The sequence below is a fragment of the Limimaricola cinnabarinus genome (assembly GCF_002723615.1).
GTDB classification, from domain to species: domain Bacteria; phylum Pseudomonadota; class Alphaproteobacteria; order Rhodobacterales; family Rhodobacteraceae; genus Limimaricola; species Limimaricola cinnabarinus_B.
In genome coordinates this window covers 1-109,960 of record NZ_KZ304957.1, presented here as the reverse complement: position 1 = coordinate 109,960, position 109,960 = coordinate 1, and the positions used below count along the sequence as shown (strand labels likewise).

Annotated in this window: 110 protein-coding genes (1 of these 110 cut by a window edge); 54 read left to right on the top strand and 56 right to left on the bottom strand. The window is 70.1% G+C overall.

The window, feature by feature from the left end; translation table 11 throughout:
- The 3 genes from CJ301_RS09310 to CJ301_RS09300 all read right to left on the bottom strand — a co-directional run.
- Positions 1-51, bottom strand: the 5' portion of a protein-coding gene (locus CJ301_RS09310) for an electron transfer flavoprotein subunit beta/FixA family protein (protein ID WP_099276622.1). Its footprint begins 708 nt before the window's first position; only the first 51 of its 759 coding nucleotides appear in the window; its start codon is at positions 49-51; its stop codon lies off the left edge, out of view.
- A gap of 134 nt (positions 52-185) precedes the next feature.
- On the bottom strand, positions 186-1,163 hold the full coding sequence (locus CJ301_RS09305) for an NAD(P)H-quinone oxidoreductase (protein WP_099276620.1): 978 nt from the start codon (positions 1,161-1,163) through the stop codon (positions 186-188).
- Positions 1,160-1,885, bottom strand: coding sequence for a COQ9 family protein (locus CJ301_RS09300; RefSeq protein WP_099276618.1), 726 nt, complete (start codon positions 1,883-1,885; stop codon positions 1,160-1,162). The genes CJ301_RS09305 and CJ301_RS09300 overlap by 4 nt, the downstream gene beginning before the upstream one ends.
- A 104-nt stretch (positions 1,886-1,989) precedes the next feature.
- On the opposite strand from CJ301_RS09300, the gene rpsU reads away from it, so the two are divergent.
- The 3 genes from rpsU to CJ301_RS09285 all read left to right on the top strand — a co-directional run bounded on the left by rpsU (position 1,990) and on the right by CJ301_RS09285 (position 3,248).
- Entirely contained in the window at positions 1,990-2,196 is a 207-nt protein-coding gene (rpsU, locus tag CJ301_RS09295; protein WP_007255353.1) for a 30S ribosomal protein S21, read from the top strand.
- Positions 2,197-2,316: 120 nt separating this feature from the next.
- Positions 2,317-2,631 carry a hypothetical protein gene (locus CJ301_RS09290; protein ID WP_099276616.1) on the top strand — a complete coding sequence of 105 codons (315 nt, stop codon included), beginning with the start codon at positions 2,317-2,319 and terminating at the stop codon, positions 2,629-2,631.
- Positions 2,632-2,717: 86 nt separating this feature from the next.
- The gene (locus CJ301_RS09285; protein ID WP_099276614.1) at positions 2,718-3,248 is read left to right on the top strand and encodes a peroxiredoxin-like family protein; all 531 of its coding nucleotides are present in this window, start codon (positions 2,718-2,720) and stop codon (positions 3,246-3,248) included.
- Between the two features lie 60 nt (positions 3,249-3,308).
- Here the strand turns inward: CJ301_RS09285 and CJ301_RS09280 are convergent, their stop codons facing one another.
- Entirely contained in the window at positions 3,309-3,770 is a 462-nt protein-coding gene (locus CJ301_RS09280; RefSeq protein WP_099276612.1) for an Lrp/AsnC family transcriptional regulator, read from the bottom strand.
- 126 nt (positions 3,771-3,896) lie between these two features.
- On the opposite strand from CJ301_RS09280, the gene ald reads away from it, so the two are divergent.
- Positions 3,897-5,015: an alanine dehydrogenase gene (gene ald / locus CJ301_RS09275; RefSeq protein ID WP_099276610.1), complete on the top strand. Its 1,119-nt coding sequence runs from the start codon at positions 3,897-3,899 to the stop codon at positions 5,013-5,015.
- 77 nt (positions 5,016-5,092) lie between these two features.
- Complete coding sequence (locus tag CJ301_RS09270; RefSeq protein ID WP_099276608.1) at positions 5,093-5,545, top strand: DUF2383 domain-containing protein; 453 nt, start codon at positions 5,093-5,095, stop codon at positions 5,543-5,545.
- Between the two features lie 54 nt (positions 5,546-5,599).
- Here the strand turns inward: CJ301_RS09270 and CJ301_RS09265 are convergent, their stop codons facing one another.
- The 10 genes from CJ301_RS09265 to pyk form a co-directional block, all read right to left on the bottom strand.
- The gene (locus CJ301_RS09265; RefSeq protein ID WP_099276606.1) at positions 5,600-6,133 is read right to left on the bottom strand and encodes an FMN-dependent NADH-azoreductase; all 534 of its coding nucleotides are present in this window, start codon (positions 6,131-6,133) and stop codon (positions 5,600-5,602) included.
- 92 nt (positions 6,134-6,225) lie between these two features.
- A complete protein-coding gene (gene mscL / locus CJ301_RS09260) occupies positions 6,226-6,675 on the bottom strand; it encodes a large conductance mechanosensitive channel protein MscL (RefSeq protein ID WP_099276604.1) in 450 nt (149 codons plus the stop codon).
- A 208-nt stretch (positions 6,676-6,883) separates the two neighbouring features.
- The gene (locus CJ301_RS09255; RefSeq protein WP_162620481.1) at positions 6,884-7,384 is read right to left on the bottom strand and encodes a GNAT family N-acetyltransferase; all 501 of its coding nucleotides are present in this window, start codon (positions 7,382-7,384) and stop codon (positions 6,884-6,886) included.
- A 14-nt stretch (positions 7,385-7,398) separates the two neighbouring features.
- On the bottom strand, positions 7,399-9,129 hold the full coding sequence (locus tag CJ301_RS09250; RefSeq protein ID WP_162620480.1) for a hypothetical protein: 1,731 nt from the start codon (positions 9,127-9,129) through the stop codon (positions 7,399-7,401).
- A 143-nt stretch (positions 9,130-9,272) separates the two neighbouring features.
- Positions 9,273-11,666 carry a phenylalanine--tRNA ligase subunit beta gene (gene pheT, locus CJ301_RS09245; RefSeq protein WP_099276598.1) on the bottom strand — a complete coding sequence of 798 codons (2,394 nt, stop codon included), beginning with the start codon at positions 11,664-11,666 and terminating at the stop codon, positions 9,273-9,275.
- Positions 11,663-12,499: a toll/interleukin-1 receptor domain-containing protein gene (locus CJ301_RS09240; protein WP_099276596.1), complete on the bottom strand. Its 837-nt coding sequence runs from the start codon at positions 12,497-12,499 to the stop codon at positions 11,663-11,665. Before CJ301_RS09240 ends, pheT begins: the two co-directional genes overlap by 4 nt.
- A gap of 4 nt (positions 12,500-12,503) precedes the next feature.
- Positions 12,504-13,562 (bottom strand): phenylalanine--tRNA ligase subunit alpha, encoded by a 1,059-nt coding sequence (pheS, locus tag CJ301_RS09235; protein ID WP_099276594.1) that lies wholly within the window; start codon positions 13,560-13,562, stop codon positions 12,504-12,506.
- 109 nt (positions 13,563-13,671) lie between these two features.
- A complete protein-coding gene (rplT, locus tag CJ301_RS09230; RefSeq protein ID WP_099276592.1) occupies positions 13,672-14,034 on the bottom strand; it encodes a 50S ribosomal protein L20 in 363 nt (120 codons plus the stop codon).
- 12 nt (positions 14,035-14,046) lie between these two features.
- The gene (rpmI, locus tag CJ301_RS09225; protein ID WP_090114650.1) at positions 14,047-14,247 is read right to left on the bottom strand and encodes a 50S ribosomal protein L35; all 201 of its coding nucleotides are present in this window, start codon (positions 14,245-14,247) and stop codon (positions 14,047-14,049) included.
- A gap of 131 nt (positions 14,248-14,378) precedes the next feature.
- Entirely contained in the window at positions 14,379-15,824 is a 1,446-nt protein-coding gene (gene pyk, locus CJ301_RS09220) for a pyruvate kinase (protein ID WP_099276589.1), read from the bottom strand.
- Positions 15,825-15,989: 165 nt separating this feature from the next.
- On the opposite strand from pyk, the gene CJ301_RS09215 reads away from it, so the two are divergent.
- Together CJ301_RS09215 and CJ301_RS09210 are read left to right on the top strand one after the other, a co-directional pair.
- Positions 15,990-16,733, top strand: coding sequence for an N-formylglutamate amidohydrolase (locus CJ301_RS09215; protein WP_099276588.1), 744 nt, complete (start codon positions 15,990-15,992; stop codon positions 16,731-16,733).
- Positions 16,734-16,743: 10 nt separating this feature from the next.
- Positions 16,744-17,073 carry a DUF1244 domain-containing protein gene (locus tag CJ301_RS09210; RefSeq protein ID WP_099276586.1) on the top strand — a complete coding sequence of 110 codons (330 nt, stop codon included), beginning with the start codon at positions 16,744-16,746 and terminating at the stop codon, positions 17,071-17,073.
- A gap of 2 nt (positions 17,074-17,075) precedes the next feature.
- Here the strand turns inward: CJ301_RS09210 and CJ301_RS09205 are convergent, their stop codons facing one another.
- The 5 genes from CJ301_RS09205 to CJ301_RS09185 all read right to left on the bottom strand — a co-directional run bounded on the left by CJ301_RS09205 (position 17,076) and on the right by CJ301_RS09185 (position 22,071).
- Entirely contained in the window at positions 17,076-17,390 is a 315-nt protein-coding gene (locus CJ301_RS09205; RefSeq protein ID WP_099276584.1) for a DnaJ family domain-containing protein, read from the bottom strand.
- A 14-nt stretch (positions 17,391-17,404) separates the two neighbouring features.
- The gene (locus CJ301_RS09200; RefSeq protein WP_099276582.1) at positions 17,405-18,265 is read right to left on the bottom strand and encodes a D-amino-acid transaminase; all 861 of its coding nucleotides are present in this window, start codon (positions 18,263-18,265) and stop codon (positions 17,405-17,407) included.
- 62 nt (positions 18,266-18,327) lie between these two features.
- The gene (dgcA, locus tag CJ301_RS09195) at positions 18,328-19,290 is read right to left on the bottom strand and encodes an N-acetyl-D-Glu racemase DgcA (RefSeq protein ID WP_099276718.1); all 963 of its coding nucleotides are present in this window, start codon (positions 19,288-19,290) and stop codon (positions 18,328-18,330) included.
- Positions 19,287-20,327, bottom strand: coding sequence for an MBL fold metallo-hydrolase (locus CJ301_RS09190; RefSeq protein ID WP_099276720.1), 1,041 nt, complete (start codon positions 20,325-20,327; stop codon positions 19,287-19,289). The genes dgcA and CJ301_RS09190 overlap by 4 nt, the downstream gene beginning before the upstream one ends.
- A 46-nt stretch (positions 20,328-20,373) precedes the next feature.
- Complete coding sequence (locus CJ301_RS09185) at positions 20,374-22,071, bottom strand: acyl-CoA dehydrogenase (RefSeq protein WP_099276580.1); 1,698 nt, start codon at positions 22,069-22,071, stop codon at positions 20,374-20,376.
- Between the two features lie 99 nt (positions 22,072-22,170).
- Here CJ301_RS09185 and CJ301_RS09180 point away from each other — a divergent pair, with 99 nt between their 5' ends.
- Both CJ301_RS09180 and CJ301_RS09175 read left to right on the top strand, forming a co-directional pair.
- A complete protein-coding gene (locus CJ301_RS09180; RefSeq protein ID WP_099276578.1) occupies positions 22,171-23,118 on the top strand; it encodes an L-threonylcarbamoyladenylate synthase in 948 nt (315 codons plus the stop codon).
- Between the two features lie 46 nt (positions 23,119-23,164).
- Positions 23,165-23,524 (top strand): YigZ family protein, encoded by a 360-nt coding sequence (locus CJ301_RS09175; protein ID WP_099276576.1) that lies wholly within the window; start codon positions 23,165-23,167, stop codon positions 23,522-23,524.
- 9 nt (positions 23,525-23,533) lie between these two features.
- Here the strand turns inward: CJ301_RS09175 and CJ301_RS09170 are convergent, their stop codons facing one another.
- A complete protein-coding gene (locus tag CJ301_RS09170) occupies positions 23,534-24,307 on the bottom strand; it encodes a potassium channel family protein (RefSeq protein WP_173812341.1) in 774 nt (257 codons plus the stop codon).
- A gap of 152 nt (positions 24,308-24,459) precedes the next feature.
- Here CJ301_RS09170 and CJ301_RS09165 point away from each other — a divergent pair, with 152 nt between their 5' ends.
- From CJ301_RS09165 to CJ301_RS09150, 4 genes are all read left to right on the top strand, one after another.
- Entirely contained in the window at positions 24,460-25,416 is a 957-nt protein-coding gene (locus tag CJ301_RS09165; protein WP_099276574.1) for an aspartate carbamoyltransferase catalytic subunit, read from the top strand.
- Complete coding sequence (gene pyrC, locus CJ301_RS09160; protein WP_099276572.1) at positions 25,413-26,687, top strand: dihydroorotase; 1,275 nt, start codon at positions 25,413-25,415, stop codon at positions 26,685-26,687. The genes CJ301_RS09165 and pyrC overlap by 4 nt, the downstream gene beginning before the upstream one ends.
- Positions 26,687-27,292 carry a glycerol-3-phosphate 1-O-acyltransferase PlsY gene (gene plsY / locus CJ301_RS09155; RefSeq protein ID WP_099276570.1) on the top strand — a complete coding sequence of 202 codons (606 nt, stop codon included), beginning with the start codon at positions 26,687-26,689 and terminating at the stop codon, positions 27,290-27,292. Before pyrC ends, plsY begins: the two co-directional genes overlap by 1 nt.
- Before the next feature lie 102 nt (positions 27,293-27,394).
- Positions 27,395-27,706, top strand: a complete 312-nt coding sequence (locus tag CJ301_RS09150) for a TM2 domain-containing protein (RefSeq protein ID WP_099276568.1) — start codon at positions 27,395-27,397, stop codon at positions 27,704-27,706.
- A gap of 20 nt (positions 27,707-27,726) precedes the next feature.
- On the opposite strand, the gene CJ301_RS09145 is transcribed toward CJ301_RS09150, so the two are convergent.
- From CJ301_RS09145 to CJ301_RS09135, 3 genes are all read right to left on the bottom strand, one after another.
- Entirely contained in the window at positions 27,727-29,097 is a 1,371-nt protein-coding gene (locus tag CJ301_RS09145) for a glutamate--cysteine ligase (RefSeq protein ID WP_099276566.1), read from the bottom strand.
- A 114-nt stretch (positions 29,098-29,211) separates the two neighbouring features.
- A complete protein-coding gene (locus CJ301_RS09140; protein ID WP_099276564.1) occupies positions 29,212-29,727 on the bottom strand; it encodes a hypothetical protein in 516 nt (171 codons plus the stop codon).
- Positions 29,728-29,757: 30 nt separating this feature from the next.
- Positions 29,758-30,477, bottom strand: a complete 720-nt coding sequence (locus CJ301_RS09135; protein ID WP_099276714.1) for a 16S rRNA (uracil(1498)-N(3))-methyltransferase — start codon at positions 30,475-30,477, stop codon at positions 29,758-29,760.
- Between the two features lie 12 nt (positions 30,478-30,489).
- Here CJ301_RS09135 and ubiA point away from each other — a divergent pair, with 12 nt between their 5' ends.
- The 6 genes from ubiA to moaB all read left to right on the top strand — a co-directional run bounded on the left by ubiA (position 30,490) and on the right by moaB (position 35,901).
- Positions 30,490-31,458 carry a 4-hydroxybenzoate octaprenyltransferase gene (gene ubiA / locus CJ301_RS09130; RefSeq protein ID WP_099276562.1) on the top strand — a complete coding sequence of 323 codons (969 nt, stop codon included), beginning with the start codon at positions 30,490-30,492 and terminating at the stop codon, positions 31,456-31,458.
- A gap of 60 nt (positions 31,459-31,518) precedes the next feature.
- A complete protein-coding gene (locus CJ301_RS09125) occupies positions 31,519-33,495 on the top strand; it encodes an OmpA family protein (RefSeq protein WP_099276561.1) in 1,977 nt (658 codons plus the stop codon).
- A 10-nt stretch (positions 33,496-33,505) separates the two neighbouring features.
- Positions 33,506-33,832, top strand: coding sequence for a hypothetical protein (locus CJ301_RS09120; protein WP_099276559.1), 327 nt, complete (start codon positions 33,506-33,508; stop codon positions 33,830-33,832).
- A gap of 132 nt (positions 33,833-33,964) precedes the next feature.
- The gene (locus CJ301_RS09115) at positions 33,965-34,756 is read left to right on the top strand and encodes a uracil-DNA glycosylase (RefSeq protein ID WP_099276557.1); all 792 of its coding nucleotides are present in this window, start codon (positions 33,965-33,967) and stop codon (positions 34,754-34,756) included.
- A complete protein-coding gene (locus tag CJ301_RS09110; protein ID WP_099276555.1) occupies positions 34,753-35,370 on the top strand; it encodes a LysE family translocator in 618 nt (205 codons plus the stop codon). The genes CJ301_RS09115 and CJ301_RS09110 overlap by 4 nt, the downstream gene beginning before the upstream one ends.
- 3 nt (positions 35,371-35,373) lie before the next feature.
- Positions 35,374-35,901 (top strand): molybdenum cofactor biosynthesis protein B, encoded by a 528-nt coding sequence (gene moaB / locus CJ301_RS09105; RefSeq protein ID WP_099276553.1) that lies wholly within the window; start codon positions 35,374-35,376, stop codon positions 35,899-35,901.
- On the opposite strand, the gene CJ301_RS09100 is transcribed toward moaB, so the two are convergent.
- Positions 35,902-36,708: a protein-disulfide reductase DsbD domain-containing protein gene (locus tag CJ301_RS09100; protein WP_099276551.1), complete on the bottom strand. Its 807-nt coding sequence runs from the start codon at positions 36,706-36,708 to the stop codon at positions 35,902-35,904.
- Between the two features lie 105 nt (positions 36,709-36,813).
- On the opposite strand from CJ301_RS09100, the gene CJ301_RS09095 reads away from it, so the two are divergent.
- The gene (locus tag CJ301_RS09095; RefSeq protein WP_173812340.1) at positions 36,814-37,383 is read left to right on the top strand and encodes a YqgE/AlgH family protein; all 570 of its coding nucleotides are present in this window, start codon (positions 36,814-36,816) and stop codon (positions 37,381-37,383) included.
- A gap of 19 nt (positions 37,384-37,402) precedes the next feature.
- Here the strand turns inward: CJ301_RS09095 and CJ301_RS09090 are convergent, their stop codons facing one another.
- Entirely contained in the window at positions 37,403-37,960 is a 558-nt protein-coding gene (locus tag CJ301_RS09090; protein ID WP_099276549.1) for a TlpA family protein disulfide reductase, read from the bottom strand.
- Between the two features lie 24 nt (positions 37,961-37,984).
- Here CJ301_RS09090 and argH point away from each other — a divergent pair, with 24 nt between their 5' ends.
- From argH to CJ301_RS09070, 5 genes are all read left to right on the top strand, one after another.
- Entirely contained in the window at positions 37,985-39,373 is a 1,389-nt protein-coding gene (argH, locus tag CJ301_RS09085; protein ID WP_099276547.1) for an argininosuccinate lyase, read from the top strand.
- Positions 39,370-39,498 carry a hypothetical protein gene (locus tag CJ301_RS19240; protein ID WP_301553813.1) on the top strand — a complete coding sequence of 43 codons (129 nt, stop codon included), beginning with the start codon at positions 39,370-39,372 and terminating at the stop codon, positions 39,496-39,498. The genes argH and CJ301_RS19240 overlap by 4 nt, the downstream gene beginning before the upstream one ends.
- Positions 39,495-39,800 carry a DUF2834 domain-containing protein gene (locus CJ301_RS09080; protein ID WP_099276545.1) on the top strand — a complete coding sequence of 102 codons (306 nt, stop codon included), beginning with the start codon at positions 39,495-39,497 and terminating at the stop codon, positions 39,798-39,800. Before CJ301_RS19240 ends, CJ301_RS09080 begins: the two co-directional genes overlap by 4 nt.
- Before the next feature lie 78 nt (positions 39,801-39,878).
- Complete coding sequence (lysA, locus tag CJ301_RS09075; RefSeq protein WP_099276543.1) at positions 39,879-41,144, top strand: diaminopimelate decarboxylase; 1,266 nt, start codon at positions 39,879-39,881, stop codon at positions 41,142-41,144.
- A 58-nt stretch (positions 41,145-41,202) separates the two neighbouring features.
- Complete coding sequence (locus CJ301_RS09070) at positions 41,203-43,746, top strand: TIGR02302 family protein (protein WP_301553815.1); 2,544 nt, start codon at positions 41,203-41,205, stop codon at positions 43,744-43,746.
- A gap of 13 nt (positions 43,747-43,759) precedes the next feature.
- Here CJ301_RS09070 and CJ301_RS09065 read toward each other — a convergent pair whose 3' ends face one another.
- Entirely contained in the window at positions 43,760-45,568 is a 1,809-nt protein-coding gene (locus CJ301_RS09065; protein WP_099276539.1) for a zinc-ribbon domain-containing protein, read from the bottom strand.
- Between the two features lie 163 nt (positions 45,569-45,731).
- Between CJ301_RS09065 and CJ301_RS09060 the strand changes: the two genes are divergently transcribed.
- Genes CJ301_RS09060 through CJ301_RS09045 form a run of 4 tightly spaced genes read left to right on the top strand, consistent with a single transcriptional unit; the run spans position 45,732 to position 48,665 of the window.
- Positions 45,732-46,406 (top strand): cell division ATP-binding protein FtsE, encoded by a 675-nt coding sequence (locus tag CJ301_RS09060; RefSeq protein ID WP_099276537.1) that lies wholly within the window; start codon positions 45,732-45,734, stop codon positions 46,404-46,406.
- Positions 46,403-47,311: a cell division protein FtsX gene (locus CJ301_RS09055; protein ID WP_099276535.1), complete on the top strand. Its 909-nt coding sequence runs from the start codon at positions 46,403-46,405 to the stop codon at positions 47,309-47,311. The genes CJ301_RS09060 and CJ301_RS09055 overlap by 4 nt, the downstream gene beginning before the upstream one ends.
- On the top strand, positions 47,308-48,063 hold the full coding sequence (locus CJ301_RS09050) for a lysophospholipid acyltransferase family protein (protein ID WP_099276533.1): 756 nt from the start codon (positions 47,308-47,310) through the stop codon (positions 48,061-48,063). Before CJ301_RS09055 ends, CJ301_RS09050 begins: the two co-directional genes overlap by 4 nt.
- On the top strand, positions 48,060-48,665 hold the full coding sequence (locus CJ301_RS09045) for a pyridoxamine 5'-phosphate oxidase family protein (protein WP_099276531.1): 606 nt from the start codon (positions 48,060-48,062) through the stop codon (positions 48,663-48,665). Before CJ301_RS09050 ends, CJ301_RS09045 begins: the two co-directional genes overlap by 4 nt.
- Before the next feature lie 63 nt (positions 48,666-48,728).
- Here CJ301_RS09045 and CJ301_RS09040 read toward each other — a convergent pair whose 3' ends face one another.
- Positions 48,729-49,691 (bottom strand): acetyl-CoA carboxylase carboxyltransferase subunit alpha, encoded by a 963-nt coding sequence (locus CJ301_RS09040; protein ID WP_099276529.1) that lies wholly within the window; start codon positions 49,689-49,691, stop codon positions 48,729-48,731.
- A 138-nt stretch (positions 49,692-49,829) separates the two neighbouring features.
- Here CJ301_RS09040 and CJ301_RS09035 point away from each other — a divergent pair, with 138 nt between their 5' ends.
- The 5 genes from CJ301_RS09035 to CJ301_RS09015 all read left to right on the top strand — a co-directional run bounded on the left by CJ301_RS09035 (position 49,830) and on the right by CJ301_RS09015 (position 52,394).
- Positions 49,830-50,354 carry a hypothetical protein gene (locus CJ301_RS09035; protein ID WP_099276527.1) on the top strand — a complete coding sequence of 175 codons (525 nt, stop codon included), beginning with the start codon at positions 49,830-49,832 and terminating at the stop codon, positions 50,352-50,354.
- Between the two features lie 66 nt (positions 50,355-50,420).
- Entirely contained in the window at positions 50,421-50,570 is a 150-nt protein-coding gene (locus CJ301_RS09030; RefSeq protein WP_099276525.1) for an aa3-type cytochrome c oxidase subunit IV, read from the top strand.
- 3 nt (positions 50,571-50,573) lie between these two features.
- The gene (locus CJ301_RS09025) at positions 50,574-51,188 is read left to right on the top strand and encodes a hypothetical protein (RefSeq protein ID WP_099276523.1); all 615 of its coding nucleotides are present in this window, start codon (positions 50,574-50,576) and stop codon (positions 51,186-51,188) included.
- 25 nt (positions 51,189-51,213) lie between these two features.
- A complete protein-coding gene (gene mobA / locus CJ301_RS09020) occupies positions 51,214-51,816 on the top strand; it encodes a molybdenum cofactor guanylyltransferase MobA (RefSeq protein WP_099276521.1) in 603 nt (200 codons plus the stop codon).
- On the top strand, positions 51,813-52,394 hold the full coding sequence (locus CJ301_RS09015) for a GNAT family N-acetyltransferase (RefSeq protein WP_099276519.1): 582 nt from the start codon (positions 51,813-51,815) through the stop codon (positions 52,392-52,394). The genes mobA and CJ301_RS09015 overlap by 4 nt, the downstream gene beginning before the upstream one ends.
- A 3-nt stretch (positions 52,395-52,397) precedes the next feature.
- Here the strand turns inward: CJ301_RS09015 and CJ301_RS09010 are convergent, their stop codons facing one another.
- Together CJ301_RS09010 and greA are read right to left on the bottom strand one after the other, a co-directional pair.
- Positions 52,398-53,342, bottom strand: a complete 945-nt coding sequence (locus CJ301_RS09010) for a hypothetical protein (protein ID WP_099276517.1) — start codon at positions 53,340-53,342, stop codon at positions 52,398-52,400.
- Between the two features lie 28 nt (positions 53,343-53,370).
- Positions 53,371-53,841, bottom strand: coding sequence for a transcription elongation factor GreA (gene greA / locus CJ301_RS09005; protein ID WP_099276515.1), 471 nt, complete (start codon positions 53,839-53,841; stop codon positions 53,371-53,373).
- A 210-nt stretch (positions 53,842-54,051) separates the two neighbouring features.
- Between greA and CJ301_RS09000 the strand changes: the two genes are divergently transcribed.
- The 3 genes from CJ301_RS09000 (at position 54,052) to CJ301_RS08990 (ending at position 58,393) form a co-directional block, all read left to right on the top strand.
- The gene (locus CJ301_RS09000; protein ID WP_099276513.1) at positions 54,052-55,722 is read left to right on the top strand and encodes an electron transfer flavoprotein-ubiquinone oxidoreductase; all 1,671 of its coding nucleotides are present in this window, start codon (positions 54,052-54,054) and stop codon (positions 55,720-55,722) included.
- A gap of 176 nt (positions 55,723-55,898) precedes the next feature.
- Positions 55,899-57,530 carry a tetratricopeptide repeat protein gene (locus CJ301_RS08995; protein WP_254050113.1) on the top strand — a complete coding sequence of 544 codons (1,632 nt, stop codon included), beginning with the start codon at positions 55,899-55,901 and terminating at the stop codon, positions 57,528-57,530.
- 2 nt (positions 57,531-57,532) lie between these two features.
- Positions 57,533-58,393 (top strand): 4-(cytidine 5'-diphospho)-2-C-methyl-D-erythritol kinase, encoded by an 861-nt coding sequence (locus tag CJ301_RS08990; RefSeq protein WP_099276511.1) that lies wholly within the window; start codon positions 57,533-57,535, stop codon positions 58,391-58,393.
- Here CJ301_RS08990 and CJ301_RS08985 read toward each other — a convergent pair.
- A complete protein-coding gene (locus tag CJ301_RS08985; protein WP_099276509.1) occupies positions 58,386-59,384 on the bottom strand; it encodes a polyprenyl synthetase family protein in 999 nt (332 codons plus the stop codon). The genes CJ301_RS08990 and CJ301_RS08985 overlap by 8 nt on opposite strands.
- A gap of 49 nt (positions 59,385-59,433) precedes the next feature.
- Between CJ301_RS08985 and CJ301_RS08980 the strand changes: the two genes are divergently transcribed.
- The 3 genes from CJ301_RS08980 to CJ301_RS08970 all read left to right on the top strand — a co-directional run bounded on the left by CJ301_RS08980 (position 59,434) and on the right by CJ301_RS08970 (position 60,686).
- Entirely contained in the window at positions 59,434-59,649 is a 216-nt protein-coding gene (locus CJ301_RS08980) for a putative signal transducing protein (protein WP_099276708.1), read from the top strand.
- Complete coding sequence (locus CJ301_RS08975; protein WP_099276507.1) at positions 59,627-60,391, top strand: tRNA1(Val) (adenine(37)-N6)-methyltransferase; 765 nt, start codon at positions 59,627-59,629, stop codon at positions 60,389-60,391. Before CJ301_RS08980 ends, CJ301_RS08975 begins: the two co-directional genes overlap by 23 nt.
- A gap of 127 nt (positions 60,392-60,518) precedes the next feature.
- Positions 60,519-60,686, top strand: coding sequence for a YdcH family protein (locus CJ301_RS08970; RefSeq protein WP_099276505.1), 168 nt, complete (start codon positions 60,519-60,521; stop codon positions 60,684-60,686).
- A 155-nt stretch (positions 60,687-60,841) separates the two neighbouring features.
- Here CJ301_RS08970 and phbB read toward each other — a convergent pair whose 3' ends face one another.
- The 15 genes from phbB to CJ301_RS08895 all read right to left on the bottom strand — a co-directional run bounded on the left by phbB (position 60,842) and on the right by CJ301_RS08895 (position 73,524).
- On the bottom strand, positions 60,842-61,567 hold the full coding sequence (gene phbB, locus CJ301_RS08965) for an acetoacetyl-CoA reductase (protein WP_099276503.1): 726 nt from the start codon (positions 61,565-61,567) through the stop codon (positions 60,842-60,844).
- Between the two features lie 58 nt (positions 61,568-61,625).
- Positions 61,626-62,456, bottom strand: coding sequence for a patatin-like phospholipase family protein (locus CJ301_RS08960; protein ID WP_099276501.1), 831 nt, complete (start codon positions 62,454-62,456; stop codon positions 61,626-61,628).
- A 1-nt stretch (position 62,457) separates the two neighbouring features.
- Positions 62,458-63,633 (bottom strand): acetyl-CoA C-acetyltransferase, encoded by a 1,176-nt coding sequence (locus CJ301_RS08955; RefSeq protein ID WP_099276499.1) that lies wholly within the window; start codon positions 63,631-63,633, stop codon positions 62,458-62,460.
- A gap of 73 nt (positions 63,634-63,706) precedes the next feature.
- Positions 63,707-64,513, bottom strand: a complete 807-nt coding sequence (locus CJ301_RS08950; RefSeq protein ID WP_099276497.1) for an EAL domain-containing protein — start codon at positions 64,511-64,513, stop codon at positions 63,707-63,709.
- Between the two features lie 66 nt (positions 64,514-64,579).
- Positions 64,580-65,020 carry a molybdenum cofactor biosynthesis protein MoaE gene (locus CJ301_RS08945; protein ID WP_099276495.1) on the bottom strand — a complete coding sequence of 147 codons (441 nt, stop codon included), beginning with the start codon at positions 65,018-65,020 and terminating at the stop codon, positions 64,580-64,582.
- Between the two features lie 13 nt (positions 65,021-65,033).
- Positions 65,034-65,282 carry a molybdopterin converting factor subunit 1 gene (moaD, locus tag CJ301_RS08940; RefSeq protein WP_099276493.1) on the bottom strand — a complete coding sequence of 83 codons (249 nt, stop codon included), beginning with the start codon at positions 65,280-65,282 and terminating at the stop codon, positions 65,034-65,036.
- Positions 65,279-65,890 (bottom strand): CDP-diacylglycerol--glycerol-3-phosphate 3-phosphatidyltransferase, encoded by a 612-nt coding sequence (gene pgsA / locus CJ301_RS08935; RefSeq protein WP_099276491.1) that lies wholly within the window; start codon positions 65,888-65,890, stop codon positions 65,279-65,281. The genes moaD and pgsA overlap by 4 nt, the downstream gene beginning before the upstream one ends.
- A 174-nt stretch (positions 65,891-66,064) precedes the next feature.
- Entirely contained in the window at positions 66,065-67,939 is a 1,875-nt protein-coding gene (gene uvrC, locus CJ301_RS08930) for an excinuclease ABC subunit UvrC (RefSeq protein WP_099276706.1), read from the bottom strand.
- A 289-nt stretch (positions 67,940-68,228) separates the two neighbouring features.
- Positions 68,229-69,011, bottom strand: a complete 783-nt coding sequence (locus CJ301_RS08925; RefSeq protein WP_099276489.1) for an SDR family oxidoreductase — start codon at positions 69,009-69,011, stop codon at positions 68,229-68,231.
- Positions 69,008-69,949 carry a calcium/sodium antiporter gene (locus CJ301_RS08920; RefSeq protein WP_099276487.1) on the bottom strand — a complete coding sequence of 314 codons (942 nt, stop codon included), beginning with the start codon at positions 69,947-69,949 and terminating at the stop codon, positions 69,008-69,010. Before CJ301_RS08920 ends, CJ301_RS08925 begins: the two co-directional genes overlap by 4 nt.
- A complete protein-coding gene (locus CJ301_RS08915; RefSeq protein WP_099276485.1) occupies positions 69,949-70,128 on the bottom strand; it encodes a hypothetical protein in 180 nt (59 codons plus the stop codon). The genes CJ301_RS08920 and CJ301_RS08915 overlap by 1 nt, the downstream gene beginning before the upstream one ends.
- Positions 70,128-70,922: a S49 family peptidase gene (locus tag CJ301_RS08910; RefSeq protein ID WP_099276483.1), complete on the bottom strand. Its 795-nt coding sequence runs from the start codon at positions 70,920-70,922 to the stop codon at positions 70,128-70,130. Before CJ301_RS08910 ends, CJ301_RS08915 begins: the two co-directional genes overlap by 1 nt.
- A 37-nt stretch (positions 70,923-70,959) precedes the next feature.
- Positions 70,960-71,721 carry an ABC transporter permease gene (locus CJ301_RS08905; RefSeq protein WP_099276481.1) on the bottom strand — a complete coding sequence of 254 codons (762 nt, stop codon included), beginning with the start codon at positions 71,719-71,721 and terminating at the stop codon, positions 70,960-70,962.
- Positions 71,718-72,647 (bottom strand): ABC transporter ATP-binding protein, encoded by a 930-nt coding sequence (locus CJ301_RS08900; protein WP_099276479.1) that lies wholly within the window; start codon positions 72,645-72,647, stop codon positions 71,718-71,720. The genes CJ301_RS08905 and CJ301_RS08900 overlap by 4 nt, the downstream gene beginning before the upstream one ends.
- A 124-nt stretch (positions 72,648-72,771) precedes the next feature.
- Positions 72,772-73,524 carry a WecB/TagA/CpsF family glycosyltransferase gene (locus CJ301_RS08895; protein WP_099276477.1) on the bottom strand — a complete coding sequence of 251 codons (753 nt, stop codon included), beginning with the start codon at positions 73,522-73,524 and terminating at the stop codon, positions 72,772-72,774.
- Between the two features lie 168 nt (positions 73,525-73,692).
- Between CJ301_RS08895 and CJ301_RS08890 the strand changes: the two genes are divergently transcribed.
- The 5 genes from CJ301_RS08890 (at position 73,693) to CJ301_RS08870 (ending at position 78,983) form a co-directional block, all read left to right on the top strand.
- Positions 73,693-74,805, top strand: coding sequence for a Gfo/Idh/MocA family protein (locus CJ301_RS08890; protein WP_099276475.1), 1,113 nt, complete (start codon positions 73,693-73,695; stop codon positions 74,803-74,805).
- Entirely contained in the window at positions 74,793-75,731 is a 939-nt protein-coding gene (locus CJ301_RS08885; protein WP_099276473.1) for an NAD-dependent epimerase/dehydratase family protein, read from the top strand. The genes CJ301_RS08890 and CJ301_RS08885 overlap by 13 nt, the downstream gene beginning before the upstream one ends.
- Positions 75,728-76,978, top strand: coding sequence for a glycosyltransferase family 4 protein (locus tag CJ301_RS08880; protein WP_099276471.1), 1,251 nt, complete (start codon positions 75,728-75,730; stop codon positions 76,976-76,978). Before CJ301_RS08885 ends, CJ301_RS08880 begins: the two co-directional genes overlap by 4 nt.
- A complete protein-coding gene (locus tag CJ301_RS08875) occupies positions 76,975-77,949 on the top strand; it encodes a glycosyltransferase (protein ID WP_099276469.1) in 975 nt (324 codons plus the stop codon). Before CJ301_RS08880 ends, CJ301_RS08875 begins: the two co-directional genes overlap by 4 nt.
- Positions 77,950-78,053: 104 nt before the next feature.
- Entirely contained in the window at positions 78,054-78,983 is a 930-nt protein-coding gene (locus tag CJ301_RS08870) for a CpsD/CapB family tyrosine-protein kinase (RefSeq protein WP_099276467.1), read from the top strand.
- Here the strand turns inward: CJ301_RS08870 and CJ301_RS08865 are convergent.
- The 10 genes from CJ301_RS08865 to CJ301_RS08820 form a co-directional block, all read right to left on the bottom strand.
- The gene (locus CJ301_RS08865) at positions 78,980-80,236 is read right to left on the bottom strand and encodes a Wzz/FepE/Etk N-terminal domain-containing protein (protein ID WP_099276465.1); all 1,257 of its coding nucleotides are present in this window, start codon (positions 80,234-80,236) and stop codon (positions 78,980-78,982) included. The two genes, CJ301_RS08870 and CJ301_RS08865, sit on opposite strands and share 4 nt — an antisense overlap.
- A 66-nt stretch (positions 80,237-80,302) precedes the next feature.
- Entirely contained in the window at positions 80,303-81,073 is a 771-nt protein-coding gene (locus CJ301_RS08860) for a 4'-phosphopantetheinyl transferase family protein (protein ID WP_099276463.1), read from the bottom strand.
- The gene (locus tag CJ301_RS08855; protein ID WP_099276461.1) at positions 81,066-85,676 is read right to left on the bottom strand and encodes a MupA/Atu3671 family FMN-dependent luciferase-like monooxygenase; all 4,611 of its coding nucleotides are present in this window, start codon (positions 85,674-85,676) and stop codon (positions 81,066-81,068) included. The genes CJ301_RS08860 and CJ301_RS08855 overlap by 8 nt, the downstream gene beginning before the upstream one ends.
- The gene (locus CJ301_RS08850; protein ID WP_099276704.1) at positions 85,673-86,668 is read right to left on the bottom strand and encodes a glycosyltransferase; all 996 of its coding nucleotides are present in this window, start codon (positions 86,666-86,668) and stop codon (positions 85,673-85,675) included. Before CJ301_RS08850 ends, CJ301_RS08855 begins: the two co-directional genes overlap by 4 nt.
- Positions 86,655-92,972 carry a type I polyketide synthase gene (locus tag CJ301_RS08845; RefSeq protein WP_254050112.1) on the bottom strand — a complete coding sequence of 2,106 codons (6,318 nt, stop codon included), beginning with the start codon at positions 92,970-92,972 and terminating at the stop codon, positions 86,655-86,657. Before CJ301_RS08845 ends, CJ301_RS08850 begins: the two co-directional genes overlap by 14 nt.
- A gap of 90 nt (positions 92,973-93,062) precedes the next feature.
- Entirely contained in the window at positions 93,063-94,445 is a 1,383-nt protein-coding gene (locus CJ301_RS08840; RefSeq protein WP_254050111.1) for an oligosaccharide flippase family protein, read from the bottom strand.
- Complete coding sequence (locus CJ301_RS08835) at positions 94,442-95,281, bottom strand: glycosyltransferase family 2 protein (RefSeq protein WP_099276457.1); 840 nt, start codon at positions 95,279-95,281, stop codon at positions 94,442-94,444. The genes CJ301_RS08840 and CJ301_RS08835 overlap by 4 nt, the downstream gene beginning before the upstream one ends.
- Positions 95,278-97,254 carry a calcium-binding protein gene (locus CJ301_RS08830; RefSeq protein WP_099276455.1) on the bottom strand — a complete coding sequence of 659 codons (1,977 nt, stop codon included), beginning with the start codon at positions 97,252-97,254 and terminating at the stop codon, positions 95,278-95,280. Before CJ301_RS08830 ends, CJ301_RS08835 begins: the two co-directional genes overlap by 4 nt.
- On the bottom strand, positions 97,251-98,639 hold the full coding sequence (locus CJ301_RS08825; RefSeq protein ID WP_099276453.1) for a hypothetical protein: 1,389 nt from the start codon (positions 98,637-98,639) through the stop codon (positions 97,251-97,253). The genes CJ301_RS08830 and CJ301_RS08825 overlap by 4 nt, the downstream gene beginning before the upstream one ends.
- Before the next feature lie 138 nt (positions 98,640-98,777).
- Positions 98,778-99,521, bottom strand: a complete 744-nt coding sequence (locus tag CJ301_RS08820) for a sugar transferase (RefSeq protein ID WP_099276451.1) — start codon at positions 99,519-99,521, stop codon at positions 98,778-98,780.
- Positions 99,522-100,307: 786 nt separating this feature from the next.
- Here CJ301_RS08820 and CJ301_RS08815 point away from each other — a divergent pair.
- The 6 genes from CJ301_RS08815 (at position 100,308) to CJ301_RS08790 (ending at position 105,910) form a co-directional block, all read left to right on the top strand.
- Positions 100,308-101,042 carry a gluconate 2-dehydrogenase subunit 3 family protein gene (locus tag CJ301_RS08815; protein WP_099276449.1) on the top strand — a complete coding sequence of 245 codons (735 nt, stop codon included), beginning with the start codon at positions 100,308-100,310 and terminating at the stop codon, positions 101,040-101,042.
- 52 nt (positions 101,043-101,094) lie between these two features.
- Positions 101,095-102,855, top strand: a complete 1,761-nt coding sequence (locus tag CJ301_RS08810; RefSeq protein ID WP_099276447.1) for a GMC family oxidoreductase — start codon at positions 101,095-101,097, stop codon at positions 102,853-102,855.
- Positions 102,856-102,899: 44 nt separating this feature from the next.
- Entirely contained in the window at positions 102,900-104,087 is a 1,188-nt protein-coding gene (locus CJ301_RS08805; RefSeq protein WP_162620479.1) for a c-type cytochrome, read from the top strand.
- Positions 104,088-104,098: 11 nt separating this feature from the next.
- Complete coding sequence (locus CJ301_RS08800; RefSeq protein WP_162620478.1) at positions 104,099-104,476, top strand: hypothetical protein; 378 nt, start codon at positions 104,099-104,101, stop codon at positions 104,474-104,476.
- A gap of 214 nt (positions 104,477-104,690) precedes the next feature.
- Complete coding sequence (locus CJ301_RS08795) at positions 104,691-105,404, top strand: cytochrome c oxidase assembly protein (RefSeq protein ID WP_254050110.1); 714 nt, start codon at positions 104,691-104,693, stop codon at positions 105,402-105,404.
- On the top strand, positions 105,401-105,910 hold the full coding sequence (locus CJ301_RS08790; RefSeq protein WP_282026783.1) for a CopD family protein: 510 nt from the start codon (positions 105,401-105,403) through the stop codon (positions 105,908-105,910). The genes CJ301_RS08795 and CJ301_RS08790 overlap by 4 nt, the downstream gene beginning before the upstream one ends.
- Here CJ301_RS08790 and CJ301_RS08785 read toward each other — a convergent pair.
- Positions 105,880-106,395 (bottom strand): DUF2231 domain-containing protein, encoded by a 516-nt coding sequence (locus tag CJ301_RS08785; protein WP_099276700.1) that lies wholly within the window; start codon positions 106,393-106,395, stop codon positions 105,880-105,882. The two genes, CJ301_RS08790 and CJ301_RS08785, sit on opposite strands and share 31 nt — an antisense overlap.
- On the opposite strand from CJ301_RS08785, the gene CJ301_RS08780 reads away from it, so the two are divergent.
- The 3 genes from CJ301_RS08780 to CJ301_RS08770 are packed head-to-tail and all read left to right on the top strand — an operon-like array spanning position 106,336 to position 109,837.
- A complete protein-coding gene (locus CJ301_RS08780; RefSeq protein WP_099276439.1) occupies positions 106,336-107,070 on the top strand; it encodes a cytochrome c oxidase subunit II in 735 nt (244 codons plus the stop codon). The genes CJ301_RS08785 and CJ301_RS08780 overlap by 60 nt on opposite strands.
- On the top strand, positions 107,067-109,523 hold the full coding sequence (ctaD, locus tag CJ301_RS08775; protein ID WP_099276437.1) for a cytochrome c oxidase subunit I: 2,457 nt from the start codon (positions 107,067-107,069) through the stop codon (positions 109,521-109,523). Before CJ301_RS08780 ends, ctaD begins: the two co-directional genes overlap by 4 nt.
- The gene (locus CJ301_RS08770; RefSeq protein WP_099276435.1) at positions 109,520-109,837 is read left to right on the top strand and encodes a hypothetical protein; all 318 of its coding nucleotides are present in this window, start codon (positions 109,520-109,522) and stop codon (positions 109,835-109,837) included. Before ctaD ends, CJ301_RS08770 begins: the two co-directional genes overlap by 4 nt.
- The last annotated feature ends 123 nt before the right edge of the window (positions 109,838-109,960 follow it).

The window sequence follows — 109,960 nt, the reverse complement described above, 5'->3', positions numbered from 1 at the left end:
GACCTTCACGTTGTAGTCGATCACCCGCTTCACGGGGACGAGAATTTTCATGATCAGCCTTTCCTTACGGATCCTTGCCCGATTGGTAGCGCGCGGTTTTCGGCGGCAACAAGGCGAAACCGACCCTTCGGCGCCGGGCGACGTCGCGTTACGCGCGCGTCAACCCGCCACCCGGGGCGCGGGTCTCAGCCGACCTGCAGGACGATCTTGCCGATATGCTCGGAGCTTTCCATGCGCGCATGCGCCGCCGCCGCCTCGGCCAGCGGATAGCTGCTGTCCATCACCGGGCCGATCCGGCCCGCATCGAGCAGCGGCCAGACCTGCGTGCGCAGCTCGGCGGCGATGGCGGACTTGGCGGCGATGGATTGCGGGCGCAGGGTCGAGCCGGTGAGCGTCAGCCGCCGCATCATCAGCGGCGCGAGGTTCAGCTCGACCTTCGGCCCTTGCAGGAAGGCGATCTGCACCAGCCGCCCGTCATCGGCCAGCGCCTTGAGATTGCGGGCGATATAATCGCCGCCCACCATGTCGAGGATCAGGTCGGCCCCGCCCTCCTCGCGCAGCACTTCGACGAAATCCGTCTCGCGGTAATTGATCGCGCGTTCGGCCCCGAGGCGCTCGCAGGCGGCGCATTTCTCGGCCGATCCGGCGGTGGCGAAGACCCGCGCGCCGAAATGCCGGACAAGCTGGATCGCCGTGGTGCCGATGCCCGAGGAGCCGCCATGCACCAGGAACCGCTCGCCGTCCTTCAGCCCGCCGCGCATGAAGACGTTGGACCAGACGGTGAAGAAGGTCTCGGGCAGGCAGGCGGCCTCTTTCAGCCCCATGCCTTCGGGCACGGGCAGGCAATGCGCCGCCGGTGTGGCCACGGCCTCGGCATAGCCGCCGCCCGGCACCAGCGCGCAGACCGCGTCGCCCATGGCCCATCCGGTGACCCCCGGCCCGATCGCCGCGACATGGCCCGACACCTCCAGCCCCGGCAGGTCCGAGGCATCGGGCGGTGGCGCGTAGGCGCCCGCGCGCTGCAGCGCGTCGGGGCGGTTCACGCCCGCAAAGGCGACGTCGATGACGATTTCGCCCTCTTTGGGTTCGGGGCGCGGGCGCTGCGTCTCGCGCAGCATGTCCGGCCCGCCGGGGCGGGCGATCTCGATGGCGCGCATCATCATCGGCGGGGGCTCCAATGTCCGGGCAGATCCATGGGGGGCTTGCGGTTCGGGGCATGCACGCCCGAGAACAGGAACGACAGCGCCCCCGTCACCGGCTTCAGCAGCACCGACTTGTTGGCGCTGGCCTTGGCCCTTTCGATGCGCATCACGTCGTCGATGCGCCGGTCGATGAAGGACCATGTCGCCTGATGATCGAGGCTGTCATCGCCGAGCCAGTAGAGCACCACCGAGGCCCAGACGCCCGAGAGCGTCGCACGCTTGGTGTACCAGTTCACGTCGTCGGAGGCGTCGCCCAGCGCGGTCCAGACCGAATCGGCGGTGCGCCACAGCAGGCGCGAGCCCTCGGCGGCGTGATGCGGCAGGGCGAAAAGCGTCGTCGCGCGGCGCAGCGCCTCCTTGTCGCGCACCGCCTCGATCCGCGCGCGCAGCGCGAAGGCGACCCGGTCGCGGTAGCGCATCTCGCCCAGCTCGGCGGCGCGCACGGCCTCGACCATGGCGCGGTCGCCCGCGTCGTGCAGCGCCACCGCGAGGTCGATCGCGCCGCGCGGGCAGAGCGCATGCGCCTGCGCCAGCGTCATGCCCTGCTCCTGAACTGCGGCGCGAAAGGCCGTCTCGGACCAGCCGTCGAAGGCGACATGCGGCAGGATCGCGTCGAGCAGCGCCGCGATCTGCGGATCTGGTGGCGGGGCGCCCTCGGGCGCGCCGGTGGTGGAATGGGTCATTGGCGTCTCCCTTCGCCTCCAGCCTAGACAAGTGGCCGGGGCTTTGCTATACGGCCGCTTCCTGCAATCTTGAAACTCCAGCTTAGAAAGGTGGTGAAAACCACATGCAGGTCAGCGTTCGCGACAACAACGTCGATCAGGCCCTCCGGGCTCTGAAGAAGAAGTTGCAGCGCGAGGGTGTGTTCCGCGAGATGAAGCTCAAGCAGCATTTCGAGAAGCCCTCCGAGAAGAAAGCGCGCGAGAAGGCCGAGGCCATCCGGCGTCAGCGCAAACTCGCCCGCAAGAAGGCCCAGCGCGAAGGTCTCCTCTGAGATCACGCGCGAGCTTTCGAACGACGAAACCCCCGAGGCGACGGCTCCGGGGGTTTTTTCGTGCCCGCGCCATGGCGTTTCCTTGCTAGACTGTTCCCCGTGCAGTTTTGGGAGGCGCCGATGAAACCCGTCATCCTTCTGGTCGGCCGTCTGCCCGGCGTGGACGAGACCGTGGCGCGCGAGCTTCAGGACCTGCCGGTCGAATGGCTCGGCGCGCATGACCGCGCGGAGGTGGAACGCCAGCTCGACACCGAGCCCGCCATCGCCTGCGTGGTCATGGGCGCGGGGCTCGACGACCGGGTCCGGGGCGAGCTGATCGGCGTGATCGCCTCGAAGCGCCCCGACATCACCATCCATCTCAAGGACCGCGCCTCCGGCCCCGGCGGCATGGCGAGCTTCGTGCGCCGGGTGGTGACCGCCGAAGTGCTGCGCTGACATCGACATCCCTTCTTCGTGATCGGGACGACCCGGATGGCGGCTGCCGCGTTGTGCCGCCGGAAACGGACCCACGAGGAGGCATCATGCCCGGCAAACCGACCCCCGACGCGACCCTTCCCGAGATCACCCTGCCCCGCCTGGGCGGCGGCGAGATCACCCTCGGCACACCGATGGAGGGGCGCGACTGGCAGATGGTCGTCGTCTATCGCGGCAAGCATTGCCCGATCTGCCACAAATATGTCGAAGGGCTCGAAGGGCTGCTCTCCCAGTACCACGAGGCCGGGATCGACGTCGTGCTCGTCTCGGGCGACCCCGAGGAGAAGGCCCGCGCCTTTGCCGAGGAGACCGGCACCAGCGCGCCCGTGGCCTATGGGCTGAGCGTGCCGCAGATGCTCGAGCTGGGTCTTTACGTCTCCGAGCCGCGCTCGGCGCAGGAGACCGACCGCCCCTTTGCCGAACCGGCCGTCTTCGTGATCAATGATCGCGGCACGGTGCATATCGCCGACATCTCCAACGCCCCCTTCGCGCGCCCCGATCTCGAAGGGCTGCTGAACGGGCTGAAATTCATCCGCGAGAACGAATACCCGATCCGCGGCACCAGGATGGCCGCCTGATCCGAGATCCGATGCTGCTGCACCGGCGAGCGCCGCCCTCCCCCGCGGGAGGGCGGCGTTTCATATGGGAAGCGCCGTGGTGCGCCGCACCGTGCGCAAGGCAAAGCTCGATTGCATCGTCTGAACGCCGGGAAGACGCGCGAGATGGCGGCGGTGGATCTGCGCGAAATCCTCGCTGTCGCGCGCCACCACCTTGAGCAGGTAATCCGCCGTGCCCGCCATGAGGTGACACTCCAGCACGTCCGGTATCCGCGCCACCGCCGTCTCGAAGGCTTCGAGCAGCTCGTCCGCCTGACCCGACAGCGTGATCTCCACGAAGACCGTGACGGGGCGGCCCAGCTTGCGCGGATCAAGGAGCGCGACATAGCCCCGGATCAGCCCCGCCGCCTCCAGCGCCCGGACCCGGCGGTGGCAGGCCGAGGGGGAAAGGTTCACCTTCTCGGAAAGCTGCGCGTTCGACAGCCGCCCGTCGGCTTGCAGGGCGGCAAGGATGGCCCGGTCGATGCGGTCGATCTCGTTCATGCAAGATCATTCGAAGAAACCGGACTTTCATGCAAGGGTCTTCTGCTGCCTGCCCGAAATGTGCCATGATCTCGTCAGCAATTGCGCCAGCCGAGGCGCAGCATGGAGGCAACAAGGAGGATACATATGCATATCGGTTGCCCCACTGAGATCAAGCCGCAGGAATTTCGCGTCGGCCTCACCCCCGATGCCGCGCGCGAGGCGGTGGCTCATGGCCACGAGGTCACCATGCAGGCGGGCGCCGGCATGGGCGCGGGCTTCACGGATGAGGATTACCGCGCGGTGGGCGCGCGGATCGCGGACACGGCGGAGGAAATCTTTGCCGGCGCCGATATGATCGTGAAGGTCAAGGAGCCGCAGGCGGTCGAGCGCAGGATGCTGCGCGAGGGGCAGATCCTCTTTACCTATCTCCACCTCGCCCCCGACCCCGAGCAGACCGAGGACTTGGTGAATTCGGGCGCGACCTGCATCGCCTACGAGACCGTGACCGACCGCGCCGGTGGCCTGCCGCTTCTGGCGCCGATGTCCGAGGTCGCGGGCCGCCTTGCGCCGCAGATGGGGGCCTGGACCCTGCAGAAGGCCAATGGCGGGCGCGGCGTGCTGATGGGCGGCGTGCCGGGCGTGACCCCGGCCGATGTCGTCGTCATCGGCGGCGGCGTGGTCGGCACCCATGCCGCGAAGATCGCCGCCGGGATGGGCGCGCGCGTCACCGTGCTCGACAAGTCGCTGCCGCGGATGCGCTATCTCGACGACGTGTTCGGCGGCAGCTTCCGTACGCTCTATGCCTCCGCCGGCGCCACCGCCGACGCGGTCGCGCAGGCCGACATGGTGATCGGCGCGGTGCTGGTGCCCGGTGCCGCAGCACCCAAGCTCGTCACCCGCGAGCAGCTCTCCACCATGAAGCCCGGCGCGGCGATCGTCGATGTCGCCATCGACCAGGGCGGCTGCTTCGAGACCTCGAAGGCCACGACGCATCAGGACCCGATCTACGAGGTCGACGGCATCATGCATTACTGCGTCGCCAACATGCCCGGCGCGGTGGCCCGCACCTCGACGCTGGCCCTGGGCAACGCCACCATGCCCTTCGTGCTGGCGATCGCGAACAAGGGCTGGAAGCAGGCCTGCCTCGACGACGCGCATCTGGCCGAGGGGCTCAACGTGCATCGGGGCCTGATCACCAACCTCGCCGTGGGCGAGGGGCTGGGCCGCGAGGCGATCTCGGCGCAGGAAGCGCTTGCCCGCTGATAGGCGAGGCCGCGCCGGAACGCTCCGGCGCGGCAATCGTTTGCCCTCCGCAACCCCCAGATGCGGAGGACGATATCATGGTCACTACCATCGGCACGTCGAGCGACATGGCCAAGCTGGTCGAGAATTTCATCCTTCTCGAACACGATGCCATCGCCGCCTACGAGACCACCATCGAGAAGCTCGAAAACCCGGCCCACAAGGCGAAGATCGAGGAGTTTCGGCAAGATCACCTGCGGCACCTGTCCGAGCTGACGGCGCTGGCGGGCCGGGTCGGCGCCAATGTCCCCGGCGAGGGCGACATGAAGGAGCTGCTGACCACCGGTAAGATCAAGCTCGCCGACATGGTCGGCGGCGACGGCGCGATCCTCAAGGCGATGGCCACCAACGAGGTCGACACCATCACCGCTTATGAGCACGCGGTCGACAACGCCGCCGTGCCCGCCGCCGACAAGGACCTGTTCCAGCGCGGGCTTGCCGATGAACGCAAGCACAAGGACTGGATGGATCAGGCCGCCAAGGCCGCCTGATACGGAAAACGGCCGGTGCATCGCACCGGCCGTTCGCCTTTCAGACCCGCAGGATCAGGCCGCGACCTTCTCCACGAGGCCCGGCACCTTGGCGCGGGCCGCGGCGATCGCCTCGGCGCGCGTCTCGGGCGAGAGCGCCAGCCCCTCGACGCGCAGCACCGTCACGTCGGTGATGCCGATGAAGCCCAGCATGTGCCGCAGATAGGGCTCCACGAAGTCGGTGGTCCCGTCATGCACCCCGCCCGAGGCATAGACCACGATGGCGCGGCGGCCACCGGCGAGGCCCTCGGGGCCCTCCGCCGTATAGCGGAACGTCCTGCCCGCCACCGCGACGCTGTCGATCCAGGCCTTGAGCTGGTGCGGGATCGCGAAGTTGTACATCGGCGCGCCGATCACCAGCGTGTCGGCCGACATCAGCTGCTCGACCGGATCGCCGTCGAAGGCGGCCTCGGTCGCGGGATCGGCGAGATCGCGGCGCAGCACGGTCTCGCCGCCCTTCGCCGTCAGCTCGGCGACGACGGTCGCCGTCAGATCGCGCGAAACCGAGTTCTCGCCGAGAATGGAGCTGTCGATATGCAGGATGGTCATCTGGAAAGGTCCTTGTGTCATGCTGCGCCCCATCTAGGGGCGCACATGAGAGGCATGAACTCCGTATTTGCGCACAGAATCTGCGTGGCGGCTCAGACCCCGCGCGATTTCAGCAGATCGCGGATGTCGCTCAGAAGCTCCTCCTGCGTCGGTCCCTTGGGGGCTGCGGGGGGGGCTGCGGGCACCGGCTCGCCCTCATCGACGGCCGCGTCCTTGATCCGGTTCACCGCCTTGACCAGCAGGAACACCACCCAGGCGATGACGAGGAAGTTGATCACCGCCGTCAGGAAGGCGCCATAGGCGAAGATCGCCGCCCCGCTTTCGCGCGCCGCCTCCAGCGAGCTGCCGGGGGGCACGTCGCCCGAGAGCACGATGAACATCGAGGTGAAGTCGATGCCGCCGAGGATCAGCCCGATCACCGGGTTGATGAGGTCGTGCACGAGGCTCTGGACGATGGCGGTGAAGGCGGCGCCGATGATGATGCCGACCGCGAGGTCCATCACGTTGCCCTTGGCAATGAAGGTGCGGAATTCGTTGATCATCGGGGTCTCCTGGCTGGGTTCGGCCCGAACCTAGCGTGCGGCGCGCGCAAGGCGCAGCCTTTGGCGCGCAAAGACGGACCAGCGCGACCCATGGGCCACGAAAAAAGGGGCGGACCATCGGCCCCAGCCCTTTGCAGTAAATGGTGCAGCCGCCGAAACCTCGGCGGCTGCGTCGCTATCAAGGCGTCATTGGTTGCGGTTTTTGATCTCAGAGAGGCTTCATGAGGCGATGCAGCACATGGTCGAGGCCATGCGTGTTGTCTTCCTTGGTGATCCCTGTGGCAGAGAACCCTTCACGCTCCCAAAACGCCCGACCACGGGGGTTCGCCTCCAAGACGCCCACATACAACTTCTTAGCCCTGTCTGAGCGCGCGAGTTCTTCAATGCGAGATAAGAACGCAGCTCCGCGCCCGGCACCTTGGGCCCATGGCCCGATGATCATCAAGCCAAGATAGGCATCGCTGTCCGTGGGAAAGCCGTAATGGAGCTCGGCCAGACCGGAAAGCCGGCTGCCTACGAACAGTCCCAAGAACCGGGAGCGATCGACTTCGCACCCCGGCGCGCCAGCGGTGAAGAACTCCTCTGCCTTTTTGTAGGGGTCCGGATGGCTCCCTTCTGCCAGGACCCAATAGTCGGGTGCCTCAGTATAGAAGGCCGCCACCCGATCCAGATGGGCAGCGATATTCAGGGCCGTGAAGCGATCTGCCAAGCCTTGGTCCTCTATTAGGCGAAGAACTCATTCACTCGCATCTTGCCGCGAGCAAGGCCGAGTTTCATCGCGGGGGTTTCCTTCGTCTTCGAAGGTCCCATCCAGTTATGGACGAAACGGTAGATCTCGATGACCTTCGTCATGGTCTCAGGGTTGTAGAGGTAGTGGCGATCCCATGCACGCCCGTTTCCGCTCGGGGTATGAGCTGGGCGAGCTGCGAACCGAATGTTCGATCGGACCTTGTGAAAGTAAGCATCTACGCTGCGGAGAGTGGCGAGGCGCATCAGGCGCGCACGCCGGTCGGCCGCCATGCTGGGCCGGTCCGTGAGAAGCCGAACACGTCTGCTCGGTTCGCTCTTCGTGTGGAATGGCCACTCGAACGGAGCACCGAGTGGCATCCCTCGCATCATCGCTTCGATCACCGCGTCCGTTTGGTCGAGCCGATCTTGGTAGTCGAGGGCCGCCCAGGCAGACTGCGATATGCCAGTCGCCAGTTCGAGAGCAACTTTGCCTTCGCTCACCAGCATGTTGCGTTGATCGTTGGACTTATGCTTGTCAAACTGCACCACAACCACATCGGCAGTGCCATCCTTCACCCACGGGGCAAATGCTGAGATAAATGCGAGGGCGAGCCCGGAATCCGCATCCAAGACAAATACGAACCTTTCTCCGCCCTTGCCCAGCAAACGGCGCAGCAGGAAAGCATGGGCGAGTTGCATGATATCCTGACGCATAAGGGCCCCGCTGTGCGGAAGTTGGAGGTCCAAGTCGATGTCAGGCGCCTCCAAGGGATGGACAGCTACATTCTGGGTAATCTTATCGAGGTAAGCCTTGAACTCGGTCTCTGACCACACTCGCGCTTGGCTGCGAAATGCGCGCGGCCGGGCGAAGTCCCCAGATGTCGTCATCCGCGCTTCGATATCGGGCAGATGAACAGCTGGATCGAGCGCCAAGTGCGCAGCAACGATATAGCCCGTGTTAGCATGAGCTGTGCAGAGGTGCTGCACGGCGATCTGAGCACGGGTCTTCTTATTCGGCCAGTTTAGATGAAGCGTCTGCGAGTCGGTCGCGAAGCGGCGACCTACGCTGCTCCAATTGACCCCTTCGAACATCCCCTCGCGCCGGGCGGTGATATCCACGACGCGGTCATAGATGAAGTCGATCTTACGATAGACATCGCGAGGGCAGAGCCCTGTAAAGTCGGCAATCTTGGAGATCGGAAGCCCGTTGGTGATCATCCATAGCACATCGCGATTCGCTGTGCTGCGGTGTTGGCGCCGGATGCGGGACCCTACGGAAAACGAAGTTAGACACGCTTTGCACTTCCATCGCTGCGCGCCCTTCGCAGTGCGTCCAGACTTGCGGTAAAAAGTTGGATGCTCTGACTGCGCTTGGCCATGATGGCCGCACATCCTATTCGGACACGAATCTTGCGGGAGCGCCGCACGGAAGCGATTTCGTAGCCGACGGTATTCTTCGACGATTGCACTGTTGTTCTTAATGATCGACGACTGCCCACATGCCCCGCACTTGAAGGTCTTCTCATCGCCAGAACCGATTACCCGACCACGAGGCTGGTTGGATTTGACTCCTGCTGAGGATTTCCCTCTCTTATCATAAGGATCAGGTGCTTCTGCGAAGAGATCACATTGAGGGTTTCGGCAGAAGTTGATGTCGATCCCATAGCTCGGGAACGGCAACCTGCGCCGGAGGACCGGCGAAGAAATCTTCGTGAGCGCGTTCATGTAGCTTCCCTCGATCACCACCACATTTCGTGGCTATCGAGGGAAAGGTTGGCCAAAATCTGGCCAACCTAAGTTTTCGTGCACCATTTACTGCAAAGGGCTGGCCATCGGCCCGCCCCCTTCGAGGTCCCTGATCCGCCCGATCAGCCGCGCAGCTCGCCGCCCGTGGCCTTGGCCACCTTCTCGACAATCTTCGCGCCCACGGCCTCGATCTCCTTTTCGGTAAGCGTCTTGTCGGTGGGCTGCAGCCGCACCGTGATCGCCACCGATTTGCGCCCCTCGCCCAGGGAGCCGCCCTGGAACTGGTCGAAGACGCGCACGTCGGAGATCAGCGCCTTGTCGGCGCCCTGCGCCGCGTTCACCAGCGTCAGCGCCTCGATCTGCGCATCCACCACGAAGGCGAAGTCGCGCTCGACGGGCTGCAGCGACGGCGGCGTGAAGGCCGGGCGCGCGGCGCCGGTCTGGCGCGGCAGCGGCACCTCCTCGGGCCAGAGCACGAAGGCGACCGCCGGGCCCTTCACGTCGAGCGCGGCGAGCACCTTGGGGTGCAGCTCACCAAAGACGCCGAGCACCTTCTTGGGCCCGAGGCAGATCCGCCCGTGGCGGCCCGGATGCCACCAGCCCTCGCCCCCACGCAGGATCTGCACCTTGGCGGGCGCGCCCATGGAGGCGAGAACCGCCTCGGCATCGGCCTTGACGTCGAAGAGATCGACGGGGCGCGAGGCGCCATGCACATCCTTGGGCCCGGTCTTGCCGGTCAGCAGCCCCGCCACGTAAAGCCGCTGCTCGCCCGGCTCACCGCCGAAGAACACGTGCCCCGCCTCGAACAGCGCGAGGTCCCCCTGCCCGCGCGCCTGGTTGCGCGCGGCGGCGCGCAACAGCCCCGGCAGCAGGTCGGGACGCATATGGCTCATCTCGGAGGAGATCGGGTTTTCGAGCCGCGTCGCATCCGAGCCGCCGCCGAACAGCGATGCCGCCTCGGCGTCGATGAAGCTGTAGGTGACGCATTCGTCATAGCCGAGCGCGGCGGTCGTCCGCCGCGCCTTGGAGAGCCGCGCCTGCATCGGCGTCAGCACCGGCTTGGCCACGCCTTCGGGGCGCGGCAACGGCACGCCCTTGAGCTTCGACAGCGAGGCCACGCGCGCGACCTCCTCGACAAGATCCGCCTCGCCCTGGATGTCCGAGCGCCAGGCGGGGACATGCGCCATTTCGCCATCGAGCCGGAAGCCCAGCCGGTCGAGCGTCTGGCGCTGCGCCTTGACGGGGATCTCCATGCCGACGATCCGCGTCACCGCCTTGGGATCGAAGCGATAGGCGCGGCTGGTGTCGGGGGTCGCGCCCGCGATCGCCATCTTCGACGCCTCGCCGCCCGCGTGATCGACGATCATCCGCACCGCGATCTGCAGGCCGGTGGTGACGAAATCGGTGTCGATGCCGCGCTCGAAGCGCTGGCGCGCATCCGAATGAATCCTGAGCGCGCGTCCCGTCAGAGCGATCTGCACCGGGTTCCACAGCGCGCTCTCGACGAAGACATTGGTGGTCTCCTCGGTCACGCCGGTATCCGCGCCGCCCATGATCCCGGCGAGGCTTTCGACGCCGTTGTCGTCGGAGATGACGATCATGCCGGGTTCGAGCGTGTAGCTCTTTTCGTCCAGCGCGGCGAACTGCTCGCCGCCCTTGGCGCGATGCACCCGCAGGTTCCCCGCCACCTTGTCGGCGTCGAAGACGTGCAGGGGGCGGTTCAGGTCGTAGGTGATGTAGTTGGTCACATCGACGAGGAAGCTGATCGGCCTCAGGCCGATGGCGCGCAGCCGGTCCTGCAGCCAGTCCGGCGAGGGGCCGTTCTTCACGCCGCGGATGAGGCGGCCCGCGAAGATCGGGCAGCCGTCGCGCGTGTCGGGTGCGATCTCGACGCCGATGGGGCTGTCATAGCCGCCCTGCACCGCGTTGACTTCGAGCGGCTTCAGCGTGCCGATGCCGCGCGCCGAGAGGTCGCGCGCAATGCCGCGAATGCCGAGCGCGTCGCCCCGATTGGGCGTGATCGCGATCTCGATCACCGGATCGACCTTGGCGGGATCGTTCTCGGCCAGCCAGTCGGCAAAGCTCTGCCCGACCTCGCCCGAGGGCAGCTCGATGATGCCCTCATGCGCGTCGCCAAGCCCCAGCTCGCGCTCGGAGCACATCATGCCGTGGCTCTCGACGCCGCGGATCTTGCCGACGCCGATGGTGAAGTCGGGGCCGGGGACATAGGTGCCGGGGCGCGCGACGACGACGGTGATGCCTTGGCGCGCATTGGGCGCGCCGCAGATGATCTGGTCCTCGCCGCCGGGCAGGTCGACGCGGCAGATCTGCAGCTTGTCGGCGTCAGGGTGCTTTTCGGCGGCGACGACCTTGCCCAGAACGAAGTTCTTGAGAGCGGCGGCGGGGTTCTCGATGCCTTCGACCTCGAGCCCGAGATCGGTCAGCGCCTCGGCGATCTCGTCCACCGTGGCCGTGGTGTCGAGATGGTCCTTGAGCCAGGAGAGGGTGAATTTCATTTATCCGCCTCATTAAGTGCTTTTTCTATTTTCGGCTCCTTCTCTACGAACCCAACGTTCGATACTCGGCAACCTATGAGTGACAGATGACTAGCGCCAACAACCCCAACAATAAAATCGTTCCGGGGCGCCAGGAACATCGCCTGCACATTGCCGCCGGGAACATCGAATTGGTTCTTAGTGGCACTTATAATCGGAGCCCATAAAATCGCAGGACCCTCAATCCAGCAATTTTCAAATGAACAGCCATCCAAAGACGATAGATTGCTGATGGCCAACAAACTTGGGATACTCACCCTTACGCCAGAGAACAGTCTCTGACCTAAAACATTCTTGTAGTCCAACTCAGGAAGATTATCCCAATCTTTGATTTCGCTATCTAAACTTCCTGAGAAATCTTTGGAAACTTGCGCGACCTCCCCGACAACCCTAGACCAAAACTCCTCCTTTTCAGTATCGCCGAGGCTAGACAACGGAGCTTTGGGATCGTTGAAAGCTTGAAAGTTTGCAATCTCAGGAGAATTCTCAATATAGCAGTGAGATAAAAAGATTGATATAATCTTCTTCTCTTTTCTTCGCCGCCCTTCAAATAGACTCGGAAGCTCTTGTTCTTGAATGAAGTCGGATGCCAGAAAATCCGCACTAACAAGTAGAATAGCAACCGAGGCCTGATCAATGGCAACGCGAATCTCTTCGCGCCACGCCTGATCCGTTTTTATATCAAGATCAGAGAATACACTTAAGTCATTCGATTTAACTAGTGGCCTGAGATGCACAAGAAGGCGATCTAGAGCTCTCCTGTCGGCATGTGCATAGCTAATAAATACAGACATTCCCTTACCCTCTCAACGTCGGCACATCCAGCGCCGCGAAGCCGTAATGCTTCAGCCAGCGCAGGTCGCTCTCGAAAAAAGCGCGCAGGTCGGGGATGCCGTATTTCAGCATCGCCAGACGGTCGATGCCGAGGCCGAAGGCGAAGCCCTGGTACTTCTCGGGGTCGATCCCGGCGTTCTTCAGAACCTTGGGGTGCACCATGCCCGAGCCCAGCACTTCGAGCCAGTCGTCGCCCTCGCCCACCTTCACGGTGCCGTTTTCCCACGAACACTGGATATCGACCTCGGCCGAAGGCTCCGTGAACGGGAAATGCGAGGCGCGGAAGCGAGTCTTCACGGGCTTGCCGAAGAAGGCCGAGAGGAACTCCTCCAGCACCCATTTGAGGTTCGCCATGGTGATGTCGGTGCCGATGGCGAGGCCCTCGACCTGATGGAACATCGGGGTGTGGGTCTGGTCGTAATCGGCGCGGTAGACGCGGCCCGGGCAGATGATGCGGATGGGCGCGCCATTCTGCTCCATCGAGCGGATCTGCACCGGCGAGGTGTGGGTGCGCAGCACGTGGGGCGGGCGGTCGTCGCCCTTGGCGCGATGGGTGTAGAAGGTGTCCATCTCGGCGCGGGCCGGGTGGTGGCCGGGGATGTTGAGCGCGTCGAAATTGTACCAGTCGCTCTCGATCTGCGGGCCTTCGGCGACCGAAAAGCCCATGTCGGCGAAGATCGCGGTGACCTCCTCGGTGACCTGGCTGATCGGGTGGATCGTGCCGGTGCGCGCGGGGCGGGTGGGCAGCGTCACGTCGAGCCATTCGGTCTTGAGCCGCGCCTCCAGCGCCGCGTCGGCGAGCGAGGCCTTGCGCGCGGCGAGCGCGTCGGCGATCTCGGATTTCAAAGCGTTGAGCTTCGGCCCCTTTTCCTGACGCTCCTCGGGCGTCATGCCGCCCAGCGTCTTCATCAGGCCCGAGATCTCGCCCTTCTTGCCCAGCGCGCGCACGCGCAGATCCTCGATGCCCGCCTCGTCGCCGGCCTCGGCGATCAGCCCCAGATACCTGTCTCGAAGATCGTCCATGTCGTCACCCTTTTCTGCCGGTCCGGACTAGCAGCCCGGTCCCGAAACGCAAGAAGCCGCGCGGCCCGTCGGGGGGCGGCGCGGCTTCCGTTCAGTCTGTCGCTTGGCCTCAGGCCAGAGCGGCGCGCGCCTTGTCGACGACGGCGCCGAAGGCCTCGGGCTCGTGCACCGCGAGATCGGCGAGAACCTTGCGGTCCACCTCGATGCCGGCGAGCGCCAGGCCGTTGATGAAGCGCGAATAGGTCATCTGCTCGTCATGCGCGCGGACGCCGGCGTTGATCCGCTGGATCCACAGGGCGCGGAAGTTGCGCTTGCGGTTCTTGCGGTCGCGGGTCGCGTACTGGTTGGCCTTGTCGACGGCCTGCTTGGCGACCTTGAAGGTCGTCGAGCGGCGATCGTAATAGCCTTTCGCCTGGTCGAGGATCTTCTTGTGACGACGATGGGTAACGGTACCACCTTTGGTGCGGCTCATGTCCTGACCTCCTTAGCGCGCGTAGGGCATCATCGGCTTGATGATCTGCTCATCAGCCTTGGCGAGGACCGTGGTGCCGCGGGCGTCACGGATGAACTTGTTGGTGCGCTTGATCATGCCGTGGCGCTTGCCCGCCTGGCCGGCCTTGATCCGGCCCGAGGCCGTCACCTTGAACCGCTTCTTGCAGCTCGATTTCGTCTTCATCTTCGGCATTTCCATCTCCCTTCCGGAACGGTGGTGGGACCGCGTGCCTCGGCATGCCAAGGAGGCCGGACGCGCGGGGTGAGCGCGCCGTATAGGCGGCGCGCGGGGTCAAGGCAAGGGGGCTCGACGCCCCCCTGCCCTCATTCGGGATCGGCGTTGAAGATCAGCCGCTCGTCGCAGGGCGCGACGCGCAGGATGTTGGTGCTGCCCGGCGTGTTGAAGGGCACGCCCGCGGTGACCACGATCAGGTCGTCGGCGGTGGCGAGCCCCTGCGCGCGGGCGCAGTTCGCCGCGGCGACCACGGCCATCTTGAAGCGGTCCACCTCGCCGGTGACGACGCAGTTGGTGCCCCAGGTCAGGCAGAGCCTGCGCGCGGTGTCGCGGATCGAGGTCAGCGCCAGGATCGGCACGCGCGGCCGCTCGCGCGCCACCAGCGAGGCGGTGGTGCCCGATTGCGAGAAGCAGCAGATCGCCTTGACGTTGGTCGTCTCGGCGATCTCGCGCGCCGCGGCGACGATGCCGTCGGCGACCGAGTTGTGCGCCACCTTGCGCGAGCTTTCGATGATGTCGCGATAGGTGCTGTCGGTCTCGACCTCGTGGGCGACGTTGTCCATCGTGGCCACGGCCTGGATCGGGTACTGCCCGGCCGCCGATTCGGCCGAGAGCATGATCGCGTCGGCGCCCTCATAGATCGCGGTGGCGACATCCGAGACCTCGGCGCGGGTCGGCATCGGGCTCTCGATCATCGATTCGAGCATCTGGGTGGCGACGATCACCGGCTTGGCCGCGGCGCGGCAGCGGCGCACGAGACGCTTCTGGATCGGCGGCACGTTCTGCACCGGCAGCTCGACGCCCAGATCGCCGCGCGCGACCATGATGCCGTCGGAGACGCTGAGGATCTCGTCGAAGGCCTTCACGGCGGCGGGCTTCTCGATCTTGGACAGGATCGCGGCGCGGCCCTGGCACAGCTCGCGCGCCTCCTCGACATCGGCTGCGCGCTGCACGAAGCTCAGCGCCAGCCAGTCGACGCCCAGATCGCAGACGAATTCGAGATCCTTGCGGTCCTTTTCCGACAGCGCCGCCAGCGGCAGCACCACATCGGGGACATTGACCCCCTTGCGGTTGGAGATGGTGCCGCCGACGATCACTTCGCAATCGGCGTAATCGGCGCCGCAATCCCTGACCTTGAGCCGGATCTTGCCGTCATTGACCAGAAGCGAGGCGCCGGGCTCCAGCGCGTCGAAGATCTCCTTGTGCGGCAGGCGCACGCGGGTCGCGTCGCCCTCGGCCTCGTCGAGATCGAGCCGGAAGGCCGCGCCCTCGACCAGCTCCTCCTCGCCATTGGCGAAGGTGCCGACGCGCAGCTTCGGCCCCTGCAGGTCGGCGAGGATGCCGATCGGCGTGTCGAGATCCTGCTCGACCTGCCGGATGATGGCGTGGCGGGCGCGGATCTCGTCATGCGCCCCGTGGCTCATGTTGAGGCGGAACACGTCCGCGCCGGTCTCGACCAGGGCGCGGATCACCTCGTAGGTGCTCGACGCCGGCCCCAGCGTGGCCACGATTTTCACATTGCGATGCCGCTTCATCGTTGGGATCCTCTCGACTGTCCTCAGGGACGCGATAAGTTCGGGCGGGCAGACGGCTCCGTTACCGCTACCAGCGCCATTCGAGCGCCCTTATTGCCGAAAACGGGCTATGTCACAACTGCCCTCGAGACAAGGGACGCACCATTGGGGAGAACAGCAGACCACATGACCTCGGAAGCCTACCGCATCATCGGCGAAGAGCGCCGCTCCCGCTGGCTCGTCACCTGCGACCATGCGAGCAACCATGTGCCGGACTGGGTCTCGGGCGGCGATCTGGGCCTGCCCGCCTCGGACATGGCGCGCCACATCGCCTGGGACGTGGGCGCCGCCGCCCTGACCGAGGCGCTGGCCGAGCGGCTCGACGCCCCGGCGATCCTTTCGAAATTCTCGCGCCTCGTGATCGACCCCAACCGCGGCGAGGACGACCCCACGCTGCTGATGAAGCTCTATGACGGCTCGATCATTCCCGGCAACCGCCATGCCGGCCCGCATGAGACCGAAGAGCGGCTGGAGCGGCTGCACCGGCCCTATCACGCGGCCCTGGCCGAGCTGGCGGCCCGGCGCGACGACACGGTGATCGTGGCGATCCACAGCTATGTCTCGCAGCTTCGCGGCCGCCGCCCCCGGCCCTGGCACGCGGCGATCCTGCACAGCCATCTCGATTCGCGGCTCGCGCAGCCGCTGATCGCCCGGCTGCGCGAGGAGGACGGGCTCGTGGTCGGCGACAACGAGCCCTATTCGGGCCATCTGCCCGGCGATTCCATCGACCGGCACGCGCTGCGCCATGGCCGTCCGAACGTGCTGATCGAGGTGCGCAACGACCTGATCGAGGAGGTGGACGGCCAGATCGCATGGGCCGACCGCTTGGCACCGGCGCTGCGCGACATACTTGCCGAGACGGGACTGTAAGGAGACGATCATGAGCAAGCTCGACGAGATCGACGAGACGACCCGCACCGAGATCGAGGCGGCGGCGTTCCGCAGGCTGCGCAAGCACCTGATGGAGGAGCGCCCGGACGTGCAGAACATCGAGCTGATGAACCTCGCCGGGTTTTGCCGCAACTGCCTTGCGCGCTGGGTGCAGGAGGCGGCGGCCGAGAAGGGGCACGAGATGTCGAAGGACGAGGCGCGCGAGGCCTATTACGGCATGCCCTACGACCAGTGGCGCGAAAAGCACCAGCGCGAGGCAAGCGAGGAGGCCCGCGCCGCCTTCGACGCGGCGCAAAAGCACGAGGCGAGCGAGGGCTGATCTCAGCCGTAGCGGCGCACCGCCTCCATCTCGATGGAAAGCCGCATTTCGAGCTCGGCGAGGACGCGCATCTCTTCGCGCCGCGCCTCCTCGCCGGTCAGCGCTGCCAACCGCGCCTTCGACTTTGCGATCTCCGCCTTCAGCGTGACCGCCTGCGGCTTGGCGCCCGATTCGCGCATCAACCGGTCGAGCACGGCGTCGCCCGGCGCGTGCAGATCCGCGATCGGCTTGCCCGCGCCGGGCAGGTCGTCGAAGGCGCCGTCCTTCTCCGCCTTGGCGATGACGCGGCTGATATGGTCGATGAGCGGGTGATCCATGACGGGCTCCGGTGTCAGATCGCCGCCTTGCGGCTTTCCTCGATATAGATCTCGCGCAGGCGGTTTGCCACCGGGCCGGGCGCGCCCTGCCCGACCTGTGCGCCGTCGATCTCCACCACCGGCATCACGAAGGTCGAGGCCGAGGTGATGAAGGCCTCGTCGGCCTGCTGCGCCTCCTCGATGGTGAAGGCGCGCTCCTCGACCTGCATCTGCGCCTCGCGCGCAAAGCGCAGCACCGCGGCGCGGGTGATGCCATGCAGGATCTCGTGGCTGAGCTGGCGGGTGATGATGGTGTTGCCCTTGACGATATAGGCGTTGTTCGAGGTGCCCTCGGTCACCGCGCCCTCCTCGACCATCCAGGCGTCGTCGGCGCCCGCCGCGCGGGCCATCATCTTGCCCATCGACGGATACAGGAGCTGCACCGTCTTGATGTCGCGGCGGCCCCAGCGAATGTCGGGGATCGAGATCACCTTGATGCCCTCCTTGGCCGCCGGGCTGTCGGCAAGGCCGGGCTTCGACTGGGTGAAGAGCACCACGGTCGGCGCGGTTTCTTCGGGCGGAAAGACGAAGTCGCGGTCGTTCGGCGCGCCGCGGGTGATCTGGAGATAGATCATGCCCTCGTCGATATCGTTGCGCGCGACCAGCTCGCGGTGGATCTCCAAGAGCGCCTCGTCCTCCATCGGCTTGCGGATCTCAAGCTCGGAGAGCGAACGCGCAAGCCGCTTCGCATGGCCCTCGAAATCGATCAGCTTGCCGCCGAGCACGGAAGTCACCTCGTAGACCCCGTCGGCCATCAGGAAGCCGCGATCGAAGATCGAGACCTTGGCCTCGTGCTCGGGCAGGTACTCCCCGTTGACATAGACGGTGCGGGTCATGGCGCTCTCCTGTTGGCTGTCGTGCCCCTTCTGCCGCAGGGTGAGGCGCGATGCCAGAGGGATCAGCCCCAGAGCGCGGGATCGGCCGGGTGCAGCCCGGCGGCGTCGTGCCGCATCGGCGGATCGCGATCCTCGGCCAGCAGCAAGGGCCCGTCGAGATCGACGATCCGCGCCCCCTGCGCCACCAGATGCGCGGGCGCCATGGCGAGCGATGAGCCGACCATGCAGCCGACCATGATGTCGTAGCCCGCGGCACGGGCCGCGTCGCGCAAGGCCAGCGCCTCGGTCAGGCCGCCGGTCTTGTCGAGCTTGATGTTGGCCATGTCGTATTTCCCCGCCATGCCCGCCAGCGAGGCGCGGTCGTGGCAGCTTTCGTCGGCGCAGACCGGCACGGGGCGCTCGAGGCCCAGCAGAGCCTCGTCCTCCCCCGCCGGCAGCGGCTGCTCGACCAGCGCCACGCCGAGGCGCAAAAGATGCGGCGCGAGATCGGCATAGACCTCCGCGCTCCAGCCTTCATTGGCATCGACGATGATCGTGGACTCCGGCGCGCCGCGGCGCACCGCCTCGAGCCGGGCCATGTCATCGGGCGTGCCGAGCTTGATCTTGAGGATCGGGCGATGCGCCTCCTCGCGCGCCCGCGCCTCCATCGCTTCGGGCGCCTCAAGAGACAGCGTGTAGGCGGTGACGAGCGGCTTGGGCGCCTCTAGCCCGGCCAGCTTCCAGACCGGCACCCCCGCCGCCTTGGCCTCCAGATCCCAAAGCGCGCAATCCACCGCGTTGCGCGCGGCTCCCGGCGGCAGCGCCGCCTGCAGATCATGGCGCGTGATGCCCTCGGGCAGGCCCTCGATCTGTGCGCGCACGCTGGCGAGGCTTTCGCCATAGCGCGCATATGGCACACATTCGCCCCGGGCTTCGTGGCCCTCACGGCAAATCCGCACGCTCAACACCTGCGCCGCCGCGCGCGAGCCGCGGCTGATGGTGAAGGCGCGGGCGAGCGGGAAGCTCTCCTCATGGATCTCGATCATGCGGCCCTCCAACGCCATGCCCCGTCATCGCCCATCTCGCGCACGGCCCGTCCCTGCGCCACCAGCGCGTTGAGATGGCCCAGCGCCTCGGCCAAGGCCAGCCCGTAGCTGTCGCGCGTCACCGAGCGGCGAAACAGCGGCGCAAAGCAGTCGCCGCCGGTGCGCGGCACGGCGAGATGTCTCTCCAGCCGGTCGAGCGCGTCGCGGTGGCCCTGCGCCATCTGCTCGAGCCGCGCGGGCAGGCCGCGATAGGGCTTCTTGTGGCCGGGCAGGACGAGCTGATCGGGCCGGGCGAAGGCAGTGAGCTTTTCGCAGGATGTGATCCAGTCGGTGACGGGGTCGTTTTCGGGCTCGGTCGGCTGCACGCCCAGATTGGGGCTGATGCCGGGCAGCAGCTGGTCGCCGCCGATCACCAGATCGCCGCCTTCCTCCCAGAAAGTCGCGTGCTCGGCCGCGTGCCCCTCGCCCATGCGGATGCTCCAGTCGCGCCCGCCCATGCGGATGCGGTCGCCTTCGCGGATGCGGGTATAGGAGAGCGGCAGCGGCGCGACCCAATCGACGAAGTTGAAGGGCCGCTCGGTGCGGCGCTGCGCCAGAAGCTCGGCATCCATGCCCGCGCGCCTGTAGAACGCCACCACCTCGCGCGGCGGCAGGCTCTGTTCCTCGGCCCGCAGCATCCGCGACATCAGATAGCCGGTGCGCGGCATCACGAGCTCGGCCCCCGCCCGTTCGCACAGCCAGCCCGCGAGGCCGACATGGTCGGGATGGTGATGGGTGACGACGACCCGGCGCAGCGGCCGCCCGCCCAGCGGCCCGGTGAGCAGGCTCTCCCAGACGGCGCGGATGCGCGTGGTGTCGAGCCCGGTGTCGATCACCGTCCAGCCATCGCCGTCGTCGAGCGCATAGGCGTTGACGTGGTTGAGCGCCCAGGGCAGCGGCAGCTGCATCCACAGCACCCCGGGTGCTGTCTCGATGGCCGTGCCCGGTGCGGGCGGTTCGGGAAAGGGCTGATCGGGGGCGCGCGTGTTTGCTGTCATGGCCCATGTGATGGCGCAGCCGCGGCCCCGCGTCCAGCGGCATGCGTCAGGGGGCGAGATCGCCCGCATCGAGCGCCATCACCGGCTCCGCCCCGGCCCGGAGTGCGGCGATATGCGCCGCCTGCTCGGGCAGCATGCGCTGGATGTAGAAGGCCGCGAGCCGCCGCCGCTTGCCATCGCCCGCCTGCGCCGCGCGCAGGTGGTAATGCGCGCCCAAGAGCCGCGCGAAGGCCCGCAGATAGGGCATGGCGCCAGAAAACCGCTCGGCCATCGGCTGCGCCACCAGCCATTCGGTCGCCTCGCGCATGGTCTCGGCCGCCTGCCAGACCGGCTCGGCCAGATCGGGGATCTCGGCCCGCGCCGCCTCGGCCACCGTCTCGATCTCGTCGATCAGCGCCTGCGCCGCCTCGCCGCCATCCATCATCTTGCGGCCCACCAGATCCATCGCCTGGATGCCGTTGGTGCCCTCGTAGATCGCGGTGATCCGCGCGTCGCGCAGGAACTGCGCGGCGCCGGTCTCCTCGATGAAGCCCATGCCGCCATGCACCTGGATGCCCAGATCGGCGGTGTTGATCCCGGTCTCGGTGCCGAAGGTCTTGGCGATCGGGGTGAGCAGCGCCGCGCGCGCCCGCGCGGCCGCGTCGCCCTCGCGCCCGAGATCGATCGCCTTGGCGCAGGCCAGCGTGATCGCGCGGGCGGCGAAGGTCTCGGCCCGCATACGGGCCAGCATGGCGCGCACATCCGCGTGTTCGACGATGGTGCCGGTGCCGCCGGCGCGGCCCTGTTTGCGCTCCTGCGCATAGGCCAGCGCGGCCTGCGTCGCGGCCTCGGCCACGCCCACGGCCTGTGAGCCCACGCCGAGCCGGGCGGTGTTCATCATGGTGAACATCGCCGCCATCCCGCCATGCGACTCGCCCACGAGCCAGCCCTTCGCGCCGTCATATTCCATCACCGCGGTGGGCGAGCCGTGGATGCCCATCTTGTGCTCGAGGCTGACCACGCGCAGCGCGTTGGCCTCACCGGGGCGGCCTTCGGCGTCGGGGATGTATTTGGGCACGAGGAACAGCGAGATCCCCTTGGTGCCCGGCACGGCGTCGGGCAGCCGCGCCAGCACCATGTGCACGACGTTGTCGGAAAAATCATTGTCGGCCCAAGTGATGTAGATCTTCTGCCCGGTGATCCGGTAGGTCCCCTCGCCGTCCGGCTCGGCCTTGGTCCTGAGCGCGCCGACATCCGAGCCTGCCTGCGGCTCGGTCAGGTTCATCGTGCCGCACCATTCGCCCGAGATCAGCTTGGGAAGATAGAGCGCCTGAAGCTCGGCATCCGCATGCGCCTCCAGCGCCTCGATCTCGGCCTGCGTCATCAGCGGGTTGAGCTGCAGCGCGAGGCAGGCGCCGCCCATCATCTCGTTGACGCAGGTGACGAGCGCCATGGGCAGCCCCATGCCGCCATGCGCCTCGCCCGCCGCCATGCCGACCCAGCCGCCCTCGGCGATGGCGCGGTAGCCCTCGGCATAGCCCGGCGAGGTGCGCACCACGCCGTTTTCGAGCCGGGCGGGATGCAGGTCGCCCGCGCGGTTGAGCGGGGCGAGGATCTCGTCGCACATCCGCCCCGCCTCGGTCAGGATCGCGTCGGTGACATCGGGCGTCATCTCGGCATGGCGCGCGGTCGCCGTCACCTCGGAAAATCCGATCACCTTTTCCAGCAGGAAGCGGAAATCCTCGACCGGGGCGTGAAAGGGCATTGCGGGTCTCCTCCATCGCGTGGCATGCCGGGAACCGGTCGCCATCGCTGCAGCAGCCTGATACGTCGCCCCCCGACCCCGCAACCCGGACGCCACGTCATGACCCGACACCTCGACCCAGACGAGACCGGCCTCAAGCGCGCCGCCGAAATGCTGCGCCGGGGCGGGCTCGTGTCGTTTCCGACCGAGACGGTCTACGGCCTCGGCGCCGATGCCTCCGACGACGAGGCCGTGGCGCGGATATACGAGGCCAAGGGGCGGCCCAGCTTCAACCCGCTGATCGTGCATCTGCCCGATGCCGAGGCGGTCGAGGCGCTTTGCGTGATGGACGACACCGCGCGCCGCCTCGCCGCGGCCTTCTGGCCCGGCGCGCTGACGCTGGTGCTGCCGATCCGGCCCTATGCGGGGATCTCGAAGCTGGTGACGGCGGGGCTCGACACGCTGGCCGTGCGGGTGCCCGATCATCCGCTGGCGCAGGCGCTGTTGCGCGAGACGGCGCGCCCCGTGGCCGCGCCATCGGCCAACCCCTCTGGCCGGGTGAGCCCGACCACGGCGAACCACGTGCTCGCCGGTCTGGCGGGCCGGATCGAGGCGGTGCTCGATGGCGGGCCCTGCGGCGTCGGGCTGGAATCGACGATCCTCGACTGCACCGGCGTGACCCCGGCGCTTCTGCGCGCGGGCGGTCTTCCGGCGGAGGCGATCGAGGCCTGCCTCGGCGTGCCGCTCGCCCCGCCCCCCGTCACCCCCGCCACCGCGCCCAGCGCGCCGGGGCAGCTGTCGTCGCATTACGCGCCCAAGGGGACGGTGCGGCTCGACGCCACCGAGACCGAGCCGGGCGAGACCTATCTCGGCTTCGGGCCGCTGGGGGCGGAGATGAACCTGTCGCGCTCGGGCGATCTGGTGGAGGCGGCGGCCAATCTCTTCGACTGCCTGCACCGGCTCGACGCGTTGGGCGCCGAGCGGATCGCGGTGGCGCCGATCCCCGATCACGGTCTGGGCCGGGCGATCAACGACCGGCTGCGCCGCGCGGCGGCCCCGCGCCGCTGAGCCGCCGCGCTTGCATCCATGGGCGGCGGCGGTCTAGGCCGACCCCATGCATGTGTTCGAGAACATCATCAGCGACCGCGGCTCGAAATACGCGGTCTCGGGCGGGCCCTGCCGCTCGGAGGCCGAGGCCCGGGCCTTTCTCAAGGAGCTGCAACGTCGCAAGAAATTCGCCAAGGCCACGCATAACAGCTGGGGCCTGCTGACCGCCCAAGCGCCGCTCAAGGGCGATGACGGCGAAAGCGGCGCGGGCATGGTGATCCTGCGCATGCTGGAGCGCGAGGCGCTGCACGACCACATCATCGTGGTGACCCGCTGGTATGGCGGCAAGCATCTGGGCGGGGACCGCTTCCGCCATGTGCAGGAGGCGGTGCGGATCTATCTCGCGCAAGCCGGACCCACCGGCTAGGGCCTCGCCCTAAAGCTCGCCCTCGGTCTCGATATGGATGTTGGTGCCGCAATGCTTGCAATGCACCGCATCCGCGTCATGCAGTGTCAGCCCGCAGGTCTGGCAGGGCTCGCGCACCTTGAGCGGGCGGAACAGCACCTGCGCCAGCCGCAAGAACAGCGTGACGCCGCAGATCATGATGGCGATCGAGATCATCCGCCCGCCGGTGCCCTGCAGGGTGATGTCGCCGAAGCCCGTCGTCGTCAGCGCCGTCACGGTGAAGTAGAGCGCGTCGGCGTAGTTGTCGATATCGGCGCTGCTGCGGTGCTGGGTGGCGAAGACGACGCCCGACATGATGAAGATGAACACGCCCAGATTGGTCGCCGCGACCAGCGCCTGCTCGCTTTCGCGAAAGAAGCGGAAATCCTGCCGCAGCCGGGCGCGCATCTGGTACATGTGCAAGAGCCGCAGCATCCGCACCACCCGCAGGAAGGCGAAGCCCTCGCCCGCCAGCGGCGCGAAGAAGGAGATCGCGCTGACCAGATCGGCCAGCGTCGTGGGATAGACCATAAAGCGCCACGGGCGCGGCGCGAGCCAGACCCGGGCCGCCAGATCGGCGATGATCACCACCCCGAAGGCGATGTCGACCACCTGCACCCAGGGGCCATAGGCGGTGAAGGAGGTGACGACGACGAAGAGGATCGCCACCAGATCGAAGCCCAGAAGCCAGTAGCGAAAGCGGTGCGCGCGCGGGGTTTCGCCCTCGTAGAGCTCTCGCAAGGTCTTCTTGTGGCGGCCCGGCATTCATCCTCCCTCGCGCGGCGGCGTTGCGCGCGGCGCTCATCTTGCACGCGCCCGCCGCGCTGTCGATCCGAAGACCGCGCCTGCCCCGCCCCGCTTTACGCCGCGCCCGCCCCGGTCCTATAAGGCCCGCGCAGCATCCCGGAGCCTTGCCCATGACCTTCCGCGCCCGCCACCTGCTTGGGATCGAGCCCCTGCACCCCACGGAGATCACCGAGCTTCTCGACACCGCCGACCGCTATGCCGAACTCAACCGGCAGGGCCGCGCCCCGCGCGACGTGCTCGCCGGGCTGACCCAGATCAACATGTTCTTCGAGAACTCGACCCGCACGCAGGCCAGCTTCGAGATCGCGGGCAAGCGGCTCGGGGCCGACGTGATGAACATGGCGATGCAGGCCTCCTCGGTGAAGAAGGGCGAGACGCTGATCGACACGGCGCTGACGCTCAACGCCATGCGCCCCGACCTGCTGGTGGTGCGCCACCCCAATTCCGGCGCGGTCGACCTGCTGGCGCAGAAGGTCAACTGCGCGGTGCTCAACGCGGGCGACGGGCGGCACGAGCACCCGACGCAGGCGCTCTTGGACGGTCTGACCATCCGCCGCGCCAAGGGGCGGCTGCACCGCCTTTCCATCGCGATCTGCGGCGACATCGCCCATAGCCGGGTGGCGCGCTCCAACATCATGCTGCTGGGCAAGATGGAGAACCGCATCCGCCTGATCGCGCCGCCGACGCTGATGCCTTCGGGCGTGGCCGAGTTCGGGGTCGAGCTGTTCGACGACATGGAAGAGGGGCTGCGCGATGTCGACGTGGTGATGATGCTGCGCCTTCAGAAGGAGCGCATGGATGGCGGCTTCATCCCGTCGGAGCGCGAGTATTTCCACCGCTACGGGCTCGACGCCGCGAAGCTGTCACACGCCAGGCCGGCCGCCATCGTGATGCATCCGGGGCCGATGAATCGCGGCGTCGAGATCGACGGCACCATCGCCGACGACATCAATCGAAGCGTGATCCAGGAGCAAGTCGAGATGGGCGTCGCGGTGCGCATGGCGGCGATGGATCTTCTGGCGCGCAACGCGCGCATGGGCCGAGACGAGACCGGAGTGATGGCATGAGCACCCTTTTCACCAATGCCCGGCTGATCGACCCCGAGCGCGGCGAGACGCACGGCGCGCTGCTGGTCGAGGATGGCCGCATCGCCGGCGTGATCGAAACCGGCGACCTGCCGCAGGCGGCCGAGGTGATCGACTGCCGTGGCCATTGCCTCGCGCCGGGCATCGTCGATCTCGGGGTCAAGGTCTCCGAACCGGGCGAGCGGCACAAGGAGAGCTTCGCCTCGGCGGGCCGGGCGGCGGCGGCGGGCGGGGTCACCACCATCGTCACCCGCCCCGACACCAGCCCGGCGATCGACACGCCCGAGACGCTCGAATTCGTGGTGCGCCGCGCGCGCGAGGACAGCCCGGTGCGGGTGCTGCCGATGGCGGCGCTGACCAAGGGCCGCGACGGGCGCGAGATGACCGAGATCGGCTTCCTGAGGGATGCGGGCGCGGTCGCCTTCACCGATTGCGACCGGGTCGTCACCGACACCAAGGTCTTCTCCCGCGCGCTGGCCTATGCCCGTTCGCTCGATGCGCTGGTCATGGCGCATGTGCAGGAGCCGGGGCTCTCAAGCGGCGCGGTCGTCACCTCGGGCAAGTTCGCCTCGCTGCGCGGGCTGCCCGGCGTCTCGCCCATGGCCGAGCGCATGGCGCTCGACCGCGACATCGCGCTCATCGAGATGACCGGCGCGCGCTACCACGCCGACCAGATCACCACCGCCCGCGCCCTTCCGGCGCTGGAGCGGGCCAAGCGCAACGGGCTCGACATCACGGCGGGCGTCTCGGTGCATCACCTGACGCTGAACGAACTCGACGTCGCCGATTACCGCAGCTTCTTCAAGCTGAAGCCCCCCCTGCGCGCCGAGGAGGACCGGCAGGCGGTGGGCGAGGCGCTGGCCTCGGGGCTGATCGACATCCTCTGCTCCATGCACACCCCGCAGGACGAGGAGAGCAAGCGCCTGCCCTTCGAGGAGGCGGCCTCGGGGGCGGTGGGTCTCGAGACCTTGCTGCCCGCCTCGATGCGGCTGGTGCATGGCGGGGTGATCGACCTGCCCGGCCTGTTCCGGGCGCTGTCGCTCAACCCGTCGAAGCGGCTGGGGCTGGAGACGGGGCGGCTCGCCAAGGGCGCGCCCGCCGATCTGGTGTGGTTCGACCCCGACGCCCCCTTCGTGCTCGATCGCGCCACACTCCGCTCGAAATCGCGCAACACCCCCTTTGACGGGGCGCGGCTGGAGGGCAAGGTCCTCGGGACCTGGGTTGCAGGTCGAAGCGTGACGGAGAGCCGCTGATGCCATTGATGGAAAGCCCGACCACCCTTCTGATCCTCTGGGCGGTGATCGGCTACCTTCTGGGCTCCATCCCCTTCGGCATCCTGATCACCAAGGCCATGGGGCTGGGCGACGTGCGCGCCATCGGCTCGGGCAATATCGGCGCGACCAACGTGCTGCGCACCGGCTCGAAACCGGCGGCCATCGCGACGCTGCTTCTCGATGCGGGCAAGGCGATCGCCGCGGTGATCCTCGCGCGGATCTTTGCCGCCGAGGACGCGGCACAGATCGCGGGGGCCGCGGCCTTCGCGGGCCATTGCTACCCGGTCTGGCTGAGGTTTCGCGGCGGCAAGGGGGTGGCCACCAATCTCGGCCTGCTGATCGCGCTGAGCTGGCCCGTGGGGCTCGCCGCCTGCGCCACGTGGCTCGCCGCGGCCTTCGCCTTTCGCTACTCCTCGCTCGCGGCATTGCTCGCCGCCGGTCTCGCGCCGCTGTGGTCGCTTCTCCTGGGCGACGGGCGGATCGTGATCCTGAGCCTGGTGCTGGCGCTCATCCTCTATGCCCGCCACGCCGCCAACATCCTGCGGCTGCGCGCCGGGACGGAGCCGAAGATCGGCGCGAAATAGGCCCCAGACCCCCGGCCCATTGCATTACCCTGAAGGAGGGGGGATGCTACATCATGTCGCGCCTTTCGGGGCGGGCCGAGCGGTATTTCAGGTTGAGCGACGATGTCCGATTTTTCACGGGATGACAGCGAAGGCGCGGCACCGCAGGGGCACAAGACGCTCTCCACGGCCATGCTGCTGGCGGTGTTTCTCGGCCCCTTCGGGGCGCATCGCTTCTACATGGGCCGACGCGGCAGCGCGACGATGATGCTGATGCTGGCGGTCACGCTGGTCGGGCTGCTGGTGACGGCGCTGTGGCTGCTGATCGACCTGCCGCGGCTTCCGGCGATGGTCCGGCGGCACAACGCCGCGCTTGCGCGGCGCCAGTCGCTGGAGCGGCGCAGCAAGGCGCATGGCTTTCCCGCGCTGAGCTGACCCCCGCAAGGGGCCGCCGCTCAGTAGGAATGCGCGGCGTAGATCCGGCCCAGATCGCCGCCCCACTCGCCCTTATGGGCCGAAAGCAGCTCGTCGGCGGGGGTGCGCCCGCTCTCGACGCTTTCCTTCAGCGCGTTGAGGAAATGCGTCTCGTCGGGCACCAGCCCGCCCGCACCGGGCCGCGCGCGCGCCTTCAGACCGGCCTCGGCGATCCCGACCGCCTGCCGCGCCAGCTCGTGCATGGAGATGTCGCCCACCCGCGCCTGCAGCCCGTCCTCGGCGGCGGCGACGCGCAAGGCCTCGCGCGTCTCGGCGTCCCAGCCCTTGACCATGTCCCATGCCGCGTCGAGCGCGCCCTGGTCATAGGTCAGCCCGACCCAGAAGGCGGGCAGCGCGCAAAGCCTGCGCCACGGGCCGCCATCGGCGCCGCGCATCTCGATGAACTTCTTGACCCGCGCCTCGGGAAACACCGTGGTCAGGTGATCGGCCCAGTCCGACAGGGTCGGCTTCTCGCCCGGCAGCGCCGGCAGCTCGCCCTTGAGGAAATCGCGGAAGGACTGGCCCAGCGCGTCGATGTACTTGCCGTCGCGGTAGACGAAATACATCGGCACATCGAGCACCCACTCGACATAGCGCTCGAAGCCCATCCCCTCCTCGAAGGCGAAGGGCAGCATGCCGGTGCGCGAATCGTCGAGGCCGCGCCAGATCCGGCTGCGCCACGATTTCAGGCCGGTCGGCTTGCCGTCGAAAAAGGGCGAATTGGCAAAGAGCGCGGTGGCCACGGGCTGCAGCGCCAGCGCGACGCGCAGCTTCTTGACCATGTCGGCCTCGGAGGAGAAGTCGAGATTCACCTGCACCGTGCAGGTGCGGTACATCATCTGCTTTCCATGCGTGCCGACCCGGTCCATGTAGTCGGTCATCAGCCGGTAGCGCCCCTTGGGCATCATCGGCATCTGCTTTTCCGACCATTCCGGCGCGGCGCCGAGCCCGATGAAGCCGACGCCGATCTCGTCGGCGACCTGCTTCACCTCGGCCAGGTGCTGGTTCACTTCGTCGCAGGTCTGGTGGATCGTCTCCAGAGGCGCGCCCGACAGCTCGAACTGCCCGCCCGGCTCCAGCGAGATGTTCGCGCCCTCGCGCTCCAGCCCGATCAGCTTGCCCTGCTCCTCGACCGGGCTCCAGCCGAAGCGGTCGCGCAGCCCTTCGAGCATGGCGCGGATCGAGCGCGGCCCCTCATAAGGCAGCGGCTTGTGGCTGTCGCGGCAATAGCCGAACTTCTCATGCTCGGTGCCGATGCGCCAATCGGCCTCGGGCTTGCAGCCCTTCGCGAGATATTCGGCCAGCTGGGAATGATGCTCGATCGGTCCGCCGCCGGATTGAGGAATGGACATGGGCGTGGCTCCTATCGTGCAAGGCGGGGTTACAGGTGTCGCGCATGGGGGCATAAGTCAATGGAGGCCTCGCGCGGTTGTGCGCAGAGCCTCTGCGCGAATGCAGGGGGCGGTCTAGACGAGGCTGAGCCGCGCAGGCCGGCTCCAGACGGTGACGACATCCCCCGCCCCGCTGTTCAGAAGCTCGATCATCCGGCCCCGCCTGAGCCCCGGCAGCGCCGCGAAGGCATCGAACAGCGCCTCCGCCCCTTCGGCGGTCACCGGGATCGCCAGCACCTCGTCGCCGGTCTCCAGAAGCCAATGCGCGGGCCGGGCGCGCCGGTCGAGCCGGAGCCTGCGCACCGCGTCGAGATCGACCGTGCCGCCGGTCAGCGGCCCCATATAGGCCACGCGCCCCTCGTCGATCTTGAGGATGCCCGGCCCCTGCCCCTCCTGCCGGAAGCGCCAGCGCTGCACGCCGCCCGCCACCAGCGCCGCACCCAGCGCGACGAGCCCCCAGCCCAGCCATTGCAGGATGCCGAAGGCGGAAAGCCCCCACCACAGCCCGAGCGCGGCCACGCCGATCCCGGCGATCACCTCGCGCCCGCGCCACAGCGCCGCGCGCGCCTCCGGGCGCAGCAGCTCAGCCATGGGCGGCCGCCCCGCGCCCTGCCGCACCGCTCATCGCCAATCCCCCAGCGTGACCTGCCACAGCGTCAGCGCCGCGACCGCCGCCGTGTCGGCGCGCAGGATGCGCGGGCCGAGGCTGACGGGATGCGCCTGCTCCAGCCCGCGCAGCCGCATGCGCTCCTTTTCCGAAAACCCGCCCTCCGGCCCGATCAGCACCGCCCATGGCCCCGGCGCCTCGGGCAGCCGGCCGCTTTCGCCCACCAGCGTCTCGTCGCAGAACATCAGCCGGCGCTCTTCGGGCCAGCCCTCCAGGAGCTTGGCCAGCTTCACCGGCTCGGCCACTTCAGGCACATAAGTGCCGCCGCATTGCTCGGCCGCCTCGACGGCATGGGCCTGCAACCGGTCCACCCGCACCCGCTCGGAATTGGTGAACTCGGTCAGCACGGGCACGATCCGCGCCGCGCCCATCTCGGCGGCCTTCTCGACGATGAAGTCGGTGCGCGCCTTCTTGATCGGCGCAAAGCACAACCACAGGTCGGGCGGCGGCTGCAAGGGCCGCGTCCTCGCGCCGATCTCCAGCGTGCCGCCGCGCTTGTTGGCCTGCGCCACGGTCGCGTCGAACTCGCCCGATTGCCCGTCGAAGACGGAGATGACGCTGCCCGCGGGCAGCCGCATCACGCCCGAAAGGTAATGCGCCTGCGCCGCCTCGAGCGGAACGGTTTGCCCTTCGGCCAGGGGGTGATCTACAAACAGCCGGACTTTTGATGCCATGGGGCGGACCATATGAAAGCGACGGATCGGATGCCAGAGGCCGAAAACGGAACCGTCGCCGACGCGGTGGCGAACAACTGGGTGGACCGGCTCGCGCCGCGGCCCACGCGCCCCTACCTGCGGCTGAGCCGGGCCGACCGGCCGATCGGCACATGGCTTTTGCTGCTGCCCTGCTGGTGGGGGCTGCTGCTGGCCGCGCTCGCGACCGGGCGCTTTGGCTGGGAGGGCGCATGGATCGCGCTAGGCTGTGCGCTTGGCGCCTTTCTCATGCGCGGCGCGGGCTGCACATGGAACGACGTGACCGACCGCCACATCGACGGCTCCGTCGCGCGGACCCGCTCGCGGCCCATCCCCTCGGGGCAGGTGCGGGTGGTGCAGGCGCTCATATGGATGGCGACGCAATCGCTGATCTCTCTCCTCATCCTGCTCACCTTCGACTGGGCGGCGATCTGGCTCGGCGTGCTGTCGCTGCTGCCCGTGGCGATCTACCCCTTCGCCAAGCGCTTCACATGGTGGCCGCAGGTCTTTCTCGGCCTCGCCTTCAACTGGGGCGCGCTCCTGGCCTGGGCGGCGCTGGCGGGGTCGCTGTCATGGGCGCCGGTGGTGCTCTATTTCGCGGGCATCGCATGGACGCTGTTCTACGACACGATCTATGCCCATCAGGACGCCGAAGACGACGCGCTGATCGGGGTGAAATCCACCGCCCGCCTGTTCGGCGACCGCTCCAAAGCCTGGCTGCGCGGCTTTCTCGTGGCGACCGTGCTGCTGATGGGGCTCGCGGTCGTGCTGGCCACGCGCGAGCGCTCGGTATTGTCGCTGGTGGTGGCGCTGGGCGGGCCCTGGGCAATGGGCTGGCACATGGCCTGGCAGCTGTCGCGCTTCGATGCTTCGGACAATGCGGGGCTGCTGAAACTGTTTCGCTCCAACCGCGACGCGGGGCTGCTGCCCGTGCTGTTTTCCGCCGTCGCTCTGGCCTTGTGATTGATCTGCCCGCGGCCGCGCCCTAGAAGGCGCGGGTCGCAACACGTCCCCGGAGCCCGGATGCGCCTGCCGCCCCTCGCCGCCACCGTCACCGCCTTCGTCCTTGCCGGCGGGGTCTCTGCCATCGCCGGGCGCACCGCCGTCGCGGTGGTCGAGGAGGTCTCGGTCGAACAGGTGAGCGCAGCGCTCGCGCGGCAGGGCCATGACTGGGCGCGGGTGCAGGCCGACGGGCTGCAGGTGATCCTCGAAGGCGCGGCCCCCACCGAGGCGATGCGGTTTCGCGCCATCTCGGCGGCGGGTGGCATGGTCGATGCCAGCCGGGTGATCGACAACATGCATGTGGTCGAGGCCGAAACCCCGCCGCCGCCCGATTTCGCGATCGAGATCCTGCGCAATGACAGCGGCGTGTCGCTGATCGGGCTGATCCCGGCGGCGACCGACCGCGCCGCGCTGATCGAGATGATGGAAGACGCGGCGGACGGGCTGCCGGTTTCGGACCTGCTCGACGTCTCCGACCACCCCGTGCCCGACGCCTGGCCCGCCGCCCTGCGCTATGCGGGGCGCGCGCTGCGCACGCTGCCCCATTCCAAGCTTTCGGTGCGGCCCGGCCGGGTTCGGATCGAGGCGATCTCCGACAGCCCCGAAGCGCAGCGCAGGCTCGAATCGGAGCTCGCCCGGCTCAAGCCCGACACGGTGCGCCTCGCGCTCAGGATCAGCGCGCCGCGCCCGGTCATCACCCCCTTCACCGCGCGCTTCGTGATCGACGAGAACAGCGCCCGCTTCGACGCCTGCTCGGCCGATACCGAAACCGCGCTGCGCCGCATCACCGAAGCCGCGGCCGAGGCCGGCGCGGAGGGCGAGATCGACTGCACCCTGGGCCTCGGCGTGCCCTCCGGCCAATGGGGCGAAGCGGTCTCGCGCGGCATCGCGGCGCTGGCCGAGCTTGGCGCGGGCTCCATCACCTTCTCGGATGCGGATGTCTCGCTCGTCGCGGCGCAGGGCACCGATGCGGGGGCCTTCGACCGGGTGGCGGGACGGCTGGAAAACGACCTGCCCGATTTCTTCGCGCTCGAAGCGGTGCTGCCGGAGGCGCCCGAGGCCCGCCCCGAGGGCGCGCCCGAATTCACCGCCACGCTCTCGCAGGAGGACGGCCTGCGGCTTTCGGGCCGCCTGCCCGACCAGCTTGCCAACACCACGGTCGGAAACTTTGCCCGCGCCCGCTTCGGCGGCGAGGGGCTCGACATGGCGACGCGGGTGACCGGCGGCCTGCCGGGCGACTGGTCGATGCGGGTGCTGACCGGGCTCGAGGCGCTGTCGCTCCTCTCCGAAGGGCGGCTCAGCGTCGGGGCCGACCGCGTCGCGCTCAGCGGCCTGACCGGTCGCAAGACCGCCGAGGCCGACATCGCCCGGCTCATGGCCGACAAGCTCGGCCAGGGCGCGAGCTTCGACATCGACGTGAGCTACCGCGAGGAACTCGACCCGATCGCCGGTCTGCCCTCGCCCGAGGAATGCCTGCGTCAGATCGCCTTCGTCACCGCCGACACCAAGATCACCTTCGACGCGGGCTCGGCCTCGATCACCGCCGAGGCGCGCCCCGTGGTCGACGACATCGCCGAGATCGTCCGCCGCTGTCCCGAGCTGGAGATCGAGGTGGCGGGCTATACCGACAGCCAGGGCCGCGACGAGATGAACCTCGAACTGAGCCAGGAGCGCGCCGACGCGGTGGTCGAGGCGCTGCGCCGCGCCCGCGTGCCGGTCGCGGGCTTCACCCCCGTGGGCTATGGCGAGGCCGATCCCATCGCCGACAACGACACCAGCGCGGGCCGCGAGGCCAACCGCCGGATCGAATTCCGCCTCTCGGGCGCGCAGGCCGCCGAGAGCGAGGCGGGCGAGGACGAGGCGGGCGAGGACGAGACGGCAGAAGAGGACGCCGAGCGCGTCGAGGCCGAAACGCTGGACATCGATGCGCCGCAGGCCATGGACAGGCCCGCGACCGGACCGAGGGCCCGCCCCTCCGACGACGACGACGACGAATAAGGACAGGGACGTGAACAGAACCGAGTTCATCATCGCCACGGCGGTCATTCTCTTCGCCGCCTTCGCGCTCGGCTGGTTCGCCAGCTGGCTGGTGAACCGCTTCACCCGCGTGACCCGCGCCGATATCGGCGAGCTCGACCGCATGGCCCAAGCGCTGCACGAGGCCGAGGAAACCCGCGACCAGGCGATCTCCTATGTCGAGGAGCGCGAGGCCGAGCTGACCGGCCAGCTGCGCCAATCCGAGGCCGAGCTGCGCGCCGCCATGGAAGCGCTGCGCGAGGCGCGCCACGAGACCGAGGACCTGCGCGGCTGGATCGAGCGGCACAACCTCGGCTGAGCTCTGGGGCGAAGGGGATGCGGCGCGCCTTGGGCCGGCCGGTCGCCATGCGTATTTGAAGAAAGATGAACCATAGGGGCGCGCGCCATTCGCCCCTGCCATCCCGCCGCGATCCGGCATAGCTTGTGGCTCATGGAATCGGCACTGGACTACTGGAGCGCGCGGGCGCTGCTCGACTGGCAGATCGAGATGGGGGCGGACGAGGCGATGCTCGACGCCCCGCTCGACCGCTATACCCTCACCGATGCCCGCCCCGCCCCGAAACCCGCCGAAACGGCAAGCTCGGGCCCGCCGGCCCTGCCGCGCGTCGAAGAGCCCGACCCGGTGGCGCTCGCCCGCGCCGCGGCGGAGGCCGCGCCCGATCTCGCCGCGCTGTCCGAGGCGATGGAGCGCTTCGATCATTGCGATCTGCGGCGCGGCGCGCGCAGCTTCGTCTTTGCGGGCGGGCGGCAGGGCGCGCGCGTCATGCTGCTGCTCGATCCGCCGCGCCGCGAGGAGGACCGCGCGGGCGCGCCCCTCGCCGGGACCGCCGCGCTGCTCCTGGAGCGGATGCTCGCCGCGATCGGGCTGTCGGCCGAGGCGCCCGACACCGAGCGCGCCGTCTACATGGCGCCGGTGCTGCCATGGCGCAGCCCCGGCGACCGCGCCCCCGACCCCAAGGATCTCGCCATGATGCGACCCTTTCTCGACCGGCATGTCGAGCTGGCCGACCCCGAGATCCTCGTGGTGATGGGCTCCGTCGCCTGCGCCGCGCTGATGAAGGGCGGCGGGCTGCACCGCCTGCGCGGCCGCTGGGGCGAGGTTCTGGGCCGCCCGGCCCTGCCGATCTTCTCGCCCGCCCATCTCATGGCCAACCCCGCCGCCAAGCGCGAGGCCTGGGCCGATCTTCTGACGCTGAAGGCGCGGCTGGAGACGGGCGGATGATCGACCCGCTCGTGCTTCTCGCCTTCGCGCCCGCCGCCCTCGCGCTCAACCTCACGCCCGGCGCGGACATGATGTTCTGCCTCGGCCAGGGCCTGCGCGGCGGGGCGCGCGCCGCGCTCGCCGCCGATGCGGGCATCGCTCTGGCGATCATGGGGCATGTGACGCTGGCCGGGCTCGGCCTCGGCGCCGCCGTCGCGGCCCTGCCCTGGCTCTTCGATGCGATTCGCTGGATCGGCGTGGCCTATCTGCTGTGGCTCGCCATCGCCGCGCTGCGCGGCGGGGCGGCGGGAGGCGAAATCCCCGCGGTGCGCCCTGCCCGTGCCTTTCGGCAGGGCCTCGTGGTCAATCTCACCAATCCAAAGGTGATCCTCTTCGTGCTGGCCTTCCTGCCGCAATTCACCGACCCCGCCCGCCCCGTGCTGCCGCAATTCCTCGCCCTCGGCGCGGTGCTCTCGTTGGGCGGGCTCGTGGTCAATGGCGCGGTCGGGGTCTTCGCAGGGGGCGTCGGACGCCGCCTTGCCGGATCGGCCGCCTTCAACCGCTGGCTGGGCCGCCTCTCGGCCACGATCTTCGCGGGCCTCGCCCTGCGCCTCGCCTTTCTGCAGGAAACCTGACCCATGGACCGAGACTTCATTCCCGTGCGCATTGCCGTGCTCACCGTGAGCGACACGCGCGACGCCGCCGATGACCGCTCGGGCGACACGCTGGTTGGAAGGCTGGAGGCGGCGGGCCATGTGCTCGCCGCGCGCGACATCCTGCGCGACGACCGCGCCGCCATCGCCGAAAAGCTGCGCGCATGGTGCGCCGACCCGCAGATCGACGTGGTGATCTCCACGGGCGGCACCGGGCTCACCGGGCGCGACGTGACCGTCGAGGCGCATCGCGACGTCTACGAAAAGGAGATCGACGCCTTCGGCACGGTCTTCACCATCGTCTCGATGAACAAGATCGGCACCTCCGCCGTGCAAAGCCGCGCCACCGGCGGCGTGGCGCAGGGCACCTATCTCTTCGCCCTGCCGGGAAGCCCCGGCGCCTGCCGCGACGCCTGGGACGAGATATTGGAGCGTCAGCTCGATTACCGCCACAGGCCCTGCAACTTCGTGGAGATCCTGCCGCGGCTCGACGAGCATCTGCGGCGCAAGTGATCAGGCGGGCGCGCAGCCCGCGAACTCGACCGCCTTGCCCCCGCCGATCATGGTCAGCACCAGGCCCGAGCGATCGAGCGCGACCGGGCCCCCGGCCACATGCGAGATGCGGGTGCTGGCGACGAGCGCGCCGCCCTCGCGGCGGGTCTCGACCGGGCTGGTCCAGAGCGACGGATCGCCGGTCTCGACCACCACCGCCCGCGCGCCCGCCATGGCGGGCAGGGTCGCGGTGAGCGTCAGCCCCTCGGCCTCGGGCCTGATCGCGCAGCGCGCGGGGCCGAGCCCCGCCTCATCGGGGCTCTTGGCGCGGTCGGCCAGCGCCAGCGCCAGCGACGGGTCGCGCCGCGGCCCCTGCGGCAGGTCGGCGTCGAAATCGAGCATCACCGGCACGCAGACATCGTCGCAGACGCCGATTTCGAGCTGGCCGGAGATCCGCACCGCCTCTCCGGCGCGGCGCGGCGCGATCTCGACCGGCAGCACCACCTGCTCGGAATAGCCATAGGTCTCGAACCCGCCCAACTCGAAGATCTCGGGCACCGGCCAGTGCAGCCTCGCGCCCGCGACATTGGTCGAGCCCGACCAGTTCACCGCTGGCGGAATCCCCGCCTCTCCGGGCGCGCGCCAATAGGTCTTCCACCCCGGCGCGAGGCTGATCCGGAACCCCGCCATCTGCGTGCCGTCCTCGGCGCGCCAGCCCGGCAGCATGTCGAGCCGGACGATATCGTCGACCGGCCCGGAAATGGCCGCGGCCGGCGCGGCGAGAGCGAATGAAAGGGCGATCGGGGCGAGGCGCGAAAAACGGGTCATGGCGGCAGTGATGCCCCCCGCGCGAAGCGATGGAAAGTCACGAGCCCGCGAGAGCCGGCCAAGCGCCCCCTTGATCGTGTGGCCCGCGCATCACATTCTGAAGACATGGAAAGCCTGAACCCCGACCTGAGCGGCAAGCTCCTCATCGCCATGCCCGGCATGGCCGATCCGCGCTTCGATCACGCGGTGATCTTCGTCTGCGCCCATTCCGACGAGGGCGCGATGGGGCTCATCGTCAACAAGCCCGCCACCGAGGTGCGGTTTTCCGACCTGCTGGAGCAGCTCGAAATCACCGCCGACCCCGGCATCCGCGACATCCGCGTGCATGTCGGCGGCCCGGTCGAGGAAAGCCGCGGCTTCGTGCTGCACACCACCGATTACGCCTCCGACCAGGGCACGCTGCAGGTCGACGAGACCACGGCGATGACCGCGACGCTCGACGTGCTCGAGGAGATCGCGCATGGGCGCGGGCCGAAATCCTCGCTGCTGGCGCTGGGCTATGCGGGCTGGGGGCCCGGCCAGCTCGAAAGCGAGCTGGCGCAGAATGGCTGGCTGATCGGCGAGGCGCAGCACGCGGTCGTCTTCGGCCGCGCTAACGAGCACAAATGGTCGGCCGCGCTCAAGGCGGTCGGCATCGACCCTCTGAGCCTCTCGCCGACCTCCGGCACCGCCTGAGCCGCGCCCGCCCGAAGGCTCAGCCCTCATGCTCCTGGGCAATGAGCGCCTCGACGATGGCGCGCGCGCTGTCCGAGGACCAGTCCGCCTCGCCCTGCAGCCGCCCGATCTCCCGGCCCTGCGCATCGAGGATCAGCGTCACCGGCAGGCCCAGCACGCCCATGTCGCGCGCCAGCGCCTGTCGCGCATCCTTGTGACGCGGCAGGGTCTCGGCGCCGATCTCGGCCAGAAAGCGCTCCATGCCCGCCGGATCGTTGCGGCCCGTGGCGATGGTGACGACCTCGAAATCCTCGCCGCCATACTCGTCCTGCAGCGCGGCGAGCTGCGGCATCTCCTCGCGGCAGGGCGCGCACCACGTTGCCCAGAAGTTCACCAGAACCGGCTTGCCCTCATACGCCGCGAGCGTGATCTCGCCGCCCTCTTCGCTCTCGAAGGGCACGTCCGATCCGCGCTGCGGCTCGGCATGGATGGCAAGCTTGCGCATGTCGCCCTCGCGCAGCGCCTCCAGATCGGCGGGGGCGGCGTTTGCAAGGCCGGTTGCCGCCATGTAAAGACCGATGAGAACGACGCTGCGCATGTGATTTCCTTCAAGGACCAAAAGATGACCGAGAGCTCCAACGCGATGTGGGGCGGCCGTTTCGCCGCCGGGCCGGATGCGATCATGGAGGCGATCAACGCCTCGATCGGCTACGACCGGCGCCTCGCGCCACAGGACATCGAAGGCTCCCGCGCCCATGCCGCGATGCTCGCGGCCCAAGGCATCATCGAGGCTAAAGATGCGGAAGAGATCAGGAAAGGCCTTCTCACGGTCTTGTCAGAGATCGAGGAGGGCCGCTTCGAATTCTCCACCGCGCTCGAAGACATCCACATGAACGTGGAGGCGCGGCTGAAGCAGCTGATCGGCGAGCCCGCGGGGCGTCTGCATACGGGGCGCTCGCGCAACGATCAGGTCGCGACCGACCTGCGGCTCTGGGTGCGCGACCAGTGCGACGCCGCCGATGACGCCCTGAAGGCGCTGATCGAGGCGCTCTTGGGTCAGGCCGAGGCCGGGGCCGACTGGGTCATGCCGGGCTTCACCCATCTGCAGACCGCGCAGCCGGTGACATGGGGCCATCACATGATGGCCTATGTCGAGATGTTCGCCCGCGACCGCGCGCGCTTTGCCAATGCCCGCAAGCTGATGAACGAAAGCCCCCTCGGCGCCGCAGCACTCGCCGGCACCTCCTTTCCGATCGACCGCGAGGCGACGGCGCAGGCGCTCGGCTTCGACCGGCCCATGGCCAACAGCCTCGACGCCGTGTCGGACCGCGATTTCGCGCTCGAATTCCTGTCCTCGGCCACGATCTGCGCGATGCACCTGTCGCGGCTCTCCGAGGAGCTGGTGATCTGGTCCTCGGCGCAGTTCCGCTTCGTCGCCATGTCGGACCGCTGGTCGACCGGCTCCTCGATCATGCCGCAAAAGCGCAACCCCGACGCCGCCGAGCTGATCCGCGCCAAGATCGGCCGCATCCTCGGGGCCAACGTCGCGCTGCTCACCGTGATGAAGGGCCTGCCGCTCGCCTATGGCAAGGACATGCAGGAGGACAAGGAGCAGGTCTTCGACGCCGCCGACAACCTTATGCTGAGCTTGGCCGCGATGACCGGCATGGTGGCCGACATGACCGCCCAGCCCGACAATCTGCGCGCCGCCGCCGCCTCGGGCTTTTCCACCGCGACCGATCTCGCCGACTGGCTGGTGCGCGCGCTCGGCCTGCCCTTCCGCGAGGCGCATCACGTCACAGGGTCTCTGGTGGCGCGGGCCGAGGAAAAGGGCTGCGACCTGCCCGACCTCACGCTCGACGACATGAAGGCGGTGCATGAGGACATCACCGAGGAGGTGTTCGGCGTGCTGACGGTCGAGAACTCGGTCGCCTCGCGCAGCGCCTATGGCGGCACCGCCCCCGACAATGTGCGCGCGCAGATCGCCCGCTGGCGGGATGCGCTGAAGTGAGGTTCGCGCTTCTGGCATTGGCGCTTCTGGCGGGCTGCGGCGCGGGCGGCGCGCCGCAGGCCCCCGGCGCGGTGCTGGACTATGGCGAGACCGAGACGGATCGCCGGCTCGGGGCCGCGCCGTGAGGTGGGTCTGGCTGGCGCTCGCCATCTGGGGCGCGCTGCACCCGATGCGCTGGTTCATCGTCTGGTTCGCACAGAACGGCTATTCCTGGTCGGGCCTCTTCGCGGCCTGGCGCGCCAACCCGGCCACCACCGGGCTGATGTGGGACGCGACCATCGCCGCCGTGGCGCTAACGTTGTGGATTCTCTCGGAGGTGCGCGTGCGCCGCAACTGGGAGGCGCTGGCCGCGATTCCGGCGACATTCCTTATCGGCGTCGGCTGCGGCCTGCCGCTCTACCTCTTTCTGCGCACCCGCCCGCTCTGAGCCCCGGCCGCGGCGGGGCTTGGGATCGCGGCGCGATCTGCTAAGACGCGACCGACCCATGCCAGCGGAGCCCAGACCTTGGACCATTTCCTCTATCGCAACGGCCAGCTGATGGCCGAGGACGTCGCCCTCTCCGAGATCGTGGCCGAGGTCGGCACGCCGGTCTATGTCTACTCCGCCGCGACCCTGCTGCGGCATCTCAAGCTGTTCGAGGAGGCGCTCGACGGGTTGCCGCATCTCGTCTGCTTCGCGGTGAAATCCCTCGGCAACGTCGCGGTGCTCAAGCTTCTGGGCGAGGCCGGGGCGGGCATGGATATCGTCTCTGGTGGCGAATACGCCCGCGCCCGCGCCGCGGGCGTGCCGGGCGAGCGTATCGTCTTTTCCGGCGTCGGCAAGACGCGGCAGGAAATGCGCATGGCGCTCGAAGGCGGCATCCGCCAGTTCAACGTCGAGAGCGAGCGCGAGCTTCTGGCGCTGTCGGACGTGGCGAGCGCGATGGGCGCGACCGCGCCGATCACCATCCGGGTGAACCCCGATGTCGACGCCAAGACCCATGCCAAGATCGCCACCGGCAAGTCCGAGAACAAGTTCGGCATCCCGATCGCACGCGCCCGCGAGGTCTATGCCATGGCGGCCCGGCTGCCCGGCATCGAGGTGATCGGCATCGACGTGCATATCGGCAGCCAGCTGACCGAGCTTGCCCCCTTCGAGGCGGCCTTCACCAAGGTGGCCGAGTTGACCGAAATCTTGCGCGCCGAGGGCCACGACATCCGCCGACTCGATCTCGGCGGCGGGCTTGGCATTCCCTATGAGCGGATCAACGAGGCCCCGCCCCTGCCCTTCGATTACGGCGCGCTGATCCGGCGCACGGTCGGCCATCTGGGCTGCGAGATCGAGATCGAGCCGGGGCGGCTGGTGGCGGGCAATGCCGGGCTGCTGATCAGCCGGGTGATCTATGCCAAATCCGGCGAGGGCCGGGATTTCCTCATTCTCGACGCCGCGATGAACGATCTCGTGCGCCCCTCGATGTATGACGCGCATCACGACATCGTCCCCGTGGTCGAGCCCGAGGCCGGGGCCGAGACCAAGCCGTGGGACATCGTCGGCCCGGTCTGCGAGACCGGCGATACCTTCGCCCGCGCGCGCGACCTGCCGCCGGTGTCCGAGGGCGACCTCGTCGCCTTCCGCGCGGCCGGGGCCTACGGCGCGGTGATGGCGAGCGAATACAACGCCCGCCCGCTGATCCCCGAAGTTCTCGTCAGGGGCGATCAATTCGCGGTTATCCGCCGCAGGCCGAGCTATGAGGAGATGATCGCGCGCGATAGCATCCCCGAATGGCTATGATGGAGAGAGCCGCCACCTGTCCCGGAGCACCCGCGCCCTGACCGAGCCCCGCGATCCCCTGTCGCATCTGAGACGCCCCGCCGCGCTGACCCGCGCCGGGATGGTGGCCGAACGGCTGCTGCGCGCCTTCTGGCCGCTCTGGACGGTGCTGGCGCTGGCGCTGGCGCCGCTGATCGCGGGCTGGCAGGACCGGCTGCCGGTCGAAGCCTTCTGGGGCTGGGCGGTGCTGGCGATCCTGGGCGCGCTGGCCGGGCTCGGCTGGGGGCTGTGGCGGTTTCGCTGGCCCTCGCGCGCCGAAGCGCTCGACCGGCTCGACCGCAGCCTGCCGGGACGCCCCGTCTCGGCGCTCAGCGATGCGCAGGCGACGGGGCGCGGCGATGCGGGCTCCGAGGCGCTCTGGGCCGCGCATCTGGAGCGGATGCGCGCGCGCAGCGAAAACGCGCCCCCCGCCCGCCCGAACCTGCGCCTTGCCGCACGCGACCCGTTCGGCCTGCGCTACATCGCGCTGCTGTTTCTGGTCACGGCGCTTCTCTTCGGATCGGTCTGGCGGCTGGGCAGCGTCACCGCGCTCGCGCCCGATGGCGGCGGCGCTTTGGCGCAGGGGCCGGTCTGGGAGGGCTGGGTTGAGCCGCCCGCCCATACCGACCGGCCCGTGCTCTACCTGCCCGACCAGCCGCCCGGCCCCCTCGCGGTGCCCGAGGGCAGCACCATCACCGTGCGGCTCTATGGCAAGGTCGGCGCGCTGACCCTGTCGGAAACGGTCTCGGGGCGCACCGGCGAGCTGCCCGCCGCCTCCGAGCCGCGCCAGAGCTTCACCGTCAACCATGACGGGCAGATCGCCATCGACGGGCCGGGCGGCGCGGCCTGGCAGGTCGAGGCGATCCCGGATGCACCGCCCGAGGTCTCGGTGGCCGGGCCCTTGGAGACCGTCGGGCTGGGCCAGGCCGCCCTGCCCTTTCGCGCCGGCGACGATCACGGCGTGGTCTCGGGCACCGCCTCGATCGCGCTCGACGCGGAGGCGGTCGAGCGGCGCCATGGTCTCTCCACCGCCCCCGATCCGCGCGAACCGCTCACGGTCGACCTGCCGGTGCCCTTCACCGGCGACCGGCGCGAGATCGAGGAGGTGCTGTCGGGCGATTTCTCGCAGCACCCCTTCGCCAACATGCCGGTGCGGATCACGCTGGAGGTGACCGATGCCGCCGGGCAGAGCGGCGCGTCGCAGCCCTATCCGACGGTGCTGCCGGGCCGGCGCTTCTTTCAGCCGGTGGCCCGCGCCGTGGCCGAGCAGCGGCGCGATCTTCTGTGGTCGCGCGACAATGCGGGCCGGGTGGTCGACCTGCTGCGCGCCGTGTCGCACCGGCCCGAGGCGGTGTTTCCCGACCGGGCGACCTATCTGCGGCTGCGCGTGGCGCTGCGCCGCCTCGACCGGCTGCACCGCGCGCCCGGCGGGCTCGCGCCCGAGGCGCAGGAGGAGATCGCGCAGGCGCTGTGGGAGCTGGCGGTGCAGCTCGAAGACGGCACGCTCGCCGATGCGCGCGAGCGGCTGCGCCGCGCGCAGGAGCGGCTGGCGCAGGCGATGCGCGACGGGGCGAGCGCGGACGAGATCGCCGAGCTGATGGACGAGCTGCGCGCCGCGACCGACGATTACCTGTCGATGCTGGCGCAGGACGCGCAGCCCGCCGAGGACGGGCTCGATGAGCCCCAGACCGGGCAGAACGACAGCATGCAGGTCACGCAGGACGAGCTGCAGGCGCTGATGGACCGGATCCAGGAGCTGATGGAAGAAGGCCGGATGGCCGAGGCGGCCGAGCTGATGGAGCAGCTCAACCGGATGATGGAGAACCTGCAGGTGGCGCAGGGCGAAGGCGGCGCGGGGCCGGGCACGCCGGGCCAGCGCTCGATGCAGGAGCTGCAGGACACGCTGCGCGACCAGCAGGAGCTGTCCGACGAGGCGTTCCGCGATCTGCAGGACCGCTTCAACGGCCGCGACCCCGGGCAGAACCGGGGCCAGGGCCAGCCGGGGCAGGGACAAGCCGGACAAGGACAGCCGGGGCAACCGGGAAGCCAGGACGAGCCGGGCGGCGGGGCGCGGGACGGGCAAGACGGCGCGGGCAGCCTCGCGGACCGGCAACAGGCGCTGCGCGACGAGCTGGCCCGCCAGCGCGGCGCCCTGCCCCGGCTCGACGGCGAAGCGGCCGAGCGCGCGGGCGAGGCGCTCGACCGGGCCGGCCGCGCGATGGACGAGGCCGAGGAGGCGCTGCGCCGCGACGATCTCGCCGGGGCGATCGACCGGCAGGCCGAGGCGACCGAGGCGCTGCGTGGTGCCGCGCGCGAGCTGGGCCAGGCGCTGGCCCGGAACGAAGGGAACGAGGCGCAAGGCACGCGCGAGGGCGCACAGCCCGGCGCGGGCGGCGGGCGCGATCCGCTGGGGCGCGACAGCGCCGAACAGGGCGGGCCGGGCAGCGAAGGCGAGATGATCGACGGCACCGACCCGACAAGGCGCGCCGAGGAACTCCTGGGCGAGATCCGCCGCCGCGCCGCCGAGCGCGAGCGCCCGCAGGCCGAGCGCGACTACCTCGAACGCCTGCTCGACCTGTTCTGACCGCGCAGTCCGGTCAGCCCAGCGCCGCGAGCAGCCCGCGCAGCCAGGCGTCGAGCCCGGCGCGCAGCGTGTCGACCCAGCCGGCAAAGGCATCGAGCGGGCCGGCCAGCGGCGGCAGCGCCGCGCCGATCCCCCCGGCATTGGCATAGATCAGCACCAGCGCCGCCGCGATCAGCAGCGCCGTGCCGAAGCCGAGCCGAAAGCCGCGGCCGCGGCGCATGTCGCCGGGCTCGGCCACGCGATGCGCCGGGCCGCGCATCGCGGTGCTGCGCAGGCTGGAATTGATCTCCTCGATATCGGGCAGCAGGTCGCGCCGCGTCACCGCGCCGGTCGAGGCCGCGGCCACGCTCGCGCGCTGCCGCGCGGCCTCGTGCAAGGCCGTTTCATCCGCCGCGGCGGGGGCCTCACGCGTGGCCGCGCGGTCGGGAATCTCGTGCATGGCTGCGCGATCAGGCGTCTCGCGCGCGACCTCGCGATCGCGCGCGCTCTCATCGCCCGCCTCGATCATCTCATCGGTCGCGTCGGTCCCGTCAGTCTGGGCGACATCCGAATCGCGAATGTCCTCCGCTTCGGCCCATTCGCTCCGCGCCGCCCACTCATCGGGCGCGACCCCGGCATCCCGTTCCTCCCGCGGCATCGGCTCGAAGGGCGCAGCCTCCTCGGGCGGTCGGGGCGGCTCATCCGGCTCTTCGGCCGAAAGGCTGGCCATCAGCGCCGGATCGTCGAGATCGTCGTCGATCCTGTCGTCATGGGGCGCGGCCTCGCCCGATGGCGCGAAGGCCTCGGGCTGCGACGCAGAAGGCGTATCCTCTTGCGGCACCCCGCCCTCGGCGGGCGCGTCCTCGAGGTCGGCAAGGCCACCGGGGGCCGGCGCGGCTGCCCCTTGCAAGGCTTCGAGATCGGCCTGCCGCGCGGGCGCATCCGGGTCGGCCTCCGCCTCGAGCCTTTCGCCGCGCAGCAGGCGCTCGAAATCCGAATCCGCCTCGTCCTCCTCCTCTTCCCAAAGGTCGCGGCTGTCGATGCGCGGCGCATCGGGGCCGGTGCGCGGACGGTCGGGCGTGACCGCCTCGAAATCGATCTCCGCCTCGTCCTCGTCGGTCTCTTCGAAAGGATCGAACCGCGCCGGAGCGGGCGCTGCCGCCTCACCATCCCCGATCGGCATGGACCGGCTGTCCAGATCGGAGGATGCCGGAGCGCTCCCCTGCCCGAACGCCGCGAGATCGGCCTCCTGCCGGGGCGGGGCCGAAGCAGGCTGTTCAGCCGGCTGCATGGCCTCGGGCCGGTCATGATCCTTCGGATCATCGGCCGCGGCGGCAGGCTGATCCGCCACCCCCGTCTCTTCGCCATCGGCGAAGCTGGAGTCTTCCGCCCCATCAGGCACGGCATCCGGCGCGTCATCGAAGGCGGGCGCAGCTTCGGCTTCAGCTTCAGCTTCGGCTTCGGCTTCGGCTTCGGCTTCGGCTTCGGCTTCGGCTTCGGCTTCGAACTCCGCCTCCGGTGCCGCGTCAAGCGCGCGGTCCAGCTCGGGCTCGGACTCGGGCATGGGCTCGGAAGCGGTCTCCGCGGCTGGCGGCGCGGCGGCGCGGCGGCGGGCGGCGGCCTCGCGCTCGGCCTCGGCGCGCAGGATCTCCGCGATCTCGGGCGTGATCGTGCTGCGCGGCGCGGGCGCGGCGGGCGCATCCGTCCCGGCCTCCGCCTCGGGCACCGGCGTGGCAAGCCACGTCACCCCGCAATTCGAGCATTGCACGTCGCGCCCCTCGGGCGGAACGGCATCGCGCGTCACCTCGTACTGGGCACCGCAATTCGGGCAGGTCAATCGCATCCGTTTCTTCCCTTCGCGCCCGGCGGCCACTGCGCGATCAACCTAGCGGCCCCATTGCCCCGCGCCAAGAACGCGCGCATCCGCGCCGCGCGGCCTGATGCAGCGCTGCAATTGCAACCCCGGCCCGGCTCGGGCAGAAGGGAGACGCAACAGGGGGCAGCAGGTGATCGAACTTCGGGACGTGGCCTATAGTTATGGCGGCGGAGAATTGTTCTCCGGCCTGTCGCTGTCGCTCGCGCCGGGGTCGTTCCACTTCCTCACCGGCCCCTCGGGGGCGGGCAAGACGACGCTGCTGAAGCTGTGCTACGGCGATCTCGTGCCGACCTCGGGCGCCGTGGCGCTCTGGGGCGAGGACACCACCGGCATGGCGCGCGACGGGCTCGCGCTCAACCGCCGCCGCATCGGCGTGGTGCATCAGGACTGCCAGTTTCTCGATCATCTGCCGCTGACCGACAACGTGGCGCTGCCACTCACCGTCGCCGGGCGGCACCAGGAGGCCGAGGCCTACCTGCCCGATCTGCTGGCCTGGGTCGGCCTCACCCGCCACGCAAAGCGCCGCCCGCCCGAGCTGTCGGGCGGCGAGCGGCAGCGCGCGGCGCTGGCCCGCGCGGTCATCATGTCGCCCGAGGTGATCATCGCCGACGAGCCCACCGGCAATGTCGACTGGGACATGTCGCAGCGCCTGCTGGCGCTGCTGGTGGAGCTCAACCGCATGGGCAAGGCGGTGCTGATCGCCACCCATGACATGAACCTGATCCGCAGCGCCAAGGCGCAGGTCGCGGTGCGCACGCTCAGGCTCAAGGACCGACAGCTCATCGCCGCGGGGGCCGAGCTGTGAAGCGCGCGGCTTGGCAGGCGCTGTCCTTTCTCGCCGGTGACGTGCAGGCCGACCGCACCGTGCCGCCCACCGGCTTCACCGCGCGGCTGACGCTGTTCACCGCCGCCGCCATGGCGCTGCTGACGGTCTTCGCGCTGGCGCTGTCGCTGGCCACCGGCCGGCTGGCCGCGCGCTGGGGCGAGGAGCTGGCGCAGACCTCGACGCTCAGGATCTCGGCCCCCGCCGAACAGCTGGCGGCCCAGACCGCCGCCGCGCTCGACGTGCTGCGCACCACGCCGGGCATCGCCCGGGCGCGCGCCCTGACCGAAGAAGAGGAACAGGCCTTGCTGACCCCGTGGTTCGGACCGGATCTGCCGCTCGACGCGCTGCCGATCCCGCAGCTGATCGAGATCGAGGAAGAGGGCGACGGCTATGACGCCACGGGCCTGCGCGCCCGGCTTCAGGCCGAGGTGCCCGGCGCGGTGCTCGACGATCACACCCGCTGGCGCGAGCCGCTCGTCGCCGCTGCCGGGCGGCTGCGCGCGCTGGGCGCGCTGGCGATCCTGCTGATCGGCGCCTCGACGGCGGCGATGATCACGCTGGCCGCGCAATCGGCGCTCTCGGCCAATGCACAGGTGATCCGGGTGCTGCGGCTGGTCGGCGCGCGCGACGCCTACATCACCCGCGCCTTCGTGCGCCGCTTCACGCTGCGCGCGCTCACCGGTGCGGCGGCGGGGACGCTCGCGGGCGGGGTGCTTCTGGCGCTGCTGCCCGGCGCGGCGCGGGGCACCGACAGCTTCCTGACCGGCATCGGCCTTGCCGGGGCGGACTGGCTGTGGCTGCTGCCGATCCCGCCGCTCGCCGCCGCCGTGGCCTTTGCCGCCACGCGCATGGCGGCGCGGCGGATGCTGGAGCGACAGTCATGAGCGGGCTGGCTTACGGCTGGCGCTGGCTGCGCAGCCTGCTGTTCAGCGGCGTGATCTACGCCGCGATGCTGCCGATCGGGCTCGCCTATACGCCTTGGGCGATCATGAGCCGCGACGGCGCCGTCGCCGCCGCCCATACATGGTGCCGCTTCGTGCGCTGGCTGGCGCGGGTGCTTCTGGGGCTCAGGACCGAAGTGCGCGGCACGCCGCCCGAGGGCGAGGTGATGGTCGCCGCCAAGCATCAGAGCTTTCTCGACATCATCATGATCTACGGCTCCGTGCCGCGCGGCCGCTTCATCATGAAGAAGGAGCTGGTCTATGCGCCGGTGCTGGGCCAGATCGCGCTGCGCATGGGCTGCGTGCCGGTCGATCGCGGCAAGCGCGGCGCGGCCATCAAGAAGATGATGGTCGAGGTGCGCGCGGGCCGCGACGATCCCGGCCAGCTCATCATCTACCCGCAGGGCACGCGGCTCGCGCCGGGCGTCCATGCGCCCTACAAGACCGGCACCGCCGCCATCTACCGCGAGCTGAACCAGCCCTGCGTGCCCGTGGCCTGCAATGTCGGGCTGTTCTGGCCCCGCCGCGGCGTGCTGCGCCGCCCCGGCACCGCCGTGGTCGAATTCCTCCCACCGATCCCGCCAGGCCTGCCCGCACCCGAGTTCATGGCCCGGCTCGAAGCCGAGATCGAGCCGCGCTCCAACGCGCTGATGGCCGAGGCCGGCTTCCCCCTCGCCGTGGAGGAAACAGCGTGAGGACCGTGGACAGCATCGAGGCGCTCGAAGCGCTTTATGAGCGCAAGCCCTCGGGCGCCGCGCTCGACAAGGTCACCGACCGGCTGACCCCCGCCCAGGCGGCCTGGATCGAAGCCTCGCGCTTTTGCGTGCTCAGCACGGTCGGCCCCGAGGGCACCGATGCCAGCCCGCGCGGCGATGACGGCCCGGTGGTGCGGATCATGGATGAGCGCACCCTGCTCCTGCCCGACTGGCGCGGCAACAACCGCATGGATTCGCTGCGCAACATCGTGCGCGACGGGCGGGTGAGCCTGATGTTCCTCGTGATCGGCGCCACCATCGTCATGCGCGTCAATGGCCGCGCCGTGCTGAGCGACGATCCCGATCTGACCGCGCGCTTCGCCCATGAGGACATGCATCCGCGCGCGGTGATCGTGGTGTCGGTGAGCGAGGCCTATCCGCAATGCGCCCGCGCGGTGATGCGTGCCGGGCTCTGGAGCCGCGGCGACGACAGCGCGGGCCTGCCCGGCATCGGCGAGATGCTGGCCGAGGCCAGGGAAGGCTTCGACGGCGCGGCTTATGATGCGCAGTGGCCGGAGCGGGCGAAGACCACGATGTGGTAGCGCCCGGCCCCGGCCGTGGAATTTGCGTATTTGAAGAAAGATGAACCGAAGGGGGCGCGCCGATCAGGCGGCCAGCCCCTTCGAGCCGAGGTCGAGATATTTGCGGCGGCGGTCGGCGCGGACCGCCTGGCCGTCCATGCCGCCAAGCTCGTCGAGCATCTTGCCGATCTCGCGGCCCACCGCGTCGATCGCGGCGCCCGCGTCGCGATGCGCGCCGCCCAGCGGCTCGGCGACGATCCGGTCGCAGACGCCAAGCTCTTTCAGCTCCTGCGCGGTCAGGCGCAGCGCCTCGGCGGCCTCGCGCATCTTTTCGGCATCCTTCCACAGGATCGAGGCGCAGCCCTCGGGCGAGATCACCGAGTAGATCGAATGCTCCAGCATCGCCACGCGGTTCGCGGTGGCAAAGGCCACCGCCCCGCCCGAGCCGCCCTCGCCGATGATGACGGAGACCAGCGGCACCTCGATCTGCAGGCATTTCTCGGTCGAGCGCGCGATCGCCTCGGACTGGCCGCGCTCCTCCGCGCCCTTGCCCGGATAGGCGCCGGGCGTGTCGACGAGGGTGACGACCGGCAGCTTGAAGCGATGGGCGATATCCATCAGCCGGATCGCCTTGCGGTAGCCCTCGGGGCGCGCCATGCCGAAATTGCGCTCGATCCGGGACTTGGTGTCGTGGCCCTTCTCATGGCCGATCACCACCACCGGGCGGCCGTCGAGCCGCGCCAGACCGCCCATCACCGCGTGATCATCGGCGAAGTTGCGATCGCCGGCGAGCGGCGTGTATTCGGTGAAGAGCCGCTCGATGTAATCCTTGCAATGCGGCCGCTCGGGATGGCGCGCGACCTGGCATTTGCGCCAGGGCGTCAGGCTGCCATAGAGCTGCGTCAGCATGTCGTGGCTCTTGCGGTCGAGCGCCGCGGCCTCCTTCTCGACATCCATTTCCGGGCTGCGCCTGGCCAGCGCGCGCAGCTCCTCGGCCTGGCCTTCGATCTCGGCGAGCGGCTTCTCGAATTCGAGGTAGATGGTCATGCGAAGGCCCCTGCATTTGCGCGTGCCCCCGGTATATGACGCGTCGCGCGGGCCGGTGCAACTCGGGGCGCGCGCGCCTGCTTGACGCGCGCCCCGCCCGCGCCACCCTGAAGCCCCGGATACGAGGGAGGGACCGCCATGGCCGACGACATCATCGCCACCGCCGCCGAGGCGCTGGAGGCCGAGGCCCTGCCGCGGCTGCGCGAGGTGCATGCGGACGAGGCGGGGGACGCGGCCCCGCAGGCGCTGCCGCCCGCGCTGCGCAAGCCCGCAGGGGCCAAGAGCCCGGCGCGCTGGGCCTATGAGCGGCTGATCCACTACGTCAAGCGGTTCGAGGACGGGCTGGAGCCGGGCGAGGAGGTCGCCATGGCGATGACGGGGGGACCTTCGGGCGTGCTGCGCATCAAGGGCATGGGCTATTTCGATCCCGATATCGTGACCTTCTATGGCACGGACCCCGCGGGCGCCAAGACGCAGCTGATCCAGCACGTCACCCAGCTTTCGGTGATCCTGCGCGCCCTGCCCCGCCCGCGCCCCGAGGCCCCGGCCCGGCGGATCGGCTTCCGGCTGGCGCGCGAGCTGGAGGAGGAGGAGGAGGCCGAAAGCGAGCCGCAGGAGGACACGGCGCCACACGGACCCGATGCCGCGCCCGAGACATCGTGACAAGCGCGGGGATTCGGGCTAACTCCCGGCGCGATACGCCAGATGCCCAGATGCGAGGAGCCCCCGATGGCCGACGATCAGCAGCACCACCATGTTCCCGGGACCATGGACATCACCGACCAGGAACGCACCTATGCGGGCTTCATCAAGCTGACGACCCGCACCGTCATCGCGATCATCGTCGCGCTGATCCTGCTCGCGCTCGTCAACGCCTGAGCCATGCAGCGGCGCGCGTTTCTCATCGCCGCGCCGCTGGCGCTGGCCGGATGCGGCACCGGCGGCGAGGCGGTCTGGGCCGCCGACGCGGCGGTCGATGCCGCGCGCTACGTCCATGACGGGCCGCCCGCGCTGACGCTCTACACGGTCAACAATCTCGGCACCGGCAACGGCGCGCATAGCGCGCTGCTGATCAATGCGAGCCAGAGGGTGCTGTTCGACCCGGCGGGCAGCTTCGGCCACCCTTCGATCCCCGAGCGCAACGACGTGCTGTTCGGCATGACGCCGCAGGTGGTGAAGAGCTACGTCTCCTACCACTCGCGCGCCTCCTACGTGACCGTGGAGCAAAGGCTCGAAGTGCCGGCCCCCACCGCCGAGGCGGCGCTGAAGCTGGCGCTTTCGGCCGGGCCGGTGCGGCAGGCCTTCTGCACGCGCGCGATCTCGCAGCTGCTGGGCCAGCTGCCCGGCTTCGAAGGGCTCGGCACGACATGGTTTCCCGACAAGCTGATGGCCCGCTTCGGCGCGCTGCCCGGCGTGGTGACCACCGAGCACAACGAGAACGACAGCGACAGCCTGCGCGACGCGCGGCGCGCCGTGGCGCGGCAGCTGGACAGCTGACGCCTCCGCACGGAAAGCCCCGCCGATGAGCGCGCCCTTCGAAGCCCCGCCCGGCATGATCCTCGCAGGGGGGCTGTCGCGCCGGATGGGCGGCGGCGACAAGGGGCTGCGCGATCTTTCGGGCCGCCCGCTCCTTGCGCATGTGATCGCGCGGATGGCGCCGCAGCTGCCCGCCCTCGCGCTCAACGCCAATGGCGATCCGGCCCGCTTCGCCCCCCTCGGCCTTAAGGTGGTGCCCGACCCGCTGCCGGGCCATCCCGGCCCGCTGGCGGGCGTGCTGGCGGCGATGGGCTGGGCGCAGGCGCGCGGCGCGCCATGGGTCGTCACCGTGCCGGGCGACACGCCCTGGCTGCCGGGCGACCTGGTGCCGCGGCTGATTCTCGCCAGCGAAGATAGCGACGGCATCGCGCTGGCCGAATGCGGCGGGCGGCTGCACCCGGTCTGCGGGCTATGGCCGGTGCGGCTGCGCGCCACGCTGGAGCGGGACATCGCCGCCGGGGCGCGGCGGATTGGCGATTGGGCGCAGCGCCACGGCGCGGCGCGCGCGGCGTTTGCCGAAGGAACCCCGGACCCCTTCGCCAATCTCAACACGCCCGAGGATTTCGCGCGCGCCGAGGCGCGGCGGTGAGGATCGGACAGGGCTTCGAAGAGCACGAGCGGGCGCGCATCGCGGCGCTCTACTGGGAGGCTTTCGGCGCCAAGCTGGGGCGGGTGCTCGGCCCCCGGCCCCGGGCGCTGCGCTTCATCGACCACGCGCTCGACCCGGCCCATGCGCTCTGCGCGCGCGCGCCGGGTGGCGAACTGCTCGGCGTGGCCGGGTTCAAGACCGCGCGCGGTGCGCTGGTGCTGGGCGGCCCCAGGGCCCTGCGCGCGGCCTATGGCCCGGTCGGGGCGGTCTGGCGGGCGGGCCTGCTGAACCTGCTCGAAAGCGACGTGGACAATGCACGCTTTCTCGTCGATGGGATCTTCGTGGCGCCCGAGACGCGCGGGCGCGGCGTGGGCTCGCGGCTCATCGAGGCGCTGGCGCAGGAGGCGCGCGCGCGCGGCCATGACGAGATCAGGCTCGAGGTGGTGGACGAGAACATCCGCGCCCGCGCGCTCTACGAGCGGCGCGGCTTCGTCGCCGCCGCGCGGCGCCCCGCGGGGCCGCTGCGGCTCGTCTTCGGGTTTCGCGCCACCACGACGATGATCCGCCGCCTCGGCTGAGCCTCAGGAGAAGTTGCCCGCCGCCGCGCCGAGCAGCCGGAAGGCGCGCCCGGTCCGGGTTTCGGCCAGAAGCGCGATCTCATCGTCCTCCGCGCCGTCGCAGTAATCGTCGAGCATCCGGTCGAACAGCCGCAGGAAATGCTGCGCCGTGTCGCGAAAGATCGTGTCCTCGCCCATCCGCGCGGTCGCGATCCCGGCCATGCCTTGGGCGTCGAGCCCCTCCGCCAGCGGCGCGAGCGGCGCGCCGCGCGCGCCTTGGGCCAGCGCGCGCCAGGCCTCGGCGGGCGCGGGCGGCGGCGCGAGGTCGTCCATGTAGATGCCGTCCTGGCTCAGCAGCGTCAGCACGTCCTGGCTGGCCTGGATGAGCTGGCGCGCGCGGGTGTCGCGCAAGGCGGCGCGCAAGGCGGCAAACCCTTCGAGATCCTGGTCGCTGTCGGGAAAGTTCAGCGCCCGCGCCAGCTCGGCCCGGCCCAGCGTCGGGGCGGGTTCGGGCGCAGGGGCCGGTGTTTCGGGTTCGGCCTCGGGGGCGGGCTCGGGGCGCATCACGCCGAATCCCGCCAGCGCCGTCTCGGTCTGGCGCGCCGCGCGCTCGATCCCGGCAAGCCGCCGGTCGAGCTCGGCCGGCAGCCCGCCGCCGCGCGCCTGCGTGCGCAGGCTGCGCTGCAGGGTCTGGATCTCGGCCCGCAGGCGGTGCGATTCCTCGCGCGCGCTGCGCGAGGCATGGCTCGCGAAAAGCCCGATCCACAAGAGCGCCACCGGCACCACCACGACCAGCACCGGCCCGACCAGCGTCGCCCCGCCCAGCGCCATGGCCAGCCCGGCGCCCAGCGCCCAGAGCAGGCTCGCCCCGGCGGCGATGCGCTCGGCGCGGCCCATCCGCTCCCATGGCAGGGCATGGGCGGAGGACGGTGCCTCGGTGGGCTGCGGGAGTTCGGGATCGTCGCTCATACCGCCCTTCCGGGCCGCTCGCGCGGCCTCACGAATAGCTGACGCTCAGGATCTCGTAGGACTTCTCGCCGCCCGGCGTGCGCACCTCGACGCTGTCGCCCTCATCCTTGCCGATCAGGGCGCGCGCCAGCGGCGACTTGATGTTGAGACGGCCCTGCTCGATATCGGCCTCGTATTCGCCGACGATCTGGTAGGTCTTCTCTTCGTCGGTGTCCTCGTCGACGAGCTTGACGGTCGCGCCGAACTTGATCGAGCCCGACATCTTCGAGGTGTCGATCACGTCGGCCAGGCCGATCACCCCTTCGAGCTCCTTGATCCGGCCCTCGATGAAGCTCTGCTTTTCCTTGGCCGAATGATACTCGGCGTTCTCGGAAAGGTCGCCATGCGCGCGCGCCTCCGAGATCGCCGCGATGATCTCCGGGCGCTCGACCGTCTTCAGGTGCTTCAGCTCCGCGTCGATCTTGGCAAAACCGGCGCGCGTCAGCGGGATCTTTTCCATTTTCTACAGCCTTTCCCCCATGCGGGGCCGTGCAACACCGGACGTTCTAACCCCGCCGGGCGGGACGAAGTCAAGCCCGTCTCCGGGGCTGGTTTCGGGCCCGTCTCCGGGGACGGCTTCGGGCCCGCATGGCGCGGGGTCGCAATTGTGCGTGTCGGGCGCATGCGATAGGCCTTTGCGCGGAGCAGGAGAGCCAACAGGGACACCGCCATGACCGAAGCCACCAGCCAGACCGAGACCCGCCCCGAGCGCGAGGCGATGGAATACGACGTGGTGATCGTCGGCGCGGGGCCCGCGGGCCTCTCGGCGGCGATCCGCCTCAAGCAGCTCGACCCCGAAACCTCCGTCGTGGTGCTGGAAAAGGGCTCCGAGGTCGGCGCGCATATCCTGTCGGGCGCGGTGCTCGACCCTTGCGGCCTCGACCGGCTTCTGCCCGACTGGCGCGAGATGGGCGCGCCGATCACCGTGCCGGTCAAGGAAGACCGCTTCCTGATGCTGGGCGAAGGCGGCTCGGTGCGCATCCCCAACATCGCGATGCCGCCGCTGATGAACAACCACGGCAACTACATCGTCTCGATGGGCAATGTCTGCCGCTGGATGGCCGAGCAGGCCGAGGCGCTCGGCGTCGAGATCTTTCCCGGCATGGCCTGCTCGGAGATCGTCTGGGGCGAGGATGGCCGCGTCGCGGGCGTGGTCGCGGGCGAATTCGGCAAGAACCCGGACGGCACGCCGGGGCCGGGCTACGAGCCGGGCATGGAGCTTTTGGGCAAATACGTCTTCCTGGGCGAAGGCGTGCGCGGCTCGCTCTCCAAGCAGGCGATCGAGCGCTTCGATCTGGCCCAGGGCCGCGAGCCGCAGAAATACGGGCTCGGCATGAAGGAGATCTGGGAGATCGACCCCGCCAAGCACCATGAGGGCCGGGTCGAGCACACCATGGGCTGGCCGCTGGAGAAGAACGCCGGCGGCGGCTCGTTCATCTACCATCTCGACAACAACCAGGTCTATGTCGGCTTCGTGGTGCATCTGGGCTACAAGAACCCCTATCTGCGCCCCTATCAGGAGTTCCAGCGCTTCAAGCACCACCCGGTGGTGGCCGAGCTTCTGAAGGGCGGCAAGCGCGTGGCCTACGGCGCCCGCGCGATCACCGAGGGCGGCTGGCAGTCGCTCCCGAAAACCGCCTTCCCGGGCGGCGCGCTCCTGGGCTGCGCCGCGGGCATGGTCAACGTGCCGCGCATCAAGGGCAATCACAACGCCATGCTCTCGGGCATCCACGCCGCCGAGGCCGCGCATGAGGCGATCAGGGCGGGCCGCTCGGGCGACGTGCTCGAAGGCTACGACGCGGCGGTGCGCGAGGGCGCGATCGGCAAGGACCTCAAGCGGGTGCGCAACGTCAAGCCGCTCTGGTCGCGCTGGGGGCTCACCGCCTCCATGGTGCTGGGCGGCTTCGACATGTGGACCAACACGCTGGGCTTCTCGCTGATGGGCACGATGGGCCATGGCAAGTCCGACGCCGAGGCGACCGAGCCCGCCAAGGATCACAAGGAGATCGTCTATCCCAAGCCCGACGGCGTGCTGAGCTTCGACCGGCTGACCAATGTCAGCTTCTCGGGCACCAACCACGAGGAAAGCCAGCCCTGCCATCTGAAGCTCAAGGATCCGAGCGTCCCGATCCAGAAGAACCTGCCGGTCTATGCCGAGCCGGCGCAGCGCTACTGCCCGGCCGGGGTCTACGAGGTGGTCGAGAAGGAGGACGGGCCGGAATTCGTGATCAATTTCCAGAACTGCGTCCACTGCAAGACCTGCGACATCAAGGACCCCAGCCAGAACATCGTCTGGACGGTGCCGCAGGGCGGCGACGGGCCGAACTACCCGAACATGTGATCGCGGATATCCGCCGGTCGGCGGGAACCCGCATTGCGCGGCCCCGCCGGCCTCTCTAGCCTGCCCGACAACACCAAGACCGGAACGGCAGGAGCAGAATGATGGTGACCCGAAGCCTGCGGGCCTTGGCCGTGACGGCCGGGATCCTGTCAGCCCCTTTCGCCCCTGCCCCGGCGATGGCCCAGAGCGCCCGCACCGATGCGGGCCCCTATCTTGCCGCCCGCGCCGCCGCCGCGGCGCAGGATTACGAGGCCGCCGCAGACTGGTTCGAGACCGCGCTCGGCGCCGATCCGCGCAACCCCGCCCTGCTCGAAGGGGCGATCGGCGGGCTTCTGGCCTCGGGCGAGGCGGAGGCGGCGATGCCCCTGGCCGAGCGGCTGCGCGAGACCGGCGCGCCCAGCCCCGTCGCCAACATGCTGCTGCAGATCGACGCGGCGAAGCGCGGCGACTGGGACGAGATCTTCGATCTTCTGGAGGCCGGTCACGGCGTCGGCCCGCTGGCCGACGGGCTGACCCGCGCCTGGGCCCGGCTCGGGCAGGGCCGCATGGACCAGGCGCTCTCGGCCTTCGACGAGGTGATCGAAACCCCCGGCCTGAGCGGCTTCGGCCTCTATCACAAGGCGCTGGCGCTGGCGGTGGCGGGCGATCTCTCGGCCGCCGAGGCGATCCTCGCCGCCGCGCCGGAGAACGGGCTGCCGCTGAGCCGGCAGGTCGTCACCGCCCATGCCCGCATTCTGGGGCGTCTCGACCGGCACGAGGAGGCGCTGGCGCTGCTCGACCGGGTCGGGCGCGGCGACGCGATCCTCGGGGCGCTGCGCACGCGCCTCGCGCAGGATCCCGACGCCACCCTCGATGACGTCACCACCGCCGTCGAGGGCCTCTCCGATCTCTATGTCAGCGTCGCGGGCGCGCTGGGCAACGAGACGCCGGGGGCCTTCGCGCTGCTTTACGCCCGCGCGGCGCTGGCGCTCGATCCCGACCGGGTCGAGGCGCTGCTGGTCACCGCGCAGCTGCTGGAGCGGGCCGGCCGGATGGATCTGGCGCAGCAGGCCTATGCCGAGGTGCCCGAGGACCATCCCGCCCATGTCACCGCCGAGCTTGGCCGCGCCGCGGCGCTGCGCCGGGCGGGCGAGCCCAGCCGCGCGCTCGAGGTGCTCGAACAGCTGTCGCGCGCGGCGCCGGAGCTGGCCGAGGTGCAGGTGGCGATCGGCGATCTGCAGCGCGTCCGCGGCGATGTCGCCGCCGCCGAGGCCGCCTACAGCGCCGCTCTGGACCTGGCGGGCGAGGATGCCGCCTGGTGGCTCTACTACATGCGCGGCATCGCCCGGCACGAGCAGGACGACTGGCCCGGCGCGGAGGCCGATTTCCGCGCCGCGCTCGAGATCGACCCCGACCGCGCCGAGGTGCTCAATTTCCTCGGCTATTCGCTGGTCGAGCGTGGCGAATCGCTCGACGAGGCGCTCGACATGATCGAACGCGCGGTGCGCAGCCAGCCCGACAACGGCGCGATCGTCGACAGCCTCGGCTGGGCGCAGTTCAAGCTCGGCCGCTACGAGGAGGCGGTGGGCCATCTCGAACGCGCCGCCGAGCTGGAGCCGGTGGACCCGGTCGTCAACGATCATCTGGGCGATGGCTACTGGGCGGTGGGCCGCCAGACCGAGGCGCGGTTTCAATGGCAGCGCGCGCTGTCCTTCGAGCCCGCGCCCGAGGAGGCCAGCCGCATCCGGGCCAAGCTCGAAAAGGGGCTCGATGCGGTGATCGCCGCCGAGGGCGGCGTGCCGCTCCGGCAGGTCGCGGGGGGGCAATGACCATGGCGCTCGACAAGGGGCTGGCACCGGCCAAGATCAATCTCGCCCTGCATGTCACCGGGCTGCGCGCCGGGGGCTATCACCTGCTCGACAGCCTCGTCGCCTTTGCCGGGGTGGGCGATCAGCTGACCGCCCTGCCCGCGACCGACCTGACACTCGAGGTGATGGGGCCCTTTTCCAAGGGCGTGCCGGTCGACGAGAGCAACTCCATCCTGCGCGCCGCGCGGGTGCTGCAGGCCACGCGCGGCGTGGCGCAGGGCGCGCGGATCAAGCTGACCAAGACGCTGCCCCATGCCGCGGGCATCGGCAGCGGCTCGTCGGATGCCGCGGCGGCGCTGCGGCTTCTGAGCCAGGTCTGGGGGGTCGAGAATTTCGCGCCCGACGATCCGATCGTGCTCGAACTCGGGGCCGACGTGCCGGTCTGCCTCCATGCCCCGGCCCCGGCACGGATGCGCGGCATCGGCGAAAGCCTGACCCCGTTGCCCGCCCTGCCCGGCTGCGGGCTGGTGCTCGTCAATCCCGGCGTCGAGGTGCCGACGGGACAGGTCTTCGACAAGCTCGCGCAGTCGGACAACGCCCCCATGGCGGAGATGCCCGCGCGGCTCGATTACGAGGGCTTCGTCGAATGGCTGGCCGCGCAGCGCAACGATCTGCAGGCCCCGGCCGAGGCGCTGGCGCCCGAGATCGCCCGCGCGCTCAAGCGGCTCCGCGCCATGCCCGGTGTCGATCTCGCGGTGATGTCGGGCTCGGGCGCGACCTGCGTCGGCCTCACCCGCGACATGGGCCGCGCGCGGCAGGTCGCCCGCGCGATCCAGCTGTCGGAAATGGGCTGGTGGGTGGCGCCGGCGCCGCTGCTCAGCTGATCCGCTCGACCACGTAGCTCGCCAGATCCTCGAGCATCTCGCTCAAGGGGTGGTCCGGCAGCGCGCGCAGGCTGAGGCGCGCGCGCTCGGCCCAGTCGAGCGCGGTCTGGCGCGTGCTTTCCAGCGCGCCGTGCCGCGCGAGGATCGCCTGCGCGCGGTCGAGATCGCCCGCCTCGACCCGGCCCTTGCCGATGGTGCGGCTCCAGAAGGCGCGCTCCTCCTCGTCGGCCTGCGCCAGCGCCCGGATCACCGGCAGCGTCAGCTTGCCCTCGCGCAGATCGTCGCCGAGCGCCTTGCCGATCGCCGCCGTGCCGCCATAATCGAGCAGGTCGTCGACGATCTGGAAGGCGATGCCGAGCGCGTCGCCGTAAGCGCGCAGCGCCGCGACATGCGGCTCGGGCGCGGCGGCGATGATGCCGCCCACCTCGGTCGCGGCCGAGAACAGCGCCGCCGTCTTGCCGCGCACCACCCGCAGATAGGTCTCTTCGGTGGTCTCCAGATTGCGCGCCGCGGTGAGCTGCAGCACCTCGCCCTCGGCGATGGTGGCCGAGGCGTTCGACAGGATGCCCAGCACCCGCAGCGAGCCGGTCTCGACCATCACCTGGAACGAGCGGGCGAAGAGATAATCGCCTACCAGCACCGAGGAGGTGTTGTCCCACAGCAGGTTCGCCGTGGGCCGGCCGCGCCGCTGCTTGCTGTCGTCGACCACGTCGTCATGCAGGAGCGTCGCGGTGTGGATGAACTCCACCGTCGCGGCGAGGTGGATGTGATAGGGGCCGTCATAGCCGCACAGCCGCGCCGCGGCGAGCGTCAGCATCGGCCGCAGCCGCTTGCCCCCCGCCTCGACCAGATGCGCGGTCACCTCGGGAATGCGTGGCGCATGCTCGGAGGCCATGCGCTCTCGGATCATCGCGTTGACGGCCTGCATGTCCTCCGAGAGGGCATGGGCGAGGCGGTCATGCGGCTTTGCTGTCGGCGTGGCGAGGTCCATGGCGGCGGTCTTCTCGACAAGGGCGCCGAAACGCCCTAGCTGGTTGCGGATGAAAGAGCTTTTGCGCAGCAACGACCCGACGGTCATCGCTTTTGCCACCGCCCTATTGAACGGCGAGGGTATAGACTGCTTCGAGTGGGACGTAAACACGAGCATCCTCGAAGGCAGCATCGGCATATTGCCGCGGCGCCTGATGGTGCGCAGTGCCGACCATGCCGCCGCCGAACGGGCGATGCGCGACAATGACGTCGACCTGGGCCGATGAGGCGCTGACCCGCGACGCCTTTCTCGGCGGGCGGGTGACGCTGTTGCAGCCGCGGCGCGGCTACCGGGCGGGGACCGACCCGGTGCTGCTTGCCGCCGCCGTCGAGGCCGAGCCGGGCCAGAGCGTGCTGGAGCTGGGCTGCGGCGCGGGCGCGGCGCTGATGTGCCTGGCCGCGCGGGTGCCTGATCTGGCGCTCTGGGGCGCGGAGATCCAGCCCGCCTATGCCGATCTGGCGCGCCGCAACGCCGCGCTGAACGGCGCGCAAGCCGAGATCCACACCGCCGATCTGCGCGCCCTGCCCGCCGCGCTCAAGGCGCGGCGATTCGATCATGTCATCGCCAACCCGCCCTATTTCGACCGCGCCCATTCGCGCCCCGCGCCAAACCCGGCCAAGGAGACCGCCTTCGGCGCGCCGCTGCCGATGGCGGCATGGGTCGATGCGATGGCGCGCCGGGTGGCGCCGCTGGGGCGGCTGACGCTGATCCAGCGCGCCGACCGGCTGCCCGAGATCATCGCCGCGCTGCATGGCCGGATGGGCGGCATCGCGCTGCGCCCGCTCGTCTCGCGCGCCGGGCGTGATGCGGAGCGGGTGGTGGTGACGGCGCGCCAGAGCGGCCGCGCCGCCTTCCGACTCGCCGCGCCGCTGGTGCTGCATGCCGGGGCGCGGCATCTGTCGGACGCCGCCGATTTCACCCCCGAGGCCGAAACTATTTTGCGCGATGGAGGAATCTTGCGCATCTAGAGGCGCAGATCACGCAAGATTTCGCGCATCGCGACAATAAAGGTCGATTGCGTCGCATCTCTCAGGTGACAGAATTGCAAAACCGTGCTCGACTGTCCTTGTCGCAACCAGACACAGGAGACAGCCTATGAGCCTGACATCGCATCTGGAGGAACTGCGCCGCAAACACCAGTCGCTTTCGCAGGAAGTGGAGATGGCGCAAAGGTCGCCCGCCACGAGCGACATCGAGATCGCTCAGATGAAGAAGCGCAAGCTCATGCTGAAGGAAGAGATCACGCGTCTCAGCCCGCACTAGGCTGGCCCCATGCCGGGCCGCGCGCCCGGCACATGCCCCTCGGGGCCCGACCCTCGTGACAGACACCTTGTTTCCGAAAAGCGCCCGCCGCTCACGCGACGGGCGCTGCTTTATCTGAAGGGAGGGGCCGATATCCCGCCCCCTCCTATCAGCCATCAGGCGAGATACTGCCCGCCATTGGCCGAGAGCGTCGAACCGGTGACGAAGCCCGCATCCTCGGAGGAGAGGAACACCACGCAGCGCGCGATCTCCTCGGCCTCGCCCAGCCGCCCGACCGGGATCTGCGGCAGGATCACCTCGTTCATCACCTTCTCGGGGATGGTGCTCATCATCTCGGTGTTGATGTAGCCCGGGCAGATCGCGTTGACGGTGATGCCGGCGCGCGCGCCCTCCTGCGCCAGCGCCTTGGTGAAGCCGATGTCGCCTGCCTTGGCGGCGGCGTAGTTGGCCTGGGCGAACTGGCCCTTCTGGCCGTTGATCGAGGAGATGTTGACGATCCGGCCGAACTTGCGCTCGCGCAGGCCGGGCCAGACGCAATGGGTCATGTTGAACAGGCCGGTGAGGTTGGTGTCGATCACCTCGCGCCATTGCTGCGGGGTCATCTTGTGAAACGGCGCGTCGCGGGTGATGCCGGCATTGTTGACGAGAATGTCGACCGGCCCGTGCTCTTCCTCGACCCTGGCGATGCCCTCCTTGCAGGCCTCGTAATCGCCCACATCCCATTTGTAGGTGGCGATGCCGGTCTCCTCGGTGAAGGCGCGCGCCTTTTCGTCATTGCCCGCATAGGTTGCGACGACCCTATGGCCCTCTGCCTTCAGCGCCTTGGAAATCGCCGCGCCGATGCCGCGGCTGCCCCCTGTCACCAGTGCCGTTCTCGCCATTCCCGATCTCCCTCGTCTTGCGAATTGCTTCCCCCCGACCCTTTCGCATCACGTCGGGTCAAGCAAGCCCAACCTCCTGACAAAAGGCTTTTGCGTCGCGCGCGCCCTGGTCCCAGGTGCGGCGCAGCTTGTCGGGATCGGTGAAATCGATCTTGTCGGCGGGCGTCTCGTACGAGGGCATCACGTAGCGCCGCCCCGGCACCTGCGGCAACTTGCGGTAGCGCCGGGTCAAAAGCACCAGCGTCTCGCCCTCGTCGGGCTCGGGCATCGGCGCCTGGTCGGCCATGCCGCCATCGACCACGGGGCGTCCATCCCAGTCGGGCGGCTCGAACACCGGCGGGATCACCGCCGCCGCGCAGACCAGATCGACGAGCCGCCCCTCGCGCGCGGCGGCGCGCGCATCGACGAGGCTGCAATCGAGCCCGAGCCTGGCCGCCCATGAGAAATGCGGCGAATTGACCAGGTGCAGCTCCGCCTCATAGGCCACGGTCGCGGCCACGCCGCTGAGCTTGGGCAGGCCGGAGGCGGGCGGATGCGCGATCAGGATCTGCGTCTGCGGCCCTTCGGCGACAAGGCGGGCCGCCTCCTCGTCGAGCACCCGCGACACCACCTCGCAATAGATCCGCTGATGCGGGCTGATGCTGCCCTTCTCGCGGTCGAAGAGGTTGCTGTCCTGCGCCTCGAAGGCGTCGCACATCGCGTCGAGCAGCTTGCGCTCGCGCCCGGCGACATGCGTCGCCGCCGAAAGCGCGCCGCCCGAGACCCCGACGACGCGTTCGGGCGCGATGGCCGCGTGCCGGCCGAGGGTCTCCATGAAGCCCCCCTGCCAGAAGCAGCGCAGGCCGCCCCCCGAGAAGACGAGCTGCCGGGGCGCGGTCCAGTCGCTCATCTCAGTCGCGCTCGATGCACAGCGCGACACCCATGCCGCCGCCGATGCACAGCGTGGCGAGGCCCTTCTTGGCGTCGCGGCGCTGCATCTCGTGCAGCAGCGTCACCAGCACGCGGGCGCCCGAGGCGCCGATCGGGTGGCCGATGGCGATGGCGCCGCCATTGACGTTCACCTTCTCGGGGTCCCAGCCCATCTGCTTGTTGACCGCGAGCGCCTGCGCGGCAAAGGCCTCGTTCGCCTCGATCAGGTCGAGATCGTCGACCGACCAGCCCGCCTTTTCCAGCGCCTTCTTCGAGGCATAGATCGGCCCCTCGCCCATATAGGCCGGGTCGAGACCGGCGGTGGCATAGGCGGCGATGCGGCCCAGGGGTTTGATGCCGCGGCGCTCGGCCTCCTCGACGCTCATCAGCAGCGTCGCCGCCGCGCCGTCATTGAGGCCCGAGGCGTTGGCCGCCGTCACGCTGCCTTCCTTGGAGAAGGCCGGGCGCAGCTTGGCCATGGCGTCGATCGTGGCGCCGTGGCGGATGTATTCATCGGCATCGGTGGTGATGTCGCCCTTGCGGGTCTTGACGGTGAAGGGGACGATCTCGTCCTTGAAGCGCCCGTCCTTCTGGGCGGCCTCGGCCTTGTTCTGCGAGGCGACGGCGAACTCGTCCTGCATCTCGCGGGTGATCTGGTGGCGGGTGGCCACGTTCTCGGCCGTGGTGCCCATGTGGTAGTCGTTGAAGGCGTCCCAGAGGCCGTCCTTGATCATCGTGTCGGTGAGCTTGATGTCGCCCATCTTCTGGCCCTGCCGCAGCGTCTGGGCATGGGGGGCGAGCGACATGCTCTCCTGCCCGCCGGCGCAGACGATGCTGGCATCGCCGAGCTGGATGTGCTGCGCGGCGAGTGCGACGGCGCGCAGGCCCGAACCGCAGACCTGGTTGAGCCCCCAGGCGGCGCTTTCCTGCGGCAGACCGGCGAGGATATGCGCCTGGCGCGCCGGGTTCTGGCCCTGTGCGGCGGTCAGCACCTGGCCGAGAATGGTCTCGCTCACTTCGGACTTGTCGACACCGGCGCGGCTGACGACCTCTTCGAGCACGGCGGCGCCGAGCTGATGCGCGGGCGTGTTGGCGAAGGCACCACCAAAGCTGCCCACGGCGGTGCGGGCGGCCGAAGCGATTACGACATTGGTCATGAAACTCTCCCTGACAGACGGGCCGGCACGTGCCGGGCTTCCGGATCGGGGCCGAGCCTAGCAGCCTCGATCCTCAGGGCAACGCCATTCGCGCCGCGGGCCGGGGCTGGCGCGCCGGGCGGCCGCAAAGATAGCCCTGCAGGCATTCCGCGCCGATCCCGGCGAGCCGCTCCGCCTCTTTTTCGGTCTCCACGCCGCAGGCGACGCTGGCCATGCCGAACTGCCGCGCCACCGCGACCAGCGCGGCGCAGAGCACCTCGTTGTCCGGGTCTTCCTCTATGCCGCGCACGAAATGCGCGTCGATCTTGACGAGATCGAAGAGAAAATCCCGCAGGTGTCGAAAGGCGGTCTGGCCCGCGCCGAACTCATCAAGCGCGAAGCTCACACCGCGCGGGCGCATCTCGGCCATGAAGCGGCAGACCACCTCGGGCAGGGTCATGGCCGAGCTTTCGGAGATCTCGAGGATCAGCCGCTCGCCGATCCCCGGACCCCGCCCCAGCCCGTCGAGCAGCGTCCGCCGCCAGCGCCCGTCGCCGATCGAGCGGGCCGACATGTTGACCGACAATCGCAGGCCGGGCGCGCGGCGCAGCGCTTCCAGCCCCTCGCGCAGCGCGGCGCGGTCGAGATCACGGCCCAGCGCCGTCTCCTCCACGCCCGGAAGGAAATGCCGCGCCGGCAGCAGCCGCCCGGCATGATCGCGCAGCCGGATCAGCCCCTCGTGAAAGGCGATCGCGCCGCTCGCGGCCACCATCACCGGCTGATAGGCCAGCTCGGTGCGCCGCTCGGCCAGCGCTGCGCGCACCATGCGCGGGATGTCGGCCAGATCGAGCGCCTGCGCCTGTGAGAAGGGATCGGTGGGCTGATCGGTTTCAAGCGGCATGGCGACCCCCGTCTGCGGCAATGGGCGCCAGAATGGGCGATACCGCTTAAGACGAGGTGAAAGCCGCTACCAGCGCGAGAGCGCGTCCTCGTCCTCGGGCGTCGCCTCGACCCAATGCTCCCCCGACCGCGTCACCTCCTTCTTCCAGAAGGGCGCGCGCGACTTGAGGTAGTCCATCAGATACTCCGCCGCCTCGAAGGCGGCGCGGCGATGCGCGGCGGCGGTGGCCACCATCATGATCGGCTGGCCCAAGGGCAGCGATCCAAAGCGGTGGATCACCAGGATATCGGCCAGATCCCAGCGCGCCCGGGCCTTTTCGGCGATCTTCGCGATCGCCTTCTCGGTCATGCCCGGGTAGTGCTCGATCTCCATGGCGACCAGCCCGCCCTCGCGGTCGCGCACGATGCCGGTAAAGCTCACCACCGCGCCGACCTCGTGGCGGCCATGGCTGAAGGCGTCGAGCTCGGCGCCCGCGTCGAACGGCCCCTCCTGCACCGAAATCTTCATGCCCGCCCCCTCCTCAGCCGCCGGTCATCGGCGGAAAGAACGCCACCTCGCGCACGCCCGACAGGCTCGCCTCGAACTCCGACAGCTCCTGGTCGAGCGCCACGCGCAGCGCCGAGACGTCCGAAAAGGCCGCGGCATAGCGCTCCTCGCGGCCGCGCAGCTCCTCGACCAGATCGGCCACCGTGGCGGCACCGGTCTCGATCCGTTCGCGCGGCAGGCCGATCCGCTCGCGCACCCATGCGAAATAGACGATCTCGATCATGGCACGCGCCGCTCCGACGGGTCGGGCTGCGGCGCGTCGCGCAGGAAGGGCAGCGCCTTGGAGAAATAATCCCATCCGGTCATCAGCGTCAGGACCGCGGCAAGCCACAGCAGCACGATGCCGGTCCACCAGCTGATGACGGAGCCGATCTCATGGCCGCCATGCTCGAAGGCGCCGGTGGAGAACAGCACCGCGATGGCGACCATCTGCGCGGTGGTCTTCCACTTGGCGAGCTTGGTGACCTGCAACAGCCCCGCCTTGGCGCCGAGAAACTCGCGCAGCCCCGAGACGAAGACCTCGCGGAACAGGATCAGCGTCGCGGGCAGCAGGATCCACGGGTTCATGCCCGAAAAGCCGGTGATGACCAGAAGCGCGATGATCACCATCGCCTTGTCGGCGATCGGGTCGAGCATCGCGCCGAACTTCGACTCCTGCTTCCAGGCGCGGGCGAGGTAGCCATCGACGAAATCGGTCACGGCGGCCACGACGAAGAGCACCAGCGCGAACCAGTCGGCCCATGGCCGCAGGAAGAAAAGGAACATCACCGCGACGCCGGGAGCTGCCAGAAGCCGCAGGACGGTGAGAATATTGGGCAAGGTCCATGTCATGCGCCAAGAGATAGCGCGCTCCCCCCGGTCTTGCCATAGCCGCGCCGCCATTCTGCTGGCCGTCCGTCCCTTTCATCTTTCTTCAAATACGCATGGCATGACGGTTTGGCCGGGCGCGCGGCCGCAGCGGCGCGCCATGCGTATTTTCGGAAAGATGAAACAGCCCCCCTGCCGTCAGCCGCTTTCGTGAAAATGGCCGTAGATCTTCTCCGCGAGGCTTTCCGAGATGCCCTGCACCGCCTTGAGATCGGCGAGGTTGGCGCGGCTCACCGCCTTGGCCGAGCCGAAATGCGCGAGCAGTGCGCGCTTGCGCGTAGCGCCCACGCCCGCGATCTCGTCGAGCGGGGTCGCCCCCACCGCCTTGGCCCGCTTGGCGCGGTGGGTGCCGATGGCGAAGCGGTGCGCCTCGTCGCGCAGGCGCTGCACGAAGTAGAGGACAGGGTCGTTGCGCGGCAGGGCGAAGGGCCGCATGCCGGTGCGGTAGAACTCCTCCTTGCCGTGGTCGCGGTCGACCCCCTTGGCCACGCCGATCATCGCCACGTCGTCGATGCCCATCTCGTCGAGGATCTCCTGCACCGCGCTCACCTGCCCCGCGCCGCCATCGATCAGCAGAAGGTCGGGCCAGGCCGGGCTCTCGCGGCCGGGGTCCTCCTTGAGGAGCCGCGCGAAGCGGCGGGTCAGCACCTCCTTCATCATGCCGAAATCGTCGCCCGGCGTGATCTCGGTGCCCTTGATGTTGAACTTGCGGTACTGGCTCTTCTCGAAGCCCTCCGGCCCCGCGACGATCATGCCGCCCACGGCATCGGTGCCCATGATGTGGGAGTTGTCATAGACCTCGATCCGGCGCGGCGGCTCGTCGAGGCCGAAGGCCTCGGCCAGGCCGCGCAGCAGCTTTCCTTGGGTCGCCGTCTCGCTCATCTTGCGTGCGAGGCTTTCGCGGGCGTTGCGCGCCGCCCCCTCGACCAGCTCGGCCTTTTCGCCCCGCTGCGGCACGATCACCTCGACCTTGCGGCCGAGCTTCTCGCTCAGCGCCTCGATCATCAGGTCGGGATCGTCGAGCCCGTGGCTCAGGATCAGCTGCCGGGCCGGTTCGCGGTCGGCGTAGAACTGCCCGACGAAGGCCTGCATGACCTCCGAGGGGTCCTCCTCGCCCGACACGCGCGGGTAATAGTCGCGGTTGCCCCAGTTCTGGTTGCCGCGGATGAAGAAGACCTGAACGCAGGCCTGACCTCCCTCGACATGCAGCGCGATCACGTCGGCCTCCGAGACGCCGCGCGGGTTGATGCCCTGCGCGGTCTGCACCTGCGTCAGCGCGCGGATCCGGTCGCGCAGCGCGGCGGCGCGTTCGAACTCCATGTTCTCGGAGGCCTCGGCCATCTGGCGGCCCAGCACCTCCTGCACCTGCGTCGACTTGCCCGACAGAAAGCGCACCGCGTCCCTGACGCTCCCGGCATAATCCTCGGCACTGATCTCGCCCGTGCAGGGCGCCGAGCAGCGCTTGATCTGGTGCAGGAGGCAGGGCCGGGTGCGCCCCTCGAACACCGAATCGGTGCAGTTGCGCAAGAGGAACGCCTTTTGCAGCTGGTTGAGCGTCCGGTTCACCGCGCCCGCGCTGGCGAAGGGGCCGAAGAACTGCCCCGCGCCCTTGCGCGCGCCGCGATGCTTGCCGATCTGCGGGAAGTCGTGATCCGAGATGTGGATGTTCGGAAACGACTTGTCGTCGCGCAGAAGCACGTTGTAGCGCGGCTTGAGCTGCTTGATGAGGTTCTGCTCCAGAAGCAGCGCCTCGGTCTCGGTCCGGGTGGTGAGGAACATCATCGAGGCGGTTTCGCGGATCATCCGCGAGATGCGCCCCGAATGGCCCGCGGGCCGGGCATAGCTCGACACGCGCGCGCGCAGGTTGCGCGCCTTGCCGACATAAAGCACGCGGCTTTCGGCATCGAGCATGCGGTAGACGCCCGGCGAGCCGTCGATCAGCCGCAGCTGCGAACGGATCAGCGCGTGGCCGGTCAGCGGGGTCTTCGGCGTATCGGTCTGAGTGTCGGTCATGCGGTCCATATCGGCATCGTGCGCTGGTCCTGCAATCTAGTCGTCCCTGCGTCATGTGCAAAGCTGTCCACCGTTTCTGGGGATAAGCGGGTGGATAGCGGCGGGACGGCAGGGATAAGCCTTGGAGTGTCAGGGGGTTGATGGGTTTGCCCAAAAAATGGGCAATGCCAATTACCTGTTTTCGCAGGGGAAACACCGGCGGTCCGTGGATCTTTCATCCCCATGCCGCGCCGCGCGGCCTTGCGCACAGCCCCGGTGGACAGCCCCGTGGACGGGGCTGCCCGCGAGATCAGTTGCGCCCCTGGATATCCGGGGTCCGCCAGCCCAGATGCTGGCCGCCATCGACGCAGAGAAGCTGCCCCGTCACCCCCGGCGCGTCGATGAAATAGCCCAGCGCCGCGCAGATGTCCTCGGGGTTGGAGCCGCGTTGCAGCACCGTGTTGGCGCGCTGTCCGGCGTAGTGCTCGTCGCTCTGGTTGGCGCCCTGCAGCGTCGGGCCGGGGCCGATCGCGTTGACCCTGAGCCTCGGGGCCAGCGCCTGCGCGGCGGTGCGGGTGAAGGCCCACAGCCCCATCTTGGCGATGGTGTAGGACATGAAATCGGGCGTCAGCTTGCGCACCCGCTGGTCGATGATGTTGACCACGAGGCCCCGGGCCACCGGCTCGCCGCGCGCGTCGCGGGCGGGCGCGGCGATCTGCTCGGCCACCTTCTGGGTCAGCACCACCGGCGCGCGCAGGTTGCTCTCCATCGCCCGGTCCCAGCTGTCGCGGGTGCCGCTTTCGATGTCGTCATATTCGAAGATCGAGGCGGAGTTGACGAGGCAGGTGATCGGCCCGTCCAGGGCCTCGACGGCGCGCGGGATCAGCGCCTGCACCGCCGCCTCGTCGAGCAGATCCGCGCCCAGCGCATGCGCCTCGCGGCCCATGGCGCGGATCTCGGCCACGACCTCCTCGGCCGGGTCCTTCGAGGTGTTGTAATGCACGATCACGTCAAAGCCGCGACGGCCCAGATCGAGCGCCATGGCGCGGCCCAGCCGCGCGCCGGCGCCGGTGACGAGCGCCCGCGCTCTCATGCCAGCACCGTCACGCCGTAGCCGACATAGAGCGCGGTCAGCGCCACGCCCCAGCCGCGCGTCACGTCGCGCCCCATGTAGACGAAGGGCACCAGCAGGAGCGAGGCCGCCAGCATCACCCACAGATCGAAGCCCATGACGTCAGAGGCCACCGGGATCGGGCCGACGAGGCTCGCCACGCCGATGATGCCCAGAAGGTTGAACATGTTGGAGCCGATCACGTTGCCCATCGCCACGTCGGCCTCGCGCCGGATCGCGGCCATGACGGTGGTGGCCAGCTCGGGCAGCGAGGTGCCGATGGCGACGAGGGTCAGGCCGATCGCGGTGTCGGAAATGCCGAAGGTCTCGGCGATCGAAACCGCGCCGGTCACCAGAAGATCGGCCCCCACGGGCAGGCCGACGATACCGGCCAAAAGATAGGCCGCGACCTTCCAGCCATGCATCTTCGGGTCCGCGCCCTCGACCTCTTCCTCCTTCGTGCCGCCATTGCGGTGGCTGTGCGCCACCCGCGCGGCATAGAGCAGCATCGCCGCCAGCGCCGCCAGCAGCAAGAGCCCCGCCCACCAGGAGAACACGCCGGTGAAGGCCAGCGCCATGAACAGCGCCGTGGCCGCCATCATCTGCAGAAAGCTCGACCGCGTGTCGGAGCCGCCGCTGGCATGCAGCGTGGTGATCAGCGCCGGGACGCCGAGAACCAGAAGCACGTTGGCCACGTTGGAGCCGACGACGTTGCCCAGCGCGATGCCCGGCGTGCCCTTGAGGATCGCGTCGATCGAGACCAGCAGCTCGGGCGCGGAGGTGCCGAAGGCCACCACGGTGAGCGATACGATCAGCGCCGGGATGCCGAGGCGCAAAGCGAGGTTCACCGCCCCTTTCACCAGGGCATCCCCCGCGAAGACGAGGAGCACGAGCCCCGCCGCCACCAACAGCCAGTCCATCAAAGTCTGTCCTTTCCGCAGGGGCACGGCCCCTTGCCTATCCTCGGCCGCCCGCAGGCGGCGCAGCGGCCGCGCCCGATGAGGCCCCTGGGGCCCCGCCCCTTGGGCAGCCGCAGTTTTCCGAACATGGCGAGCAGGATCATGCCCACCAGAAACAGCGTGACGATCTTGATCAGCATCAAAGACCGAAGCGGGCGAAGCCCGCGCGCTCCTCGATGCCACCCAGCGCATCCTGCGCCAGCCCCGCGCCGAAGCGCGTCAGCAAGGGCCGCTTGCGGGCATGGCGGCGCAGGCGCATCTTGTCGCCGAAGCGCGCCTTCAGGGTCGGCACGAGATGCCCGATCCCGTCGGCGAGCCCCTTTTCCACCGCCCGCGCGCCGATCCAGATCTCGCCGGTGAAGAGGTCCGGGTCGTCGGCGAGCTTCGCGCCGCGCCGGGTCTTCACATGGTCGATGAAATAGTCGTGCATCTCCTCGAGCCAGCCTTCGAGCCGGGCCACGTCCTCGGGCCTTTCGGGGCGGAACGGATCGAGGAAGCTCTTGGATTTCCCGGCGGTGTGGACCCGCCGCTCGACGCCGTTGCGCGCCAGAAGCTCATGCGCGCCGAAGCCCGCCGAGATCACGCCGATGGAGCCCATGATCGAGCCGCGATCGACGATGATCTCATCGGCCGCCGCCGCCAGCCAATAGCCCCCCGAGGCCGCCACATCCTCGACGAAGGCGATGACGGGGATGTCCTTTTCCTCGGCCAGCCTGCGGATGCGCGCGGCGATCAGCGCCGATTGCACCGGCGAGCCGCCGGGCGAGTTGATCTCGATGGCGACGGCGGCGGGCTTGCCGCGCCGGAACGCCTTTTCGATCATCGCGGCGGTGCCCGCGTCGCTCAGGCCCGTGCCTGTGGCGCCGATCGCGCCCTGCAGGCGGATGACGGAAACGAGAGGGCCCTTGGGGCGAAACGGCAGCCAGTTCATCATGGCTGACATCTAGGCCGCGCCCGCCCCCATCACAAGGTCATGAGCGGATGCGCCAGCCGGTGCGGAAAATCAGCCAGATGATCCCGAGGCAGATCGCGGTAAAGAGCCCGATCGCCGCGAGGCTCACCCCGATGGAGACGTCGGCCTGCCCGAAGAAGGACCAGCGAAAGCCCGAGATCAGGTAGACCACCGGGTTGAACCGGGTGACGACCTGCCAGGCGGGCGGCAGCATCGAGATCGAGTAGAAGCTGCCGCCGAGAAAGACGAGCGGCGTGATCACCAGAAGCGGGATCAGCTGCAGCTGTTCGAAATTCCTGGCCCAGATGCCGATGATGAAGCCCAGAAGCGAGAAGCTGATGCAGGTCAGGATCAGGAAGGCCAGCATCGAGACCGGGTGCAATATGGTGAAATCGACGAAGAGGAACGAGGTGGCGAGGATCACAAGGCCGATGAACAGCGCCTTGGTCGCCGCCGCGCCGACGAAACCCAGCGTCACCTCCAGAAAGCTGATCGGGGCGGAGAGGTATTCGTAGATCGTGCCGATGAATTTCGGGAAATAGATCGCGAAGCTGGCGTTCGAGGTCGCCTGCGTCATCACCGAGAGCATGATCAGCCCCGGAATGATGAAGGCCGCGTATTCCACCCCCTCGACCCGGTCCATGCGGCTGCCGATGGCCGAGCCGAAGACCACGAAATAGAGCGAGGTCGAGATCACGGGCGAGATGAAGCTTTGCAGAAGCGTGCGGAAGAAGCGGGCCATCTCGGCCTTGTAGATCGCGGTGACGGCGCCGAGATTCATGCCGCGTCCTCCTTGACGAGGCCCACGAAGATCTCTTCGAGGCTGGAATTGCTGGTGGAAAGATCGGTGAGCTGCAACCCCGCCGCCTGGATGTCGGCCAGAAGCGCGGTGATGCCGGTGCGCTCGGCATGGGTGTCATAGGTGTAGATCAGCGCCGTTCCGTCCTCGGCGCGCAGCAGCCCCTCGCGCCGCAGCGATTGCGGCAGTTCGGCGACGGGCTCGGCCAGCTCGATCCGAAGCTCCTTGCGCCCCAGCCGCGCCATCAGGTCCTCGGTGCGCTCGACCAGCATGATCCGCCCCTTGGAGATGACCCCGATCCGGTCGGCGATGGCCTCGGCCTCCTCGATGTAATGGGTGGTGAGGATGATCGTCACCCCCTCCTCGCGCAGCCGCTCGACCACGCGCCACATATCCTTGCGCAGCTCCACGTCGACACCCGCCGTCGGCTCGTCGAGAAACAGGATCTTCGGCTCGTGGCTCAGCGCCTTGGCGATCAGCACCCGGCGCTTCATGCCGCCCGACAGCTCCATCACCTTGGCGTCGCGTTTCTCCCACAGCGACAGGTCGCGCAGCAGACGCTCCAGATGCGCGTCGTCGCGCTTGCGGTCGAACAGGCCGCGGGTGAAGCGGACGTTGTTCCACACGGTCGAGAACGGCTCGAGCGCGATCTCCTGCGGCACGAGGCCGATCAGGTCGCGCGCCTTTCGCCAGTCGCGCACCACGTCGTGGCCGCCGACCTCGACCGTGCCGCCCGAGGGCATGGTGATGCCGCAGATGGTGGAGATGAGCGTCGTCTTGCCCGCGCCGTTGGGGCCGAGCAGCGCGATGATCTCGCCCTGCTCGATCTCGAGCGACACGTGATCGAGGGCGGTGAAGCCGCCCGCGTAACTCTTGGTCAGGTCGCGAACCGACACGATGGGGGGCATCTTCTAAACCTTTCGCCTGCTTGGCGCGACGATAGCCCCCTGCCCCGAGGCGCGAAACCCGCAGCGCGGGCGATCTTCGCGCGTTCGCGCACAGGCCGGTCCGCGCAGATGGCCGGAACCGCGCTCAGCCGCGCCGCATCCGCCAGGCGCGCAGCGCATGTCCCGGCAGGATCGCGGCGCAGCGCGCGTAGCGCCCGGCCAGCCGGGCCGGGTTCGAGCCCGCGCGCCACAGCCATTCGAGCGCCAGCCGCCGCACCAGCCGCGGCGCGCGCTGCTGTGTCCCGGCGAGAAAATCGAGCCCCGCGCCGATCGAGACGAAGCCCAGCTGCGGCTGGCGCGCCCGCCCCCGCGCAGCGAGCCGCTCCTGCTTGGGCGCGCCCAGCGCGAGAAACACCAGCCCCGCCCCGCTTGCCGCCACCGCGTCGAGCGCGGCATCGGCCTCGGCCCCCTCCGGGTCGAAGCCCATGGGCGGGGCGATGCGCGCCGCGACCCGCAGCCCCGGCACCCGGGCCTGCAAGGCACGCTCCGCGCGCGCAAGGCTCTCCTCCGTGCCGCCGATGAAGGCCACCGCCACGCCGCAGCGCGCCGCCTCGGCCGCCAGCGGCGCGATCAGGTCGGCCCCCGGCAAGAGCGCCACCTCGCGCCCGGCCAGCCGCGACAGCCAGACCACCGGGTTGCCATCGGCGGTGACGAGATCCTGCGCGGCATAGGCCGTGGCGAACTCCGCGTCGCGCCGCAGCTTCACGAGGTGATCGAGGTTGAGCGTCGCCAGCGCGAAGCCCCGATGCGCGCGCAGCCGCGCGCCCACCTCGCCCAACAGATCGGCATGACCGGTGATGTTGACCCGGACCCGGCCCGCCCCATGATCGAATTCCATCGCGCTTCCCTCGCCTGCCCTCCGCCTCTTGGCGCGGGGCGCGGGCTGGCTTAGCCATGGCCCCGAGGATCTCGCGGCCGCCCCGATGCCGCCATGTCCCTTGTGTACCACTTGGCGTCGGACCGGAAGCGGTCGGACGCCCGACAGACCGCATGGAGCCGCAGCGCGATGAAAGACGTCACAGTGATCGGATGCGGCTATGTCGCCGATCTCTACATGCGCAGCCTCAAGGCCCACCCCGAAATCCGGGTGCTCGGCGCCCATGACCGCGACCCGGCCCGGCTCTCTGCCTTTTGCAGGCATTGGGGCGTCGCGGCGCTGCCCGACCCGGCGGCCGCCTGCGCGGCGCTGCCGCATGACGGGCTGGTGCTGAACCTCACCAACCCGCGCAGCCACGCCACGATCACCCGCGGCTGCCTGCGCGCCGGGCGGCATGTCTGGTCCGAAAAGCCGATGGTGACGGATATGGAAACCGCGCGCGAGCTGCACGATCTCGCCCGCGCGCGCGGGTTGCAGCTGGCCTCGGCCCCCTCCTCGGTGCTGTCGCAATCGGCGCAGGGCCTGGGCCGAGCGCTGCGCATGGGCGTGGGCGGCGCGCCGCGGCTGATCTATGCCGAGCTCGATGACGGGTTCATTTCGCAGGCACCCTACCGCGACTGGGCCAGCGAAAGCGGCGCGCCATGGCCCGCCGAAGACGAGTTCGCCACAGGCTGCACGCTGGAGCATGCGGGCTACTGGCTGTCATGGCTGATCGCGCATCTGGGGCCGGTAAAGCGGGTCGTCGCCGCGGCGGCGGAAGTGATCCCCGACAAGCCGGGATCGAAGCAGGGCGCCCCCGATTTCTCGGTCGCGGCGCTGTTCTTCGAAAGCGGCCCGGTGGCGCGGCTCAGCTGCTCCATCGCCGCGCCGCACGACCACCGGCTGCGCGTCTTCGGCGAGGAGGGCGTGATCGAGGTCTCCCGCGCCTGGGACAACCACGCGCCCGTGCGCTACCGCCGCCGGATGCGGCTGCGCCGCCGCCTGCTCGAAAGCCCGCTGGCGCGCGACGTCTCGCTCAGGGGGGCGCATCAGCCCAAGCCGGGGCGGCGCGGCGCGGCGAGGATGGATTTCGCGCTGGGCCCCGCCGAGATGCTCGACGCCATCGCGCAGGGGCGCGAAAGCCGCCTCGCCGGGGCCTATGCGCTGCACCTGACCGAGGTGACGCTGGCGATCCAGGAGGGGGCGGCGCGCGAGATGACGACGCGCTGCGCACCGATGGAGCCGATGCCATGGGCGCTGTGATCGCCGTCACCGGGGCGGCCGGGTTCCTTGGCCGGGCGGTGGTGGCGCGGGCGCGGGCGCAGGGCCATGAGCTGCGCGCGATCTCGCGCGGCGCGGCGCCGCCCGAATGGGCCGGGGATACGGGCATCGAGGTCGTCCATGCCGATCTGAGGCGCGAGAGCCCGCCGCTCGATGGGGTATCGGCGGTGATCCATGCCGCCGCGCGGATGGGCGGCGACGACGCGGCGCAGGCCGAAGGCACCGTGGCGCCGAGCGCCCGCCTGCTCGATCACGCGGCAGGATCGGGTGCGCGGCTGGTGCTGGTCAGCTCGATCTCGGTGCTGGGCACCGCCGGCCTCGCGCCCTTTGCCCGCGTCAACGAAGACACGCCGATCGAGCCGCGCCCCGAGCGGCGCGACGCTTATGCCCGCGCCAAGATCGCGCAGGAACGCGACGCCCGCGCCATCGCCGCGCGCCACGGCGCGATGCTGCGGATCGTGCGGCCCGGGGCGATCTTCGGGGCCGGGCATCTGTGGAACGCGCATATGGGCGTCACGCTCGGCCCCCTGACGCTCGGGCCGCGCCATGCGGGCGAGCTGCCGCTGTGCTGGCTTGCGCATGCCGCGCAGATCCTCCTGCTGGCCGCGACCGCGCCGCAGGCCGACCCGGTCGAGCTGATCCACGCGCTCGACGACGACCGCCCCGACCGCGCGCGCTTTCTCGCCGCGCTGGGCCGGCGCGGCCTGCCGCTGGGCTGGCGCGGGCTCGACATGGCGGCGGGGCTGCTGACGCCGCTCGCCCCCCGTCTGCCGGGGCTGTTGCGCCGCGAGACGCTGCGCGCCCGGCTGATGCCGCTGCGCTACGACAATGCCCACGCGCATGCGCTGGGATTCCGGCCCGAGGCGGATTTCGAAACGGCGATGGCCGCGGCGCGGGGGGCGGCATGAGCGCGCCCGGCCCGGTCATCTGGCTGACGGGCGAGTATCCGCGCGCCACCGACACATTCATCCAGCGCGAGGTGGCGGCGCTGCGCGACCTCGGGATCACGGTCGAGACCGCCTCGGTCCGGCGCACCGATCCCGCCCATCACGTGGGCCCCGAGCAGCGCGCCGAGGCGGCGGCGACCTTTCACCTGCTGGAGCGCGCGCTCAACCCCGTGGCCATCACCCGCGCCAAGCTCTCGGCGCTGTGCCGCCCGGCCCGCTTCTGGCGCGCCCTGGCGCTGGCCTGGCGTAGCGCGCCCAAGGGGCTGCGTGGGCGGCTCTACAACATGATCTATTTCGGCGAGGCGCTGGTGCTGGCGCAGCGGATGCAGGCGCGCGGCATCACCCATCTGCACAACCACATCGCCAAATCCTCCGGCACGGTGGCGATGCTCGCCTCCGAGATCTCGGGCATCCCGTACAGCTTCACCCTGCACGGCCCCGACATCTTCTTTGCGCCCGAGCAGTGGGCCTTGGGCGAGAAGATCGCCCGCGCCCGCTTCGTCGCCTGCATTTCGGATTTCGCGCGATCGCAGGCGATGCTGTTTTCGGACCCCGCCCATTGGCACAAGCTGCACGTGGTGCATTGCGGCGTCGCGCCCGAACTCTATGCCGACACCCCCGCCCCGCCCGATGACCGGCTCCTCTTCGTCGGGCGGCTTTCGGCGGTCAAGGGCGTGCCGGTTCTGCTGCGCGCCCTGGCGCGGGCGCGCGAGACGCGCCCCGCCCTCACGCTCGACCTCGTCGGCGATGGCGAGGACCGCGCCGCGCTGGAGCGGCTCGCCGCCGATCTGGGCCTCGGGGATGCCGTGCGCTTTCACGGCTATCTCGGTCAGGCCGAGGTGGCGCGGATGCTGCGCGAGACGGGCGCGCTGGTGCTGCCCTCCTTTGCCGAAGGCGTGCCGGTGGTGCTGATGGAAGCGATGGCCGCCGCGCGCCCGGTGATCGCCACCCGCGTCGGCGGCGTGGCCGAGCTGGTCGAGCACGGGGTTTCGGGGCTTCTGGTGCCGCCGGGGGCGGAAGCGCCGCTGGCCGAGGCGATGCTGGCGCTGGCCGGTGATCCGACGCGGCGCGCGGCGATGGGGGCCGAGGGCCGCGCGGCGGTCATGGCGGGGTTCGACGCAAGGCACGAGGCGGCGCGGATGCTGCGGCTCCTGCGAGATGGCCCCAGCGGCCCCGGCGGGCCGGTCCGGCCGGAGCCCGCGGCATGAGCGCCCGGGTCGGCGTCGTGGCCATCGGCCGCAACGAGGGCGCGCGGCTCGGCGCCTGCCTCGCCTCGCTCGAAGGCAGCGGCGCGCGCGTGGTCTATGTCGATTCGGGCTCCACCGATGACAGCCTCGCCATCGCCCGCGCCGCAGGCGCCCGCATCGTCGAGCTGGACCGCGCCGCCCCCTTCACCGCCGCCCGCGCCCGCAACGCGGGCGTCGCGGCGCTGCGCGAGGAGGGCCTGCCGGAGTTCGTGCAGTTCGTCGATGGCGATTGCACGCTGGAGCCCGGCTGGCTCGCGGCGGGCATGGCGGCGCTCAGGGCCGACCCCGGCATCGGCATCGTCACCGGCTGGCGCAGCGAGGTCGCGCCCGACGCCACGCTCTACAACGCCATGGCCGAATGGGAATGGCACCGCCCGGCGGGCGACATCGCGGCCTGCGGCGGCGACATGATGCTGCGCACGGCGCTGTTCGAGGAGCTGGGCGGCTTCGACGGGGCGATCATCTGTTCGGAGGACGAGGATCTGTGCCTGCGGGTGCGGGCGCGCGGGCTGAAGGTGCACCGCCTGCCGCGCGCCATGACCCGGCATGACATCGCCATGACGCATCTGGGCCAGTGGTGGCGGCGCGCGGTGCGGGCGGGCCACGGCTTTGCCGAGGTCGGCGACCGGCATCCGGGCCATTTCGATGCCGAGCGGCGGCGGGTGCGGGCCTGGGGCATGGCTCTGCCCGCCGCCACGGCGCTTGGGGCTCTGGCCTTCGGCCCCGGCGCGGTTCTGGCCGGCTTGGGGCTCTATGCGGCGAGCTGGGCGCGCAGCGCGCGCAGGCTGCGCCGAGAGGGCCACGCGCCCTACAGCGCGGCGGGGCTGGCGCTGCTGCTGGTGCTGTCGAAGCTGCCCAACGCCCAGGGCATGATCACCTACCGCCTGCGCCGCCTGCGGGGCCGCGAGATGCGGCTGATCGAATACAGGTAAGCTGCGCCGGGTCCCGCCGCGGCAGGGCTGCGATCGGGGCTTATTCTCGCCCCCCGTTCCGGGTTACCTTCGCCGCGACCAGGCGGCAGGCGAGGTTTGACGAGATGAGCGAACGCAGCAAGCGGGATGGACGCAGGCGGCTGGGCGCGGAGGCCCGCGCCGCGATTCTCGACCGGATCGCCGAAGTCGATGCCCCGGCGCGCGAGAGCGGGACCGCCGCCCGCCTCGCCGCCCCCGCACCCGAAACCGACCCGGCCACGCGCGCCCTGCGCGCCGCGGTGCTGGGCGATGACGTGACCCTGCTGCCGCAGATCCACGACCTGTGGGGCAGCCTGCGCCGCATCCCGGTCGACGAGGCGATCCTCGAAGCCAACCTCGTGATCACCGCCAGCCGCCGCGATCCGGCCCATGCCGCCTTCGACCTGCTGCGCACGCGGCTGTTGCAGGCGCTCGACGAGCATGGCTGGAAACGGGTGGCGATCACCTCGCCCACCCGCGGCTGCGGCAAGACCTTCACCGCCGCCAATCTCGCCATCGCGCTGTCGCGCTACGAGAATCGCCGCACCGTGCTGCTCGATTTCGACATGCGCGCACCGGCGCTTGCCGACGTGCTCGGGGTTTCGGCCCCCGGCCCGATCTCGGACTGGATTCGCGGCACCGCGTCGAGCGGCACGCATCTGCAGCGGGTCGGCCAGAACCTTCTGGGCATCGGCGGCCTTGCCGTCGGGCTCAACGACCGGGCCGAGACCTACCCCGCCGAGCTGCTGCAGGACCCCAAGGCCGCCGCCGTGCTTGACCAGATGCAGGAGGAGCTGTCGCCCGACGCGGTGCTGTTCGACCTGCCCCCGGCGCTCAACCATGACGACGTGACGGCGTTTCGCGCGCGCTACGACTGCGTGCTGATGGTGGTCGGCGGCGGGCGCAACAGCGCCGAGCAGATCCGCGAGGCGGTGCGCCGCATCGGCGAGGACAAGCCGATCTTGGGGATGATCCTCAACCGCGCCGAGGAAGACCCCGCCTCGGGCGCGGCCTAGCCCGGCAGGAACCGCCGCCAGCCGCGCAACCGGCCCCAGATCCCCAGGAATCGCCCGGCCTCGCGCCGCCGGACCCGGCGCGCCCGGCGCCGCGCCTGCCGCCGGTCGATCTCGGGGATCACCACCACCGGCCGCACCCCGAGCGCGCGCTCCAGCTGCGCCGCGGTGCGGATCTGCGGGTTGACCACCTCGAGCGACAGCGCCAGCGCCAGAGCGGCGAGCAGCACCCCGATCCCGCCCGCCGCCGCGATCTTGCGGCGCGAGGAGGAGGAGGCGTAATCGGGCGGCACCGCCTTTTCGAGGATCTCGAAGCGCGTGGTCTCGTCGCGGCTTTCGAGCAGCCGCGCCATCGCCGCCTCCGCGCGCCGCTCGGTCACCGCCGACAGCGCCTGCTGCAGCTGGTCGCGCCTGCGGGCATAGTCGTTGTAGCGCCGCTCCGTCTCGGGGGCGGCGGCCAGCGCCGCCTCGATCCGCTCGATATTGTCGGTGATCAGCTGCCGCTGCTGTTCGAGCAGCGAGCGGCGGCGCGCCGTCTCGTCCTCGCGCAGCCGGTCCGAGCTGGTCTCGAAGGCGATCACCTGCTGTTCGAGGTCGATCCGCTGGGCCACCAGCCTTGATAGCTGGTCGCGCTGCGCCGCGACGCTGGTGGGCAGGGAGTCGAAGTTCTGCTCCTGGAACCGCGCGAATTCCGCCTCCAGCGTCTCCAGCTCCTCTTCGAGCCGGGCCTCCTCGGACTCGAAGAAGGCCAGCGTGCGCTCGGTGCGCCCCTCGCGCCGGCTCTGCGCCGCGGCGACGATCTCGCTCAGCAGCGCGTTGGCCAGATCGGCCGCGACCTGCCGCTCGCCCAGCTCGACCGTGATCGACAGCCCCGAGGGCACGGTCTCGGGCCGCCAGGCCAGCGCCGGATCGACCAGCTTCCTGATCTCGATCGCCTCGCGCATCCGCGCCAGCCGCTCCGAGGCGCTCAGCTCGGGAAAGAGCGAAAAGCGCGCGGCGAGGTCCAGAAGCCTGTCGCGCGCCATGATCTTCTGTTCGATCAGGTCGAGCTGGGTATCGGCCAGCGCGGCCGCATCGCCGCCCGCATCGACCAGGGGCGCCTCGATCTGGATCACCGCCGTCGCCTCATAGGCGGGCGGGCGCGTCAGCGCGAACCACAGCACGAAGGGGATGCCCAGCGCGCAGACCAGCACGATGGCCCAGGCCCTGCGGCGCAGCGCCCCGCGCAGATCGCGCAGCGAGGAAAGATACTCCATCACCGACTCCCGTTCCGGCCGCGCCTCGCGGCCCCGGCCTCATTGCCGCCACACCCGGGCCGCAATCTAGCTCACCCCGTCCCGGCTGGCCATGCGCGCGCGGCCGCGCGACGCAGTGTTGCGCAGCGCGAAACCCGGCCGGCAACCTTCTGCAGCGGACGCCGGGGCCTGCATCAGCACCGCGAAGCGGGCCCCGATCCGCCTCCAGCCCCCGCGAAACGCCGTGCCCGCCCCATAAGGTCCGGCAGGCCGCGCCAGACGCGCCACGAGGCCGCCCCCTGCCGGCCCCGTCGCCGTGATCTCGACCCGCATGGCCTCGAAGCCCAGCACCAGGCCGCTTTCGGGAAACTGCGCCTTGTAGGCCGCCTCCTTGGCCGAAAAGACAAGCCGGGCGATCATGCCCCGATCGAACCCCGGCACCGGCTGGTCGAGCTCGCCGAGGGCGGCGATCTCGTCATGCAGATCGCGGTCGAGCGGTGCGGCGGGCGCGATGTCGATGCCGAAGGCCGCGCCGCCCGAGCGCAGCGCCGCGACGGCGAGGCCCGCCTCATGGCTGATGCTGCCGCGCAGCCCCTCGGGCCAATGCGGCGAGCGGTCGGGCCGCATCGGCACCGGCTGCGCCGCTTGGCCGAGCCGCTGCATCGCCTCGCGCGCGGCATGGCGCCCGGCGGCGAACTCGGCCCGCCGCGCGGGCACCGCGCGGGCCATGGCGCGCGCCTCCTCGGGCGCGAGCGCGCAGTCGGGCGCGCCCTCTGCCCCGATCCACACGGCACAGGCCACGAGGCCCGGCCCGCCCAGCGCCTCGATCCCGGCCGCGAGCTGCGCCGCCTCAGACATGCCCGCCCCGCCGCGCCCGCAGCGCGCGCCGCCGCGCCATCATCTCCTCGCGCGTGCCGGCCATGGCAGTGGCGGGCGCAGGCGCGGAGCCGGGCTCCATGGGCGGCTCCGGCATCAGCTCGGCCTCGATCCGCGCCGCGAGATCGGCAAGCCGCGGCAGGCCGAAGATATCGGTGATCTGCAGCCCCGCCACGCCGAGCCGGTCGCGGATCTCGCGATGGGCGCGCACCGCGAGAAGCGAATGCCCGCCGAGATCGAAGAAGCTGTCGCCCGGGCCGACCTGCTCCACGTCGAGCAGCTCGCGCCAGATCTGCGCGATGGCCGGGGCGGCGGTGCCGGGCGCGGGCGCAGCTATGCTCGCCGCCACCGGCGCGGCGGTCTCAGGCACCGGCGCGGCGATCTCAGGCTCCGGAACACGGGGGGCGCGGGGCGGCGGTGGCGGCATCGCGGCGCGGTCGGTCTTGCGGTTGGGCGTCATCGGGAACTGCACCAGCGCGACGATCCGCGCCGGAACCATGAAGCCCGGCAGCCGCGCCGCCAGCGCCGCGCGCAGCCCCGCCTCGTCGATCGGTGCCGCGGTTTCGAGATAGGCCACGAGCCGCGCATCGCCGGGCCGATCCTCGCGCAGGAGCACCACGCTCGGGCCCAGCCCCGAGATCGCATCGAGCGCGGCCTCGATCTCGCCCGGTTCGATCCGGTGGCCGCGCAGCTTCACCTGGGCATCGGCCCGGCCGAGATATTCGAGCGTGCCATCCGCGCGCCAGCGCGCGAGGTCGCCGGTCTCGTAGATCCGCTCCCCGGGCCGGAACGGATCGGGGCGGAACCGCGCCCGCGTCAGCTCCGCCCGGCCCCAATAGCCGCGCGCGACCCCCGCGCCGCCGATCCACAGCGCGCCCGGTGCCCCCACCGGGCAGGGCGTCATCGCCGCATCGAGCACATAGGCATGGGTGTTGAGGATCGGCGTGCCGATCACCGAGACCGGGGCCTCCGGCGTCACCCGCCGCGTGGTCGACCAGATCGTGGTTTCGGTCGGGCCATACATGTTCTCGATCCAGCCGATCCCGGCCGCGCGCAGCTCCTCGGCCAGCGCCGCGGGCAGCGCCTCGCCGCCCAGCATGAGATGCGACAGCCCGCCCAGCGCGGCGCGGCTCGTCTCGTCGGCCACCAACATCCGCGCCATCGATGGCGTGCATTGCAGATGGGTCACGCCGTGGCGGCGGATCTGCGCGGCGATCGAGCGGTCTTCCTCGGCCGGTGCCACGGGCTGGGCAGGCTGGGCAGGCTGGGCATCCACCAGCGCCGCCAGCCGCGGCAGCCCCGCCAGCACCCGGTCGGGCGCGATGCCGAAATCGATCAGGCAGGCGATCTCGTCGACCCCGATGGCGCGCAGCTGCGCCAGCCGCGCCGCGCCGTCTTCGATCGTGCCGAACAGCCCCTGGGTCTCGAAATAGCGCGCGAAGGCGTGTTCGAGCACCGCGTCCATTTCCTCGGGCGTCAGCGCATCGGGGTCGATCGCCCCGTCGGCCCCGCGCCGGATCGCCGGAAAGGCCGCCGCATGGCTGGCGATCAGCCCGGCGGCGGAGCGCAGATAGGCTTTCATCGGGCCGCGCGCCGCATCATAGGCGGCCTCGCGGCTTTCGTCGAGATAGCTGTGCAGCATCACCGTGACGCGAAAGGCCGAAGGATCGTGCCCCGCCTCGGCCAGCGCGGCGCGCCAGTCGGATATCCTTGCCGCCAGATCCTCGATGCTCTGCCCCAGAAGATGGGTCAGCACGTTGGCCCCGATCCGCCCGGCCTCGCGCCAGCTTTCGGGATTGCCCGCGATGGTGAGCCACAAGGGCAGCTCGGGCTGCACCGGGCGGGGCCGCGTCGTCACCTCCTGCAGGCTGCCATCGGCGCGCGCAAAGGCCACCGCCTCGCCGCGCCAGAGCCGCCGCACCGCGTCGATGCCATCGCGCAGGGCGGCGCGGTTGTCGGGCGGGGCGTTTTCGGGGCGCAGCACGAAATCGCCGGGCTGCCAGCCCGCCGCCATCGCCAGCCCCGCGCGCCCGCCCGACAGCCGGTCGATCACCGCCCAATCCTCGGCGATGCGCGCCGGGTGGTGCAGCGGCGCCACGCAGCTGCCCGCCCGGATCGCCAGCCGCGAGGTGACGGCGGCGACGGCGGCGCCGGTCACCGCCGGGTTGGGATAGGCCGCGCCGAAGCCGTGGAAATGCCGCTCCGGCGTCCAGACCGCCTCGAAGCCATGCGCATCGGCAAAGCGCGCGCCCTCCAGAAGCAGCCGGTAATCCGCGGTGTCGCTGTCCTCGTGGCCCCAGTAGAACAGGCTGAGCGCCGGGCCCTTCGGCTTCTGCGCGGCCGCAGGCCCCGCCGAGGTGAGCAGCCGCTCCTCCTCGCTTTGGATCACCACCGTCATCCCGCGCGACAGGGTCCAGACAAGCTCCAGCACCGAGATGTCGAAGGAGATCGAGGTGACCGCCAGGAGCACGTCGCCGGGCGCATGCGGCACCCGCGCATCCATCCCGGCGAGGAAATTCATCACCTGCCGGTGCTCGATCATCACCCCCTTGGGGCGGCCGGTCGAGCCGGAGGTGTAGATCAGATAGGCCAGATCCCCGGCCCGCGCCCGCGCCGGGATCGGGCCGGGCGAAGCCCGCGCGATGCGCGGATCGTCGAGCCGCAGCAGCCGCGCCGCGCCCGTCGGCAGCCCGAGGACCCCCTCGGCCTCGCAGATCACCAGACCGGCGCGGCTGTCCTCGAGGTAGAAGGCGAGCCGTTCGGCCGGGTAGGACGGGTCGAGCGGCACATAGGCCGCGCCGGATTTCAGCACCGCGAGCATCGCCACGACCATCTCGGCCGAGCGCGGCAGATGCAGCCCGACATGGCCGCCCGGCCCTGCGCCCATCTCGATCAGCACCCGCGCCATGCGGTTGGCGCGCGCCTCCAACTCGGCATGGCCGAGCCGCGTCTCGCCGCAGATCAGCGCCGTCGCCTCGGGGCGGCACCGCGCCTGCGCGGCGATGGCGGCGTCGATCGTGCCCTCGGGGATCGCGCCTTCGGTCGCGTTCCAGCCCTCGATCAGCAGATCGCGCTCGCCCGGCCCGGTCACGGGCAGCTTCGACAGCGCAAGGCCCGGCGCATCCGCCCCGGCGGAGAGCAACGCCTCGATCCGCCCGGCCAGCAGGTCCAGCGCCCCGGGCAGCAGCGCCCCCGGCGCGGCCTGCAGGCGCCCGGTTTCGGGGTCGAGGGCGAGCAGCGCCCCTTCGGGGCAGGTCCGGCCCAGCGCCAGCGCCGGCACCGCGGGCGGCGGCGTGCCGAGCCGAGCGGGCAGATCCGCCGCGAAGCCCGGGCCCGCCTCCAATGCCGCGCAATCCGCCGCGAGCCGCGCCGCGAAGGCCTGCAGCGTCTCCCTTGGATCGGGTGCCACATGCAGCGGCACCCAGTCCGAGACATGCCCGCCCTCGTCCGGTCGCAACAGGGCGATATCAGCCGCACCGTCCGACAGGCGCGCGGCCAGCAGCGCCAGCGCCGCGATGCGCCGCTCCGGCGTGGCCTCGACCGCAAGCTGGCAGCTTTCGCCTTCTCCCTCACCGATCGCCCGCGGCGCGGCAAACCCGGCAAGCGCGACCGGGCGCAGCGCTTCGAGCCGCGCGCGCCAGCCCGGCTCGGCCTTGGCCAGACGCGCCATCCGCGCCGTCAGCGGCCCGGCTTCGGTGGCAGGCAGCCGGTCGCCGGCGGCAAAGAGCGCATCGGCGGCGCAGGGCGCGCCATCGGGGCGGCGCAGCCCCGTCAGCCGCAGCACCCCGTCCTCGAAGACCAGATCGAGCCCATCCGCCGAGACGGCGCGCAGCGTGCCGGGCGCCTCGCCCGGGCGCGCCGCGTCGCAGATCGCGGCCGCGCCCACCAGCACCGGCCCCCGCGGACCGGCGATCTTGGGGCAGCACAGCGGATTTTCCCGGTCGCCATGATCGAGCGCGCGCACCAGCCGCAGCGCCGCTTCGGCCGGGCCGCGCCCGTCGATCAGCGCATCGGCGGGCGGGCGGTCGGCGGCGCGGTGCATCCGCCCCTGCCCGGCGGGCTGCGGCCGGGGCCGCAGCCCGTCACGCATCTGCGCGAAGACCTGCGGCAGGCTCTCGATCGCGGCGGCGAAGCACAGCGCGTTGAGGCTCTGGGCCGTGGCCCCGGGCGGAATGTCGAAGCCCTGCCGCACGAGGATGTCGCCCGCGTCGATCCCGGCGGTCATCAGGTGCCAGGTCACGGCGTGGCGGCGCGCGCCATCGAGCAGCGCCCAGACCGGCACGTTGCGCCCCGCCCGCTCGGGCAAGGGCCCGTCATGGAAGTTGATCGCCCCCTTGGCGAAGCGCGCCAGCACCGCCCCCGGCAGGGGCCGCAGATTGCCCGCGCTGAGCAGCCAGTCGATCCCGTCCGGCAGCTTGTCGAGCCGGTCGGGCGCGAGCGTCGCGATGCCATGCGCCTGCGCATGGGCGCGCAGGGGCGCGTGGCGCGTGATCACGAGCGAAAGCCGCAGCCCCGCCTCCCGCGCCATCCGCGCCGCTTCGAGCGTCAGCGCGGTCTCCCCGATCAGTGCCAGCGTCATGCTCATGCCCTCTTTCTCGCCGAAGCCCTACACGGCCCCGCAACATGGCCCAGCTCGTGACGGATCATGCCGCGCAGGAAGCCCGGCGGATCGCCCGTCTCGCGCCGCATCACGAGGCAGCGCAGCCGGTGCAGCCCGCCCGACAGAAGATGCAGCGCCGTCGCCGCGGCGCTGCCCGCCGCGCCGAAATGCCTGCGGAAATAGCGGCGGCGCGAATCGTACCAGTACTCCGGCACGCGGGTCCAAGAGCCCATGCCGGTCGAGACCGAACCGATATGCCGCACATGGCTCTCGCGGACGAAATGCGTCTCGAAGCCGGCGGCGCGGGCGCGGCGGCACAGGTCGGTTTCCTCGAAATAGAGAAAGAACCCCTCGTCGAAGCCGCCGGTCGCATCGAGCATCCCGGCGCGCATCATCAGGCTCGCCCCCGCGACCCAGTCCACCGGGCCGCTCTGCCCGGGCATCCGCATCCAGACGCTGTGCCGCCCCAGCAGCCGCGACACCGGGCCGAAGCGCAGCGGCCCCTCGATCTCCGACAGGAGCGAAGGAAAGCGGAAGGCCGAGACATGCGGCACGCCGTCTTCCCCTTCGAGTTGGCTGCCGGCCAGACCGGCCCGGGGATGCGCCCGCATATGCGCCAGAAGCGCGGTGATCGCCTGCGCATCGGGAAAGGCGTCGGAGTTCAGCACATAGACGAAATCCGCAGCCGCGCCATCGGCGAGCCCGGCGCGGATGCCCGCATTGTTGCCCGCGCCGAAGCCGCCATTGCGGCCCGACTGCACCACCCGCACCCGCGGCGCCCAGCCCTGCGCCGCCACCGCCTCGCGCAGCCACAGCTCCGAGCCGTCGCCCGAATCATTGTCGACGATGACGATCCCGCCCTCGATCCCGCGCATCGCGTCGAGCGCGCTTCGGGCCGCGCGCAGCGTCATCTCCGGCGTGCGCCAGTTCAGGATGATCGTCAGCAGGCGGATGTCGCTGTGGTCATTCCGCGGCATGCAGATCCGATCCCGCCGCATCGGTCTCTTTCGCCGCGCGCCCGGCCGTCGCGAGCCCGGCGCGCATCCGGGCGGCGAGCGCCTCGGCATTGGGGTCCAGCACCATGCTGTCATGATCGCCCGGCACTTCAATCACCTCCAGCGCCGGTGCCCAGTCGCGCCAGCCATTGTCTTCGCTCACATAGTGCCGATCGTCGTTCACCACGCGCCCGCCCGCAAGGCGCCAACGCCCCGCCACAGGCGGGCGGAACAGCGTCATGGGGCCGTCCCAGCGTTGCAGCCGGTAGGCGGCGCTGGCCTCGTAGAAGGCGGCCTCGATCGCGGCCTCGACCGGGCTCGCGCTCGGCTGCGCCGCGAGGCGGCCATGGCGGCGGCGGTCGATCTCCCAGCGCAGCCGCTGCGCGAGCCAGTTCACCGGATAGGCCGGACCGGCCCGGCGCAGCTCGACCGCCTGGATCGCCAGCCGGTCCTGCCAGCGCAGGGCCGGGCGCTGCGGCAACGGCGTATCGAGCAGCATCAGCTGCGCCACCTCCTCGCCTTGGGCCGTCAGCTGCCGCGCCATTTCGAGCGCGACGAGCCCGCCGCCCGAATAGCCCGCCAGAAGCCAGGGCCCGCCCGGATGCACGCGGCGCATCTCGGCCAGATAATCGCGCGCCATCTCCTCGAAGCGGCGATGCGGCGGCACCTCGCCGGTCAGCCCGCGCGCCTGCAGGCCCCAGACCGGCCGCTCCGCGCCCAGATGCCGCGCGAGATGGTGCAGGTTCATGACATTGCCGAACATGCCCGCGGAGATGAAGAGCGGCGTCTTGTCGCCCTTCGTTTCGAGCGCGACGAGATGCACGCTGTCCTCGGCCGCCCGCCGCGCACCGCCCGCCGCGGGCGGCGTGCCGGGCCGGGATGCGCCCTCCTCGGGCTCCAGCCGCGCGGCGAGCGCGCGGATCGTCGGGGCCTCGAACAGCGCCGAGATCGGCAGCGCGGTGCCGGTCTCGCGGCGGATCGCCGCGAACAGCCGCACCGCGATCAGCGAATGCCCCCCGAGATCGAAGAAGCTGTCATCCGGCCCGACCCGCTCGACCCCGAGCAGCGCCATCCACTGCCCGGCGAGCCAGACCTGCGTCTCGGTCTCGAACTCCTCCGACAGCGCGACCTCCGGCGCGGATGCCGCGGGCGCGGGGCGGATCGCGCGGGCCGCGGCGATCAGCTCGGGCAGCGGCTGCGCGGTCATCGCGATCTGCGGCAGGCCGGAGCGCAGCGCCATCAGGAAGGCCGCCCCGCCCTCCTCGCGGCGGATGCCCCGCCGCCGAGCCTCTTCCAGCGGATCGGACCGGGAAGATGCGGCATCGCCGGCACCGCGCCCGGCCTGCAGGGACAGCCCCGCCGCCAGGGCGCGTATCTCGAACCCCTCGATCTCGACGCAGACCGCCCCTTCGGGGGTGCAGAGCGTGAGGTCGAACCAGGCGGCGCCCTCCGCCTGCCGCGCAAGCCGCGCATGGCTCACGATCCGGCCGGGCAGCGGCGCATGGATGCGCATCAGCCCGTAGCCCGCGGGCACCCAGAGCCGGGCCGGATCATAGCCCTCGACAAGCTCGATCGCCCATCCGGTGGCGATGTCGAGCAGGCCCGGATGCAGCGGCATGCCCGGGGTCGCCCCGTCCGGCAGCTCCAGCTCGGCCAGCCCTTCGCGCGCGCCGAGACGGGCCTCGCCCGTGATCTGCCACTCGGCGCCGAAATCGAGATGGGTTTGCTGCGGCAGGACGAGCGGCGCGGGCGCGGGCAGCCGCGCGGCGATGGCCCCGATCTCGATATCGCGCGGGGCGGCCTCGGCACCGCCGAGCCGGCAGGTGGCGACCGGCCCCCAATCCGCCCCCGGCGGCGCGGCCTCGATCTCGACCAGGCCCGGCACGGGCCCCTCCTGCCCCGAGACGGCACCGTCATCGGGGTGCAGCCGCGCGCGCACCCGGGTCTCGCCCGCATCGGGCGTGTGCAAGGGCGCGAGAAAGCGCAGCTCGCGCAGTTCGAACGGCACGAAGCCGCGCGGCCCGGCCAGCTCCGCCATCATCTCGGCATAGCCCGTGCCGGGCAGAAGCGCCTCGCCCGCCCGCGTGCGGTGCTGATCGAGAAACCAGCGCGTCGCGGGGCTCCAGCGCGCGCTCAGCAGGATCTCCTCCCCCGTCTCGCGGTGATCGAACATCAGCTTCGGATCGGGCCGCGCCCCGCTGGCGGGGCTCTGGGGCGCGCGCGGGCCGCTGCCGCCCCTGGCGGCCATGCCCGTATCGGCCCAGATGCCCCAATCGATCGCCACGACCCGCGTGGCTCCGCCCGCATGCGATTGCGCATAGGCGTCGAGCGCCGCGTTGGCGGCGACGTAATCGGCCTGCCCCGCCGGGGTTGTCCAGCCCGAGCTCGAGGCGCACAGCGCCATCCAGTCGAGCCGCCCGTCGGGAAACAGCGCGTCGAGCACCATCAGCCCCTGCAGCTTGGGCGCGAGCACCGCCTCGGCCGCCGCCGGATCGCGGCCCAGCACCGGTGCGTCGTCGAGCCGCCCGGCGGCGTGGATCACGCCGCTGAGCGGACCCAGCCCGGACGTCGCCCGGGCGACCGCGTCCCGCATCTGTTCGAGATCGGTCACATCGGCGCGCAGCACCATGACCCGCCCGCCCAGCGCCTCGAGCCGCAGCACGGCGCGAATGAGGCGCGGCTCTTCCCCCTCGCCCCCCGCCGCGATGCGGCCCTCCCAGCTTTCGCGCGGCGGCAGCCCGCGGCGCGAGACGAGCGCGACCGGGGCCTGCGCCTCGCGGATCAGCGTTTCGGCCAGCGTCAGGCCGATGCCGCCCAGACCGCCGGTGATCATCACCGCGCCGCCATGGCGCAGCACCGGCGCGGCGGCGGGCGGCGCCACGCGCCGCGGGACGCGCTCCCGGCGGACCCCCGCGCGCCAGGCCACCGGGGCCGGTGCGGGCGGAGAAAGCGCCTCTTCGAGCACCGCCTCGATCTGCGCCGCGCGGCCGGCGCGGCGCGGTGCCGAAAGATCGAGCCGCGACAGCGCGAAGCCCGGCAGTTCGCGCGGGATCACCAGCGCCGGGCCATCGAGCGTCGCCTTGGTCGGGTCGGGCCGGTCGCGCGGGGCCGCGGCATAGGCCTCGCTGCTGACCACGAGAAGCCGCAGCGCCCGGTCGCCCTGCGCCGCGTGCCAGCCGCGCGCCAGGTGCATCAGCCCTTGATGGCCGAGCAGCTGCATCCGCTGCCGATGCCCCCTGCGGCCCCGGCGGCGCGGCGCGGTCACGCACCAAAGATGCAGCGCGCGCTCGGGCAGCAGCTCCGCCTCGGCCAGCTGTTCGAACAGCCAGCGATGCGCTTCCTCTCCCGCCTCGGGCCGGATGGTCCAGTCGGCCGGGCCGGTCTGCGCCTCGCGCGGGCCGGGGGAAACGCAGGCCACGGCGTGCCCCGCCGCGCGCAGCCGCGCCACGAGCCCGGCGCCGAGCCCGGTCTCGTCGAGGAACACCAGCCAGTTGCCCGCCTCCTGCGCCGCCAGGTCGCCGCCCGCCTCGTAGGCCCCGCCCGGATAGCGGCGCGACCAGCCGGGGCGCCAGGCCCAGCGGTCCATGTCGTCCTCGCGCGCGGGATGCGCCGGCGGCTCCGCCGCGGCCCGCGCGGGCGCGATGAAGTGGCGGGTCTCGTCGAGTGTGGTGCCGGGCAGCGGCACCCGGCGGTGGTCCGGTGTCCAGAGCTGGGCCTCGTCGAAGGTGCCGCCCATCGCCCAGAGCCGCCCCAGCGCCATGATCATGTGCCGGTCGTCGCCCTCGGGCGCCGAAGCCGGGCGCAGCCCCGCCAGCGTCCGGCCCGGACCGATGCCGGGCTGCTGGGTGGCAAAGGAGCCGAGGCTGGTGCCCGGCCCGATCTCGATAAAGAGGCGCGCGCCCGCCCCAAGCCCGTGCAGCGCCGCGTCGAAATCGACCGTGTGGCGCAGATGCTCGGCCCAATAGGCCGGATCGGTGGCCTCGGCGGCGGTGAGCGCGCGGCCCGTGCGGTTGGAGATGACCGGGATCTCGGGGGGCGACAGGCGCATGCCGCGCAAATGCTCCAGAAAGCGCGGCAGCACCGGGTCGAGCAGGCGGCTATGCGCCGCGACCTCGATCGGGATGCGCCGGGCCTCGACGCCGCGCGCGGACAGCCTTTCGGCCAGCGCCGCGATCGCGGCCACCGGGCCGGAGGCGACGCAGAGCGCCGGCGCGTTGATCGCGGCGAGGTCGAGCTCCTCTCCCAGCTCGGCGCGCAATTCCTCGGCCGGAAGCGCCACCGAAAGCATCGCCCCCGCCTCGGTCTCCTCGAACAGGGCGCCGCGCAGCCGCACCAGCCCCAGCGCCTCCTCGAAGGACATGATCCCCGCCACGACAGCGGCGGTGTTCTCGCCCATGGAATGACCGATCAGCCGCGCGGGGCGCACGCCCCAGCCGATCCAGAGCCGCGCCAGCGCGTGTTCGACGATGAGCAGCAGCGGCAATTGCCGCGAGGGGCGGCGCAGCGCGGCCGCGGCTTCGGCCTCCCGCCCCGGCGCGGGCGACCAGAGCGCGCGCAGCGCCGCGCCCTCCTCGCCCATCGCGGCAAAGCCATGGTCGATCCAGTCGCGGAACACCGGCTCGGTCTCGTAGAGATCGTGGCCCATGCCGGGCTGCTGCGCGCCGCCGCCGGGAAAGAGGAACACCACCTCCGGGTCGGCCTGCGCCCGCGCGGTCGCCGCCCGGCGCGGATCGCAGCCATCGAGCAGATCGGCGGCCTCGGTGCCGGTTTCGGCCAGGAGCACCCGGCGATGCGGCAGCGCGCGGCGGCCCTGCGCCAGCGTCGCCGCGACATCGGAGAGCGCAAGCTCGGGATGGGCGCGCAGATGCGCGGCGAGGCTTGCGGCGGTGGCGTCGAGCCCCTCGCGCGAGCGCGCCGAGATCCGGATGAGCTCGAACGGCCAGTCCGAGGGGGCGGCCTCCCACCGCGCCGGGGCCTCTTCGAGCACGGCATGCGCATTGGTGCCGCCCACCCCGAGCGAGTTGACGCCCGCCCGGCGCGGCGTGGCACCGCGCGGCCAGGGCTGCGTCGTCGCCGCGACCTCGAAGGGGGACTCCGCGAGCGCCATGGCCGGGTTGGGCGCCTCGAAGCCCGGCGTGCCGGGGATCGCGGCGTGATGCAGCGCCAGCGCCGCCTTGATGAGCGAAGCGGCGCCCGCCGCCGTGTCGGTATGGCCGATGCCGGTCTTGACCGAGCCGATCCGGCAGAAGCCGCGCGCCTGCGTCGTCTCGCGGAAGGCCCGGGTCAGCGCCGCCACCTCGATCGGATCGCCCAGCGGCGTGCCGGTGCCGTGGCATTCGACGAGGCCGAGGCTCTCGGCCCCCACACCGGCCATGCGCAGCGCCGCGGTGACCGCCGCCGCCTGCCCCTCGACCGAAGGGGCGAGGTAGCTCGCCTTCTGCGCGCCGTCATTGTTGATGGCGGTGCCGCGGATCACCGCCCAGACATGATCGCCCGCCGCCAGCGCATCCTCCAGCCGCCGCAGCGCCACCACCGCCGCGCCCGAGCCGAACACCGTGCCCTGCGCGCGGTGATCGAAGGCGCGGCACATGCCGTCGGGCGACAGTATCTCGCCCTCGCGCCACAGATAGCCCCGCCCCTGCGGCTGCTCGATCGTGGCCCCGCCCGCCAGCGCCATGTCGCATTCGCCGGTGAGCAGCGCCTGCGCGGCCATGTGCACCGCCACGAGCGAGGTCGAACAGGCGGTCTGCACCGAGACGGCGGGGCCGGTCAGGTCGAGCATGTGGCTCAGCCGCGTGGCGAGGAAATCCTTATCGTTGCCGGTGTGGCGCAGCAGAAAGGCGCCGACATCGCGTTGCAGATCGGCGTTCCCCATCAGGTTGCGCATGTAGTAGTCATTGGGCCCGCATCCGGCATAGACGCCGATCGCCCCGTCGAAGGCTTCGGGCAGGCGGCCCGCGTTCTCCAGCGCCGCCCATGCGGTGCGGATGAAGCGCCGGTGCTGCGGGTCCATGATCGCCGCGTCCTTGGGCGTCAGCCCGAAGAAGCCCGCGTCGAAGCGGTCATGGCCCTCGAGCGGCGCGCCGAAGGGGACGTAATCGGGCCTCTGGCTGGTCTCCTCGGGCACGCCGGCCTGCGCCAGCTCCTCGGGGCTCAGCCTGCGGATCGCCGTGCGGCTCTCCGACAGCATCTGCCAGAAGGCGTCGAGCGTCGGCGCGCCCGGCAGGTCCACGGCCATGCCGACAATGGCGATATCGCCCGCTGCGCTTTCGTTCGGCCCCGTCATTCCGCCTGCTCCAGACTTCTGTTCCGTCATGCAGACTGGCCGGGGAATACGGCACTTTTTCGGCCCCTGCCTGCCCATGAGACGACGTTATCAAGAGCGTCCGAGCGTATCGAGCGCCATGATCGCGGGCCAGTTCACCCAAAGGCAGAGAGCGGCCAGGAGCAGCCCCGCCGCCGCGAATACGAGATCATGCAGCGGATCCCAGGCGCGCTCGCGGCGTGCGAGAGCGACGAGCAGCGGGTAGGCCAGGATCTGCGCCGCCCCCTGCCCCAGCAGCCCGCCCCAGAGCCCAGCCCAAACGAGGCCCCCCGCCAGCCCCGCGAGGGTCAGCACGGCGCGCAAGGCCTGCAGCGCGAAGAAGCCGCGCGAGCGCCCCGAGGCGAGCAGCGCCTGATCATAGGTGATGCCGATCAGCACCGGGATCTGCAAGAGTGCCACCAGCACCACCACGCCGCCCGCGGCGGCGTAGCGCGCATCATACATCACCCCGATCAGCCAGTCGCCCAAAAGGCCCAGCGCGCATGTGGCCGCCAGCAGCCCCGCGCTGGCCAGCATCCGCAGCCGCCGCAGCCGCATGAAATCGGCCCGGCTGCGGCCCGGCGGGCTGTCGCGATAGACCGGGATCAGCACCCGCCGCGTCACCATGTGGCCCAGCATCACCGGGAATGTCGCGAGGAACAGGCCGATATTGTAGATCCCGAACTCCGACAGCGACAGGTAGCTGCCGATGATGAGCCGGTCGCCCTGCGCCACGGCAAAGCCCGCGACGGTCGACAAGAAGATCCACTTGCCGAAATGCACCAGCTCGGAGGCGGCCGACCGCTCGAAGCGCAGCCGGTTGCGCGGGCCGGGCAGGAACAGGTTGAGATAGACCAGCTGCGCCAGCGCCCCCGCCAGCCCGCTTGCCACCAGCGCCCAGACCGAGCCCCAGGCCCAGGCCAGGACGAGCCCGACGACCAGCTGCGTGGCTTGCGTCGACAGCTCGATCAGCGTCACGCGACCGGCGCGCAGATGCCGGTGCGCGGTGTCGAGCCGGGTCGGGTTGAAGCCGTTGATGACGAGCGCGAAGGCCGCCACCGACAGGTAGTGCGCCAGCATCGGCTCGTCGTACCACTGCGCCGCCGGGGCGGCGAGCGCCAGCGCCACCAGCCACAGCGCGATCCCCCTGCCGATCTGGATCGTCCATGCGGTGTCGAGGAACGCGGGATCGTCGCCGCGCCGGCTTTGCATGATGGCGGGGGTGAGGCCCACATCCGAGAACATGTTGAGGCCCATCATCACCACCATGATGATCGCCATGATGCCGAAGGCCTCGGGAAAGAGCAGCCGCGTCAGCAGAAGGTTCGAGCCGAGCCGCAGAAGCTGGCTCGCTCCGAAGCCCGCGATCATGATCCCCGCCGAGCGCAGCGCCCGGCTGCCGATATCGGCCGAGCGCAGCCGCCCCATCAGCGCCGTCGTCAGCGCCGCCGTCATCGCCCGCGGCTCCAGCCCCGACCGGCGGGCCGCAGCCGGACGCCAAGCGCCACCGCACCGTAGACCGCGAAGCCCAGCGGATCGCGCAGCGCCAGCCGCGCGGCACCCGAGGCGCCCAGGGGCGGCTTGTCCTCGCGCGACATGATCTCGGGGTGCCGCGCCGCCAGCTCGCGCATGCCCGCATCCTGCCGCCGCCGCACCCGCACCAGCGCGCGCCAGCCCTCGGCCACGGGCCAGTCATAGGTGGCGGGCACGTCGCAGCGCTCTTCGGGGCAAAATTGCAGCCGCACGAAACCGTCATCCGAGATGAGATCGGGAAACCGGCCCCAGCGGCCCCGGCCTCGGGCGTTCACCGCGAAGACGCCGCAGCCCGGCACGCCGTGGCGCATGAAGGGCAGCCGCGCCCAGAGCCGCGCATAGGCGCGCGCGACGCGGCCCCGCCCGGTGATCCGCGGCCGGCCGCTGGCATAGAGCGCGCCCGGCCGGTCGAGCGCGGCGTGAAGCCCCGCGATCAGCCGGGGCGAAACGGTGACATCGGCATCGAGATAGACCCGGATCGCGCCGGGCGGCAGACCGGCCTCGCCCGCGTTGAGCGCCGCGATCTTGGAGCCTTGCGCCAGCTCGATCACCCGCAGGCGCCAGCCCTTCTTTGCGAAGACCTGCGAGAAGCGCCGCGCCTGCGCGGCGGTGGCGTCATGGCAGCCATTGGCGATGACGGTGACGCCGACCGGGCCGGGCGGCGGCGCGGAAGCCGCGAGCGCCGACAGGCAACCGCCGATCAGCGCCGCCTCGTTGCTGGCGGGGATCAGGATCTCCATCGGGGTCGCTGCGCTCATCTGGGCCGCTCCGGCACGGGCTGTGCCTGCATGTCGGTGCCATAGGCGATCTCCTCGATGCCGGCCACGAGAATGCGCCCCCGCCCCTGCCCGATCGCAAGCCGCGCGCCCTGCCACGCCACGGGCGCGCCGCGCAGCGCCTCCGGCAACACCAGCCGGTCATACCCCGCCCCGCCATCGACCCGGTCGCCCGGCCCGGCCAGCACGATGTCGTTGCCGCCGCCGGCCAGCAGCAGGTCCTCCTCGGGCGTACCGACCAGCCGCTCGGCCGCCGCGCCGCCGCGCAGCGTCACCCCGTCCTCGAAGCTGCCCGGCGCGCGGCTTTCCCAATCGGCGCCCGAGCGGTTGTAGCGCATCAGGCTTTGCCAGCGCGGCGTGTCGTCGTCGATATGGCGCAGCGCGCCCCAGCTGCCCCAGCGCGAGGGCCAGCCGATGTCGTGATAGGCGGTGACCTGCGTGCCGCCGAGCGCGGTCCAGCTCTCAAACAGCGCCTCGACCAGCGCCGCGACCTCTGGCGCATGCGAGATCTCGGCGAGGAAATCGGTGATCGCGTCATCCTCGCGCCCCGCCGCCCCGGCGGCCATGTGCGGCCCGGCCTCATACATCACCAGCCGCAGCCCGTGCCGCGCGGCGACGCGCGCGTGATGGGGCCAGAACCGCCCCGTCAGATCGGCGGCATCGGCGCGCAGCATCTCCAGCACCCGCTCGGCGGCGGTGCCGCGCGCGAGCGCCCGGCGCAGCCCGGGCAGATCATCGTCGCGCGCCACGTCATGGCCGACATAGCCCGTCACCGCATAGGCGTCGAAGCTTTGGGCCGGCGGGCGCGCGCCCTCCGCCACCGCCAGCGGCGCTTCGAGCGCCGCCGCTTCGAGCCCGCGCCAGCCGGTCTGCACCCCGATCACCCGCACCAGCCGCGCCTCGGCCTGCGCGCCGAAAACTTCGGCCCAGATATCGGCCACCTGCGCCGCGCGCCTCCCGGCGACCTGCATCCATGCGTCGCCCGGCGCCGCCTCGCCCCAGCGCGCCGCCGCCTGCTCTTCGGCCCATTTCGCCTGCCGGAAGCCGAAATTCCATACCTCGTTTGACCATTCCGCATGGATCCTGAGCCGCGGGTCGAGCGCCTCATACATCAAGCGCGCGAAGCCGCGCACATAGGCGTCATCGGCCAGATGCGGCAGCGTCACCCACAGATCGGCGCCGATCTCGTTGGCCAGCCGCGCCAGCACCTCCGCGGGCACGGCTTCGGTCCAGCGCTGGTCCGCCGGGCGCGGCCTGTCCTGCCAATGTTGCGCCTTCGAGCCGTTGGTCCCCATCCAGTCCATGACCCGCAGCAGGCGCAGCCGCGACACGCGCGCCAGCCAGTCGGGGTTGAACAGCGCGCCCGCCGCGGCATGCGACAGGCGATCCTCGCGCACCACGCTGATGTCGCGCAGCGGATCCTGCGCGTCGATCGCGGCGATCTCGATCTCGACCGCGCCGTGACCGGGGGTGTAGTCGAAGCGGATCTCGCCGGGGGCGCGGCTCACCTCTTGCGCGCGGCCACCGACCGAGATCTCGCCCCGCCCCTCATGCCGCAGCACGTAGCGCCCGGCGAGCGAGACCGCCGCCTCGGGCTGATCGGTGAGGATCAGCGTGCCGACATGCTCCACCTCGGGCGGGATGGAGAGCAGGTGCCCGCCCGCATCGACATGGCCCGCCGCCAGCAGCGCCTCGGGCTCCACCCCGCCCCAGCGGCCCGGCAGGTGACCGAGCCAGGGGCGCGAGCTTTTCATCAGGTCGAGAAAGGGATGTTCGGTCGACCAGTCGGAGATGGGCGCGAGGTTCATGCCCAGCACTGGGGCGGGCTCTGCGGCGGGCTCTGCGGCGGCGCCGCGGCCCATCGCGGCGCCCGCCATGGCCGCCATGGCCAAGGCGAGCCACAGGAGAAGCGCCGCCGGGGCGCGCCATGCCGGGGCGGGCCGCGCGCCGCTCACAGCACCGTCCGGATCGGGGGGTGCGCGGGGGCCAGGGCGCGCCGGTTTCGCACCGACAGCGCCTCCACCCGGCCCAGAAGCGCGCCCGCGGCAAGGAAGGTCAGCGGCGTCAGCGTCGCATTGGGCAGCATGTCCACGAGGTTCATTCCCAGGATCACCGCCAGCGTCACGCTGGCCGCATCGAGCGCGGCGTCGCGGCCCCGCCACCACAGCAGCAGCACCGGTCCGGCGAGCAGGCCGAACTCGGCCAGGAAACCGGCCCAGCCGAAGATGCCGATCACCACCAGCCAGCGGCCATCGGTGACGCTCAGCTCGCGGCCGCTTTCGGCATCGTAGATCTGGTTGCGCCCCCAGATCCCCCAGCCGAAGACCGGCCGCTCCCAGACGCGCTCGAGCAGCATGTCCTCGTTGTCGAAGCGAAAGCCCACGGATTGCGCCCGGTCCGGGTGGATGCTTTCGGCGAAGGCGAGGATCTGCTCCTGCGGCACCAGATCGGCGCCCTTGAGCAGCGGGTAGCCCAGCGCCAGCAGCGCCATCGCCGCCGCGCCGAAGAGCTGCAACCGCCGCGGCGCCAGCGCCAGCACCGGTGCCAGCACCATGGTGTAGAGAAGCGCCGCCAGCGATTTGCACAGCACCAGCACCACGCCGAGCCCCGCCGCCGCGCCCCACAGCGCCACCGCCTCGCGCCCCCGCGCCGCGCGCGCGAGCCCCGTCGCGGCCAGCACCGCCATCGCCACGTAGAACGCGACCCATAGCCCGTGATAGAGAAACACGATCGGCCTGAACCCGTCGCCGCGGATCATCTGGCTGAAGCTGTGCTGGAAATAGCCATAGGTCCAGATGTTGAGCTGCGGGCTGAGCCGGACCTCGATCAGGATCGGCAGCGTGTAGGCCAGCCCGCCCAGCAGGATGGCCCAGAGCAGCAGCCGGTGATCCTCCCCCCGGCCCAGGAAGACCCGCGCCATCAGCAAGGGCACCACCAGCAGGAACTGCACGATCACCAGACCCGGCACCTCGGCCAGGCGCAGCCCCGGCACCAGCCGGGGGCCGTAGCGCAGCGCATCGTCATTGCCCAGCACCGTCATCAGCGGCGACAGCAGGTAGACCGCCAGCGCGATCAGCATCAAGGGATGGCGCGGCACGAGCTGCATCACGCGCAGCCGGCCCAGCATCACCGCGGCCGCCAGCACCGACAGGCTCGGGATGGTGCTCTTGTTGAGCGAGGGCAGCAGCGGCAGGTCGAACTCGGCGGGCATCGGCGGCAGCAGAAGATAGCCGCCAATGAGGCTCGCCAGCAGCGCGCGTTCGGGGCTCAGCCGCACGAAGAGCGCCAGCGTGACGAGCGGCCAGACCAGCAGGGCGATCGAGGCTATGGCATTGGGCATGTCAGGCCGGTCCCGTGTTCCGCGTCACGCCATGGCATATCACGAAGCCGCGGCGATGGCAGGGCCGTGGCGCGAAGGGGCGCATGGCGGCGCATTGGGCCGCGCCACCGGGCAGAGGATGGCGCGAACCCGAACGCTTCAGAGGCCGGTGCCGCGCAGCACGACCCGTAGCGTCCGCCCGATCACCCGCAGATCGGTCATCGGCGAGAGCGCGTGGTAATAGCTGCGATCATAGGCGGCGCGCTGCACGAAGCTTGCCTCGTTGCGCACCGAGGTCTGCCAGAAGCCGGTGATGCCGGGCCGCATGGCGTAGTATTCCGTGCCGGGATAATAGGCCTGCTGTTCGGGCAGGAAGGGGCGCGGCCCGACCAGCGCCATCTCGCCGCGCAGCACGTTGAAGAACTGCGGCAGCTCGTCGAGCGAGCTGCGGCGCAAGAGCCGCCCGATCCGGGTGATCCGCGGATCGTTGCGCAGCTTCTGGTGATGGTCCCATTCGATCCGGTCGGCCGGGTTCCTTGCGAGATGCCGCTCGAGCACGGCATCGGCATCGGGAACCATGGTGCGGATCTTGTACATGGTGAAGCTGCGCCCGGCGAGCCCGACCCGGCGCTGCGCATAGAAGGGCCGCCCGCCATCGAGCGCCACGAGACCGGCGATCAGCAGCACCAGGAGCGACACCGGCACGAAGACCAGCGCGGTGAACAGCAGGTCGATCCAGCGCTTGAAGCGGCGGTGGTAGAGCCCTTCCGGGCGCGGCAGCAGGCCGTCCCGCCCCGTTTCGGCCGCGCCGATGGCCAGCCTGTCCGATGCGGCATGCTCGCGCCGCGGTATCGCGCGAGAGATGTTGTTCGCTCGTCCGTCGACCACAAAGATACTTGTCATCAAAAAACCGTCCCTTCGCCTGCACCGATCAAAGCGGTGACCGGGGCAACCGATCCCGCGCACCCCGCGTGCCATCGAACCTATATTTCACCTACCCATGGTCAAAGCTCGGGCGGTGAAACCAAGCGGCACGCGGCCACCAAATTGCCGAAATCACACCGAAAAACGCGCTCCGACGCGGGCCGACACCTCACATTGCCGTGCCCTGATTGGGCACGGGCGGGAAACGGCCCTTCTCATTGATGCCGATTTGATCGCCGTCGGGAAACCTTACCTATACTTAAGTCCCGCGCCTCAGCCCAATGCCTCTCCACCGCGCTCAGGATTGGGGCGGCTTTGCGGCGACCGCCCGGCAGGATGGCGGCCTTGTCATGACCGGCGCCGGCCTCTCGCCGAACTTGCGCCAAACCGGAAACAGTATCGGACCACGGGGCGAATCGTTGCCAGCCACAGGGCGCGGACCGGCAGCATTTGATTCGAATTGGCGTTCTGACCGCCCCGCCCGCCCGGGCCGCACGGGGGCAATAGGGGGGGCGCTGACGGCTGGTGCCACGCGGCACCTCGAGCGCTGCGCCGCCTGCCGCGAGATTCCGGCCGAAACTGGCCTCGGGATCGGGCCTTGCCATGCGCCTGCGCTGCTATGCGCCGGGAGCCGGGAGCCGCGCTTTCCCGCAAGTTGAAGATCCGGCCCCGTTCGGCCGCCGAATCCCTTGACGGTCCCGCGGCCCGATACAGTTCGTGTCGGGAACCCGTGCAACCGTAGCTAGCAGAGACAGGAGAGGTGGCTTGTTTTCTCCGACACGACGCAAGGTTCTGAAGGCCATGCTGTTCGGCGGCACCGCCATCGCGGTGCCGTCCGCGCTCTACGCAGCCGAATACGGGCGCGGCGAGGGAATGCCGTGGTCGCCGCTCAGGGGCCAGCCGCCCTATTACGGCACGACGGAGGCCTCCTTCTTCACCCCGGCGGAGCGCGAGGCGGTGGCGGCGATCTGCGCGCGGCTGATCCCCAGCGATGACGGGCCGGGCGCGACCGAGGCCGACGTGGTGACCTTTCTCGACCGGCAGATGGCGGGCTTTTACGGCCGCGGCCAGCATTGGTACATGCAAGGCCCCTTCCTCGAAGGGACCGCCACCCAAGGATACCAGAGCGAGCATCCGCCCGCGCAGCTCTATCGCCGCGCGCTCGCCGCGCTGGAGGCCCATTGCCGGAACACCTACGAGGCCGGTTTCGCCGCGCTTTCCGAGGAGCGGCAGGATGCGGTGCTCAAGGGGCTGGACGAGGAGGAGATCACCTTTGCGGAGGTGTCGGCCAAGACCTTCTTCGACCTGATCCTGAAGAACACGATCGAGGGCTTCTTCGCCGACCCGCTCTATGGCGGCAACCGCGACATGGTGGCGTGGCGCTACATCGGCTTTCCCGGCACCCGCTACGACTACCGCGACTTCGTCGGCCACAACGGCGCGCGCATCGAGCTTCCGCCGGTCAGCCTGATGGGCCGCCCCGGCTGGAGCAGCCCCTGAGACCGAAGCCCAGACCGGGACCCAGACCGAGACCAAGACCGAGAGGTGAGGAATGACGAAACAGCTCCCAGGTGTCGACGTGGTTCTCGTCGGCTTCGGCTGGACCGGCGCGATCTATGCCGAGAAGCTGACCGATGCGGGGCTCGACGTGCTGGCTCTCGAACGGGGGCCATGGCGCGACACGACCAAGGATTTCGCCACCACCTTTGCGCAGGACGAGCTGCGCTATTACTGGCGGCACGGCATGTTCCAGGAGGCGTCGCAATCGACGGTCACCTTCCGCAACAACTCGGCCCAGACCGCGTTGCCGATGCGCAGCTGGGGCTCGTTCCTGCCGGGCAACGGCGTCGGCGGGTCGGGCGTGCACTGGAACGGCCAGACCTATCGCTTCCTGCCTTCGGATTTCGTGGCCAAGAGCCATAACGAGGAACGCTACGGCCCCCTGCCCGAGGGGATGACGGTTCAGGATTACGGCGTCACCTATGACGAGCTGGAGCCGCATTTCGACTATTTCGAGAAGATCTGCGGCATCTGCGGCAAGGCGGGCAACCTCAACGGCGACATCGTCGCGGGCGGCAACCCCTTCGAGGGGCCGCGCAGCGACGAATATCCCAACCCGCCGATGGAGATGACCTTCTCGCAGGACCGCTTCGAGGCGGCGGCGCGCAATGTCGGGCTCAACCCCTTCCCGGTGCCTTCGGCCAACATGTCGCGCGCCTATGTCAACCCGCTGGGCCTGCAGCTGGCGCCCTGCACCTATTGCGGCTTTTGCGAAAAGCATGGCTGCGGCAACTACTCGAAATCCTCGCCGCAGACGACGATCATCCCGGCGCTGATGAAGCGGTCGAATTTCGCGCTGCGCACCGACAGCGAGGTGCTGTCGATCGAGAAATCGGCCGACGGGTCGCGGACCACGGGCGTCACCTATGTCGACACCAGCGGCGAGACCTTCTTCCAGCCCGCCGAGATCGTCGTGCTTTGCGCCTATCCGCTGGAGAACACCCGGCTGATGCTGCTGTCGCAGATCGGCGAGCCCTATGATCCGAGCACGGGCGAGGGCGTGGTCGGCAAGAACTACTGCTACCAGGTGATGTCGGGCGCCACGGTGTTCTTCGAGGAGGAATACACCAACGGCTTCGTCGGGGCGGGGGCGCTGGGCATGGCGGCCGACGATTACAATGGCGACAATTTCGACCATACCGGCCTCGGCTTCATCGGCGGCGGCTACATCGCCTGCTACACCACCAATGCCCGCCCGATCGAAAGCCACCCCGTCCCCGAGGGCGTGCCCGGCTGGGGCAGCGAATGGAAGCAGGCGGTGCAGGCCAACTTCCTCAAGACCGCCTCGGTGGGGGTGCATGGCGCCTCGATGGCGCATCGCAGCAACTATCTCGATCTCGACCCGACCTATACCGACCGGCATGGCCGTCCGCTGCTGCGCATGACCTTCGACTTCACCCTCAATGACCGCCGGCTGAGCGCCCATCTCACCCCGGTCGCCGAGGAGATCGCGCGCGGCATGGGCGGGCGCGACGTGGTGGTGGCCGAGCGCAAGGGCTCCTACGATTCGGTGCCCTACCAGACCACCCACAACACCGGCGGCACGATCATGGGCACGGACCCAAAGACCAGCGTGTGCAACCGCTATTGCCAGAGCTGGGACCTGCCCAACCTCTTCGTCGCCGGGGCCGGGCTGTTTCCGCAAAACGCGGGCTACAACCCCACGGGCACGGTCGGCGCGCTGGCCTACTGGTCGGTGGATGCGATCATCAACAAGTATCTGGGCCAGCCCGGCCCGCTGGTGCAGCCATGAAAGCCCCTGCCCTGATATCCGCCATCGGCGGCCTGGCCGCCCTCATGGCCACCGCATCCACGGCACAAGAGCTGTCCTCGTCGCAGATCGAGCGCGGCCGCTACCTGACCATCGCGGGCGATTGCCAGGCCTGCCACACCGATATCGAGAATAACGGCCTGCCCTTCACGGGGGGCCGCGCGCTGGGCACGCCCTTCGGCACGATCTACTCGCCCAACCTGACGCCCGACGACGAGACCGGGCTCGGGCGCTGGACGCGCGAGGAGTTCCACGACGCGCTGAACGAAGGCATCGACGACGAGGGCCAGCACCTCTACCCGGCGATGCCCTACCCCAATTACACGCTGATGTCGCGCGAGGAGACCGACGCGATCTTCGCCTATCTCCAGTCGCTGGAGCCGGTCCACGCCGAGACGCCGGAGAACGATCTGCCCTTCCCGCTCAACATCCGCATGTCGGTGAGCGGCTGGAAGCTCCTGTTCTTCGAGGATGAGGAGTTCGTCCCCGACCCCGACCGCTCGGAGGAGTGGAACCGGGGCCGCTTTCTCGTCGATGGCCCGCTGCATTGCGGCGCCTGCCATTCGGGCAAGAACCTGCTCGGGGCGAGCCAGGACGACGAGTACCTGCGCGGCGGGCTTCTGGAGAACTGGTTCGCGCCCAATATCCGCGCCGGAGCGGGCGGTGGCATCGCGCATTGGGACACCGACGACATCGTCGAGTTTCTCAAATATGGCCGGGCCGAGCACACCGCCCCGATGCAGCGCATGGGCGAGGTGGTCTCGATCTCAACCCAGCACCTGCGCGAAGAGGATCTGCGCGCGGTGGCGACCTATCTCAAGAGCCTCGAGGACGAGCTGCGCGAGGAGGAGGACACCCCCGACCCCGTCCGCCTGGAGACCGGGGCCGGGCTCTATTTCGACAACTGCGCCGCCTGCCATGCGGCGGACCAGTCCGGCGTGCCGTATTTCTTCGCGCCGCTGAGCAGTTCCAACAAGGTCCATGCCGAGGACCCCTCGACCGCCATCCGCATCATCCTCGGCGGGGCGCGGGCGCAGCCCACGGACACCATTCCCAGCATGCTCGCCATGCCGCCCTTCTCGTGGAAGCTCAGCGACGAACAGATCGCCGATCTGCTGACCTATCTGCGCGGCACCGGCGATCGGCGCGCAGGCCCCGTCTCGGCCGCGCAGGTGACCGAGATGCGCGAATATCTGGCCGAAGAGGAACATTGAAGGTGACCCCCATGATGCGCGCATGTCTCGTCTCCCTCGCCCTGAGCATCGGCATGGCGGGGCCCGGAGGGGCCGAAGCCCTCTATCTCGGCAACAAGGAGTTCGACACCGGGGACCGCGCCACGATGGAGGCCATCATCGAGCATTGCAGGGAGGTGTCCCGCGAGGCTGGGGATGGCGCATCGAATGGCGCGGGCCTGCTGACCCAAGGGGTGGAAAGCGAACGGGCCGGCCAGGCTTCGGGCTCCCCCGTGGGCTCCGTCGGAACGGGGATCGGGGCGGATCAGCTGGCCTCTGGCGATGGCGATGGCGAAAGCTCCGGCGATGCGAACCCCGATCTTTCGGGGATCTCGGCAGAGCTTTGCAGCGAAGCGGGCATCATCTACTGAAACCCGCGCGGCGAAGGCGGCCGGCCGGACCTGACGGCCCGGCCCCGCATGGAGGCCGATCCGGGCCGCGGGGCATGGTGTGGATCGGCACGCGGATTGCGCCGTTGAACCATGACCTTACCGGCCTAACTGGCTTTGGGTACCGGTAGCGGCGCAACGGCCCCTGCGGGCTTTGCGCGCCACCGCCACCGCCACCGCGGCAAGGAGCATGTCGATGCCGATCGAGATCATCCCGGGCAGCTATTGCGGCGCGCCACCCCCGCCCGATCTGGCGCTGTACAGCTGGAATCTCGATCCTTTTCTGCTGGCGGGCCTGCTTCTCATGCTGGTGCTCCTGTGGCGCAGCCGGACGGGGCCTGCCGGCGTCGGCGTGCTGGTCCTCGCCTTCGTCTCGCCGCTCTGCGCGATGTCGGTGGGGCTGTTCTCGGCCCGTGTCGTGCATCACGTGCTGCTGGTCGCGGTGGCGGCGCCGCTGCTGGCGGCCGCCCTGCCCGCGCGCCGCGCGTCCGGTGCGGCCCTGCCCTTTCTCGTCTCCACGGCGCTGCTCTGGGCGTGGCACCTGCCTGCGGCCTACGATCTCGCGCTGCGCGACATGGCCGTCTACTGGGTCATGCAGGCGACGCTGCTGGGCTCGGCCCTCTGGTTCTGGCGGGCGGTGCTCGCCGCGCGCGGCGGCATCGAGGCGGTGCTGTGGTCGCTGGCCGGGCTGATGCAGATGGGCGCGCTCGGCGCGCTTTTGACCTTCGCGCCAGTGCCGCTCTATGCCGCCCATGCCCTTGCGCCGCTGGCATGGGGTCTCACGCCGCTGGCCGATCAGCAGCTCGGCGGGCTGATCATGTGGGTGCCGGCGATGCTGCCCTATGCGGCGATGATCGCGCTTTCGGCCCGACGCGGCTGGCAGGCGGGCGCCGGGCGGGGTGTCGCGTGAGCTGGGTCTACGGCCTCATCCCGCATCTCAAGGCGCTGCATGTGGGCATGCTGGTGCTGTGGTGCGGCGGGCTCTTCGCGCTGCCCTTGATGCTGGCGCGGCACGAGCCGGCGATCGGCCAGGGCGATTACGAACGCATCCGCCGGGCCACGCATTACGCCTATACCTTCTGCGTCACCCCGGCGGCGGTTCTCGCCATCGCTTCGGGCACGGCGCTGATCTTTTTGCGCGAGGCCTTCGTGACATGGATGTTCGCCAAGCTGGTCTTCGTGGCGCTCCTGGTGAGCTTTCATGTCTGGGTCGGCTACGTGCTGGTCGCGGTGGCCGAGCGGGCGGGCGCGCACCGCGCGCCGCAGCCGGTGCTGCCGCTTCTGCTGTTGCTGCTGCCGGTGCTGGGCATCCTGGCTCTGGTCCTCGCCAAGCCGGAGCTTGGCGAGATCCCGGTGCCGGGCTGGCTGACCGAGCCGATGGGCCGTCAGCTGCCTTTCGACGTGCCCAGACGATAATCGAAGACGAGCTTGCCGCCATGCCATCCCGTGACCATCACCACCAGAACGGCGAATCCCGAGATCAGGATGCCGTAGGGCAGCACCGCCGCCTCGAAGCCCTGCAATCGGTAGCCCCAATTCGCGCCGAGGATCGACAGCAGGAGCACGGCGATGACGAAATGCGACCAGGCCGGGGCGCGGATGCGGATGCCCGGCACCATCAAAAGCTCCGCCGTGCCGGTGGCACCTGCGGCGAGGCCGAACAAAAAGGCCGTGCCCGCCGCCCAGATCGCGGCGCGCGCCCAGAACAGCTCGCCCGACCACCAGTAGAGCGCGTCGGCCCCGAAGGTGCAGAAGGTCAGCGCCACGGGGAAGGCCACGCTCATCGCGTGCAGCGGGTGGCCCCAGATGCCGACGATGGATTCGGTGTCCTCATACCCTTCATGCTCCACGATCGGGTCTTCGAGCTCTTCCCGCTCGGTCTGAACCATTTCCTCGGCCATGCCCGCTCTCTCCTGCGCTGGGGTCTTCCGGGCTCAACACTCCTGCTGCTCGCGGGTTGCGAGGAAAGCCTCTCGACGGTGCATCCGGCGGGGCCGGCGGCGGCGGTCATCGCGCAGCTGTGGTGGGTGCTGCTGGCGGGTGCCACGGCGATCTTCCTTTTCGTCGCGGCGCTGATCGCGCTCGCCTGGCGGCGGCCGCCGGGAGAGACGCAGGAGCGGCGCTTCGTGGTCTGGCTCGGGCTCGTCTTTCCCATGACGGTGCTGGCCGCGCTCCTCGCCTATGGCCTCGTCGTGGGCGAGCGGCTGTTGCCGCGCGCGACGCCCGATCTGGTGCGCGTCGCGGCCGAGGCGCGGCAATGGGACTGGCGCTTCGGCTACGAGGACGCGCCGGGGCGGGAGACGGAAAACGTGCTGCACATCCCGGCGGGCCGCCCCGTCGATGTCGCCATCACCAGCGTCGACGTGGTGCATGGCTTCTGGGTGCCGCGGCTGGCGGGCAAGCTCGACGCCATGCCGGGGCATGTGAACGTGCTCAGGCTCGAGGCCGATGCGCCGGGCCGCTACGAGGGACTGGGCTCGGAGTTCAACGGCGCGGGCTACCGCGACCACCGCTTTACCGTGATCGCGCATGACGAGGCGGGCTGGCAGAGCTTCCTGCAAGGAGAGACACCATGAACGCGCTCAGGCGCCACCGCGCCCTGTCGCGCATCTGGGCCTCCGAGCCCGGCCTCAAGGGCTGGTTCACCACCGTGAACCACACCGATCTGGGGCGGATGTTCCTCTTCGTGGCGACGGTCTTCTTCGTCATCGGCGGCATTCTCGCCATGCTGATCCGAGCGCAGCTCGCCAGCCCCCGCTCGGCCTTTCTCGGCCCCGACCATTACAACCAGATCTTCACCATGCACGGGACCATCATGATGTTCCTGTTCGCGATCCCCTTCTTCGAGGGGCTCGCGGTGTATCTGCTGCCGAAGATGCTCGGCACGCGCGACCTCGCCTTCCCGCGGCTCACCGCCTACGGCTTCTGGTGCTACGTCTTCGGCGGCGCGATGATGATCTTCGCGCTGCTGGCCGGGATCGCGCCCGACAGCGGCTGGTTCATGTATCCGCCCTTGTCCTCGACCATCGGCGCGCCGGGGATCAACTCGGATTTCTGGCTGATCGGCATCACCTTCGTCGAGATCTCGGCGATCTCGGCGGCGGTCGAGATCACCGTGACGGTGTTGCGCTACCGCGCGCCGGGGATGAAGCTCTCGCAGATGCCGATCTTCGCGTGGTACGCGCTGGTCACGGCGGTGATGATCCTGACGGGCTTTCCGCCGCTCATCCTCGGCTCGATCCTCCTGGAGCTGGAGCGCGCCTTCGGCCTGCCCTTCTTCCAGGTGGCGCAGGGCGGCGACGCGCTCTTGTGGCAGCACCTGTTCTGGCTCTTCGGACACCCGGAGGTCTACATCATCTTCCTGCCCGCGGCGGGCGCGATCTCGACCATACTGCCGGTGATGGCGCGCACCACGCTCATGGGCTATGGCTGGATCGTCGCGTCGGCGGTGAGCCTCGGGGTGCTGAGCTTCGGACTCTGGGTGCACCACATGTTCACCACCGGCATCCCGCATATGGGGCTGGCCTTCTTCTCGGCCGCCTCGACGCTGGTGGCGGTGCCGACGGCGGTGCAGATCTTTGCCTGGATCGGCACGCTGTGGAAGGGCCGGCCCGTGATGCACCTGCCGATGCTCTGGCTTCTCGCCTTCTTCGCCACCTTCGTGATCGGCGGGCTGACGGGCGTGATGGTGGCGATCGTGCCCTTCGACTGGCAGGCGCATGACACCTACTTCATCGTCGCCCATCTGCACTACGTGCTGATCGGCGGCTTCGTCTTCCCGATGATCGCGGCGCTCTATTACTGGATGCCGCATTTCACCGGGCGTCGGACCTATTTCAAGCTCGGCCACGCCGCCTTCTGGCTGGTGGTGCCGGGGTTTCACGGCACCTTCCTGGCTCTGCACTGGGCCGGGCTTTTGGGCATGCGGCGGCGGATCGACAGCTTCGCGCCGGGACAAGGCTGGGAGGCGATCAACATCATCGCCTCGATCAGCAGCTTCGTCATGGCGATCGGCTTCGCGCTGGTGCTGATCGACGTGGTGGTCAACGCGGTGGTGGCGGTGCGCGGCTCGCGCGACCCTTGGGGCGCGGGCACGCTCGACTGGGCGATGCCGACCCCGGCGGCGCCCTACAACTTCGCCAGCCTCGCGCATGTCACCTCGCGCGATCCGCTCCATGAAGACCCCGATCTGCCGGTGCGGCTGGCGCGCGGCGAGGGCTATCTCGGCGACCCGACCCGCGGCCGGCGCGAGACGCTCTCGCTCGACATCGCCAGCGGCACGCCGCGCTACATGGTGGTCTTTCCCGGCAATTCCGCGCTGCCGATGCTGATGTCTGCGGTCACGGGGCTGTTCTTCCTGGGCATGCTGATCAAGGCCTATTGGCTCGTGCCGATCTCGGCGATCGGCGTGATCGCCTGCGCGCTGGTCTGGGTCTGGGGGCTCGGCCGCAGCACGACCGAAGGGGCGCTGCCGGTGGGCCGGGGCCTGTCGCTCGTCCCTGCCACCGAGGTTCCCGATCCGCCCGGCTGGTGGGGCTCGGTCTTCCTGCTTCTGGCCAATGGCACCTTCTTCGGCTCGTTGCTCTTCGGCTATGCCTTCCTGTTCACCATCGCCCCGAACTGGCCGCCGCCCTCCTATCTCGAACCGGGGGCCCTGCCGCTGATCCTCGTCCTGATGGGCGCGGGTCTCGTCTTCTTCGGCTCCCGCCTCGGCGCGCTCATGGGCGCAGGCGCCGCCCTCGCCGGCCTCGTTCTCATCGCCGGAACCTCGCTGCCCGTTCTGTCGCAAAGCCCCGATCCCACGCGCCACGCCTATGACGCGACGGTCTGGGTCTTCGTCGGATACGGGCTGCTGCATTGCCTCGTCAGCCTGCTGATGTGGTCGGTCGTGGCGGCGCGCCGCCTGTCGGGCCATTCGGCGCAGACCACGCTCGGCGCAATGCGCGTCGCCCGCCTATGGAGCGACTACACCCTGCTGGTCGCCCTGCTGAGCGCCGCGGCGATCGGCCTGCCGGGGGTGCTGACATGAACGCCATCCTGCGCCTGTCTCTGCCGCTGACGCTCTGGCTCGCCAGTTTCAGCGCGGTCTACGGCCTGCACGGCCTGCTGTGCTCGAGCCGCTGGGCCACGCTCGCCCCGGAGCTTCCGGGCCGGCTCCTGCTGATCGGTGCGAGCCTTGCTGCCTTGGCGCTGCAAGCCCTGCTTCTCGTCTTGCTGAGATCCTCGCGCTGGCCCCATCCCGATGCCGCCATTCATCGCATCAGCATGGCGCTCGCTATCGTTGCGCTGGTCGCCACGGCTTGGACGCTCATTCCGACACTGACAACGTCGCATTGCCTGTAAGCAGGGAAGCAGGCGTCGCCCCTGCGCCGGGGCTTTGCCCGTCGAGACCTGAAACGCTCCACTGGAGCGTTTCCGAGCCGGTCTCGACCCTTCAGGTTATGAACCTGACGAGCGCAATGGCGA

Excerpts from the sequence above, each read along its gene's own strand:
- CJ301_RS09305 (WP_099276620.1), bottom strand. The coding sequence starts at position 1,163 with ATGATGATGCGCGCCATCGAGATCGCCCGCCCCGGCGGGCCGGACATG.
- CJ301_RS09300 (WP_099276618.1), bottom strand. The coding sequence starts at position 1,885 with ATGACCCATTCCACCACCGGCGCGCCCGAGGGCGCCCCGCCACCAGAT.
- rpsU (WP_007255353.1), top strand. The coding sequence starts at position 1,990 with ATGCAGGTCAGCGTTCGCGACAACAACGTCGATCAGGCCCTCCGGGCT.
- CJ301_RS09290 (WP_099276616.1), top strand. The coding sequence starts at position 2,317 with ATGAAACCCGTCATCCTTCTGGTCGGCCGTCTGCCCGGCGTGGACGAG.
- CJ301_RS09285 (WP_099276614.1), top strand. The coding sequence starts at position 2,718 with ATGCCCGGCAAACCGACCCCCGACGCGACCCTTCCCGAGATCACCCTG.
- CJ301_RS09280 (WP_099276612.1), bottom strand. The coding sequence starts at position 3,770 with ATGAACGAGATCGACCGCATCGACCGGGCCATCCTTGCCGCCCTGCAA.
- ald (WP_099276610.1), top strand. The coding sequence starts at position 3,897 with ATGCATATCGGTTGCCCCACTGAGATCAAGCCGCAGGAATTTCGCGTC.
- CJ301_RS09270 (WP_099276608.1), top strand. The coding sequence starts at position 5,093 with ATGGTCACTACCATCGGCACGTCGAGCGACATGGCCAAGCTGGTCGAG.
- CJ301_RS09265 (WP_099276606.1), bottom strand. The coding sequence starts at position 6,133 with ATGACCATCCTGCATATCGACAGCTCCATTCTCGGCGAGAACTCGGTT.
- mscL (WP_099276604.1), bottom strand. The coding sequence starts at position 6,675 with ATGATCAACGAATTCCGCACCTTCATTGCCAAGGGCAACGTGATGGAC.
- CJ301_RS09250 (WP_162620480.1), bottom strand. The coding sequence starts at position 9,129 with ATGAACGCGCTCACGAAGATTTCTTCGCCGGTCCTCCGGCGCAGGTTG.
- pheT (WP_099276598.1), bottom strand. The coding sequence starts at position 11,666 with ATGAAATTCACCCTCTCCTGGCTCAAGGACCATCTCGACACCACGGCC.
- CJ301_RS09240 (WP_099276596.1), bottom strand. The coding sequence starts at position 12,499 with ATGTCTGTATTTATTAGCTATGCACATGCCGACAGGAGAGCTCTAGAT.
- pheS (WP_099276594.1), bottom strand. The coding sequence starts at position 13,562 with ATGGACGATCTTCGAGACAGGTATCTGGGGCTGATCGCCGAGGCCGGC.
- rplT (WP_099276592.1), bottom strand. The coding sequence starts at position 14,034 with ATGAGCCGCACCAAAGGTGGTACCGTTACCCATCGTCGTCACAAGAAG.
- rpmI (WP_090114650.1), bottom strand. The coding sequence starts at position 14,247 with ATGCCGAAGATGAAGACGAAATCGAGCTGCAAGAAGCGGTTCAAGGTG.
- pyk (WP_099276589.1), bottom strand. The coding sequence starts at position 15,824 with ATGAAGCGGCATCGCAATGTGAAAATCGTGGCCACGCTGGGGCCGGCG.
- CJ301_RS09215 (WP_099276588.1), top strand. The coding sequence starts at position 15,990 with ATGACCTCGGAAGCCTACCGCATCATCGGCGAAGAGCGCCGCTCCCGC.
- CJ301_RS09210 (WP_099276586.1), top strand. The coding sequence starts at position 16,744 with ATGAGCAAGCTCGACGAGATCGACGAGACGACCCGCACCGAGATCGAG.
- CJ301_RS09205 (WP_099276584.1), bottom strand. The coding sequence starts at position 17,390 with ATGGATCACCCGCTCATCGACCATATCAGCCGCGTCATCGCCAAGGCG.
- CJ301_RS09200 (WP_099276582.1), bottom strand. The coding sequence starts at position 18,265 with ATGACCCGCACCGTCTATGTCAACGGGGAGTACCTGCCCGAGCACGAG.
- dgcA (WP_099276718.1), bottom strand. The coding sequence starts at position 19,290 with ATGATCGAGATCCATGAGGAGAGCTTCCCGCTCGCCCGCGCCTTCACC.
- CJ301_RS09190 (WP_099276720.1), bottom strand. The coding sequence starts at position 20,327 with ATGACAGCAAACACGCGCGCCCCCGATCAGCCCTTTCCCGAACCGCCC.
- CJ301_RS09185 (WP_099276580.1), bottom strand. The coding sequence starts at position 22,071 with ATGCCCTTTCACGCCCCGGTCGAGGATTTCCGCTTCCTGCTGGAAAAG.
- CJ301_RS09180 (WP_099276578.1), top strand. The coding sequence starts at position 22,171 with ATGACCCGACACCTCGACCCAGACGAGACCGGCCTCAAGCGCGCCGCC.
- CJ301_RS09175 (WP_099276576.1), top strand. The coding sequence starts at position 23,165 with ATGCATGTGTTCGAGAACATCATCAGCGACCGCGGCTCGAAATACGCG.
- CJ301_RS09170 (WP_173812341.1), bottom strand. The coding sequence starts at position 24,307 with ATGCCGGGCCGCCACAAGAAGACCTTGCGAGAGCTCTACGAGGGCGAA.
- CJ301_RS09165 (WP_099276574.1), top strand. The coding sequence starts at position 24,460 with ATGACCTTCCGCGCCCGCCACCTGCTTGGGATCGAGCCCCTGCACCCC.
- pyrC (WP_099276572.1), top strand. The coding sequence starts at position 25,413 with ATGAGCACCCTTTTCACCAATGCCCGGCTGATCGACCCCGAGCGCGGC.
- plsY (WP_099276570.1), top strand. The coding sequence starts at position 26,687 with ATGCCATTGATGGAAAGCCCGACCACCCTTCTGATCCTCTGGGCGGTG.
- CJ301_RS09150 (WP_099276568.1), top strand. The coding sequence starts at position 27,395 with ATGTCCGATTTTTCACGGGATGACAGCGAAGGCGCGGCACCGCAGGGG.
- CJ301_RS09145 (WP_099276566.1), bottom strand. The coding sequence starts at position 29,097 with ATGTCCATTCCTCAATCCGGCGGCGGACCGATCGAGCATCATTCCCAG.
- CJ301_RS09140 (WP_099276564.1), bottom strand. The coding sequence starts at position 29,727 with ATGGCTGAGCTGCTGCGCCCGGAGGCGCGCGCGGCGCTGTGGCGCGGG.
- CJ301_RS09135 (WP_099276714.1), bottom strand. The coding sequence starts at position 30,477 with ATGGCATCAAAAGTCCGGCTGTTTGTAGATCACCCCCTGGCCGAAGGG.
- ubiA (WP_099276562.1), top strand. The coding sequence starts at position 30,490 with ATGAAAGCGACGGATCGGATGCCAGAGGCCGAAAACGGAACCGTCGCC.
- CJ301_RS09125 (WP_099276561.1), top strand. The coding sequence starts at position 31,519 with ATGCGCCTGCCGCCCCTCGCCGCCACCGTCACCGCCTTCGTCCTTGCC.
- CJ301_RS09115 (WP_099276557.1), top strand. The coding sequence starts at position 33,965 with ATGGAATCGGCACTGGACTACTGGAGCGCGCGGGCGCTGCTCGACTGG.
- CJ301_RS09110 (WP_099276555.1), top strand. The coding sequence starts at position 34,753 with ATGATCGACCCGCTCGTGCTTCTCGCCTTCGCGCCCGCCGCCCTCGCG.
- moaB (WP_099276553.1), top strand. The coding sequence starts at position 35,374 with ATGGACCGAGACTTCATTCCCGTGCGCATTGCCGTGCTCACCGTGAGC.
- CJ301_RS09100 (WP_099276551.1), bottom strand. The coding sequence starts at position 36,708 with ATGACCCGTTTTTCGCGCCTCGCCCCGATCGCCCTTTCATTCGCTCTC.
- CJ301_RS09095 (WP_173812340.1), top strand. The coding sequence starts at position 36,814 with ATGGAAAGCCTGAACCCCGACCTGAGCGGCAAGCTCCTCATCGCCATG.
- CJ301_RS09090 (WP_099276549.1), bottom strand. The coding sequence starts at position 37,960 with ATGCGCAGCGTCGTTCTCATCGGTCTTTACATGGCGGCAACCGGCCTT.
- argH (WP_099276547.1), top strand. The coding sequence starts at position 37,985 with ATGACCGAGAGCTCCAACGCGATGTGGGGCGGCCGTTTCGCCGCCGGG.
- CJ301_RS09065 (WP_099276539.1), bottom strand. The coding sequence starts at position 45,568 with ATGCGATTGACCTGCCCGAATTGCGGTGCCCAGTACGAGGTGACGCGC.
- CJ301_RS09050 (WP_099276533.1), top strand. The coding sequence starts at position 47,308 with ATGAGCGGGCTGGCTTACGGCTGGCGCTGGCTGCGCAGCCTGCTGTTC.
- CJ301_RS09040 (WP_099276529.1), bottom strand. The coding sequence starts at position 49,691 with ATGACCATCTACCTCGAATTCGAGAAGCCGCTCGCCGAGATCGAAGGC.
- CJ301_RS09035 (WP_099276527.1), top strand. The coding sequence starts at position 49,830 with ATGGCCGACGACATCATCGCCACCGCCGCCGAGGCGCTGGAGGCCGAG.
- CJ301_RS09030 (WP_099276525.1), top strand. The coding sequence starts at position 50,421 with ATGGCCGACGATCAGCAGCACCACCATGTTCCCGGGACCATGGACATC.
- CJ301_RS09025 (WP_099276523.1), top strand. The coding sequence starts at position 50,574 with ATGCAGCGGCGCGCGTTTCTCATCGCCGCGCCGCTGGCGCTGGCCGGA.
- mobA (WP_099276521.1), top strand. The coding sequence starts at position 51,214 with ATGAGCGCGCCCTTCGAAGCCCCGCCCGGCATGATCCTCGCAGGGGGG.
- CJ301_RS09010 (WP_099276517.1), bottom strand. The coding sequence starts at position 53,342 with ATGAGCGACGATCCCGAACTCCCGCAGCCCACCGAGGCACCGTCCTCC.
- greA (WP_099276515.1), bottom strand. The coding sequence starts at position 53,841 with ATGGAAAAGATCCCGCTGACGCGCGCCGGTTTTGCCAAGATCGACGCG.
- CJ301_RS09000 (WP_099276513.1), top strand. The coding sequence starts at position 54,052 with ATGACCGAAGCCACCAGCCAGACCGAGACCCGCCCCGAGCGCGAGGCG.
- CJ301_RS08995 (WP_254050113.1), top strand. The coding sequence starts at position 55,899 with ATGGCCCAGAGCGCCCGCACCGATGCGGGCCCCTATCTTGCCGCCCGC.
- CJ301_RS08990 (WP_099276511.1), top strand. The coding sequence starts at position 57,533 with ATGGCGCTCGACAAGGGGCTGGCACCGGCCAAGATCAATCTCGCCCTG.
- CJ301_RS08985 (WP_099276509.1), bottom strand. The coding sequence starts at position 59,384 with ATGGACCTCGCCACGCCGACAGCAAAGCCGCATGACCGCCTCGCCCAT.
- CJ301_RS08980 (WP_099276708.1), top strand. The coding sequence starts at position 59,434 with ATGAAAGAGCTTTTGCGCAGCAACGACCCGACGGTCATCGCTTTTGCC.
- CJ301_RS08975 (WP_099276507.1), top strand. The coding sequence starts at position 59,627 with ATGACGTCGACCTGGGCCGATGAGGCGCTGACCCGCGACGCCTTTCTC.
- CJ301_RS08970 (WP_099276505.1), top strand. The coding sequence starts at position 60,519 with ATGAGCCTGACATCGCATCTGGAGGAACTGCGCCGCAAACACCAGTCG.
- phbB (WP_099276503.1), bottom strand. The coding sequence starts at position 61,567 with ATGGCGAGAACGGCACTGGTGACAGGGGGCAGCCGCGGCATCGGCGCG.
- CJ301_RS08960 (WP_099276501.1), bottom strand. The coding sequence starts at position 62,456 with ATGAGCGACTGGACCGCGCCCCGGCAGCTCGTCTTCTCGGGGGGCGGC.
- CJ301_RS08955 (WP_099276499.1), bottom strand. The coding sequence starts at position 63,633 with ATGACCAATGTCGTAATCGCTTCGGCCGCCCGCACCGCCGTGGGCAGC.
- CJ301_RS08950 (WP_099276497.1), bottom strand. The coding sequence starts at position 64,513 with ATGCCGCTTGAAACCGATCAGCCCACCGATCCCTTCTCACAGGCGCAG.
- CJ301_RS08945 (WP_099276495.1), bottom strand. The coding sequence starts at position 65,020 with ATGAAGATTTCGGTGCAGGAGGGGCCGTTCGACGCGGGCGCCGAGCTC.
- moaD (WP_099276493.1), bottom strand. The coding sequence starts at position 65,282 with ATGATCGAGATCGTCTATTTCGCATGGGTGCGCGAGCGGATCGGCCTG.
- pgsA (WP_099276491.1), bottom strand. The coding sequence starts at position 65,890 with ATGACATGGACCTTGCCCAATATTCTCACCGTCCTGCGGCTTCTGGCA.
- uvrC (WP_099276706.1), bottom strand. The coding sequence starts at position 67,939 with ATGACCGACACTCAGACCGATACGCCGAAGACCCCGCTGACCGGCCAC.
- CJ301_RS08925 (WP_099276489.1), bottom strand. The coding sequence starts at position 69,011 with ATGAGAGCGCGGGCGCTCGTCACCGGCGCCGGCGCGCGGCTGGGCCGC.
- CJ301_RS08920 (WP_099276487.1), bottom strand. The coding sequence starts at position 69,949 with ATGGACTGGCTGTTGGTGGCGGCGGGGCTCGTGCTCCTCGTCTTCGCG.
- CJ301_RS08915 (WP_099276485.1), bottom strand. The coding sequence starts at position 70,128 with ATGCTGATCAAGATCGTCACGCTGTTTCTGGTGGGCATGATCCTGCTC.
- CJ301_RS08910 (WP_099276483.1), bottom strand. The coding sequence starts at position 70,922 with ATGATGAACTGGCTGCCGTTTCGCCCCAAGGGCCCTCTCGTTTCCGTC.
- CJ301_RS08905 (WP_099276481.1), bottom strand. The coding sequence starts at position 71,721 with ATGAATCTCGGCGCCGTCACCGCGATCTACAAGGCCGAGATGGCCCGC.
- CJ301_RS08900 (WP_099276479.1), bottom strand. The coding sequence starts at position 72,647 with ATGCCCCCCATCGTGTCGGTTCGCGACCTGACCAAGAGTTACGCGGGC.
- CJ301_RS08895 (WP_099276477.1), bottom strand. The coding sequence starts at position 73,524 with ATGGAATTCGATCATGGGGCGGGCCGGGTCCGGGTCAACATCACCGGT.
- CJ301_RS08890 (WP_099276475.1), top strand. The coding sequence starts at position 73,693 with ATGAAAGACGTCACAGTGATCGGATGCGGCTATGTCGCCGATCTCTAC.
- CJ301_RS08885 (WP_099276473.1), top strand. The coding sequence starts at position 74,793 with ATGGGCGCTGTGATCGCCGTCACCGGGGCGGCCGGGTTCCTTGGCCGG.
- CJ301_RS08880 (WP_099276471.1), top strand. The coding sequence starts at position 75,728 with ATGAGCGCGCCCGGCCCGGTCATCTGGCTGACGGGCGAGTATCCGCGC.
- CJ301_RS08875 (WP_099276469.1), top strand. The coding sequence starts at position 76,975 with ATGAGCGCCCGGGTCGGCGTCGTGGCCATCGGCCGCAACGAGGGCGCG.
- CJ301_RS08870 (WP_099276467.1), top strand. The coding sequence starts at position 78,054 with ATGAGCGAACGCAGCAAGCGGGATGGACGCAGGCGGCTGGGCGCGGAG.
- CJ301_RS08865 (WP_099276465.1), bottom strand. The coding sequence starts at position 80,236 with ATGGAGTATCTTTCCTCGCTGCGCGATCTGCGCGGGGCGCTGCGCCGC.
- CJ301_RS08860 (WP_099276463.1), bottom strand. The coding sequence starts at position 81,073 with ATGTCTGAGGCGGCGCAGCTCGCGGCCGGGATCGAGGCGCTGGGCGGG.
- CJ301_RS08855 (WP_099276461.1), bottom strand. The coding sequence starts at position 85,676 with ATGAGCATGACGCTGGCACTGATCGGGGAGACCGCGCTGACGCTCGAA.
- CJ301_RS08850 (WP_099276704.1), bottom strand. The coding sequence starts at position 86,668 with ATGCCGCGGAATGACCACAGCGACATCCGCCTGCTGACGATCATCCTG.
- CJ301_RS08845 (WP_254050112.1), bottom strand. The coding sequence starts at position 92,972 with ATGACGGGGCCGAACGAAAGCGCAGCGGGCGATATCGCCATTGTCGGC.
- CJ301_RS08840 (WP_254050111.1), bottom strand. The coding sequence starts at position 94,445 with ATGACGGCGGCGCTGACGACGGCGCTGATGGGGCGGCTGCGCTCGGCC.
- CJ301_RS08835 (WP_099276457.1), bottom strand. The coding sequence starts at position 95,281 with ATGAGCGCAGCGACCCCGATGGAGATCCTGATCCCCGCCAGCAACGAG.
- CJ301_RS08825 (WP_099276453.1), bottom strand. The coding sequence starts at position 98,639 with ATGCCCAATGCCATAGCCTCGATCGCCCTGCTGGTCTGGCCGCTCGTC.
- CJ301_RS08820 (WP_099276451.1), bottom strand. The coding sequence starts at position 99,521 with ATGACAAGTATCTTTGTGGTCGACGGACGAGCGAACAACATCTCTCGC.
- CJ301_RS08810 (WP_099276447.1), top strand. The coding sequence starts at position 101,095 with ATGACGAAACAGCTCCCAGGTGTCGACGTGGTTCTCGTCGGCTTCGGC.
- CJ301_RS08805 (WP_162620479.1), top strand. The coding sequence starts at position 102,900 with ATGGCCACCGCATCCACGGCACAAGAGCTGTCCTCGTCGCAGATCGAG.
- CJ301_RS08800 (WP_162620478.1), top strand. The coding sequence starts at position 104,099 with ATGATGCGCGCATGTCTCGTCTCCCTCGCCCTGAGCATCGGCATGGCG.
- CJ301_RS08795 (WP_254050110.1), top strand. The coding sequence starts at position 104,691 with ATGCCGATCGAGATCATCCCGGGCAGCTATTGCGGCGCGCCACCCCCG.
- CJ301_RS08780 (WP_099276439.1), top strand. The coding sequence starts at position 106,336 with ATGCTCCACGATCGGGTCTTCGAGCTCTTCCCGCTCGGTCTGAACCAT.
- CJ301_RS08785 (WP_099276700.1), bottom strand. The coding sequence starts at position 106,395 with ATGGCCGAGGAAATGGTTCAGACCGAGCGGGAAGAGCTCGAAGACCCG.
- ctaD (WP_099276437.1), top strand. The coding sequence starts at position 107,067 with ATGAACGCGCTCAGGCGCCACCGCGCCCTGTCGCGCATCTGGGCCTCC.
- CJ301_RS08770 (WP_099276435.1), top strand. The coding sequence starts at position 109,520 with ATGAACGCCATCCTGCGCCTGTCTCTGCCGCTGACGCTCTGGCTCGCC.